At 43.2% G+C, this 115,343-nt stretch carries 90 protein-coding genes, 1 tRNA gene and 1 pseudogene (2 of these 92 cut by a window edge); 40 read left to right on the forward strand and 52 right to left on the reverse strand.

The window, feature by feature from the left end; all coding sequences use genetic code 11:
- The 3 genes from FKN88_RS02845 to FKN88_RS02855 all read left to right on the forward strand — a co-directional run.
- Window positions 1-940, forward strand: the 3' portion of a protein-coding gene (locus FKN88_RS02845; RefSeq protein WP_154171077.1) for an iron-containing alcohol dehydrogenase. 233 nt of this gene lie to the left of the window's left edge; the window shows 940 of its 1,173 coding nt (coding positions 234-1,173); its start codon lies beyond the left edge, outside the window; the stop codon is at window positions 938-940.
- A 92-nt stretch (window positions 941-1,032) separates the two neighbouring features.
- Window positions 1,033-1,881, forward strand: a complete 849-nt coding sequence (locus tag FKN88_RS02850; RefSeq protein WP_238925702.1) for a diguanylate cyclase — start codon at window positions 1,033-1,035, stop codon at window positions 1,879-1,881.
- A gap of 10 nt (window positions 1,882-1,891) precedes the next feature.
- Window positions 1,892-3,385, forward strand: coding sequence for a methyl-accepting chemotaxis protein (locus tag FKN88_RS02855; RefSeq protein ID WP_154171079.1), 1,494 nt, complete (start codon window positions 1,892-1,894; stop codon window positions 3,383-3,385).
- Between the two features lie 112 nt (window positions 3,386-3,497).
- Here FKN88_RS02855 and FKN88_RS02860 read toward each other — a convergent pair whose 3' ends face one another.
- The 4 genes from FKN88_RS02860 to iolD all read right to left on the reverse strand — a co-directional run bounded on the left by FKN88_RS02860 (window position 3,498) and on the right by iolD (window position 10,475).
- Window positions 3,498-5,009, reverse strand: a complete 1,512-nt coding sequence (locus FKN88_RS02860; protein ID WP_170906268.1) for a CoA-acylating methylmalonate-semialdehyde dehydrogenase — start codon at window positions 5,007-5,009, stop codon at window positions 3,498-3,500.
- Window positions 5,010-5,363: 354 nt separating this feature from the next.
- The gene (gene iolE / locus FKN88_RS02865; protein ID WP_154171080.1) at window positions 5,364-6,254 is read right to left on the reverse strand and encodes a myo-inosose-2 dehydratase; all 891 of its coding nucleotides are present in this window, start codon (window positions 6,252-6,254) and stop codon (window positions 5,364-5,366) included.
- Window positions 6,255-6,274: 20 nt separating this feature from the next.
- The gene (iolC, locus tag FKN88_RS02870; protein WP_170905502.1) at window positions 6,275-8,191 is read right to left on the reverse strand and encodes a 5-dehydro-2-deoxygluconokinase; all 1,917 of its coding nucleotides are present in this window, start codon (window positions 8,189-8,191) and stop codon (window positions 6,275-6,277) included.
- 352 nt (window positions 8,192-8,543) lie between these two features.
- Window positions 8,544-10,475, reverse strand: coding sequence for a 3D-(3,5/4)-trihydroxycyclohexane-1,2-dione acylhydrolase (decyclizing) (iolD, locus tag FKN88_RS02875; protein ID WP_238925716.1), 1,932 nt, complete (start codon window positions 10,473-10,475; stop codon window positions 8,544-8,546).
- Between the two features lie 366 nt (window positions 10,476-10,841).
- On the opposite strand from iolD, the gene iolB reads away from it, so the two are divergent.
- The gene (gene iolB, locus FKN88_RS02880; protein WP_170905500.1) at window positions 10,842-11,666 is read left to right on the forward strand and encodes a 5-deoxy-glucuronate isomerase; all 825 of its coding nucleotides are present in this window, start codon (window positions 10,842-10,844) and stop codon (window positions 11,664-11,666) included.
- A gap of 76 nt (window positions 11,667-11,742) precedes the next feature.
- Here the strand turns inward: iolB and FKN88_RS02885 are convergent, their stop codons facing one another.
- The 17 genes from FKN88_RS02885 to FKN88_RS02965 form a co-directional block, all read right to left on the reverse strand.
- Window positions 11,743-12,579, reverse strand: a complete 837-nt coding sequence (locus tag FKN88_RS02885; protein WP_004396389.1) for a MurR/RpiR family transcriptional regulator — start codon at window positions 12,577-12,579, stop codon at window positions 11,743-11,745.
- Window positions 12,580-12,734: 155 nt separating this feature from the next.
- A complete protein-coding gene (locus FKN88_RS02890; protein ID WP_154171082.1) occupies window positions 12,735-13,448 on the reverse strand; it encodes an exonuclease domain-containing protein in 714 nt (237 codons plus the stop codon).
- Window positions 13,445-15,304 (reverse strand): DUF294 nucleotidyltransferase-like domain-containing protein, encoded by a 1,860-nt coding sequence (locus tag FKN88_RS02895; RefSeq protein WP_306687202.1) that lies wholly within the window; start codon window positions 15,302-15,304, stop codon window positions 13,445-13,447. The genes FKN88_RS02890 and FKN88_RS02895 overlap by 4 nt, the downstream gene beginning before the upstream one ends.
- A 103-nt stretch (window positions 15,305-15,407) precedes the next feature.
- On the reverse strand, window positions 15,408-17,114 hold the full coding sequence (locus tag FKN88_RS02900; RefSeq protein ID WP_040905021.1) for a solute:sodium symporter family transporter: 1,707 nt from the start codon (window positions 17,112-17,114) through the stop codon (window positions 15,408-15,410).
- A 94-nt stretch (window positions 17,115-17,208) separates the two neighbouring features.
- Window positions 17,209-18,195: an inositol 2-dehydrogenase gene (iolG, locus tag FKN88_RS02905; protein ID WP_154171084.1), complete on the reverse strand. Its 987-nt coding sequence runs from the start codon at window positions 18,193-18,195 to the stop codon at window positions 17,209-17,211.
- Between the two features lie 486 nt (window positions 18,196-18,681).
- Window positions 18,682-20,316, reverse strand: coding sequence for an FGGY-family carbohydrate kinase (locus tag FKN88_RS02910; RefSeq protein WP_187984796.1), 1,635 nt, complete (start codon window positions 20,314-20,316; stop codon window positions 18,682-18,684).
- 11 nt (window positions 20,317-20,327) lie between these two features.
- The gene (locus tag FKN88_RS02915) at window positions 20,328-21,287 is read right to left on the reverse strand and encodes an ABC transporter permease (RefSeq protein ID WP_306687203.1); all 960 of its coding nucleotides are present in this window, start codon (window positions 21,285-21,287) and stop codon (window positions 20,328-20,330) included.
- Window positions 21,287-22,285 (reverse strand): ABC transporter permease, encoded by a 999-nt coding sequence (locus FKN88_RS02920; protein ID WP_154171086.1) that lies wholly within the window; start codon window positions 22,283-22,285, stop codon window positions 21,287-21,289. Before FKN88_RS02920 ends, FKN88_RS02915 begins: the two co-directional genes overlap by 1 nt.
- Window positions 22,278-23,771: a sugar ABC transporter ATP-binding protein gene (locus tag FKN88_RS02925; protein ID WP_154171087.1), complete on the reverse strand. Its 1,494-nt coding sequence runs from the start codon at window positions 23,769-23,771 to the stop codon at window positions 22,278-22,280. Before FKN88_RS02925 ends, FKN88_RS02920 begins: the two co-directional genes overlap by 8 nt.
- A 67-nt stretch (window positions 23,772-23,838) precedes the next feature.
- On the reverse strand, window positions 23,839-24,813 hold the full coding sequence (locus tag FKN88_RS02930; RefSeq protein ID WP_187984798.1) for an autoinducer 2 ABC transporter substrate-binding protein: 975 nt from the start codon (window positions 24,811-24,813) through the stop codon (window positions 23,839-23,841).
- Window positions 24,814-25,339: 526 nt separating this feature from the next.
- The gene (locus tag FKN88_RS02935; RefSeq protein ID WP_306687204.1) at window positions 25,340-26,935 is read right to left on the reverse strand and encodes an ABC-F family ATPase; all 1,596 of its coding nucleotides are present in this window, start codon (window positions 26,933-26,935) and stop codon (window positions 25,340-25,342) included.
- Between the two features lie 222 nt (window positions 26,936-27,157).
- Entirely contained in the window at window positions 27,158-27,844 is a 687-nt protein-coding gene (locus tag FKN88_RS02940) for a response regulator (RefSeq protein ID WP_154171090.1), read from the reverse strand.
- A gap of 20 nt (window positions 27,845-27,864) precedes the next feature.
- The gene (locus tag FKN88_RS02945) at window positions 27,865-29,520 is read right to left on the reverse strand and encodes a sensor histidine kinase (protein ID WP_154171091.1); all 1,656 of its coding nucleotides are present in this window, start codon (window positions 29,518-29,520) and stop codon (window positions 27,865-27,867) included.
- Window positions 29,521-29,646: 126 nt separating this feature from the next.
- The gene (locus FKN88_RS02950) at window positions 29,647-31,149 is read right to left on the reverse strand and encodes a tripartite tricarboxylate transporter permease (RefSeq protein WP_154171092.1); all 1,503 of its coding nucleotides are present in this window, start codon (window positions 31,147-31,149) and stop codon (window positions 29,647-29,649) included.
- Window positions 31,150-31,161: 12 nt separating this feature from the next.
- Window positions 31,162-31,653 carry a tripartite tricarboxylate transporter TctB family protein gene (locus FKN88_RS02955; protein WP_154171093.1) on the reverse strand — a complete coding sequence of 164 codons (492 nt, stop codon included), beginning with the start codon at window positions 31,651-31,653 and terminating at the stop codon, window positions 31,162-31,164.
- 102 nt (window positions 31,654-31,755) lie between these two features.
- Window positions 31,756-32,736, reverse strand: coding sequence for a tripartite tricarboxylate transporter substrate binding protein (locus FKN88_RS02960; protein ID WP_154171094.1), 981 nt, complete (start codon window positions 32,734-32,736; stop codon window positions 31,756-31,758).
- Window positions 32,737-33,036: 300 nt separating this feature from the next.
- Complete coding sequence (locus tag FKN88_RS02965) at window positions 33,037-33,807, reverse strand: DeoR/GlpR family DNA-binding transcription regulator (protein WP_040905030.1); 771 nt, start codon at window positions 33,805-33,807, stop codon at window positions 33,037-33,039.
- Between the two features lie 259 nt (window positions 33,808-34,066).
- Between FKN88_RS02965 and ltnD the strand changes: the two genes are divergently transcribed.
- Genes ltnD through FKN88_RS02995 form a run of 6 tightly spaced genes read left to right on the forward strand, consistent with a single transcriptional unit; the run spans window position 34,067 to window position 40,153 of the window.
- Window positions 34,067-34,972 (forward strand): L-threonate dehydrogenase, encoded by a 906-nt coding sequence (ltnD, locus tag FKN88_RS02970; protein ID WP_154171095.1) that lies wholly within the window; start codon window positions 34,067-34,069, stop codon window positions 34,970-34,972.
- Window positions 34,973-34,974: 2 nt separating this feature from the next.
- Window positions 34,975-36,231, forward strand: coding sequence for a 3-oxo-tetronate kinase (otnK, locus tag FKN88_RS02975; RefSeq protein ID WP_154171096.1), 1,257 nt, complete (start codon window positions 34,975-34,977; stop codon window positions 36,229-36,231).
- Complete coding sequence (locus FKN88_RS02980) at window positions 36,228-36,860, forward strand: aldolase (protein WP_154171097.1); 633 nt, start codon at window positions 36,228-36,230, stop codon at window positions 36,858-36,860. Before otnK ends, FKN88_RS02980 begins: the two co-directional genes overlap by 4 nt.
- Window positions 36,860-37,636, forward strand: a complete 777-nt coding sequence (gene otnI / locus FKN88_RS02985; protein ID WP_158137310.1) for a 2-oxo-tetronate isomerase — start codon at window positions 36,860-36,862, stop codon at window positions 37,634-37,636. Before FKN88_RS02980 ends, otnI begins: the two co-directional genes overlap by 1 nt.
- Window positions 37,637-37,679: 43 nt before the next feature.
- A complete protein-coding gene (gene denD, locus FKN88_RS02990; protein WP_306687206.1) occupies window positions 37,680-38,651 on the forward strand; it encodes a D-erythronate dehydrogenase in 972 nt (323 codons plus the stop codon).
- Window positions 38,651-40,153: a GntP family permease gene (locus tag FKN88_RS02995; protein WP_306687207.1), complete on the forward strand. Its 1,503-nt coding sequence runs from the start codon at window positions 38,651-38,653 to the stop codon at window positions 40,151-40,153. Before denD ends, FKN88_RS02995 begins: the two co-directional genes overlap by 1 nt.
- Before the next feature lie 104 nt (window positions 40,154-40,257).
- Here the strand turns inward: FKN88_RS02995 and FKN88_RS03000 are convergent, their stop codons facing one another.
- Together FKN88_RS03000 and FKN88_RS03005 are read right to left on the reverse strand one after the other, a co-directional pair.
- The gene (locus FKN88_RS03000) at window positions 40,258-41,025 is read right to left on the reverse strand and encodes an ABC transporter ATP-binding protein (protein ID WP_004396438.1); all 768 of its coding nucleotides are present in this window, start codon (window positions 41,023-41,025) and stop codon (window positions 40,258-40,260) included.
- A gap of 1 nt (window position 41,026) precedes the next feature.
- Window positions 41,027-42,079: pseudogene (locus tag FKN88_RS03005) on the reverse strand (FecCD family ABC transporter permease).
- 395 nt (window positions 42,080-42,474) lie between these two features.
- Between FKN88_RS03005 and FKN88_RS03010 the strand changes: the two are divergent.
- The 7 genes from FKN88_RS03010 to FKN88_RS03040 all read left to right on the forward strand — a co-directional run bounded on the left by FKN88_RS03010 (window position 42,475) and on the right by FKN88_RS03040 (window position 50,701).
- Window positions 42,475-43,560 carry an ABC transporter substrate-binding protein gene (locus tag FKN88_RS03010; RefSeq protein ID WP_158145054.1) on the forward strand — a complete coding sequence of 362 codons (1,086 nt, stop codon included), beginning with the start codon at window positions 42,475-42,477 and terminating at the stop codon, window positions 43,558-43,560.
- 312 nt (window positions 43,561-43,872) lie between these two features.
- Entirely contained in the window at window positions 43,873-44,817 is a 945-nt protein-coding gene (ylqF, locus tag FKN88_RS03015) for a ribosome biogenesis GTPase YlqF (RefSeq protein ID WP_158137307.1), read from the forward strand.
- Between the two features lie 299 nt (window positions 44,818-45,116).
- A complete protein-coding gene (locus FKN88_RS03020; RefSeq protein WP_306687209.1) occupies window positions 45,117-46,244 on the forward strand; it encodes an efflux RND transporter periplasmic adaptor subunit in 1,128 nt (375 codons plus the stop codon).
- The gene (locus FKN88_RS03025; RefSeq protein ID WP_170905269.1) at window positions 46,234-47,505 is read left to right on the forward strand and encodes a TolC family protein; all 1,272 of its coding nucleotides are present in this window, start codon (window positions 46,234-46,236) and stop codon (window positions 47,503-47,505) included. Before FKN88_RS03020 ends, FKN88_RS03025 begins: the two co-directional genes overlap by 11 nt.
- Window positions 47,505-48,722: an ABC transporter permease gene (locus tag FKN88_RS03030; protein ID WP_170905268.1), complete on the forward strand. Its 1,218-nt coding sequence runs from the start codon at window positions 47,505-47,507 to the stop codon at window positions 48,720-48,722. Before FKN88_RS03025 ends, FKN88_RS03030 begins: the two co-directional genes overlap by 1 nt.
- A 1-nt stretch (window position 48,723) precedes the next feature.
- Window positions 48,724-50,004, forward strand: a complete 1,281-nt coding sequence (locus FKN88_RS03035; protein ID WP_161439194.1) for an ABC transporter permease — start codon at window positions 48,724-48,726, stop codon at window positions 50,002-50,004.
- Window positions 49,997-50,701: an ABC transporter ATP-binding protein gene (locus FKN88_RS03040; RefSeq protein ID WP_004396460.1), complete on the forward strand. Its 705-nt coding sequence runs from the start codon at window positions 49,997-49,999 to the stop codon at window positions 50,699-50,701. Before FKN88_RS03035 ends, FKN88_RS03040 begins: the two co-directional genes overlap by 8 nt.
- Window positions 50,702-50,774: 73 nt before the next feature.
- Here the strand turns inward: FKN88_RS03040 and FKN88_RS03045 are convergent, their stop codons facing one another.
- The gene (locus tag FKN88_RS03045) at window positions 50,775-51,758 is read right to left on the reverse strand and encodes a GTP-binding protein (protein WP_158137302.1); all 984 of its coding nucleotides are present in this window, start codon (window positions 51,756-51,758) and stop codon (window positions 50,775-50,777) included.
- 471 nt (window positions 51,759-52,229) lie between these two features.
- Between FKN88_RS03045 and clcA the strand changes: the two genes are divergently transcribed.
- The 4 genes from clcA to FKN88_RS03065 all read left to right on the forward strand — a co-directional run bounded on the left by clcA (window position 52,230) and on the right by FKN88_RS03065 (window position 58,625).
- Window positions 52,230-53,627: a H(+)/Cl(-) exchange transporter ClcA gene (clcA, locus tag FKN88_RS03050; RefSeq protein ID WP_004396480.1), complete on the forward strand. Its 1,398-nt coding sequence runs from the start codon at window positions 52,230-52,232 to the stop codon at window positions 53,625-53,627.
- 116 nt (window positions 53,628-53,743) lie between these two features.
- Entirely contained in the window at window positions 53,744-54,700 is a 957-nt protein-coding gene (locus FKN88_RS03055) for a TDT family transporter (RefSeq protein ID WP_004396481.1), read from the forward strand.
- A 145-nt stretch (window positions 54,701-54,845) separates the two neighbouring features.
- Window positions 54,846-55,796 carry a tripartite tricarboxylate transporter substrate binding protein gene (locus FKN88_RS03060; RefSeq protein WP_158145045.1) on the forward strand — a complete coding sequence of 317 codons (951 nt, stop codon included), beginning with the start codon at window positions 54,846-54,848 and terminating at the stop codon, window positions 55,794-55,796.
- A gap of 219 nt (window positions 55,797-56,015) precedes the next feature.
- The gene (locus FKN88_RS03065; protein ID WP_170905266.1) at window positions 56,016-58,625 is read left to right on the forward strand and encodes an EAL domain-containing protein; all 2,610 of its coding nucleotides are present in this window, start codon (window positions 56,016-56,018) and stop codon (window positions 58,623-58,625) included.
- 199 nt (window positions 58,626-58,824) lie between these two features.
- On the opposite strand, the gene FKN88_RS03070 is transcribed toward FKN88_RS03065, so the two are convergent.
- A tRNA-Gly gene (locus FKN88_RS03070) sits at window positions 58,825-58,899 on the reverse strand.
- Between the two features lie 396 nt (window positions 58,900-59,295).
- On the opposite strand from FKN88_RS03070, the gene FKN88_RS03075 reads away from it, so the two are divergent.
- The gene (locus FKN88_RS03075) at window positions 59,296-60,528 is read left to right on the forward strand and encodes an OFA family MFS transporter (RefSeq protein WP_158145042.1); all 1,233 of its coding nucleotides are present in this window, start codon (window positions 59,296-59,298) and stop codon (window positions 60,526-60,528) included.
- Between the two features lie 76 nt (window positions 60,529-60,604).
- Here FKN88_RS03075 and FKN88_RS03080 read toward each other — a convergent pair whose 3' ends face one another.
- A complete protein-coding gene (locus FKN88_RS03080; protein ID WP_154171112.1) occupies window positions 60,605-61,042 on the reverse strand; it encodes a TM2 domain-containing protein in 438 nt (145 codons plus the stop codon).
- 117 nt (window positions 61,043-61,159) lie between these two features.
- Between FKN88_RS03080 and FKN88_RS03085 the strand changes: the two genes are divergently transcribed.
- The gene (locus FKN88_RS03085; protein ID WP_004396488.1) at window positions 61,160-61,348 is read left to right on the forward strand and encodes a hypothetical protein; all 189 of its coding nucleotides are present in this window, start codon (window positions 61,160-61,162) and stop codon (window positions 61,346-61,348) included.
- A 39-nt stretch (window positions 61,349-61,387) separates the two neighbouring features.
- On the opposite strand, the gene FKN88_RS03090 is transcribed toward FKN88_RS03085, so the two are convergent.
- Together FKN88_RS03090 and FKN88_RS03095 are read right to left on the reverse strand one after the other, a co-directional pair.
- Complete coding sequence (locus tag FKN88_RS03090) at window positions 61,388-61,891, reverse strand: RNA-binding S4 domain-containing protein (protein ID WP_004396489.1); 504 nt, start codon at window positions 61,889-61,891, stop codon at window positions 61,388-61,390.
- 127 nt (window positions 61,892-62,018) lie between these two features.
- Window positions 62,019-62,546 carry an NUDIX hydrolase gene (locus FKN88_RS03095; protein ID WP_004396491.1) on the reverse strand — a complete coding sequence of 176 codons (528 nt, stop codon included), beginning with the start codon at window positions 62,544-62,546 and terminating at the stop codon, window positions 62,019-62,021.
- A 170-nt stretch (window positions 62,547-62,716) separates the two neighbouring features.
- On the opposite strand from FKN88_RS03095, the gene FKN88_RS03100 reads away from it, so the two are divergent.
- On the forward strand, window positions 62,717-63,505 hold the full coding sequence (locus FKN88_RS03100; RefSeq protein WP_306687210.1) for a siderophore-interacting protein: 789 nt from the start codon (window positions 62,717-62,719) through the stop codon (window positions 63,503-63,505).
- 88 nt (window positions 63,506-63,593) lie between these two features.
- Here the strand turns inward: FKN88_RS03100 and phnR are convergent, their stop codons facing one another.
- A complete protein-coding gene (phnR, locus tag FKN88_RS03105) occupies window positions 63,594-64,313 on the reverse strand; it encodes a phosphonate utilization transcriptional regulator PhnR (RefSeq protein ID WP_161438268.1) in 720 nt (239 codons plus the stop codon).
- 240 nt (window positions 64,314-64,553) lie between these two features.
- On the opposite strand from phnR, the gene rnk reads away from it, so the two are divergent.
- A complete protein-coding gene (gene rnk / locus FKN88_RS03110; RefSeq protein WP_004396497.1) occupies window positions 64,554-64,964 on the forward strand; it encodes a nucleoside diphosphate kinase regulator in 411 nt (136 codons plus the stop codon).
- Window positions 64,965-65,017: 53 nt separating this feature from the next.
- Here the strand turns inward: rnk and yjjG are convergent, their stop codons facing one another.
- Window positions 65,018-65,692: a pyrimidine 5'-nucleotidase gene (yjjG, locus tag FKN88_RS03115; protein ID WP_004396500.1), complete on the reverse strand. Its 675-nt coding sequence runs from the start codon at window positions 65,690-65,692 to the stop codon at window positions 65,018-65,020.
- A 94-nt stretch (window positions 65,693-65,786) separates the two neighbouring features.
- Between yjjG and elbB the strand changes: the two genes are divergently transcribed.
- Both elbB and cqsA read left to right on the forward strand, forming a co-directional pair.
- Window positions 65,787-66,437, forward strand: coding sequence for an isoprenoid biosynthesis glyoxalase ElbB (elbB, locus tag FKN88_RS03120; RefSeq protein WP_161425397.1), 651 nt, complete (start codon window positions 65,787-65,789; stop codon window positions 66,435-66,437).
- A gap of 592 nt (window positions 66,438-67,029) precedes the next feature.
- The gene (gene cqsA / locus FKN88_RS03125; protein ID WP_004396503.1) at window positions 67,030-68,211 is read left to right on the forward strand and encodes an alpha-hydroxyketone-type quorum-sensing autoinducer synthase; all 1,182 of its coding nucleotides are present in this window, start codon (window positions 67,030-67,032) and stop codon (window positions 68,209-68,211) included.
- A 179-nt stretch (window positions 68,212-68,390) separates the two neighbouring features.
- Here the strand turns inward: cqsA and FKN88_RS03130 are convergent, their stop codons facing one another.
- The 4 genes from FKN88_RS03130 to cra form a co-directional block, all read right to left on the reverse strand.
- Entirely contained in the window at window positions 68,391-70,439 is a 2,049-nt protein-coding gene (locus FKN88_RS03130) for a response regulator (protein ID WP_306687211.1), read from the reverse strand.
- Window positions 70,440-70,492: 53 nt separating this feature from the next.
- Entirely contained in the window at window positions 70,493-73,537 is a 3,045-nt protein-coding gene (locus tag FKN88_RS03135; protein ID WP_306687212.1) for an SMC family ATPase, read from the reverse strand.
- 3 nt (window positions 73,538-73,540) lie between these two features.
- Entirely contained in the window at window positions 73,541-74,683 is a 1,143-nt protein-coding gene (locus FKN88_RS03140; RefSeq protein WP_306687213.1) for an exonuclease SbcCD subunit D, read from the reverse strand.
- 74 nt (window positions 74,684-74,757) lie between these two features.
- Window positions 74,758-75,738 carry a catabolite repressor/activator gene (cra, locus tag FKN88_RS03145; protein ID WP_306687214.1) on the reverse strand — a complete coding sequence of 327 codons (981 nt, stop codon included), beginning with the start codon at window positions 75,736-75,738 and terminating at the stop codon, window positions 74,758-74,760.
- A 437-nt stretch (window positions 75,739-76,175) separates the two neighbouring features.
- On the opposite strand from cra, the gene fruB reads away from it, so the two are divergent.
- The 3 genes from fruB to fruA all read left to right on the forward strand — a co-directional run bounded on the left by fruB (window position 76,176) and on the right by fruA (window position 80,153).
- Entirely contained in the window at window positions 76,176-77,324 is a 1,149-nt protein-coding gene (fruB, locus tag FKN88_RS03150) for a fused PTS fructose transporter subunit IIA/HPr protein (RefSeq protein WP_154171120.1), read from the forward strand.
- Window positions 77,325-77,334: 10 nt separating this feature from the next.
- Window positions 77,335-78,261, forward strand: a complete 927-nt coding sequence (gene pfkB, locus FKN88_RS03155) for a 1-phosphofructokinase (protein ID WP_154171268.1) — start codon at window positions 77,335-77,337, stop codon at window positions 78,259-78,261.
- A 152-nt stretch (window positions 78,262-78,413) separates the two neighbouring features.
- The gene (fruA, locus tag FKN88_RS03160; protein ID WP_154171121.1) at window positions 78,414-80,153 is read left to right on the forward strand and encodes a PTS fructose transporter subunit IIBC; all 1,740 of its coding nucleotides are present in this window, start codon (window positions 78,414-78,416) and stop codon (window positions 80,151-80,153) included.
- A 109-nt stretch (window positions 80,154-80,262) separates the two neighbouring features.
- Here the strand turns inward: fruA and FKN88_RS03165 are convergent, their stop codons facing one another.
- The 4 genes from FKN88_RS03165 to nrdD all read right to left on the reverse strand — a co-directional run bounded on the left by FKN88_RS03165 (window position 80,263) and on the right by nrdD (window position 84,789).
- Entirely contained in the window at window positions 80,263-80,883 is a 621-nt protein-coding gene (locus tag FKN88_RS03165; RefSeq protein ID WP_158145033.1) for an ATP-dependent zinc protease, read from the reverse strand.
- A 23-nt stretch (window positions 80,884-80,906) separates the two neighbouring features.
- The gene (locus FKN88_RS03170) at window positions 80,907-82,091 is read right to left on the reverse strand and encodes an amino acid aminotransferase (protein WP_154171122.1); all 1,185 of its coding nucleotides are present in this window, start codon (window positions 82,089-82,091) and stop codon (window positions 80,907-80,909) included.
- A 75-nt stretch (window positions 82,092-82,166) separates the two neighbouring features.
- Window positions 82,167-82,634 (reverse strand): anaerobic ribonucleoside-triphosphate reductase-activating protein, encoded by a 468-nt coding sequence (nrdG, locus tag FKN88_RS03175; protein WP_154171123.1) that lies wholly within the window; start codon window positions 82,632-82,634, stop codon window positions 82,167-82,169.
- A 34-nt stretch (window positions 82,635-82,668) separates the two neighbouring features.
- Window positions 82,669-84,789 (reverse strand): anaerobic ribonucleoside-triphosphate reductase, encoded by a 2,121-nt coding sequence (nrdD, locus tag FKN88_RS03180; RefSeq protein ID WP_154171124.1) that lies wholly within the window; start codon window positions 84,787-84,789, stop codon window positions 82,669-82,671.
- 289 nt (window positions 84,790-85,078) lie between these two features.
- Here nrdD and FKN88_RS03185 point away from each other — a divergent pair, with 289 nt between their 5' ends.
- Complete coding sequence (locus FKN88_RS03185; protein ID WP_170905626.1) at window positions 85,079-85,978, forward strand: endonuclease/exonuclease/phosphatase family protein; 900 nt, start codon at window positions 85,079-85,081, stop codon at window positions 85,976-85,978.
- A gap of 88 nt (window positions 85,979-86,066) precedes the next feature.
- Here FKN88_RS03185 and FKN88_RS03190 read toward each other — a convergent pair whose 3' ends face one another.
- The 3 genes from FKN88_RS03190 to FKN88_RS03200 are packed head-to-tail and all read right to left on the reverse strand — an operon-like array spanning window position 86,067 to window position 87,282.
- Complete coding sequence (locus FKN88_RS03190; protein ID WP_161438059.1) at window positions 86,067-86,498, reverse strand: YeeE/YedE family protein; 432 nt, start codon at window positions 86,496-86,498, stop codon at window positions 86,067-86,069.
- A gap of 33 nt (window positions 86,499-86,531) precedes the next feature.
- Window positions 86,532-86,951 carry a YeeE/YedE family protein gene (locus tag FKN88_RS03195; RefSeq protein WP_158145028.1) on the reverse strand — a complete coding sequence of 140 codons (420 nt, stop codon included), beginning with the start codon at window positions 86,949-86,951 and terminating at the stop codon, window positions 86,532-86,534.
- A gap of 10 nt (window positions 86,952-86,961) precedes the next feature.
- Complete coding sequence (locus FKN88_RS03200) at window positions 86,962-87,282, reverse strand: metalloregulator ArsR/SmtB family transcription factor (protein WP_306687216.1); 321 nt, start codon at window positions 87,280-87,282, stop codon at window positions 86,962-86,964.
- A gap of 144 nt (window positions 87,283-87,426) precedes the next feature.
- Between FKN88_RS03200 and FKN88_RS03205 the strand changes: the two genes are divergently transcribed.
- Window positions 87,427-89,130, forward strand: a complete 1,704-nt coding sequence (locus FKN88_RS03205; protein WP_154171128.1) for an FAD-dependent oxidoreductase — start codon at window positions 87,427-87,429, stop codon at window positions 89,128-89,130.
- 66 nt (window positions 89,131-89,196) lie between these two features.
- Here FKN88_RS03205 and melB read toward each other — a convergent pair whose 3' ends face one another.
- Both melB and FKN88_RS03215 read right to left on the reverse strand, forming a co-directional pair.
- Window positions 89,197-90,558, reverse strand: a complete 1,362-nt coding sequence (gene melB, locus FKN88_RS03210; RefSeq protein WP_187984820.1) for a melibiose:sodium transporter MelB — start codon at window positions 90,556-90,558, stop codon at window positions 89,197-89,199.
- Between the two features lie 327 nt (window positions 90,559-90,885).
- On the reverse strand, window positions 90,886-93,003 hold the full coding sequence (locus FKN88_RS03215; RefSeq protein WP_154171130.1) for an alpha-galactosidase: 2,118 nt from the start codon (window positions 93,001-93,003) through the stop codon (window positions 90,886-90,888).
- Between the two features lie 686 nt (window positions 93,004-93,689).
- Between FKN88_RS03215 and FKN88_RS03220 the strand changes: the two genes are divergently transcribed.
- From FKN88_RS03220 to FKN88_RS03230, 3 genes are all read left to right on the forward strand, one after another.
- Window positions 93,690-96,794 carry a beta-galactosidase gene (locus FKN88_RS03220; RefSeq protein ID WP_306687217.1) on the forward strand — a complete coding sequence of 1,035 codons (3,105 nt, stop codon included), beginning with the start codon at window positions 93,690-93,692 and terminating at the stop codon, window positions 96,792-96,794.
- 153 nt (window positions 96,795-96,947) lie between these two features.
- Entirely contained in the window at window positions 96,948-97,964 is a 1,017-nt protein-coding gene (locus FKN88_RS03225) for a substrate-binding domain-containing protein (protein ID WP_161429764.1), read from the forward strand.
- 244 nt (window positions 97,965-98,208) lie between these two features.
- Complete coding sequence (locus FKN88_RS03230) at window positions 98,209-99,207, forward strand: substrate-binding domain-containing protein (protein ID WP_187984822.1); 999 nt, start codon at window positions 98,209-98,211, stop codon at window positions 99,205-99,207.
- A 73-nt stretch (window positions 99,208-99,280) separates the two neighbouring features.
- On the opposite strand, the gene FKN88_RS03235 is transcribed toward FKN88_RS03230, so the two are convergent.
- A complete protein-coding gene (locus tag FKN88_RS03235) occupies window positions 99,281-100,630 on the reverse strand; it encodes an MFS transporter (RefSeq protein WP_187984823.1) in 1,350 nt (449 codons plus the stop codon).
- A gap of 109 nt (window positions 100,631-100,739) precedes the next feature.
- Window positions 100,740-101,810, reverse strand: a complete 1,071-nt coding sequence (locus tag FKN88_RS03240; RefSeq protein WP_306687218.1) for a cellulase family glycosylhydrolase — start codon at window positions 101,808-101,810, stop codon at window positions 100,740-100,742.
- Window positions 101,811-102,026: 216 nt separating this feature from the next.
- Here FKN88_RS03240 and FKN88_RS03245 point away from each other — a divergent pair, with 216 nt between their 5' ends.
- A complete protein-coding gene (locus tag FKN88_RS03245) occupies window positions 102,027-103,052 on the forward strand; it encodes a LacI family DNA-binding transcriptional regulator (RefSeq protein WP_154171132.1) in 1,026 nt (341 codons plus the stop codon).
- Between the two features lie 144 nt (window positions 103,053-103,196).
- On the opposite strand, the gene galM is transcribed toward FKN88_RS03245, so the two are convergent.
- The 7 genes from galM to FKN88_RS03280 all read right to left on the reverse strand — a co-directional run bounded on the left by galM (window position 103,197) and on the right by FKN88_RS03280 (window position 111,696).
- Window positions 103,197-104,261, reverse strand: a complete 1,065-nt coding sequence (galM, locus tag FKN88_RS03250; protein WP_161429766.1) for a galactose-1-epimerase — start codon at window positions 104,259-104,261, stop codon at window positions 103,197-103,199.
- A gap of 9 nt (window positions 104,262-104,270) precedes the next feature.
- A complete protein-coding gene (gene galK / locus FKN88_RS03255; RefSeq protein ID WP_306687219.1) occupies window positions 104,271-105,431 on the reverse strand; it encodes a galactokinase in 1,161 nt (386 codons plus the stop codon).
- Between the two features lie 99 nt (window positions 105,432-105,530).
- Complete coding sequence (locus FKN88_RS03260; RefSeq protein ID WP_154171133.1) at window positions 105,531-106,583, reverse strand: UDP-glucose--hexose-1-phosphate uridylyltransferase; 1,053 nt, start codon at window positions 106,581-106,583, stop codon at window positions 105,531-105,533.
- 86 nt (window positions 106,584-106,669) lie between these two features.
- Window positions 106,670-107,683: a UDP-glucose 4-epimerase GalE gene (galE, locus tag FKN88_RS03265; protein WP_154171134.1), complete on the reverse strand. Its 1,014-nt coding sequence runs from the start codon at window positions 107,681-107,683 to the stop codon at window positions 106,670-106,672.
- A 255-nt stretch (window positions 107,684-107,938) separates the two neighbouring features.
- Window positions 107,939-109,498 (reverse strand): AbgT family transporter, encoded by a 1,560-nt coding sequence (locus tag FKN88_RS03270; protein ID WP_154171135.1) that lies wholly within the window; start codon window positions 109,496-109,498, stop codon window positions 107,939-107,941.
- Window positions 109,499-110,092: 594 nt separating this feature from the next.
- Window positions 110,093-110,452 (reverse strand): hypothetical protein, encoded by a 360-nt coding sequence (locus FKN88_RS03275; protein WP_050782746.1) that lies wholly within the window; start codon window positions 110,450-110,452, stop codon window positions 110,093-110,095.
- A complete protein-coding gene (locus FKN88_RS03280) occupies window positions 110,449-111,696 on the reverse strand; it encodes a serine protease (RefSeq protein ID WP_154171136.1) in 1,248 nt (415 codons plus the stop codon). Before FKN88_RS03280 ends, FKN88_RS03275 begins: the two co-directional genes overlap by 4 nt.
- Before the next feature lie 207 nt (window positions 111,697-111,903).
- On the opposite strand from FKN88_RS03280, the gene ahpC reads away from it, so the two are divergent.
- The 4 genes from ahpC to glpD all read left to right on the forward strand — a co-directional run.
- Entirely contained in the window at window positions 111,904-112,461 is a 558-nt protein-coding gene (ahpC, locus tag FKN88_RS03285; RefSeq protein WP_154171137.1) for an alkyl hydroperoxide reductase subunit C, read from the forward strand.
- Between the two features lie 179 nt (window positions 112,462-112,640).
- A complete protein-coding gene (gene ahpF, locus FKN88_RS03290; protein ID WP_161425390.1) occupies window positions 112,641-114,209 on the forward strand; it encodes an alkyl hydroperoxide reductase subunit F in 1,569 nt (522 codons plus the stop codon).
- Between the two features lie 272 nt (window positions 114,210-114,481).
- Window positions 114,482-114,919, forward strand: coding sequence for a DUF3069 domain-containing protein (locus FKN88_RS03295; RefSeq protein WP_004396583.1), 438 nt, complete (start codon window positions 114,482-114,484; stop codon window positions 114,917-114,919).
- Window positions 114,920-115,279: 360 nt separating this feature from the next.
- Window positions 115,280-115,343 carry the 5' end (the start) of a glycerol-3-phosphate dehydrogenase gene (gene glpD / locus FKN88_RS03300; protein ID WP_306687220.1) on the forward strand. It continues 1,481 nt past the right edge of the window, so 64 of the gene's 1,545 nt are visible here — the first part of the coding sequence; its start codon is at window positions 115,280-115,282; its stop codon lies beyond the right edge, outside the window.

The raw sequence follows: 115,343 nt of genomic DNA on the forward strand, positions 1-115,343 counted from the left end.
CGGTGTGGATTTAGTGCAAAAAAGTCATTTTGATTCAATCATTGCAATTGGCGGTGGTAGTCCAATTGATAGCGCAAAAGCAATCTCAATTGTGGGTAAATTGGGTGGACAAGTCAGTGACTACCGATTTCCAAACGATGTGGCTGAAAATGGGCTACCGATTATTGCGATTCCAACCACCGCAGGAACGGGTTCAGAAGTGACACGAGTGACGGTGATTACTGATGACACCAATGATGAAAAGATGCTCTGTATGGGGCTTGGGTTTATGCCAATGGCCGCATTAATCGACTTTGAATTGACGTTGTCGTTACCCCCCAGAGTGACCGCAGATTGTGGACTAGATGCCCTAACTCATGCTATCGAGGCGTATGTTAGTAAAAAGGCTAACCCTTTTACGGATACTCAAGCTCTCTCAGCAATAGAAATGATCGGAACCCATATCCGTCAAGCTTATCATGAGCCACAGAACGTACTTGCACGCTCAGCAATGATGTTAGGCGCAACACTGGCCGGTATTGCGTTTTCTAATGCCTCTGTCGCTTTAGTTCACGGCATGAGCCGACCTATTGGGGCTTTTTTTCATGTCCCGCACGGGTTATCCAACGCCATGTTATTGCCTGTTATTACGGAATATTCTATTCCTGCAGCAAAAGAACGTTATGCAGACTGTGCACGAGCAATGGGAGTGGCACTGCTTTCTGATCATCATTCCGTCGCCTGCCAAAAATTGGTTGCGGAGCTACGGCTGTTGAATCAACACCTTAACGTTCCCTCTCCCTCCTCTTATGGCATTGAAAAAGAAAAGTTTTTCGACTTGCTCCCCACAATGGCTCAGCAAGCATTCAATTCCGGTTCACCGCTAAATAATCCCAAAGTTCCAACGATTGAGGAAATGATAGAACTCTACCGAAAAGTATGGGCGGATGGAGAAAGATAAGTCTATTCGCTGTATTTCAATCACTTGAAGTTGTCGCTATAGCAACTTCAAGTAACAAAAGCTCGTGGAATGGTCGACTAAATGGAGAGATCATGAAAATAAAAAATATATTTATCCTCGTTGCAGTGTTCTTCAGTGTTCACTGCACTGCGGCACAAACGATAACGGTAAATAAAGTCGAAGGAGAAAAAGAACAACTGGCATTTAATATATTGCAATTAGTGTTAGCTAAAAGCTCTCCTGACGTAATCATTAAGCAAATTGATCAAAATTATAATGAAACACGACTCACTGAGGAAATTCAAGCCAATAATATTGATGTGATGTGGGCCGGCGCTTCATCGGAAAGGGATGAAAAGTTACTTGCTATTCGAATACCGATATTTAAAGGGCTTATGGGGCATCGACTTTTTATTATTAGATCGGGAGATCAAGCTAAATTCTCACAAATAAAAAATCTATCACAACTCAGAGCATTAAAAGCCGGTCAAGCTACTTTTTGGGGAGATACACAAGTCATTAAACAAGCGAATTTGCCCATCGTCACCACGATCAAATACAACAATCTTTTTCCAATGCTGGAAGGAGGACGGTACGACTATTTTCCCCGCGGTGTTCTTGAGCCTTGGGAAGAGGTCGCCCAACATACTCAACTCAATTTGGCTGTTGAAAAAGATTTGATGCTTATTTATCCCTTTGCTTTATATTTTTATGTCAGTAGAGACAATCAACCCTTATATAATCAAATATATCAAGGATTTATATCAGCTATCGATGATGGGAGTTTTGATTCGTTATTTTTCAATCATCCTCTTATCAAAGACACTCTTGCTAAAGCCAATCTAGGGCAACGAACCATCTTACGGATCGATAACCCTTATATGCATCCAGACACCCCATATGAGAACAAAAAGTTCTGGCTAGATATCAACCAGTTATAGGGAATCCATTATGAACTCTATTAAATATAAATCCATGCTGCTTTTGATCATTATTTCATTAGTGGTTATGGCTGCCGTTTTCTCTGGTAGCTATTTTTTTGCAAGAGAATACTTAACCAATCAGTTGGAACAAGATATTAATGACACGAATAAAACATTATCGGTCGTTTTAAAAGAACCTATCTTTTCATATGATAACCATTTAATTGATAATATTACAAAATCTTTTGTTAATTATCCCTACCTCTATCAAATCAAGGCATTTGATCATCGTAATAATATCATTGGAGAAGCGAAATCTGATCGGCCGATACCATCCTCTTCTGATTTAAAATCCTTTACCTTAAACATATTATGGGAAGATGGGCAAAAAATAGGATCGTTAGTGATTGATTATCGTCTTGATGCCAATAATGCGATTTTAAATACCATAAAGAAAATGTTCATGCTCATTGCGGTTTTGTTATTATTCTCCCTACAACTCATTAATTGGGGCGTATTATCAAAATTAGTGATAACACCACTTAACCAAGTCACAGCAGCACTGTCAAAAATCGCCCAAGGTGAAGGTGATTTAACCCGCAGGCTAACGATTCGTCATCACGATGAGGTTGGCCAATTAGCGAGTGAATTCAATACGTTTATTTCAAACCTTCATGCTTTGGTAACTCGTATCATCTCTTCCACGAACGAACTTGCTTTATGTGCTGAAAAAATCCGTGCTAACAGTGAACAAAATAGCCATGAGACTCAGCAACAATTAAGAGAGATCGAACAAGTTGCCACGGCGCTGAATGAAATGGCTTCAGCCTCACACGAAGTTTCCCATAATGCGAATAATACAGCGGATAAAACAAGAAGTTGTAATGTTCTTGCTGAGCAAGGAAATGAGGTCGTGAAACAGACCGTACTGGCTATTCATAAACTTGGCGATGAGATTAATTCCACCTCTGAGACCGTCTCTGAACTGAAAGAAAAAAGTGATTACATCAGCACCGTATTAGAAGTGATTAAAGGAGTAGCAGATCAAACCAATTTACTGGCGCTCAATGCCGCTATTGAAGCCGCCCGAGCTGGAGAACAAGGCCGTGGATTTGCGGTCGTTGCGGATGAAGTTCGAGCTCTTGCGTTGCGAACCCACCACTCTACAGAGGAAATCGAACATATCATTCACGATCTTCAAACCAGTTCAGAAAATGCCAATACTCAAATGAATGCGACAAGTCTTACCTTAAGCCAAACGGTCTCTGAGTCCGAACAAACCACACTCGCACTCAACAACATTATTAAACACATAAACGATATTAATGATATGAATACCCAAATAGCGACGGCGACCGAAGAACAAAATACCGTCGCCAATGATATCAGTGAAAAAATCAACATCATTAATGATAGCACCACTTCAGTCACGAATAATGTTGCAGGTGTACGCGTGTTAAGTGAACAGTTAGATGAAATTTGCCAACACATACGTGAGGATTTAAATAAATTTAAAGTGTAACGGTTCAACAAGACAAATAGTCAAAAAACCGTTTACCCTTTCTATAGATCCATAGAGTAAAAAAGCGCCTCCGGCATAGCAGGAGGCGCTTTTTTGTATAGAGAAAAATCGATCAATCCATTGTGGGCATCGAGAAAGAGCTGGCATGTTGCTCTAACCGAACACTTGTAGGCCAACGGCTGGTGACGGTTTTCATGCGGGTATAAAAACGCACCCCATCTTGACCATGGACATTGAGCGGCCCAAATATTGAGCGCTTCCAACCACCAAAACTGTGGAACGCCATAGGGACTGGAATCGGGACATTGATACCAACCATGCCAGTATGGACCTCTTCACTAAATTGACGAGCCGTTTCACCATCGCGGGTAAAGATGGCTGAACCATTGCCGTATTCATGGCGATTAATCAATGCTAACGCGGTTTGATAATTCTCAACCCGTACCACACACAACACTGGGCCAAAAATTTCTTCTTGATACACGGTCATCTCGGGTGAAACATGATCAATTAACGTTGGACCAACAAAATAGCCGGCTTCATACCCCTCAACGGAACAATCTCGGCCATCGGTAATTAAGGTCGCTCCCTGATCCTGTCCCGATTGAATATAGTCACATATTTTTTGTTTATGCTGCGCTGAGATAACTGGCCCCATATCATTTTCAGTGCCATCGACCATCCCTGGGCCCACTCGCATGGTGGCGATTTTCTGTTGTAGCCGCTCAATGAGTTGATCAGCCGTTTCATCACCAACAACCACGGCGACAGAAAGCGCCATACAACGCTCTCCAGCAGCCCCAAAAGCTGCGCCTATAATCGCATTGGTTGCCATATCAATATCGGCATCTGGCATCAAAATGCAGTGATTTTTAGCGCCCCCTAATGCTTGGCAACGCTTACCATGAGCAGAAGCGGTACTGTAGATATATTCCGCAATCGGGGTAGAACCAACAAAGCTGACCGCTTGAATTCTCGGATCAGTAAGCAGTACATCGACCGCTTCTTTGTCCCCATTCACAACATTAAACACCCCATCAGGTAAGCCCGCTTCGGTGAGCAGCTCCGCCAGAATTAACGCTGTACTCGGATCTTTCTCTGACGGCTTTAAAATAAAGGTATTACCCGTTGCCAAAGCAATGGGAAACATCCACATTGGCACCATCGCTGGGAAGTTAAACGGGGTGATGCCAGCGCAAACACCGAGTGGCTGCATTAAAGAATGGCTATCAACATGCGTCCCCACGTTGGCAGAGTGTTCTCCTTTTTGCAGATGAGGAATACCACAGGCGAACTCAACCACTTCAAGCCCTCGAGTCACTTCCCCCACCGCATCAGAATAAACTTTACCATGCTCATTGGAGATGACTCGAGCCAATCTATCCATATTCTGCTCCAGTAACGCTTTAAACTGAAACATAACTCGCGCACGTTTTAACGGGCTGGTTTTCGCCCATGAGGCAAACGCTTTTTCCGCCGCTTTGATCGCCTCTTCCACTTCTTCCTTTTGGCTTAATTGGACCTGTCGGGTTTGCTCACCTGTTGCAGGGTTATAGATTGCAGAAAATCGTTCACTCTGGCTTGCTTTGTGTTGACCATTAATAAAATTCAGCACCGTTTCCATCGTATTCTCCTTCGGCTGTCTTGACTGGAACATCATTATTATTTTGCTGTCACTACGTATTCCGTACTGCTTGAACCGTTCTAACAATACCACTCTTTATACAGAATAAATATTTCACTTTCAATGCAAGTTTAGTTGTTTTGTTTCATTTTGTACGAGATGTTTTCTAAATTTTGGCCGGAATCACCCAATTTACCGAATTTAAATGAAATCTTAATTTCATTTAACACACATAAAACCAAGGAACGCTGCTGACCATTCTGGCTTTTGTTGGCTAGAATGGTGGGATAAAAAAAGCGCCTAAAAAGGCGCTATCAGGAATAAGAGGTTAGCAATTTACTCAAAGAATTGGCGCTATAAAAGCCCAGCTTCTTTGGCAAATTTAAATAAGTTGTTGTAGCCCAATGTGGCATAAGTCAACGGGTGAGCAATCGCAGGATCTTGCTCAGCTTCAACCACAAGCCAGCCCGTATAATTGACCTCTTTCAACACACGAAATACCGCGGGGTAATCAATACAACCATCACCCGGTACGGTGTAAACGCCTTCTAGAACAGAATCCAAGAAGCTTAATTTGCGATTTTTGACATCGGCAAGTACGTCTTTTCGAATGTCTTTGCAATGTACATGGTTAATTCGCTTAGCCCAGCACTGCGCGACTTTTACCGGATCTTCACCAGCAAACGTCAGATGCCCAGTGTCTAATAGTAAGCCAACTTCAGGGCCTGTGTGCTTCATCAAGTTATCGATATCTTGCGCGGTTTCAATCACCGTTCCCATATGGTGATGGTAAGCAATCTGGACACCTTGGCTCTGGGTGTATTGCGCAAACTCTGTTAGCTTACGACCATACTCTTCCCAACGATCAGCGGGAAACAGAGGACGTAAGTGAACCGGTGTCTCTTTTGCACCATGAATACAATTCGTCACTTCACAGGCGACCATCACTGTTGCGCCAAGTTCACGCAATAAGGTCAGGTGTTCTTGTACAGCTTCAATTTCCTCTTCCACACTACGAGTCAAGAGTTCCATGGAATACCAGCCAGAGACCAGTTTCAGATCATGGCTAGCGAGAATTGGGCCTAACACACTCGCCTGACGTGGAAATTTATTCCCCAGCTCAAAGCCTGCAAACCCCGCTTGTTTTCCTTCGCTTAAACAGGTTTCTAGCGATGTTTCGGCTCCCAGTGTTGGCATATCGTCATTGGTCCACGTGAGTGGGTTAATACCTAGTTGAACACTCATCAAAAGTCTCCTTTATTGCACTATTTTTCGCCGCGTTGACGCCATAGTGTGATTAAGTTGTGATAATTTTCTTTCACGGTATGAATCAGAGTTTGGTCATCCATTTGACCGGCTAACCACGCACGTGAGGGCTCTCCAAATAACGTGCGACCAACAGCAAACCCTTTCACGATGTTTTGTCCTGCTGTTTGTGAAAAACCATGCTGTAATTCTGCTTGCGGAGCATCTAAGCCCAAAATAACGACTCCTCGACAGTAAGCATCTCGTTCTTCAATCAACGTCGAGATCGCCTGCCAGCTCGCTTTATCTAATGGAGGAAGCTTCCACCAATCTGGCTTTATGCCTAGGTTATAAAAGCGTTTCATCGCTCGTAGATAGAGGGCATCTTCTTTTTCGATGCCTGCGGGTAAAATCACTTCGAGTAACAGCTCATGCCCAGATTGGCAACAGGCTTGATACACTTCTTGAATTTGATGTTCTTGTTGTAAACGCATCGTGTGATCATCTTCTGGGTTAAAGAACACCAGACATTTCACGATATGCTCAAGCGGCCAACTGACGAGTTGTGAGCCAATGTTGCCATGCTCCAGTTCCAGCGGGCGTGATCCCGGTAATTCAATAGGACGTGCAATCCACCATCCCTGTCCAGTAATGGCATTTAATACATCTTGACCAAAGGAGCTATCACACAATAACCCGGCTTGTCCTTTTTCCAGCCCAGCTTCAACGGCGACTTCTCGGCTGGCTTGTAGAATCAGTTTCTTCAGTGGCTTAATACGAGCGATGTCTGCCCCAACTTGCCGCGCCATATCAACAAATTGAATTCGGTGATCAAACGCCATCACGCAGAGCTCATCTCGTGTTGGAGATTTTCGCGTGGTGACACGATGGAGATGATTAAGCTCACTATCGAGATCAGGACGCTTCACTTGCTGAGCCCGTAGTAAGTAATTGTCCAGCTCGGCTTTCGTTGGCATTGCCGGAGCGCAACCATGGCGAGAAACCACTAACGCGCCACAAGCATTGGCATAAGCACACGCTTTTTCCCAACCTTCACCATTTAAGTAGCCACGCAATAAGCCCGACATAAAGGCATCGCCTGCTCCTAATACGTTCAACACATCCACTCGAACGCCATAAACGGTGATTCCTTGATCAAGAGTTTCGGGAATAACATCCGTAAATACGGAGCAACCTAACGCCCCTCGTTTACACACCAACTCAGCCTGAGAAACTTCACGAACGGCTTTTAACGCTTGAATGGTATCAGTTGAACCGCCGCAGATATGAAACTCTTCTTCAGTCCCGACTATCACGTCAAAAAGACCTAATACCTCTTGCAGTTGATCGGTAACTTTTTCTGATTCAATAAAACGAGTTTCACCATCGCCTAAAGAGGTGAGCCCCCATAACACCGGTCGGTAATCAATATCTAAGGCAGTTTTAACACCATTGCGACGAGCATATTTCAATGCCGTCAACACCGCTTCTCGTGTTTTAGGGTGAGAAAGATGCGTTCCGGTGATTGCCAAACAACGTGCAGAGGCAATGTACTCTTCACTGAAATCTTCCTTGCTGATCGCCATATCAGCACAGTTTTCACGATAGAAAATCAGTGGGAAGGTTTCTTCATCTTTAATACCGAGGATCACAAGCCCGGTTAGCCGATCTTTATCTGTCAGTAAATGGCTGGTGTCACAGCCAACTCGTTGTAACTCTTCACGTAAAAAGCGGCCCATATGTTCATCACCAACACGTGCCAGCATGGAGGATTTTAGCCCTTGTACTGCGGTACCATAAGCCACGTTACCCGATGAGCCACCCAAATATTTACTAAAAGAGCTCATATCTTCTAAGCGGGCACCGATTTGCTGTCCATAGAGATCAACCGCAATTCGTCCCATGCAAATCACATCTAAATTCTTTTCTGTACTCACCGTTCGCTCCTTAAGTACCTCTGTGCTAAACAAGTCCTCTTTTCCCTTAAGGGGATAGACCGTTCTTGCCGTGTTACACTCTATTGCACAATCATTTCACAACACCATTTATACGGAATATTTATTTCATTTTCAATAAAAAATTACCGTAATATTTCATTATGTGATCGTGATGGAATTTTTATTTATAAATATTAAAAAATAGAATAAATACTTCAAGAGAAAAAAGAACTAATAAAACAATGGGATAGAAAGATTTAAATTTAGACGGGAGTCAAAACAGAAAAATGGAAGTGAAAAAGCCCACCACATTTCGTGGTGGGAAATCGGGGGGTGGTTTCGTATTATCCGTTTAATACTGACGGGCTGTCGTTAATACTTGCTTAATGTCATTCGCGGCTTGCTCAATCTCTGGTTTATCGGCCACTTGAGCAGTACCACAGCGCCACCAAGCTTCATAACCATGGGTCATGGTTTTGGGTAACACTTTGATATCAATCAGGGTCGATACCGTCTGTTTTTTTGCCTCTTCAAGCGCACTGATCAGTTGCTCTTCGTTGTAAACTCGATAGGCTCGACATCCATAACTTTCGGCGTTCATAGCAAAATCCACCGGAACTAGTGGCCCGGTCAACGTGTTTGTTTTCGGATCTCGAAAGCGGTTTTCCGTTCCAAAACTCCCCATCCCTTGGCTCATTTGTAAATTATTGATACACCCAAAAGCGGCATTATCAAACAAAATTACGTTGATCTTCACCCCTTCTTGAATAGAGGTTTGTAATTCAGAATGCAGCATCATGTAAGAGCCATCACCTAATAAGGTATAAACGGGTTGATCAGGACAAGCGATCTTCGCCCCCACGGCAGCCCCAATTTCATATCCCATACAGGAGAAACCATACTCCATATGGTAGGTATCAGGTACTTTCGGTTGCCATAGCCGTTGTAAATCACCCGGTAACGAACCTGCGGCCCCGACCACAATCGCATCATCTTCTAAGTGTTGATCCAACAAACCTAAAACACGGGTTTGCGTTAACTCAGTATTGAGAGCGTCTCGATACTCACGCAATTCATCATCAAAATGCCCTTCCACCTCCGGTTGGTATTCTTGCCCTATTTGTGTAGCAAACAAACGCGCGACTTCTTCTCGCCACAGTGATTTCGCTTGCTTGATCTCATTGTGATAACCACTGGTGTAGCCAGCCTGAATTAAGTGGCTTGCCATCGCCCCAAGGGCTGATTTTGCATCCGCGACCACCGCAGTAGCATCAAGCTTACAGGCATCAAATTCCGACACATTGATGGTTAAAAAATCGACGTCTGGATGTTGAAATAATGATTTAGAAGCCGTGGTAAAATCGGTAAATCGGGTACCTACTCCAATCACCAAGTCGGCTTCTTTCGCAATGAGGTTAGCAGCCAAACCGCCCGTGGTACCAATGCCTCCTAAATTAAGGGCATGATCACACACAATGGCGCTTTTTCCTGCCTGTGTTTCACCAAAAGGAATATGGAAGGTTTCGGCAAATTGACGAAATGCTTCGTGAGCTTCTGAATATCGAACCCCACCGCCACAGATAAGTAGTGGTTTTTTCTTCGTCATGATTAAGCGAACCGCCTCATCGATCATGGCGTCAGTCGCAGGTCGGCGATCAATACGATGTACTCTTTTTTTAAAGAAATATTCTGGGAAATCATACGCTTCCCCTTGTACATCTTGGGGTAAACAGATGGTGACGGCTCCTGTATCAGCAGGGTCGGTCAAAACGCGCATGGCATGAATCATCGCAGACATCAATTGCTCAGGGCGATTGATACGATCCCAATAACGAGAAACGGGTTTAAAGCAATCATTGGTGCTGATTGAAGCATCATAATATTGCTCAACTTGTTGAAGCACCGGATCTGGTTGCCGACAAGCAAAAATGTCACCCGGTAAGAAGAGTACAGGAATTCGGTTTGCGGTTGCCGTTGCTGCCGCGGTGATCATATTGGCAGCACCGGGGCCAACGGATGAAGTCACGGCATAAATTTTCTTGCGTTTATGCTGTTTAGCAAACCCCATTGCAATATGTGCCATTCCTTGTTCATTACACCCTTGGTGAACAATCAAATCTCCTGAATCTTGTTCTAACGCTTGCCCAAGCCCTACTACATTGCCATGACCAAAAATCGTTAGTACACCATGAATAAACTTATGCTGCTGACCATCAAACTCAACGTATTGTTGGTTCATAAATTTGACCAGCGCCTGCGCTGTTGTCATTCTTATTGTCTTCATCACCCGATCATCTCCAAAATTCGCTAAGAGAAGCATTGATACTGTTCCATCACTGTTCTCGTGACTTACCGCAATCCTGTTATTTCTTGAAATCACTATATGAAATATAAATTTCATTTCAATTTATATTTGGAATAAATTTGACTTTTGTGATCGGAGTACAATTGTCAAAATTAAACGTAAATTTCTTAATGTCGCCGAGTTTTTCTCATGAACTCACCTTGAAATTGAAACATTTATTTCATAACATGAATAATTGAAAACTTAAACTCATTTCAACCAGAAGCAAGTCATGAAGAACAAACCACACCTAGATAACGTGAATACGCTGGGGAAATGGGCTTGCTAACCACTGAGGAACATCGCATGTCTACACTATTATCAAAGTATAAAGCGCCAGATAAAATAGGGTGTACGCAAAAAATAACCCCTGAGAATGCAGGCTGGGAATATGTCGGATTTGAAGTTTATGAATTGAAAACAGGGCAAAAACTGGTTCTACCTGCATCAAGTAATGAACTTTGCTTAGTTCTGGTCGCGGGCAAAGCAAGCATAAGAACAGAAACAGCGATTTTTGAAAACATCGGCGAGCGGATGAACCCTTTTGAACGAAAAAAACCATACGCTGTTTATGTTTCCGCTCAGGAAGGTTGTGAGGTTGAAGCATTAACGCCACTAGAATTGGCCGTCTGTAAAGCACCGGGTAAAGGAACCTATGCCACTCGGTTAATTACACCAAAAGATATCCAAGCTGAAGCACGAGGCCAAGGTAATAACCGACGCTATGTACATAACATATTACCTGATGATGTACCCGCAGATAGCTTATTGGTCGTGGAAGTCTTTACTGATGAAGGTTGCACTAGTTCCTATCCAAGCCATAAGCACGATCAATCTAACGAACCTCATGAAACGTATTTAGAAGAAACTTACTACCATCGCCTTAACCCTAGCCAAGGTTTCTGCTTGCAGCGTGTTTATACCGATGATCGATCTTTAGATGAATCGATGGCGGTTTATGATAAAGATGTGGTCAAAGCACCAAAAGGTTATCACCCTGTAGCGACCATTGCCGGTTACGATAACTATTACTTAAATGTCATGGCTGGCCCTTCAAGAAAATGGTGCTTCACTTGGGAGCCAGACCATGAATGGGTCAATGGTCCGGTTTATAAGGCCAAACATGCTTAGTTGGGTATTTTGATTGTTATATAAAAACGTCAGCACTGATTGCTGACGTTTTTTATGCTAAGGATAAATCCGCTACTTACTCTTTGTTTGCAGAATCATGAAAAGCGAGCGATACAGCAAGAGTTTGAGCTAAACACAAGGAAGCGGCTTGAGAGCGAAATGCATCCACCTTTGCTTCTTTCACCACAAAACAGACATCACTCGATGAGGCTAATGGGCTAATTTGACTATCGGTAATGATAATTTGCTGAATCGCAGAACCGACTAATGATTCACTGATTGCAGTCGTTTCTTTTGCATAGGGTGAGAAGCTAATCACAATCAATACATCATTTTCTTCAATGGTACTCATCTGCTCTTTAAACATGCCCCCCAATCCATCAATGAGGAAAGCACGCTTGTTTAAGTGGCGCAATGCATAAACAAGATACGATGAAACAGAAAATGAACGACCTAAACCCACCACATAGATATTCTTTGCCTGAGCGAGAATCTCAACCGCGCTATCCAAATATTCAACCGGGGTTTGCGCCGCTAACTGATGCATAGCATTGCTATTTGCTCGTGCAAACTCTTGTAGAATATCCATCGGGCGTTCTGGTGGCGTGGTATCCCCTTCCATTTCTTTCAATAACCGAACACGATCCGTATAACTGGACGTCTCTTCTAATAAATTACTGCGAAATAGTTGTTTCATTTCATTAAAGCCACTGTAACCAAACGCATTGGCAAAGCGGATCAAGGTTGACGGTGGAACATTCGCTTGCTCAGCAATGGCGGAAACCGTTTCAAAAGCGACACTGTTTTTATTATCTAAAACATAAGCAGCCACTTGTTGCAATCTTTTGCTGAGTTCACCATAACGAGTACGGATTTGATCTTCTAATTCACTTAAGGTTGTTGCCGATAACATTCCAACACTCCATCATCTCTTTTAGACAATCTTATTCAAAATAAAACAACAATGAAATTTTTTTTCTGTTTTTATACGAATAAAGTAAAAAATTTAGACCAAACACGATTTTGTAGCGTTCATTTTTCAAGAGAGCTGACAGCAATATGCATTCATCATAATGAACGCAATACCAAAGGTCCCAAACACGGTGTTTGATCTTCACAAATTTCCTCGACCAACGCCAGAAACAACTCGCCAGTAGCCACTACATCGGCAAAAGCATTATGCGCGAGATAAGGAGGCAACCCTTTCTGTTCTCGAATATGAGCCAATCGTAAATCAGGATACATTATCCCTCGATACTTAATAAGCGAGCGTTCTAATCGCATCGTATCTAAAAAGATCAGGGGTAAAGGGAGTGAATCTTCTAGCGATAGCAACTGACGTAAAAACTGCTTCTCAATTTCAGCACCATGAGCAATCACCACTTTCCCGCTTAAACTTTCGACCAAACATTCAATCAGCTCATGACGTGAAATGCCTCCGAGCAATGTTTCCGGTACGATATGGTTAACGACCGCTGTTTCTGCCTCAATACAGTGCTCAGACTCAACATAATAATGCTGAGCCGTGGCAAGAGACATCACCGGGTAATGAATGTTGATCATCCCTACCGATAAAATTTCATCTTGCCTTGGATTGAGCCCTGAGGTTTCAAAGTCTAACACCACACACTTTAACTGCGATAACGGGGTATTAGGATCAGGGTACGGTTTCTTAAAAAGTGGCAGGCAATGAGACGGAATTCGAGATCGCGCCAAAGCATGACATCGTAACTTATCACTATTGCTGAGCGGGTGTTGACGACGAAACCAATGCTTTATCACCGTAAGCGCCCTCCTGCATGATACCGTTGTTTCGCCGCCTCTTGATAACGAGCAATAATTCGAAATGCATCTTTAAGATGGCTACGTTCAAATGCCGTCAACTCACCCGGCGCTACCTGATTATTCAGGGGTTGCCCGTGTTGTACTTGTTCACCTTGATGGTGAAAGCGAACTTGATTGATAAAGTTCAACGCTTCTTGTAGCTCTTGCTTGCTGCCATGGCTGATCACCCCAAGTTTTGCCGCACACGCTAATCTTTTGTGCGTTTCCGGTGCAAAACACCCTGCATTTAAGGCATAAATTCGCGCTAACTCAATAAGTAAATTCACCGCTTGCTGTTTAATATTAAGCACTTGGCGATTATCCCCATCTTTGGTTAACACAAATTGACGAAACAGGCCTAGTGGCGGACTAACACGCAAAGAGTTTGCCACCATAATAGAAAGAAAGCGCTGGTTTCCTCGGACACAAGTCAGCAAGGTTTGGTTAAGTGCCTCAACCAAAGGTTTTGCTCCGTATAAAAAACGCATGTCCAGAAATACGCTGATATCGAGCAATGACTGAGGTTCAGGCAATACCACCCATTGCCTGAAGTTTTTTTGCCATTGCTCTAAAGAGACACACCAGCGAGCCTGATTCGCCATCATTTCTCCTGGGCAAAATGGATAACCACAGGCATCAAGCCCATGGCAAACAAACTGTGCTAATTTGTGAAAATAAGCTTGCTCATCATGGTTGGCTTCTCTGGCCAATATGATGCCGTTATCTTGATCGGAATTTAAATGCATCTCTTGGCGAGCCTGAGATCCGGCGGCAAACCAAGCATATTCCATCGGAGGTGGGCCAAATTCACGCTCAGCCAATTGCAGTAGCCGTTTATTAAAGGCATCGGCGATCAAGGTCATCATCTGCTGGATAATGGTGGGGGCAACACTGGCAGAGAGTAATGCATCAAATACAGCTTGTCGTTGAGGAACCAGACTCACTAGCTCAATCAAAGACTCCTGCCGGTAAATTCGGCTGATCAGAAACACCGCATGAACATGGCTTTTTTCTGTCAAACTGGTGGCGGTTAATACCCCGACAACCTGCTCCCCTTCCAACACTGGCAAGCTTCGTACATTGTGTAACATCATCATTTCCATCGCTTCAAGCAACAAAGCATCAGACTGAATGGTTTGAGGATGTTGAGTCATAATTTGACTGATGGGCGTATTTAACATTAACCCTGCCGCAATGACTCTTTTGGTCATATCTCTGTCAGTGACCACACCGACTAATTGATCATTATCCATCACTAACGCACTGGAACGGTGACTATTGACCATAATTTGTGCCGCTTCTTGTACCAGAGTATCGGAATGGACTTTTGCCACACTACGATTCATCACCTCTTTGACACGTTTTAAATAGAGCATTTCCTCACCGGCCCATTTCACACTGGAATGAGCCAAACGCACCGATTCTTTGGAAGAGAAGTGATTTCTAACCGCGGGGTTATCTTGCATGAGCTGTAACAGAACCCTTTTCGGAATGCGATACAGTAACGTATTTTCTAACGCCACTAGCTGGTAATCACACTCACCCGTACGATACAACTGGCTAAAACCGAACAGATCACCATCTGCGAGTCGAGCCCGCAAGGTTCCATCCGCGTGGCATTGCTCTACCGCGCCTGTTCGCACAAGGTACAATCCCTGCCCGACAATATGCTCTCCAGCAAGCGGTTTGCCTTGCTTTAAATAGAGAATATCCACTGCCGCCGCTAGGGCTTCTTGCTCTTGTGTTCCTAATCGCTCAAAGGGATCAACCGAAGAGAGATAACTAACAATATTAGGTAAAAGTGAACGTTCCATCGCAGAGCCTATTTCTATCAATGAAAATCGCTCAATCCTTTTGCGAAAAGATTGAGCGGTATACGTATTTCACTCTAGTAAGCGGCAAGGTAAAAACTTGTCACTATTGAGCGTCTTTCTGAGCTTTGATCATTTTGGCTCGTGGACTACGCATTAACTCACGGAAAATGATCCAGAAGACATACCCCAGTGAACCCATAGCCAATAAATAGTATCCAGTCATGATCCAAGTTGGCACATTATGCGCTAAAAAAACATACATAGAGACTGAAGCTAGCGTAATCAATACCGCCACCGCAGGTGTCATAGACCAAGGCGTAATATCTACTTGTTCGGTATAAACATCTTCATGATCTTCCTGAGGATAGAAATACCCAACCGTCAACATAAAGACAACGTTGGCAACAAATAATAACCCAACAAGGTGGAAGAAGTGGATGTCTACTTGGAAAACAAAGTTAAACAGAATATAGGCTGACACACCAAAAAGTAGCCCAAGTTTAGCGGCAATGGCGGGAACATGTTTGGTCAATAACCCGACCAGTACCACACTGAGAATCGGCGAGTTAAACAAACCTTGTAACTGCTGGATAAGATAGAACAGGCCATCTGGTGCGTTGGCAACTAAGGGGGCCACAATCATAGAGATTAACGCTAAGCTTAGCCCTAGCCATTTCCCAAGTGACACCGTTTGTGCTTCCGTTGCATCAGGTTTAAGCGATTTTTGGAAAATATTGACGGTAAATAGGGTCACCGAAGAGTTTAACCCGCCACTAAAGGTAGAGAATACCGCGCCCACTACCACTGCAGCGAAGAAACCGACCAACATTTCCGGTAGAACCAATTGTACAAGGCTAGGATAAGCATGGTCAGGGTTATCCATCTGCCCACTGAAAACATGGAAGGCAATAATACCGGGTAAAATAATAATACTTGGAATCATCAGTTTAAAGAAAGCACAAAGCAGTACTCCTTTTTGTCCTTCTGCTAGGTTCTTCGCCCCCAAGGCTTTTTGTACAATGGACTGATTGGTACACCAGAAGAACATATTGGAGACGATCAACCCAGTAAATAAGGTCGAAAATGGCACCATCGAATCTTCAGAACCAATCGAGTTAAATTTTTCTGGGTGAGCTTGATAGACTTCCACTAAGCCGCCCCAAATATCACCATTGCCCACATAAGCCAGAGCGAACAACGTGACCATCAAGCCGCCAGTAATTAACCCAACACCATTGATAGTATCGGCTACTGCAATCGCTTTAATGCCACCAAAAACAGCATAAATGGCCCCTATCGTACCCACACCCCAAACCATTAGCCATAAAGCGGTATCTTTATCGACACTAAATACATTAGATACTTGGAACAAACTTTCCAAAGCGATCGCACCGGTATAAAGCACAATAGGTAGGAGTGAAATGACATACATGGCTAAGAATAGAATCGACGTAATGGTCAGCGTTTGTTTATCAAACCGCTTTTCTAAGTATTCAGGAATGGTCGAAATACCCAGTTTTAGATAACGCGGTAGAAAGAAAATCGCAAAAAGAACGATGGTCATGGCTGCCATCACTTCCCATGCCATGACAATAAAACCAGTACGAAAAGATAAGCCATTGAGTCCGACGAGGTGTTCTGTAGAGAGGTTCATCAGCAACATGGATCCGCCAATATAAACCCCAGTTAACGACCGACCGCCGAGAAAATATCCTTCTGTTGAATCAGTAAGGTGTGCGTTGTGAGTTTTATAGTAGGCAAATCCCGCAACGAACAGCGTAAAACCGATAAATGAAATAAAAGCGAGCATGGTTCCTCCAAAAGCTTTTATTACGCCCAGCACCTTTATATCTCCATGCTGGGCGATAAATTAGCCAACCTGATTAGCGAAGGCTAATGACGATTTACAGTGTAATTTCACGTCCTGAGTGCAGTGATTCCAACGCTTTATCCGCGAGCAATAATGCTTGCTCACCATCATAACCACTGCATTCAGGCTTCGCTCGGCCAGATAACACATCCACAAAGTGCTGCCATTCTGCGCGATACGCTTTTTCATAACGCTGTAAGAAGAAGTGTTCAGGTTTTGCGGCCAGACAGCCTTGTTCGCCCCAAACTTCCACCACATCTTCATGGATATTATTAGCGCGCAGTAAACCTTTTTCGCCATGCAGTTCAATACGTTGATCGTAACCGTAACCAGAGCGACGGCTATTGGTAATCGTCGCCATCGCCCCTGATGGGAATTTCATCACGATGAATGCGGTATCAATATCCCCCGCTTGACCAATTTCAGGATCGACAAGATTACTGCCTTGTGCATAAATAGAGACAGGATCTTCTCCCATGATAAAACGAGCCATATCAAAGTCATGAATCGTCATATCTCGGAACATGCCACCAGAAACTTTGACATATTGAGCAGGAGGTGGCGATGGATCGCGGGAAGTGATCAGCAGTGACTCCGCTTTACCAATGACACCCGCACTCAGTTGTTCACGCACTTTTCGAAACTGTGGATCATAACGGCGATTAAATCCGACAAAGAGAGGAACCTGATGCTCTTTGACAATGGCTAAACATTCACGGACTCGTTCAATATCTAAATGGACAGGTTTCTCACAAAAAATAGCTTTCCCAGCTCGTGCAGCCAGTTCAATCAACTCTGCATGGGTATCCGTCGCAGAGGCAATCAGCACCCCATGGACATTGGGATCAGCCAGAGCTTGTTCTGTGGTTTGAATGTTAGCGCCATATTTATCGGCCAGTTTTGATGCACCATCACCATAAGGGTCAATGACAGAGTAGAGGTTGGTTTCTTTATGTTCAGCGATATTGACGGCGTGAACTTGTCCAATTCTACCAGCGCCAAACAAAGCAATGTTATACATAGGGTACTCTCCTTCTACAGGATGTTTTTATGATCTTTTCATTGAAGCTTTACCGCATAACGAGTGTTGGCTTTCTCACTTCATTAATGAGCGGAATGGAAACAATGAGTTCTTGTTAATAACAAACACACCATAGCAACGAAAAAATAATTCCACAATAATTTAAAATGAAATTTTTATTTTGTTTTTGAGAATTGAGAGTATCGCAACATTTTTGCTCACCATGAGCCTTGAGGCTGTATTCATTAAGGATAATATGAGAGGAATTGAAGAACATTGATCAACAAAATAGAAACATTATTGATATATAAAGGCTTTTTATTACTTTCTTCACAGAATAGGGAATGATATGAAATAAATATTTCATATCAACTAAAAACCGCGCGCATTTCCGAACGATCTCGAACAAAAAAGCCACAATATGATCGCGCTTCTCTTTGTGGCTTTCGTTCATTGGTGACACTTCACGCTTCTAGTGCAAATGGATTAGAAATCTGTCATTAGCCGTTTATATTCCATGTCATCCTCATACATTTTGTGGAAAATAGTGTATTTCATATCATAGAAATGCTTAATTTTTTCGGTCTGTGGCGTCACACTTTTACTGATACGACTCATCGCATTCATGGCATCTGGAATGTCACTATAAAACCCGGCGGCCACGGCTCCTAACATTGCGGAGCCAAGAATGACAGCTTCACTCTCTTCTGGTAACAAAAAAATACATCCTGTCGCGTTCGCATGTTCTTGCAGAAAAATACTGTTCTTGGTACCTCCCCCACAAGCCATGATAGTATCAATTTCGTAGCCTGAGCGGTTCATGACTTCGATAATATGACGAGTTCCCAAAGCGATTCCCTGAATAGTTGCCAAATACAGTAATGCCATATCATCCATGGTTTGGGACATTTTTAATCCAGTAACGGTCCCCGTGAGATGCGCATTAGCTCGCGGTGAACGATTGCCATGAAAATAGGGCAGTACGTGAATGTCTTTGGTCAGAAAGGCAATGTTGTCTTTGCTGCCCGCTAAACTCAGCAAACGATCATTTAACAACTGGTAGACCGTTTTTCCTACTTTACCCGCTTGTATCTTGACACTGTCATACAGTGGATGAGAAGTAATCACATGATCAATTAAAGCGCCGGTTGCAGACTGACCGCCTTCATTTAACCAGTACCCCGGGATCATGGCGCTGTAGTAAGCTCCCCATACCCCATCAATAAATCGAGCGGTTTTTGAAACGGTCATGTGACAAGAGGAAGTGCCACCAATTAAGGCTAACCGCTTATTAAAATCCGCTTTATCCCCTGTCATTCCTGCCGCACCTAAAACACCAATTCCCCCCGCATGGGCATCAATGATGGAGGTCGCAACGGCCGTTCCAGCCACTAAACCGAGATCTGAAGCCGCATGAGCGGTTAACCCATTTCCTACTGGTTGCCCCATTGGCAAAATACGTTCGCCAATCACTTTCGCATTACTGTCGAGTAAATCATCAAGACCCACTTCTTTGAAAAAGCTTTTATCCCATCGACCTTCATGGCCCAGATAGGTCCACTTACAGACGGTTGAACACAATGAACGACTATCATCAAAGGTAGCTTTCCAAGTTAAAAAATCCGGTAAATCAAAAAAATACCCCGCTTTTGACCAAGTATTCGGCATGTTTTGCTTTAGCCAGAGTAACTTTGGGGTTTGCATCTCAGGTGAAATCCGATTCCCCACATAAGCCAGCACAGGATGTTCTGTTTTATTAATGCGATCGGCTTGAACGATGGCTCGATGATCCATCCACATGATAATGTTCTGTTCACTACGCCCCGTTGGGCTCACGGTTAAAGGTTGACCATGTGGGTCCAACACCACCAGAGAACAGGTTGCATCAAACCCTATCCCTTTGACTTGAATCGGGTCGATATTGGCCTGAGAGACCGCATCTTTCACCGCCAAGCACACCGACTGCCAAATATCTTCCGACGATTGTTCAACAAAATCGGCTTGTGGCTTAAACATAAGCGTATCGCGTTTCGCTTCACCTACTTTATGTCCATTGGCATCAAATACCCCAGCTCGTGCGCTACCACTGCCTACATCAACGCCGATAAAATAAATACTCATAGATTTCACCGTTAAGCCTTATTCTTTTGTAAGAAAATAAATAAAATCAGGATACCGCCCCACAGAGCCATGGTGAGATAGCTGCTCACTCCCAGCAAGTTAAGGCCGCTTTCTAACGTTTGAAGCACGATCAAGGCAAGCGCAATACCAATAATTCTCCCAAAACCGCCATCAGGGTTAATACCGCCTAACACCGACGCTAAAATGGCAATAAGTAAATAAGATTCGCCATATCCGGCTTTAGCAGAATTGAACTTTGCCATCATGACCAATGCTGCCACCCAACATAATATGGATGAGAGGACATAAACCGATAAGGTGGCCTTTTTCGTGTTAATCCCTGAAAAACGAGTGGCTTTTTCATTCGACCCCATTAAATAAATGGTTCGTCCTAAGCGGGTATGTTCTAGTAAAGCCCAAAGCCCGATCGCAAAGACGGCAAACAAAATAAGAGGCATGGGAATACCGAAAAATACCCCATTTCCCAGCACCAACAATGTATTCGGGAACCCAGAGATCACGCTTCCCCCAGAAATAAGAACATTTAGCCCATTGATCAATGTCATCATTCCTAGTGTTGCCAAAATGGGAGAAACACCAACATAGGCAATTAACGCCCCGTTAAACAGCCCAATCATGACTGCTGTTGCCACGCCTCCAGCCAAGGCAATCACCAGCATCGCCGCACTGTCTGGTGCTTGAGTAATGATGCTCGCCATTACCAAACCGCAGGCATTGGTCGTGGCAATAATGGATAAATTAATGCCTCCGGTTAACATACAGACTGCCATTGCCAGCGCGAGCAAACCCAATAATGGCATTTGAGAAGACATCGACTGTAGGTTATTTAACGAAAAGAAAGATGGACCGGCCAAAAATCCCATGGCCAGTAAAATACCCACTAATATCACCAACAAATAACGAATATTTTTATCCGTCGGTAATAGTAGTTTATTGAGAATTTCTTCCATTATGCCCCCTGCATCGCTTGTTTTTTCTCGTTGATCGCCGTTATGCTAATGCTGCATACAATGATTAAACCGGTTACAACGGTATGCCAATAAGAAGGAATCCCTAGAATCGTTAATCCATTTTTTACAATTGCCAGTAAGATAACCCCAAGGATCACTCCCATTAATGTTCCCTTTCCTCCTGTCATACTGGTTCCTCCCAGCACGACAGCAGCGAGCACGGTCAACTCAAACCCCATCAGTGAATTTGGTGCAACCGACTGGGTGATTTGGGTTTGCACGACTGAAGCGATGCCCGCCAGTGCCCCCATATACCCATAGACAAATAAATGAATACCAAAAAGGTTAATACCAATCCGGCTCGCCGCATCAGCATTGCCACCTACCGCATAAATTTGTCGTCCTAGGCGTGTTTTCGTCATTAAAAAAGAAGTGGCGAGAACCATCACAATGAGCGTCAAGATCGGAAGTGACAAGCCATAGTCATAGCCATCACTCCCTGTGAACGTGAATAACTCGATACCATTCATAAACCAGTCGGGAAAACCGTATAACCACTCACCATTGCTGACATAAATCAGTAAACCAAAGAAAACATTTAAGGTGGAGATGGTAATAATGATGGCGGGCACTTTTAACTTGTAAACAAGGATCGCATTGATCATTCCCAGTAAAATCCCCACTACGGTAGCAATAGCAAAAGCAAGCATAAAATTGCCACCGAGAGCTAAAATGTAAGTCGCCATCACATACTGGGCTATCGCCGCCGTAGCAGGAAAAGAGATATCAATTCCCCCAGCGATCAAAACAACAAATAACCCACAAGCCATGATGCCAAGAATGGCTGAGCTGACGGACATATCGAATAAGTTACCTAAGGTCAGAAAATCTTCAGAGGTCGCCGTTAGTACTCCCACAATGAGAACAATCATCATCGACAGATAAAATTCATGATGTTTCGTTAACGGCGTGAGAGAGCAGCGAAATGAATTAACCATTGACGGCCTCCATAATCTCTTGTTCGGTGGAGTAAGCGGGGTAGAAGTCATGAGTAAAACGTCCTTCTTTCATCACAATCACACGGTGACTGTTATAAAACACTTCAGGGATCTCATCACTGACCATGATGATGGCCATTCCTTTTGCGGCAAGATCTTTGGCGATGGCATAAATCGCCTCTTTATTGGCGACATCAACGCCAACGGTCGGAGAGTCAAGGATCAGCACCTCAGGTTCTGCCGCTATCCACTTTGCGATAGAAATGCGCTGTGCATTACCACCAGAAAGGCTAGTCACTGGTAATTGAGGGTCAGCCACTTTAATTGAGAGTGATGAAATCAAAAGCTCCACCAGCTTATTCGCTTTGATGTGGTCGAGAAAACCCGACGGTTTTTGCAATCGATCCAATACCGCGGCCGTAATGTTGTCTTGAATGGTTTGATCCATAACCAGCCCAGTCGACATACGATCTTCTGATACATACCCAATACCATGAGCAATCGCCTCTCGGTTGGATTCGAAGAAAACCGGCTGTCCGCTGATCAATATCTGACCACCATCTGGTTTTGTCATACCAAATAACGCCATACATAACTCCGTTCGGCCAGCACCCAGTAATCCCGTAATAGAAACCACTTCACCCGCGCGAACAGAGAAAGAAATGTCACTAAATTGCCCTTTTTTCGTCAGGCCTTTGACTTCCAGTTTGATCTCACCTTGCTCGTGGTAAGGTGCCAGCGGAGTAAATTCAAAGCGCTGCCCCGTCATTAAAAAGGCCAACTTGTCACTGTCAACATCACAGGCTTGATACGTTCCAATCGTTTTTCCATCACGAATAACGGTAATTCGATCAGAAATTTCCATCACTTCATCCAATTTATGGCTCACAAAGACGACCGTGACGCCTTTAGATTTGAGATCGGCAACCACATTAATCAGATGGTTAACTTCCGTGCGAGTTAACGATGCGGTAGGTTCATCCATGATCATTAATTTGGCATCCGATGCCATAGCACGACAAATTGCCACAAGCTGACATTCAGCAATAGAGAGCTGTTCAACCCTTTTGTCTAACGCCAACTTCACGCCGACTTTGGCCATCGCGGTGAGTGCAATGTCTCGAATTCGTTTTTTTTGCACCAACCCTTTCGACCACTCAATGTGATCTTGAATAGCAATATTCTCTGCAACGGTTAAGTTGGGAAATAATGACAAATCCTGATAAATCACTTGGATGCCGTATTCAATCGACTGTTGTGGGGTAAGCCTTGCATAACTTTTACCGCCAAGGATGATTTCTGCTCCTTTCTCTGGCGCATGAACACCGGAGATCACTTTAAATAACGTACTTTTACCACAGCCATTTTTGCCCGCTAAACAATGCACTTCACCTTGATTAAAGGTAAGATCAATGTCATCTAGAGCTTTCACTGAACCAAAATGCTTTGAGACATGTTTAAGGGTAATAAAAGGAGTACCTGACATAAGAATTTCCAGAAGTCAAAGGGCGGCGTTGCACCGCCCAAATAAGTAGAGGTAAAACGTTAAGCCGTTAAAAACCTAACTGACGAGCGTTAGTGTTATCCACTTCTAAGATTCTATTGAATTTGATGACACGATTTTCGGTATCAATGTCCGCCTCACCAAGCCCTTCAACTGTCACGCCTTTTGAGACATCTTTTCCTTCTAGCATCTGCTTCGCAACAGCCACCATGGCATAGCCTGCATCAGCGGGGTTCCATAAGAAACCCTTTTTAATTTCCCCACGAGCCAAATAAGGAGCCGCTTGACTTGGCATCATGATGCCCACTACGCTGATCTTATCTTTTGCTCGTTTCTTTCTGATCGCTTCACCAGCACCAATACCGCCAAGTGAACCATAAGAAACAATGCCAGACATGTCTGAGTGCGCTTTCATCAAATCATTAGTGGCAGCATAAGATTGATCGATACTTTCCGCCACTGGCATACGGCTAGTGACTTCATACATATTGGGATAGGTTTTTTTCTGGTAATCGATGGCTAGATTTGCCCAGTTATTATGCAGAGGCACCGTTAATGAACCCACATACACGGCATAGCCGCCTTTCTCTCCCATATTCTTTGCGAGTTCATCCATGGTCGCTCTCGCATAGGCTTGATTATCAATCGTTTCGATATCCCAATCGGCACTATGACCATCGGGAGATTCATGTGTTAGAACAATAATGCCTTTATCACGTGCTTTCTTAAATACGGGTTCAAGTACGGTCACATCATTAGGGACAACGGTAATCGCATCCACACCCTTTGCGATTAAATCTTCAATAATTTTCACTTGCTGAGCAGGATCTGGCGTAGAAGGACCCAGTTGTCGTGCATTCACACCAAAATCGGTGGCGGCTTGTTCTATCCCTTTATTCATTTGGTTAAACCAAGGAATACCGGAGACTTTTACTACGTTTACAATCTCGTACTCTTTCGCCTGTGAACCTGCAGCAGCTATAGCAAGCGTTAATACGGCGGCTTTTAATAAGACCTTTTTCATCTTCATCAATCCTTTATTGTGGTATGTAGGGTTAAGGTGAATCGATGAAAGAATGTTAAATCGGATTTCAAGACAATATTGATACCCAATAGAGAAAACGTGATGCAGACACGAATATGTTAATATTTAGTTAATATAAAATCTCATATCAGTAAAAATCATAGGGAGGTGTAAAATTACGAATAAAAAAACCATGAAAAAGATCAATTAATTGTCATTTAATTAACAACATAAAAACAAAAAAATCAAAAAATTAAAAAACAAAAAAATAGCCAGTAAGCTCTTAGCCTAAAAAACCGTATTTTGATAAATATATGAATAAGATCACTTTTACTCTTCTATACCATCATAACTTTGACTCTTGAACGAACAAAAAACACTCAACAACGAATGTTATAACCGCCTCATTCTCGTTTTTTTGTCACTAAGTAACCGGTTATTTGTCCTAGAATTTCAGTTTTCAGCCCAATAAACAAAAAGCCATCGCGCAATGCGATGGCTTCATAGAGGTTCATGATGTACCTGATTAGCCTATCAAACCTTGTTTCGCCAAGTATTCATCGTAGGTGCCGTGGAAATCGTTGACACCTTGTTTAGTGATCTCAATGATCCGTGTGGCAATAGAAGAAACGAATTGGCGGTCATGGGAGACAAACAGCAAAGTACCTTTGTAGTTCTCTAACGCCAAGTTCAACGCTTCAATCGATTCCATATCCATGTGGTTGGTTGGTTCATCCATCAACAAAATGTTCGGTTTTTGCATGATTAACTTACCAAATAGCATTCGACCTTGCTCACCACCAGAAATCACTTTAACCGACTTTTTGATGTCGTTTTGTGAAAACAGCATACGACCTAAAATGCCCCGTACCGTTTGCTCATCTTCCCCTTCGTTTTTCCACTGGCTCATCCAATCCAATAACGTCATATCGTCACTGAAATCATGAGCGTGATCTTGCGCGTAGAAACCGATGTGATTGTTTTCAGACCACTTGATCATGCCTGCCATCGGCTCCATTGCACCTGCTAAGGCATTGAGCATGGTTGATTTACCAATCCCGTTTTCACCGATGATGGCGATGCGCTCACCCACTTCGACCATTAAGTTAACGTTATCAAACAAGATGTTATCGCCATAACCTTGCTTTAGACCTTCAACTTCTAACGCATTACGAAATAGCTCTTTCTTTTGATCAAAGCGAATAAACGGAGATTGACGGCTTGATGGTTTAACCTCTTGTAGCTGAATTTTATCCAACTGCTTTTGACGCGACGTGGCTTGCTTGGCTTTTGAAGCGTTAGCAGAAAAGCGGCTCACAAAGGTTTGTAGCTCAGCGATTTGCGCCTTTTTCTTTGCGTTGTCAGCATGTAAACGCTCACGAGCTTGTTCAGCGGCGCTCATGTATTCATCGTAATTACCGTGGAAAAGACGCAGCTCACCATAGTCTAAATCCGCCATATGAGTACATACGGTATTTAAAAAGTGGCGGTCGTGAGAAATAATGATCATGGTGCAGTTACGCGCCAGCAGTACTTGCTCTAACCAAGCGATAGTATGCATGTCCAAGTTGTTGGTCGGTTCATCAAGCAGCATGATTTCTGGTTCGGCAAATAACACTTGCGCCAGCAAAACTCGAAGTTTCAGACCTGGAGCCACTTCACTCATTAAACCAAAATGCTGCGCTTCAGGAATGCCAAGCCCAAGTAGCAACTCTCCGGCGCGAGCTTCTGCTGAATAGCCGTCCATTTCAGCAAATTCAGTTTCAAGATCGCCCACTCGCATACCATCTTCATCGGTCATTTCCGGTAACGCATAAATGCGGTCACGTTCTTCTTTTACTTTCCACAATTCTTTATGACCCATGATCACTGTATCGACCACGGTATAGTTCTCAAAAGCGAACTGATCCTGACCCAGCTTTGCCATCCGCTCATTGGGATCAGTGGAAACCGTACCAGAAGAGGGTTCAAGTTCACCGCTAAGGATTTTCATAAAGGTGGATTTACCACAACCGTTTGCGCCAATCAGGCCATAGCGATTGCCATTACCAAATTTAATCGAGATATTTTCAAATAATGGCTTATCGCCAAATTGCATGGTGATGTTTGCAGTCGTTAACACAAAAAATTCCAAGTTGTTGGATGATGATAAACAAAAGGTTAGTTTTACTTACCTTTAAAAATGCCGCCGATGATAGCATTTTTTGTGACAAATATCACCTAAATTTGCAGACAAATCGTTCATCTAACAAAAATAGACAATAAGCGGTAATCAATATGAAAAATACATCCAATTTAAAATACCTTATTACTGAATAACAATAATTATTTAAAATAAGAAAGGTTAATTTTTAGTATAAACACGCTCGGGACGACCAACTTTACCGTATTCGTTTTCACTAATAATAAGTCCATGAGTGGCACAATATTCTAAATATCTCCGAGCTGTGGTTTTACTCACACCAGTATGTAGACTCACTTTTTCAACGGTAAATTTATCGCCACTATTTAAAGATAATAGACGAATAATTTTATCTAATGTTATCTGCTCTATACCTTTAGGTAGAAGGCTAACTTGCTGCTTTCTGTGCTGAATATTAAATAACTCATCAATGTATTTTTGATTTAAATTATCATAAGCTTTCATTGCATTATTGAGATCTAAATAACGTTGTAATGTTTGTTGAAATCGATCAAAAGATATAGGTTTGAGTAAATAGTCAAAACAACCAAGCTGCATTGCTTCTTGAACCGTGTTTACGTCATCTGATGCTGTGATAAGTACAACATCTTGTTTTCTTTTCTTTTTCTGAGCAAGAATATCACGATATAAATCAATACCTAAACCATCCGGCAGATAGTTATCGAGTAAGATAAGCTGTGGTTGATAAGCTTGAATAATCGTGCGAGCTATCTTCTGAGACTCAGCGATCCCGACAACAGTAAATCGACTAAAACCTTGAATGATATCCAAATAAATATTAGTAATATTTACGTCATCCTCAACAATAACGATATCAATCGTTTCCATTCCTCCCTCCTGACATTATGCTAATTATTAATATAGTTGGGGATAAATAAAGAAAAAATACATCCCTGAGGTTCAGCATTATCAATGTTAATAAAACCACCCGCTTGTTTTACATAGTGATCGACAAGATATAGCCCAAGACCATGATCTTCCTTATCATCTTTACGAGTCACACCTCGATTCCATATTACTTCCTTTTCCTGTATAGACAGACCACTTCCATTGTCAGACACTTCAATCAAAATATCTTGTCCTGCATCGGTAATTAAAATGCCAACATAAGGACTCTTCGTTTGATTTATTCGACATGAATCAAAGGCATTCTCAATCAAATTTCCTAATACTGTGCATAATTGATGATCATCTAACTTTGTTTGATTGTTACTTAACTGACAAGTGGGATCTAAACGAAAATCAATATTTAACTCTTGTGCACGTAAAGCTTTCCCTAGTAAAAATGCAGCAACTTGATTGACGTGGATAGAATGCTGAATAAAGTCTAACAGCTCTTGTTTACTCCCACTTTCATTATTAATTAATATCATCGCCTCTTGAATATTTCCCATTTTTAACAATCCAGAAAGTGTCGTTAACTTATTAGAAAACTCATGACGAAGAACACGAAAATTATCACTATATTGTTTAATTTGAGTTAAGCTTGCGGAGACCGCATACACATCATTCTGCTCACGAAAGCTCAGAACCCAACCAACAAGATTTTTATTATGTAATATGGGTTCTCGATTAGCGATAATTTGATGATGGTTTAATCGATAAAACTCATCTTTCTGTTTATCGATGAGCGAACTCTTATTATCTAACCAACTACAATCATTAAGATAATCTCTAATGTTAATATTTTCTTCTGAACCGCATGGAAGATAGCGTTTTGCTGCTGGATTTATAACAATTATCCTACCTTGTAAATCAACCGCAATAATACCCTCATAGACAGCATATAAAATAGATTGCTGAATTTCCCAAGAGAGCGAAATTTCTTCTGGTTCCATATTATTCATTTTTCTTTGTATGTGCCGAGAAAACAACCAGACTAATAATAATGAAATAGAAATTAATAATAAGGCATCAACAATCAAAGGACGAAAGTAGTCTTTAAGCCAATATTGAAACCGTGTTAACAGATAACCGACTGAAACCACACCAATAATATTACCTTGGCTATCAATAATCGGTGACTTCCCTCGTATACCATAACCTAAACTCCCTTCTCGCAAAGAAGTATACGATTCCTTTCTTAATAAAGCTCCCGCATTATCATCACCTTGCATTGGATAACCTATACGATCCGGCTCTGGATGAAATAAGCGAATACCATTTTGATCACCAATAACAATAAAGCTCGCATCAGAATAATGCATGATACGCTCAATCGCCTTGTGAATTTCTGTAATGTTTTTTGTTTCTACTAAAGTAATCAACTCTGGATCACTAGCAATATCTTGAGCTTGTAATAATGCACGAGTACGAACTTGATCATCAATAGAAGAGGATAATGCTTGATAGAATCCCCAGGCCATGTAAAGGAATTGAATTAGGAGTAAAAAAGTAAGCAATAAGAATATCTTATTACGAAAGCGTAAATGCATAAAAAAACATCGGTTTCGATTGCTATTTATCTGAATCACGTCCAGATTTTTACGCATTACCTTATACATATTCACTCATATAATTACACAACTTAGGTATTCCACAGCATACCTAAAGACAACAACTTTACTACCAGAAATTAACAAAAAAAAGGGTAAAGTCACAAAATGACTTTACCCTTTGAAATAGTTATCTTAAGCCATGTTTGAAAGGCTTTTATTTCTAAATGAGTTTATTAATGGCCAACAGATTGAAAAAATTGTCACTATCAATAGAAATTGAGTAATTCCTGATTGAACAAAAATACTGAACTCTTGATTAGAGATCCGAAATGCTTGCCTAAACGACTGTTCCATTTGGCTGCCAACAATAACAGCAAGAATCATTGGTGCAGTAGGAATAACCAGTTTGTGCATAATAAACCCAACTATACCTAATAAAATTAAGATATAAAAATCTACCACAGAATTCCCAATAGCATAGCAGCCCACGAAAGCAAGCCCTAAAACGATAGGATATAAAACATTCGCAGGGATAGCGAGCATACGAACTAAAACACCTGCTAATGGAATATTTACGAAAGCCAGAATAATATTCGCGACAAATAAACTTGCGATCAATCCCCACGCTGTTTCTGGATGCTGGGTAAATAAAAGCGGCCCAGGTTGTATTCCTAACATTAATAAGGCCCCCATCATGACTGCCGTCGTACCTGAACCAGGGATACCTAATGAGAGCATAGGAATCATCGCTCCAATGGATGCTGAGTTATTTGCTGATTCAGGAGCGGCTAGGCCTTCTATCGCACCTTTGCCAAATTCATCTTTGTTGGGTGAGAGTTGTTTCTCATTATTATAACAAAGTAACGATGCCATTGTTCCCCCTGCGCCGGGGAGTGCCCCGACAATAAAACCAACAGGGGCACTACGTAAAATGGGCCATTTCGATCTGCGCCAATCCTCTTTACTGATCCAAATCCGTTTAAACTGAGTTTGTGCTTTTTTACTACCATCACCTAAGGTTGTCATGCTTTTCAGCACTTCTCCTAATGCATAAATGCCAATGATCACCACCAAGAAGTCAACACCTGTTTGGAGCTCAAGGGAACCAAAAGTAAAACGACTTAATCCGGATTGAGCATCAATGCCGATTGTTGCAATCGCTAACCCTATTGCCATAGAGAAGAAACCTTTCAGCATATTGCCTTTAGACATAGAAACCGTCATCGAAAGGGCGGCTAGCATTAACATAAAATATTCTGCTGGACCAAATCTAATCGCAAAGTTGGCTACAGGCTCAGCAAGAAAGGTCATGAGCACCGCAGCGATAGTACCTCCGATCAATGATGCGATTGCTGAGATAGCAAGTGCGGCTTCTGCACGCCCTTTCATTGCCATCGGATAACCATCGAAGGTTGCCGCCAAGGCAGCACCGTCTCCGGGTGTATTGATTAAAATCGAGCTACGGGAACCACCAAACATCGCCCCCATATAGATCCCTGTCATCGTAATTAATGATGCCGTAGGCCCCATGGCATAAGTCATGGGCAATAGAACGGCAACGCCCGTCGCCGGACCAAGACCCGGTAGCATGCCGATAATCGTTCCCATGATCCCACCAAGTGTTATCAGTAGAAGATAATAAGGCTGTAAAGCAATCCCAAAGCCATTAAAAAGATTCGTAAATATATCTGTCATAGTTAATTTTCCTTAACTAAAAAGTGTTCCGCTAGGTAAATTAATGGATAATAATTCATTGAAAATGAAGTAAATCCCAACAGAAAAAACCACACCAATGACTAATGATTGCTTCCAACGTTTAATACCACATGTAACCATTAACATCATCAGCATAAAAAACATCGTGCTTATAAGAAAGCCAACAAGCTCAAACATAAAAGAATACAGCAAGGAAATTAAACATGTTGATAATATCCTATATGTATTAATCTTATTTTTTGAATGCTCATCAATCGTCTTCATTATTGCTGTCATTGATGGAGAAAATCGACCATTAACGACTAATAATAATCCAATCACAATCATAAAAATCGAGATCGACAAAGGCATAACAATCGGTTCCCACTCATTACCAAATATAGGCCTTGGTAATAAATAGGCGTAACTACCATAACTTAAGCCAAAGAGAATACTGATAATACCGGTCAATCCATCCCAATTAGATTTACTATAATCTTTCATATTTATATCATCCATAAATGTACAAGAGAATAAACCAATACCTATAACGATAATTTTTATCTAGGCGATTGGTTTATTTCTGTATTGAAAATTTATATAACTCTAGAAAACTTCTTTAATCAAGGCATTGTATTGTTGATTCGTATTTTCTAAGAATGGTTGAAAATCATCAAAATCCAGATAAGCATCATCCCATCCATTGCGTTGTAATGCGGCTTTCCAGCTATCGGTATGAATCATTTTCTCTAAAGCATTACGCCAATAATTGATGGCTTCTTCTGGCATATCTTTCGGCCCAAATAAACCACGCCAATTTTCAAAAACCACATCAATTCCCTGCTCTCTAACGGTAGGAATTTCGGCCATCATCCCTTCACCTACTCGTTTATCAGCAGTTTGAGCTAATGCTCTCAACTCACCACTTTGTATTAAACCAGCTACATCGCCTAACCCCGTTGAGATCAAATCAATGTGTCCGCCTAAAACCTGAGCAACAACTCCACCGTCTTGAAATGATATATAATCTATATTTTTTAAATTATTAATCCCAGCAGCTTTCGCCACTAAGAGAAATTGAATATGGTCCATTGAGCCAGCAGCGGATGTACCACCTATTTTAATAGACTTAGGATCTTCTTTTAGTGCCTCCATAACCTGATTAATTGAGGTATAAGGAGAATTTTTAGGCACAACAAAAGCGGCATAATCCGTAATTAAGCGCGCAATAGGGGTCGTATCTTGATAACTGTATGGTGTTAAACCGACTAAATGAGTCAGTAAGATCGGAGGAGAATAAACAGAAATTAAGTCTCCTTTACCTTTCTGACTTTGCATATAAGCCAAATTTACTGCACCCCCGCCACCGGGACGATTAATCACCGGTAGATTCGCATTAATAATCCCCTCATCTTTTAATGTCTTAGCTACGGTACGAATCGTAATATCCCATCCTCCACCCGCACCCGCTGGAGCAACCATATTAATGGTTCTTGGAGGATATGATTTCGCAAAAGCAGAGGATACCCCTAATAAAGAGCTAAGTATTATCAACCATGTTACAGAGATATATTTTACTTCATTCATCGTTCTATCCTTGTGTCTGACTTAATGTAAATGATTTTTATAGTTTTTAATCTGGCTTATATTGTTGCTCTACTAACAACGGTTAATGAAAACAACTTATAATGTTTTCAACTTGTTTACATTAAGTGACAATAAAGTAAATTAACGAGAGGAAGGACACTTTTTACCATACCGCTTATGGCGTTTATGGTTTTTATGATGTTAATTATTGACCGACAAAGGTAGACGTCAGCTAAACCATTGATCTAAGTAGTAGCTGACACCAATCTGAAAAAACATGACGAGCTTATGAGGCAATGATTAAGAGTTTTTACTCTCGATCAACACTGAAATCCCTTCTTCTGCTAATTCTTGTCGAACACTGATTGGAAATGCCCGGTCAGTGATCACCACATCAAAACACTGCATATCGAGCGCATGAAAGGTGGCAACTTTGCCATATTTAGAAGAGTCAGAGACAAGGATGACTTTTTGTGCTGCCGCTGCGACTGCCCTTTTGACAATGACCTTAGGCTCACTGGGCGTAGAGATACCGCGCAGATTCCATGATGAAGTTGAGACAAACGCGATATCCACATTCATTCCCGCCAGAAAGTCTGACACTTTACTCCCTACGCTGGACTGATTCTCACGATCAATTCGTCCGCCCGTATGATAAAGCTCGCTTTTACTGTGATGGGTTAGAAAAGCCGCAATAACAAAATCGTTAGTAATAAAAAGCAGATCATCACGGCTAGCAAGTTGATGAGCGATTTCCAGTGTAGTGGTCCCAGCATCAAGATAAACCGTAGCATTTTGTTGCACCAACTGGCTAGCAATAAGGCCAATCATCGCTTTCTCATTAGCGTGTTGCGTCGCTTTAGCATCATGAGAAGGCTCCTGATGCAGCACTTTAGTCAGTTGCACACCGCCTGACACGGACAATACCTTACCCAATTTTTCGAGTTTAGCGATATCGCGACGAATGGTCATGTGCGACACCTCTAATTGCTCAACCAGTTCGTTAATGCTGATCACTTCCTGTTGTGAAAGCAGAGATAGGATAGTTTTGTGACGTTCTGCTGGAATCATAATGACTTAGCTATAAGTAATGAGTGTACTCATATTATCAGTCATCAGCCATGGTGTGAAGTTGTGTTAACTATTGTTAAAAACAAACAAATTCTGGAGAAAAATGAAGCCGTAAAGTGTGAACATCTAGTTATTTTCAATATCATTACTAATGATTGTTAATATTTGTGACAAGTGACGCATGACACCTCGCCAGCTATCACATAGAATCACAATTAATAACACAAATTAACATCAATCTTCAATGCGAGATAAGTATATGGATAATCAAACCGTGAAATCGATAGCGGTGATCGGATTAGGATCTATGGGGATGGGGGCTGCAAAATCCTGTATTCGCGCAGGACTCGATGTGTACGGCATTGACCTCAACCCAATCGCTCTCGAAACACTAGGTAACTACGGGGCGAAAGCGGTAGCTAGCGACGCCAATCTATTTGCTCACGAACTCGATGCGGTTTTATTGTTAGTCATCAACGCCAAGCAAGTGAAATCGATTTTGTTCGATTCAGGTTTAGCCGCCAACCTAAAACCAGGCACAGCCATCATGGTGTCTGCCACCATCTCTGCCCAAGATGCAAAAGATATTGAAGCGGGCCTTAAGTCTTACCACCTGCTGATGTTAGACGCCCCCGTTTCCGGTGGTGCAATAAAAGCCGAAGCCGGTGATATGACCATCATGGCATCCGGAAGTATAGAGGCGTTCACTAAATTGGCTCCCGTGTTAGCGGCAACGGCAGGCAAAGTTTATAACATCGGTACCGAAATTGGTCTTGGTGCTACCGTCAAAATCATTCACCAACTTTTGGCAGGTGTACATATTGCTGCCGGAGCTGAAGCGATGGCCCTGGCCGCTCGTGCCAATATTCCTCTCGATTTAATGTACGACGTGGTCACTAACGCGGCAGGTAATTCTTGGATGTTTGAAAACCGAATGAAACACGTTGTTGATGGTGACTACTCGCCAAAATCAATGGTCGATATCTTTGTTAAAGACCTTAATCTGGTCGCCAATACCGCACAAGACCTGAAATTCCCTCTCCCACTAGCGAGTACTGCACTCAACATGTTTATCTCTGCTAGTAATGCAGGTTTTGGTCAAGAAGATGACAGCGCAGTGATCAAGATTTTTGATGGCATCAATCTACCTCGCATGGAGAAATAATTATGTTACTTGGAGTCATTGCTGATGATTTTACTGGCGCAACCGATATTGCAGGTTTTCTGGTTGAAAATGGCATGCGCACTGTACAGCTCAACGGCATACCAAAGAAAAACATTCATGTAGACGCCGATGCTGTGGTCATCAGCCTTAAATCCCGCTCATGTCCCGCTGAACAAGCCGTCAACCAATCACTAGAAGCGCTTCGTTGGTTGCAAGTTCAGGGCTGCCAGCAGTTTTATTTTAAATACTGTTCGACTTTCGATAGTACTGCACAAGGCAATATCGGTCCGGTGACCGATGCCCTACTAGCAGAACTAAATGAAACCTTCACTATCGTTTGCCCAGCACTGCCAGTTAATGGCCGTACCGTATTCAATGGTTATCTATTTGTGCTTGGTGAACTCCTGAACGAATCGGGCATGCGCCACCATCCTGTAACACCAATGACAGATTCGAGCTTAGTTCGTCTGATGAATAACCAATCTCAAGGTGAATGTGGTCTGGTTAATTATCAAGTCATTGAGCAAGGTGTAGACGCCGTTGTTGCACGTTTTGCTCAATTACAAGAGGAAGGAAAACACTACGCGGTTGTTGATGCCATTAATAGCACTCATCTGATTACTCTCGGTCAGGCAGTGAAATCACTCAAATTGATTACTGGTGGATCAGGCTTAGCTGCAGGTATCGCTCAAAATTGGGCCAACAAACTGGCCGATCAAAGCGAAGCTCAATCGGCAGGCTTACCGACAAAAGCACCCGGTGTCGTGCTTTCTGGATCTTGCTCAGTCATGACGAATCAACAAGTCGCCCGTTATCAATCGGTAGCACCGCATTTTGCCGTCGACGTCGAAGCGTGTCTACGCGATAAAAACTATGTACAACAAGCGTTTATTTGGGTCACCGCGCAACTTGATAGTCACTACGCACCCATGGTGTATGCCACCGCAGATCCAGACAAACTCAAGGCCATTCAGACGCAATACGGTGCGGCCACTTCAAGTGAAGCGGTAGAGCAATTTTTCAGTCAACTTGCCCATCAATTGCAAGAGTTTGGGATTAAAAACTTTATTGTTGCCGGCGGTGAAACATCCGGAATTGTAACCCAAAGCCTTGGTGTCACTGGTTTTCACATCGGACCACAAATCGCTCCAGGTGTGCCTTGGGTCCAATCTATCGACGGTTCACTATCGTTGGCACTTAAGTCAGGTAACTTCGGCGATGAACGCTTCTTCGAAAAAGCACAGGATTTTTATCTATGACAGAACAACAACTTAGAGAACAGATGGTTAGCCTTGCACGCTCCATGTTTGAACGTGGTTATGCCACGGGTGGTGCAGGAAATCTATCATTGAAATTACCGAACGGCCATTTTCTCGCTACACCAACAGGCTCTTCATTTGGCCGTTTAATCGCCGAAGAATTATCTGTGGTGGATATTGAGGGTCATCAGCTCTCCGGCAAACGTGCTTCAAAAGAGATAGCCTTCCATCTAGCTATCTACCGAAACAATCCGAAATGTAACGCAATTGTGCATTTGCATTCTACTTATCTGACAGCGCTCTCCTGCCTCGATAATCTCGATGCTGATAATGCTATTCGCCCTTTCACACCCTACTACGTGATGCGTATCGGCCAATTACCTGTCATTCCCTATTTGCGCCCGGGTGAACCACGTATTGCCGAAGAACTGGCTAAACGTGCCGCTGATTACCGTGCATTCTTACTGGCTAACCACGGCCCAGTCATCACTGGCGCCGATCTAGAAGATGCCGTGGATAACGCTGAAGAATTAGAAGAAACCGCCAAGTTAATGTTTTTACTCAATAACCATCCAGTTCGTTACCTCACAGAGGTCGAGGTGGAAGACCTAAAAGGGAGAGGAAAGTAATGGCTAAATTTGCTGCGAACCTTACCATGCTGTTCAACGAAGTGCCTTTTATAGAACGCTTTGAGCATGCACATCGTGCTGGCTTTAAGGCGATCGAATTTTTGTTTCCTTATGCTTTCGAACCACAAGTGTTGGCGAAAAAATTAGAGCAATACGGGTTTGAACAAGCGCTGTTTAATATGCCTCCCGGCGACTGGGATGCCGGTGAAAAAGGCTTCGCGGCTCTACCGGGGCGTGAGCAAGAATTTAGGCAAAGTGTCGCCACCACACTGATGTATGCCAAAGCACTCAACTGCAAAAAAGTACACGCTATGTCAGGCATCATCGATCCAGCGTACAGCCTGCAACAACACATCGATACCTTTATCGCCAACATTCGTTACGCTGCGGATACCTTTGCCGAACATGGCATTGATGTACTGATTGAACCTCTAAACCATCGCGATGTTCCTCATTACTTCATTTCTCATCAACGGCGTGCCGTTGAATTGATTCAGATGGTTAATCGTCCGAATGTGAAATTACAACTCGATCTGTACCACGCACAGATCATGGATGGTGATCTGGATGTTCTGATCCGCGATTTAGCGCCATTTACTGGCCATATTCAAATTGCGTCAGTGCCACACCGTAATGAACCTAGTGACGGTGAAATCAACTACCCCTATCTCTTCGATGTACTGGATAACTCCGGTTATGACGGCTGGATCGGGTGCGAATACAAACCTAAAACCACTACCGAACAAGGCTTAGGCTGGGTCAAGCCTTACTTATAACGCTCATAACAATAATAACAAGCAATACAACAAGGACATGTGTATGAACATCGTAATCACTGGTGGTGCCGGATTTCTCGGATCTCTACTAGCTCAAACCCTACTCCAACAAGATTCAGGTTCGATTCAGTCTTTAATGATTGTCGATCGAGTCAAACCCAACGGTGCTATCACTGAAGATCCACGAGTCAGTGCCGTCGTCGCCGACATCACCGATCCACAACAGGTGGCTACCTTGATTGGTCCGAAAACCACTCATGTATTTCACCTTGCTGCGATTGTATCGAGTCATGCAGAACAAGATTTCGATCTTGGAATCAAGGTCAACTTGACGGCAACACAGTTAATGCTTGAACAGTGTCGTCAAGTCAATTCAGAGATACGCTTTGTATTTTCTAGTTCGCTCGCGGTGTTTGGTGGAGCATTACCAGAGGTAGTGACGCCAATGACGGCGACTCAGCCCAGTTCTTCATACGGTACACAAAAAGCCATAGGCGAACTGTTGGTGAACGATTATGGTCGCAAAAATCTGGTTGATGCGATCAGCGTTCGTCTGCCAACGATTTGTATCCGTCCCGGAGTCCCCAATCAGGCCGCGTCATCGTTCGTGAGTGGCATGATTCGCGAACCGCTAAAAGGTCAAACATCCAACTGTCCAGTGGATCTTGACCTCGGACTGTGGATATCCAGCCCAGAAACTGTCATTCAGAATATTATCCACGCAAGCCGACTGGAGCGTAGTGCTATCCAGGGTTATCGAACTTTTAACTTACCCGGTGTTAGAGTTACGCCACGCACTATGCTTGCTGCCATGGCAGAGCAAGTGGCTCCTTCTCGCACCGATCTCGTCACCATTAAAAAAGATAAAGCGATTGAATCGATCGTAGCAAGCTGGCCTCAAGCTATTGATAACACAAAGGAACTCAACCTAGGTTTCAGCGTTGATGCCAATTTCAATGCCGTTCTTTCTCGCTACCTTACGACTTGCTCAGTCGTAGAAATGGAGGATGCATAATGTTATCTACTTCCGTTATCGGTTTGATCATCGCGGTATTTGTTTTGATATTTCTGGTTCTGCGCACTCGGGTTCATGTCTTGATCGCAATGCTTGTAGCCGCTTGTATTGCGGGCTTGATTGGTGGATTAAGTGTTAATGAAACTATGTCGGCCATCAGCCAAGGATTTGGCGGTACCTTAAGTGGCATTGGCATTGTCATTGGTCTGGGTGTCATGATGGGAGCCATTTTGGAAACCTCTGGTGCTGGTGAGTCCATCGCCTATCATTTCATTAAATGGCTAGGTAAACGAAAGGAAGAGCTGGCGTTAGCGATCACCGGATACATTGTCAGTATTCCCGTCTTTGTCGATAGTGCCTTAATCATCCTTTATCCAATTGCTAAGTCTTTGGCCAAAACTTCTCAACGTTCGATTCTCACTCTTACGGTCGCACTAGCAGGTGGTCTTGTCGTGGCTCACCACTGTATTCCACCAACACCTGGACCATTGGGAGTAGCAAGTATTTTTGGTGTAGATATCGCTTCGATGCTCGGTTTTGGCTTGCTCATCGCTTTACCATCAGTGGCCGGAATTGTCATGTATGCGCGTTGGCTAGAGAAGCATTTCCCTGAGTACGCGACACCAGTGACGTTGGCTAAAGCACCAGAAGAGCAGAAGAAAGTTCACGCGGACTATATGGCGTCAAAGTCAGAAAAAGCATTACCCTCTTTGACAAAATCAATCATGCCTATCGTGGTACCGATTTTACTGATCCTAGCAAATTCGCTGACACAGCTGGCAGAGAAACAACTCGGATTAACGGGATTTAGCACCAGCTTTTTGGGTCAGGCTATTCAATTCCTTGGTCACCCGATCATTGCGCTATCGATCAGTACATTACTGGCGGTATACACTTTGACGCCATACCTAGACAAAGCAGAGACAACCGCGAAGCTGGAACAAGGCATTTCAACATCAGGGATCATCCTTCTCGTTACTGGTGCTGGCGGTGCTCTGGGTAACGTACTACGCGAGTCAGGCGCTGGGGCTGAAATTGCTAACCAAGTCGCCTCATTGCCCATCTCACCAATCATGATCCCATTTATTATCGCAACATTAGTGCGAGTTATTCAGGGCAGTGGGACGGTTTCAATGATTACCGCGGCATCCATTTCTGCACCAGTTTTAGCCGAGATTCAAGATGTGAACATGCTTTTTGCCGCTTCCGCTGCAACAATGGGCAGTCTATTCGCGGGGTATTTTAATGACAGCCTATTCCATATTGTCAACCGTCTAATGGGAGTGACAGAAGTTCGCAAACAATTGGTGATTTGGACCATTCCAACCACTCTTGCTTGGGCGATTGGCGGTACGTTGATCATGACACTGAACCTTATTTTTGGAACCGCTGGCTCTATTTATGATCCTCTATTACCTCTTGTTATTCTCGGCTGGTGTCTCTATTTTATGAGTTCACAGAGTCGTTCAATGAGTCAGAGCCTTACCAAAATAAATCATTAATATCCATTTCCCTTTTTATAAAAGCGGAATGATTTAAATAAACCGATGAAGATAGCTACCCTCATCGGTTTATTCTCACAACAATCCCAGAAGATCAAAACTTTCTATGCCGAACGTCGAGTACGAACAAAAGGAACCCCTTTATCATCGACCAGTACATCTGCATCCACCTGATACAGTTGATATATCAATTCGGAAGTCAAGAGATCTTGCGGTTTCCCTTGAGCTAACAACTGCCCTTGTTTCATCACTAAAAGATTATCTGCATATTGCGCGGCAAGATTAAGATCATGCAACACCATAATCGTAGTGTATTGATGCTGACGAGTTTGCTCAACCAAATGCTCAAGCAACACATGTTGATGGTGTAAATCGAGCGCACTGACAGGTTCATCCAGCATTAAGATGGAAGGATTACGCATCAATGCTTGAGCAAACAAGATCATCTGGCACTGCCCTCCACTTAAGGTTCTGACATCTCGATGCGCCAAATGACGTAAACCTAAACGAGAGAGGATCGACAAGCCATCATTCAACATCCTATCATCAATGCGCATACTCAAGGCATCCAAACGCCCAAGCAATATCACTTCAATCACCGACAAGTTGACATCAAGATGAATATCTTGTGGCATGTAACCAAACTGTTGACGCCATTGCGCAAGATGGTGCTTATTGAGTATCTGTTGATGAAAACGGATCTCACCTTCTTGCCATCGTATATCACCAAACAAGGTTTTGAGTAAGGTACTTTTTCCTGTGCCGTTGGGACCAAGAATTGCCGTTACTTGACCCGGTTGTAATGAAAAACTGACCCCATCCGCCAAGACTAAATCACCAAATCGAACATGAAGATTGTTAACCTGTAACATATTAACGCGCCTTGCCAATAATGAGCCAAAAGAAAAAGGGCACTCCAACAATGGCAGTAACAATACCAATTGGGAAAAGTGCTCCTGGAACAATTACTTTCGATAATACAGAGGCGGTAGAGAGTAAAAATGCGCCAATTAAAAAGGATAAGGGAAGAAAGAAACGTTGATCCTCACCGACCAAAATCTTAGCGATATTGGGAGCGACAATACCAATAAACCCAATAATACCGACGAAACTGGTCACCGTTGCCGTCATCAGTGCAACGAGAAATAATGTTTTTAACCTGAGCCGAACAATATTCACCCCGAGGCTTTTTGCCCGCTCTTCCCCTAAACGCAGTGCAGTTAACTTCCAAGCATCTTTTAGTAACAGTACAACACTCAAACTGACCACGACAGCGGTGATCATCAAGTTATTCCACGTTGCTTTCGATAAGCTGCCAAACAACCAAAACAAAATTTACTGGCTTAGCTCCGGTGAAGAGATGAACTGCACTAATGAAAGTAAAGATTGAAATAAAAACAGCAAAGCTATGCCTGCTAAAATCAATTGCCCAGACCCAATATGACGTACAGAAGCAAGAGCAAAGAGAAAGCAAGCAGAAAGCATACAACACACAAAAGCACCCAAGGGAACCGCAAAATGGCTCTCTATGCCTAGCGAACCAACATAAAGCACTAAAGCGGCACCAAATCCAGCCGCGGCAGCCATTCCCAACGTATAAGGACTCGCCATTGAATTATTCAACAACGTTTGCATTTCTGCACCGCCGACCCCAAGCGATCCACCTACGAAGATAGCCATTAATGCAATAGGCAATCGTAAATTTTTGACAATCACTTGTGTCGAAGCATCAACCTGAAAAGGAAGCCCGATCCATTCCAATAATGCATGCAGTACCGAGGTCACATCGATCATCGAGGGACCGGTCATAATATCTAGAATAAAGGAAGCAATCAGCAATAAGCCGAAGCCAAATAACATCCAACTACGGCGACGTTCACTTTCTCGCTGTGTCATAACAGCATCTTGTAATGTATCAGAGATCATTTTTTATTAATCCAGTTTTTCGTAGCCAAAAACAACTCGTTGAGAAGAAATTCAATGGCAATCTGACAACACCCTCGAGCACTTTTAGTTTTGCAGTGATCAAACCTGATGCTGAGATAATGGTAAAAGAGGTGAGCAAAGTCTTTCTTTTCATTCTTATTTTCTCGAACACGCCTGTATATGCGTGACTCGTACCAGCATTGAATCAGCGCGCATTATGCGGCCTTGGCCGCGAATACTACCATTCAATAAATAATAATTACCACATATTGAGCATCTAAATAATAACTATTTGCATAATTATTTAGTTTATTCTTATAATCATGTCAATGGTTCGGCGCATTCCAGCGCCAAATATGAAATATGCATTTAATGGCAAATGAAGAGTTTATCGTATGTACAAAAAATTCCTGATCATGGCTGCAATGGCTTTTAGCACCACAGCTCTCTCAGCAGTGACTACCGTTACTGATGTATTAGAAAGGCAAGTTACCTTTAACGCTCCCGCTCAACGCGTTATTGTTGGGTTTTACCCTGAAGACTATATGGCTATTGGTACAGAAGCGGCCTATGACAACGTCGTTGGTATGTCAAAATACATCTGGCAAGCTCGGCCAGCCAACTGGGAGATGTATGTTAACCATCGTCCCTCACTGGATGATATCCCTGAAATTGGCCGAGTAGATACCAATTCATTTTCGATAGAAAAAGTGATCAGCCTAAACCCTGACCTTATCCTATTAGCCGATTGGCAATATAAAGCCTTGAGCACAGAAGTCTCTCGCCTTGAAGCAATGGGGATTCCTATTGTGGTTGTCGATTATAATGCTCAAACGGTAGAACGGCATGTAAAAAGCACCCAACTGATTGGCACCATCACGGGGCAAGAAAAACGGGCTGAAGCCATTGCGAATGAATATCAGGAAAGTGTCGAGAAGATAACTCAACGACTGGCTGCGGCAAATAAACCTCAACCAAAAATCTATACCGAATATGGTGCAAGCGGTGTAAATGAAGTGGGCTACACCTTTGGTAAAAATATGTGGGGAGCTATCTCAACCATGGCGGGTGGCGATAATATTTCAGCCCCTTATGTCGAATGGTGGGGAAAACTTAACCCTGAACAAATTATTGCCAGCAACCCCGATGTGATTGTTATTACAGGGTATGAATCCGGCACCGCCAGCAATGCAATGCTCATAGGGCAAGACGTCGCCGAAGAAACGGCAAAACAACGGCTAGCGGGCTTTAAACAGCGGCTGGGTTGGTCTTCCATTAATGCAGTAAAAAATAACCGGATGTATGCCGCCTATCATGGCGCATGTCGAACCATTATGGATGGCGCAATGATTCAGTTTTATGCCAAGGCGCTCTACCCTGATGTCTTTACTGATCTCAACCCCGAGCAAGCCTATCTGGATTTCTATCAAAAATATTTGCCAGTTACCCCTAAAGGCACCTTTGTTGCTCAGCTCCCTTAATCCTTTGCCATTGAGCTCAACGCTCTCGTTGGGCTCGATGCTTATCGATTCATCATTCTCATTTTCCTGTAAACTTTTTCATTATTCACAACCTATTAATTGCTTCACTTTTCATCTTCGCTAACGAACTAAACACAAACCTCATCATATGTAGATTCCCGCGCTATGATAAAAATGCTAAAATACTCAACATAAGAGCTGCTGTAATTATGGTTAGTTTGGTATGGCGATCCAATCAAACTCATCGATTGTTTTGATGCCCACCTGATACCTCACCAGCTAAAACCAAAAAACGAAAGGCTACAAACTCAAATGGTTAACAATAAAATTCAATGGTTTCCGGGCCACATGCACAAGGCTCGTAAAGAGATTGAAGAAGCAATTCCGCAAATTGATGTAATTATCGAGGTGCTCGATGCGCGTATTCCTTACAGTAGTGAAAACCCACTGATTTCTCAGCTCCGCGGCGATAAACCTTGTATTAAAGTACTCAATAAGCGTGATTTAGCCGATCCTGAAATGACCGAGTTGTGGATTGCTCATTTAGAGCAAGAGCAAGGGGTGAAAGCAATGGCCATCACCACCGCTAATCCTCAAGAAGTCCATCGGATTTTAGAATTGTGCCGTAAGATGGTCCCTCATCGTGAAGAGGTGGGCAAAAATGTTCGCACTATGATCATGGGTATCCCCAACGTTGGTAAATCGACCATCATTAATACCTTAGCTGGTCGAGCGATAGCCCAAACCGGTAACCAGCCGGCGGTGACACGTCGTCAACAACGGATCAATTTACAAAATGGTGTCGTGCTGTCTGATACGCCTGGTATTTTGTGGCCTAAAGTTGAAAACCCTCACAGTGGATTTCGTCTTGCTGCGACTGGCGCGATTAAAGATACCGCGATGGAATATGAGGATGTGGCTTTTTATACTGTCGAGTATCTTGCCAAACATTATGCCGATAATCTTATTGCACGCTATCACGTTGATGGCACACCTGAATCGGATGTGGAATGGATGGAAGCCATTGGCCAAAAGCGTGGTGCTCTTCGCGCTGGTGGGCGAGTAGATTTGCATAAAGCATCGGAAATTCTCTTGCATGAACTTCGCCAAGGGGTACTGGGTAAAATTACGTTAGAACGCCCAGACATGATCCCTAATGAGTTAATCGAAGTCGAACAAGAAGAAATCCGTAAAACGGAAGAAAAAGCGAAAATTAAAGAAGAACGCCGTAAACGTTATCTACGTAATAAGCGCTAACAACTACACTTCAGAACTTCTTGCATTAAAAAGTCACAACGTCACTTAAAGTTGTGACTTTTTTGTTCTTGCCTCTTATACATCAACACTTCGACTCTCAACATCCTGTGTACACAATACATAAACGTACATTCCAAGACACACCACTGAGTGACAAATCCACTCATGATTAGTAGGCTATCGAATATCTGAGATGAACACCTCTCTTTGATAAACAACCGCCCAATAATTATCTGCGGAACCTAATCACCAATTCATCATCATACATTCATGCTCTTATATCATTCACGGAACCTAACATGAACAAACGCTGGATTGCAGTCGCCATTGTATTAATGGCTGGCGGTTACTGGGGTAGCGCTCATTTATCAAAACCCAAAGCATCACTACCGACCTTAACGGCACAATTAGGCCAAATTGAAAAACAAGCCATCGCTGTGGGACAAATCGTTCCGGCTCACTCAGTATCAATTAAATCGCAAATTGAAGGTATTGTTGGTGAGATATTCCACCATGTTGGTGCGCATGTGAATGCGGGAACACCATTAATTAAAATCACCCCTAACCCAACTCCGCAGGCACTGACCGAAGCAACCACGATGTTAATGCAAAGTGAAGCCAGTTTAGAGTCAGCAAAACAAAACGTTACCAATTTAGAACGTCTGGTTAAACAGAATATTATTCCTAAAAACTACGGCGACTACATTCAAGCTCAAGCCGATTTGAAATCAAAATTGGCCGATGTGGTACAAAAACTCCAAAACTTAGAATTAATCCGTAGCGGCGAGGCCTCAATTGGTGATGCTAAATTAACCTCAACCCTTACCGCTCCGATCGATGGCACTATTTTAAATTTAAAAGTAGAGGTGGGTGAGCCGATCATCTCTACGGCCTCTAGCCAAGCCGCGACCGAACTGATGTCGATTGCAGATATGAAGAATATGATTTTTAAAGGCAGCGTCAGTGAACACGATGCGGCACAACTCGCGGTTGGCATGCCTGTCACTGTGATACTCGCCCCCTTTCCAACCCTAAATATCGAGGGCGTGTTAAGCAAAGTCGCTGTGCAATCTGAAAAACTCAATAACACCAGTTCGAGCAATAACACGGGGTTTGATAATGGCTTTGAAGTCGAAATTAGCCAGCTCAACTTTCCAGAGGATATCACCCTTCGCTCCGGCTTTTCAGCCACCGCTCATATCATCTTAGAAAAAGTAGAGAATGTGGTGACGGTACCGGAGCGCGCATTACGCTTTCAAGGTAACCAAGCCGAAGTGTTAATTGCTGATGATTCAGAACATGGATTCACTGCACAGCCGGTAACATTAGGGTTATCCGATGGCATCAATGTGCAAATTATCTCTGGGCTTGAAAACCAACAAACGATTGTTGATAACAGTATGCTGGGTCATTCTTATGCCAACTAATGCCTTGATCAATTTTACCCGTTATGGATTATTAGCGCTTGCGATCAGTCAGCCCGCTTTTGCTATTACGTTAGAACAAGCTTGGCAAGCGGCAAAAACCGCTGATCCAACCTACATGCAGGCGCAAATCCAATCACAAATTAGTCAAACTGACGTTGCCACTGCCACTAGCGTATTACGCCCATCGCTGAATATCACGGCGCAAACCAGTTGGAACCAAGATGGTGACAACCAAAGGGGTTATGGCGCCACATTGAGTCAAACCCTTTGGGATAGCTCTGCTTGGTCTGCGCTTGATCAGTCTCAAGCTCACTATGTTGCTGCGCAACTGCGGGCAAAAGCGGAATACAATAACCTGGCCGCACGTTTACTAACCGCTTATCTTGAATTGGCCAGCGCCCAAGGTGATCTCACTCTTGCTCAAGAGAAATGGCGAGAAGGCGCACAGTTACTACATGTAACCGAGCAACGCTATCTGGCCGGTAAAATTCGCGCCACAGAGTTAGAAGATATGCGCGCTAACCATGTTGATGAGCAAGCAGCTTTACTCGCCGCACAATCGGATCTTGCTAGCAAACAATATGCGTTAACAGCACTCATTAATCAGCCAGTTGATAAAATCCATGAAATCAATACGCAGGTATCAGAGCAGCCCACTTTACCTTTTGCGACTGAACAACAATGGATTAAGCTTGCCAAAGACAACAGTCCGACCTTGTTAGCCAGCATACAAGAGTTAACTGCGGCTCAATTTGCACATGACGCCGCTAAAGCCAAATATTACCCGACGCTATCAGGTAGCGTGTCCTATCAAAGTACTGATCAAGGTCGTGATGGTGATTTGAATGCAGGGCTGACGCTCAGCGTGCCTATCGATTTAAATGGAGCGACACGTTCTAGTGTGGATCGCGCTCAACTCACTATCTTAAACAACAAGCAAGCAGTGAGAAAAGTCGAGATTGACATTCAACAAGAAATTCAAACTCGCTTTCATCAACTGCAATTGGAATGGCAACGGATTGAAATTGCCCAGCAACAAGTGCTGGCGCGACAAACCGCGCTGGAAAGTAAACAAGCGGTCTATAACGCTGGCATGACAGAAGCCTCTGAGGTGATCACCGCTCATAATGCGCTGTTTAATAGCAAACATACCTTACAAACCCGTCTGTACGACTACTGGTATCATCGTATTGCTTTACTAAAAACAGTGGGCAAATTGGATGATGAGAATATCGCGTTAATCGCACGAGTGCTGCAGTAATGAACACTCTATTTCTGCAAGTTACCCAAACCTTATTGGCTCACCGCTTACGCAGCACATTAGCCATTATTGCCATTGTCTGGGGAATGCTGTCGGTACTGGTTTTGGTCGCTTTAGGTGAAGGTTTTTATCGAGTGAATACTCAATCCTTTGCGTTACTGATGAGTGATACTCAGATGGCTTTTCCCGGTCAAACCGCTAAGCCATGGCAAGGGCTTCCAGCCAAACGACCGATCCGGATCTCTAAGGAGCAAATGCATGCCTTAGCCAAACAACCAGCGATAGAACAACTTTCGGTGATGTACGGAAAATGGGATGCTACGGTTACCAACGCTCAAGGACGCTCACTACCAGGTTATGTCGCTGGAGTTGATCAGCATTATTTTGCTTTACAAAGCCTAACCTTACGTCCAGCTTCACGTGCGATAACCCCTAATGATGTATTCAATCATGCGAGAGTAGCGATCATCGGTTGGCAATTAGCCCAAGTCGGTCAATTGGCGCTAGGCGATAGCGTTAAGGTGAATGGCATACCCTTTTTTATTATTGGTATCACTGAGCAAAAAGAAGGTGGAGTGTCGTTAAATAATGAGAGCAATCAACTAATGATTCCCAGCACCACCTTTACTGATTTATGGCAAAGTAACCCCTATTCTTTGTTAGTAAAACCCAAAGCGGATATTCCCGGCGTAGCTTTACGTCATGCCATACAAACGTTTTTTGCCAAGCAACAGCATTATGACCCAACCGACAGCGAAGCGGTTTATTTGCCAGACTTCAGCAGTGGTGCTCAGTTTATTAATGCCCTGTTTCGCGGTATTCAGCTGTTTTTAGGTGCCAGCGGGATGATGACCCTCGCTGTCGGCGCTTTGGGGGTTGCCAATATTATGTTTTTGTCGGTAACCGAGCGAACGCGAGAGATTGGCGTGCGACTGGCCGTTGGCGCGACACCAAAAATTATCCTCTGGCAATTTATACTCGAAGGCACGTTATTGGTTACCCTCGGCTGCGCGATAGGTGTTGGGCTCTCGTATTTGGCCATTGCCACGCTGAATCAGCTTGGTTTACCTGACTGGTTGGGTACGCCGATCATCACCAGTGCTTCGATCGTTGGATCGCTCCTTATCACCGCCTGTCTAGCGTTATGTGCCGCTTATTTTCCAGCTCGCCGTGCTGCACATTTAACGCCAGTTTTAGCTTTAAGTGCGAGAGGATAGCATGCTGCCAATCAGACAAATTATTCAGGAAATGCTGGCAGAAAAACAGCGTCTTTTATTAACCGTTCTTGCTGTTGCTTGGGGTACGCTGTGCATCAGTATGATGTTAGCGAGCGGTGAAGGCTTAAGACAAGGCTTAAGCCGTGCTTCGCAAAGCGGCAATGGTCAACTGATTTATATCACACCAGGCTACGCCAGTATCAACAGTGGTCGTTTCTTTACTGGGCAAGCTTTATCCTTACAAGCGCAAGATGTCGATGTGGTTCGTGCATTACCGAGCGTGCAACAGGCTGAGATTAGCGCCGTGTGGGATAAAACCGTCCGTTATCAGGAAAATAGCAGTTGGCAAACCCCGTATGCGGTTAGTCCTGATTATGCTCAACTGACAGGAATAGAAATGATACCCGGGGGACGCTGGTTTAATCAATTAGATAATCAGCAACAACGTAAAGTCATCGTGCTGGGTTATACCACTGCAAGCCAGCTATTCAATCAAGAGAGCGACGAGGATTTTTTGCAGTCGCCCGTGTTAACCATTAATCCAGTCGGCAAAATCGTTAAAGTCGGTGATGAAGATTTTACCGTGATTGGTGTAATAAAATCCAACGCTTCACTGATAGAGCAAGGCCTACCAATTGATTATGCATTGTTTGTCCCTTTGAGCACTTGGCAACGTTTTCATCCCAACCAACCGATTGCCGCAATTAACGTCAAGCCCATTGCGCAAGCGGATCGTGAACAGTTAGCTCAAGTGATCAAACAAGTGTTAGCCAGAAAATATTCTGCCGATCCGAGTGATGAGCAGTTAATTCAAAGCCAAGATATGCTACTCAGACAAAAAAGTATGCAACGCTTTTTACTCGGTCTGCAAAGTTTTTTAGGTGTGATTGGTCTTGTTACTCTGAGTGTCGCGGGCATTGGCATCGCCAATGTGATGTATGCGACCGTCAAACGCGCTACACGAGATATTGGCGTGAGAATGGCGGTTGGCGCCACCAGCGCCAACATTCGTCTTCATTACTTAGTTCAATCCATACTAACCATGGGGATGGGCGGTATCGTCGGACTGAGTTTCACCTACGGCCTTATACGCTTAGTCCAACACCTGCCACTACAAGGTAACTTTCTTTATGAACAGTTGGGAAAACCCCAGCCAGAGCTGTCGTGGCCCATTCTATTTTTGGTGATGACGGCATTAGTCATCATCGGCGTCGTTGCGGCTTGGTTTCCCGCTAATCGCGCAGCAAACATCACTCCATTAGAGGCATTACAAAGTGAATGATCAATCTCCTCTCGTGCAACTCGCCAATATCTGTAAACATTACCGAAGTGGTGAAGAACAAGTCAAAGCGCTGGATAATGTCTCACTGAATATCGATAAAGGCGAATACCTTGCTATTCTTGGTCCATCAGGTTCAGGAAAATCAACCCTGATGAATGTTCTCGGCTGTTTAGATACACCAACCAGCGGTGACTATATACTGGAAGATAAACGGGTATCATCGTTAACCAATCACCAGTTAGCCAAGATAAGAAATCAAAAAATTGGTTTTGTTTTTCAAAGTTTTAATTTACTTGATTATGCGAATGCGATTGATAATGTCGCCCTGCCACTGGTGTATAGCGGCACAACGCTAAAAGAGAGGCGTCAGCGTGCCGAGCATTTATTAGACAGCGTTGGCCTCGGCGATCGTCGTTATCATAAGCCGAATCAACTCTCTGGTGGTCAAAAGCAGCGAGTGGCCATTGCCCGTGCGTTGGTCAATGATCCGCAAATCATTTTGGCCGATGAACCCACGGGGGCACTGGATTCCAAATCGGGTGCTGAGATCGAAACGCTATTCAATCAGCTTCATCAAGCAGGTCGAACATTAATTATTGTCACTCATGATGTGGCACTGGCGCAGCGCACTCGGCGGATCATTACTATTAAGGATGGTAAAGTGTTATCGGATAAGCCTGTTCATCAAAGCGAATGACGCTGAAACTCACTACTCTAGAGAGAAGATAAGAAGGCTGAGAAACGGCCTTCTTATCTTTCTGAATCAATCATCATTTGATGTTGGCTAAGGTCAATAAAATTGACTCCAACTGATCCCATGGCATCAATTGTGAATCAATGACTTCTAAACGAGATTCAAAGCCTTGTAGGGTTAACTCGTTAACCGATAACACCCCGTTATTGGCATTAAAGGCATAACAGCCTTTGGTCGTGTTCAAAACCCCTTTGACCCGTTCAGCGGTTAAGGCGCTAAGCATCGAAAACAGCTCATCAAAATCAAACTGATATTCTGCACCAAATAACCAGCCACAACTGTAGTAGCCTTGACCACGATTTTCTTTACGTAGAAATGCTTGTCCCGGGGCTAAAGCAAACTGTGGCTCTAATTGGGCATGATGATGGTGATGAGCTTCGATATGGCTTGATGCACTTTCCGCACTACGCTCCATATCAAGCATCGAGAGCGATAAATTGCCCTGACTGACTAACTGATAAGCCGCTTTCGCTGGTTGCTGTCTGGCGAACCAAGTCTGGAACATCTCAACATCTGTTGGCGTTGCTTGGTCAACTTTATTGGCAACAATCACATCAGCACTGGCTAATTGATCATTAAAGTTTTGATTCATCAAATATTTATCATTACTTAAATGACGAGGGTCAACCAGTGCAATGGTCGCTTTGAGGTCAACATAAGGCTGATATTGGGCAGAGGTTAAAGTGGCGATAACTTGCTTGGGGTGCCCTAAGCCTGTCGGTTCGATCAATAAACGATCGGGCTTCTGCCTTAACAGGGTGTTAATCCCCACAGACATCGGTACACCCGCCGTACAGCACATACACCCACCCGGGACTTCTTTAATTAATGCCCCTTGTTCGGACATTATCGCGCCATCAATACCTATCTCACCAAACTCATTAACCAGCACCGCCCACTTTTCATCCGCCGGTTTATGCTTCAATAAGTTTAAAATCGTGGTCGTTTTACCCACGCCAAGAAAGCCAGTAATAATATTGGTCGGTACTTTTTTTGTCATCGTGGTACTCCTTTTCGCGGAGTATATACAAAAAACAAAGAGGTGTAGACTGAAACGAGCTGAGGAGAAGCGCCTAAACAGCAAAAGGCGCACTGTATGAGCGCGCCTTAATCCTCGGAACTCAATCGTGAGTTGTGCGAATCAGGAAGGCTATAGTTGCAACCTGATCATAATCGAGGCTATTTGAATTGTAGGTTTAATCCATCCAAATTGTAGGTAAGGCTTGCGTTTCCTCCTGTTGAAATACTCTGTTTGCCTTACGCCTTAACTATCGCTCATTTTCAGAAAAACACCATTTTTTTATCGTCTTTTTTTCGGTTGAAATATGACTTTGCGATCCTGTTCAAAAATCATCATTAATGGCGATACAATAGCTATTTTTCCAATTCAATATTTCATTTTTAAAACTACAGTTAAAGGATTGGCTAAGTATAATTTACATTTTGTTACCTCTATAAGGCTGTTGTGTACATGCTTGTCCGCGAGAAATTCTCTCATCGATTGTTCAATAAAATACCTAAAGACAGCTTTAGCCAATTTCTTGCCAACGATAAGCTTTCATTATCGATCCTATTTCTATCTATGATCGTCGGGATACTCGCCGGACTGATCGCAACGTATTTCGAACTTGCCGTCCATTTCGTCTCTGAGTCACGCACCGAATGGTTAGTGGGTTCGATTACTTCACTGGTTCCTCTTTGGCTAGCCGCTTTTTTGATCAGCGCTGGACTAGCCTTAATCGGCTACTACCTCGTTCATCGATTCGCTCCTGAAGCCGCAGGCTCTGGTATACCAGAAATTGAAGGAGCAATGGATAACATTCGTCCAGTTCGCTGGTGGCGCGTTTTACCGGTTAAATTTATCGGCGGTATGGGCGCACTTGGCTCAGGTATGGTTTTGGGAAGAGAAGGTCCAACCGTACAAATGGGCGGTGCCGTGGGTCGAATGGTATCTGATGTTTTTCGAGTAAAAAACGATGATACTCGACACTCTTTGCTTGCTGCTGGGGCTGCTGGTGGTCTTGCCGCCGCGTTTAATGCGCCTCTTGCGGGCATTATGTTCGTATTGGAAGAGATGCGTCCACAATTTCGCTACAGCTTTATTTCTGTACGAAGTGTGATCATTGCAGCCGTGTCAGCCAATATTGTGTACCGAGTCATTAATGGCCAACAAGCGGTGATTACTTTGCCACAATATTCGGCCCCAGAATTGAGATCCCTACTGTTTTTCCTATTACTTGGCATATTATTCGGTGCTTTCGGCGTGCTCTTCAATAAACTGATCACCTTGAGTCAAGACCTCTTTGTTCGCATTCACCATAACCTCCGTCATCGTTACCTTCTTACTGGCTCACTACTTGGAGGATGCTTTGGTTTAACTCTGCTCTACATCCCTGAACTTACCGGTGGAGGTATTGGCTTAATCCCCTCAGTAGCGATGGGAGAGTATACGACCGGTATATTACTGTTATTGTTTTTAGGAAGGATTGTTACGACTCTACTCTGCTTCGGTTCTGGTGCTCCCGGTGGCATTTTTGCTCCCATGTTGGCATTAGGGACATTGTTTGGCTACGCCTTTGGTTTAATTGTTCAAAGCTGGTTTCCAGAGCTCAATATCGAACCAGGCATGTTTGCGATCGCCGGCATGGGAGCACTATTTGCTGCCACGGTTAGAGCACCGATCACTGGTATTTTATTGGTGATAGAAATGACTAATAATTACTATTTAATCTTACCATTAATCATTACCAGTCTCGGCGCAGTCATTTTTGCTCAGCTTTTAGGCGGCAAACCTATTTACAGCCAGCTGCTGCACAGAACCATCAAAAAAGAGAAACTGCGCCAACAAGAGTTACCCAATGGTCATTAGCTATAAATGTGATCATTTTGTGATAATCATCTAGTGATTGATTACCCATGTTAGACATAACTTGCTAGAATCGCCGCTGTTTTTATGGCTCGTTATGTGTCTCAATGGAGTGAACATTGCACTGGAAAAAATTACTGCATGTACAAAGCGTACCCGCTTCACAAGCAGCCTTGGCATTGGGCATTATTGGTTTAGGTCAAGCTTGGACACTCTACTCACCAACCTGGGGAGCTCTTTTCCATCCCTACTTTGCGCTGTTTGGTAGTTTATTATTACTGCCCGTTTTAGGTAAATATCTCACTAGTTATTCTTCATTTATTAATGATCTCCGTCATCCTCTACACGGCAGTTTAATGGCTCCAATGAGTATGGCACTATTAATTTTATGTGATTATTTAGCGGTTATTTCTCCAAGTATTGCTTATCCAATATGGGCTCTAGCCCTACTGTTGCACATGACCATGATGGTCCTGTTTTTTCGCTTTCAGCTCCTGAATTTTAAAATCTCCAATATTGTTCCCAGTTGGTTTCTCTACCCAGTCGGTCTGATTAGCAGTTCTCTTGCTGGGACACAATTTGGCCATACTGTTTTTTCTGAAACGCTGGTTAGTGTCTGTGTTGCTATCTATTTTGTGATGTTACCAGTGGTACTCTATCGCTTAGTCTTTGAAGGCATGCTGCCCAGACGGGCACGTCCAACCTTAGCGATCATGGCTGCGCCGATTAACCTTACTCTCGCCACCTATCTGGTCAATTTTGCTACCCCGGATCCGATCCTCACTGGTGCTTTAGCGGGTATTGCCATCACCATGACGCTATTAATTTATCTTTGTTATTTCAGACTATTGCGTTTAGCCTTTCAACCTTCAATTGCTGCGCTTACTTTTCCTTCGGTGATCAGCGCTATCGCGATGCATCGTTTAACCGATTATTTTTCAGAATTTTACCCACACTGGTACTGGCTACATCTGTTTGGTTTATTTGAACTTCTTGTCGCTACAGGACTCGTCGCTTGGGTTGTTTGGGGATACTGGAAAATGTATTGGCCATCCCCTCCCGTCATCGTAAAGTAAATCATCACCGACCGCGTCGATACTCAATATGGGCAAATAAACCATCATCGTTAACCATTGATAATTTATCATGATCGCTTGCCATAGACAGAACCATAAACCGCTCCTAAACTTAGAATAATTCAACAAAATAGGTGGCACGATAATGAGACAAACCAAACAATTAGCTCACCTAGTACTGTTGTTATTAACATTGATAGTAACAGTACCAACGTTTGCTCAATCCAACTTTCCTACCCAGCCACTGACTATGTTGATTGGTTTTAATCAAGGTGGCAGTACGGATATTCAAGGGCAAGTCCTCGCGAAAGTTCTTTCCGAAAAACTCGGCCAACCCGTTAATATTCTTTACCATCCTGGTGCTGGAGGAGCTTCAGCGGCAGCCATGCTGGCAAACAGTCGCGATCAAGGCTACACCTTTCAATTTGGACTTTCTCTGCCTTATACCTTCGCACCGTTAGCAACTCCGGCTTCTTACCAGTTAACCAGTTTTCGATACGTGGCTGGTATTACTCTTGATCAAATTGCTTTAGTCACTGGTCCTAATACTCCATTTGCTACGTGGAGCGAGTTTATTACTTATGCCAAAGCCAACCCCGGCTTAGTTTATGCGTCGCAAAACATTCAAGATCGATTCGTGATCAATCGAATCATGCGGCGTGAAGGCATTACATTACGTATTATGCCAACGACCGGAGGAGCGGGTATGGCTCCATTAATCCTTTCTGGGGATGCCGACCTTGCCTTTAGTGGCGGCACACATAGCGCTTATACTGACTCCGGACTAATGCGGGTCCTTGCCAGTTTGGCGGATGAAAGGCTTGCCCATTATCCACAAGTACCTAACTTAAGAGAACTCGGTTACGACGTAAGTATGCATGCGATCCGTGTGATTACCGTTCCAGCCAATACTCCTGACTATCAAGTCGATATTTTAGCCAAAGCGCTTCAATCAGTGACTCAAGACGCACGATTTAAAAAAGTCACAGAAGAGACAATAAAAATGCCCGTTATATTTATGAATGAATCCGCATTAATTGAATTATTCAACGCCCAAGTAAAAGAGTACAAACAATTAATTGCAGAGTCTCAATGAATAGTGCAATAGTGCAATAGTGCAATAGTTAGAATTATAAAATAATAAAATTTTCGGAGAGACACATTAATGCCTTCAAGCTCAGAAATAGGAAAAAAAAGCAAAACAAACAGGTGGGAACTCAAATTCACTACCCGAATTACTTTGCTATTTGGTTTTCTAAGCTTGTTTACCCTTCTTATTTCCATGTTTTATTCAATACGTACTGCAGAAATCAGTTTGCATTCAGAAATTGAAAATAGTTTAGCGCAGCGACAAAGAACCGTACAAAGTTTAATAGAAAATCGTCTAGATTTATTAGAGGTTTATTTACACACGACTGCATCTAATCAAGTGTTCACTTCATTAACTGGTGAGAACTTTGAGTTTAATAACATTGCTGAAGATATGATCTATATGTTTCAAGATTCAGCATTAGGAGCAAACCTTGATATTTTCTTTTTAACCGATTCCTCGGGCAAGGTTTTAATGGATGCAGGACTCCCTTTATACAATATTGAACCAATGTTAAATTCATTACGCTCTCCTCTACATTACACAAGTGAATGGGCATTAGTGCATAGTCCAAATTTAACCGCCTTACTGAAAGCGACTCCAATTTTTGACCCTGCAAGCATTCAATTACGAGGCTATATGTTTATTGGTTTGGCGATTGGTCAAAACCGAAGTTTTATTCAGACTCTCGCTGAACGGGCCGATTTAGATGCTCTTTCTATTCATTATCAGCAAGCAAGACTGATTCAATACAGTCCAAGTATCGCGCTTCCAGCACATTCTAGTGAAGAAAAAACTTCATCACAGATGCGTGCTTATGAAAATCTATATCTATTAAATGCAACCCTGAACATTAACAATAAAGCATATCCCTTAAACTTAAAAATGGGTATCGATAAGCAGAGATTTACTTCTGTCTCTGAACATTATTGGCAAACGTTCTTTTTATTATCTGGTGTTTTTTTACTGCTGCTGATTCTTGCCGCTTGGCTTTTACATCTAAGTCATAGCCGAGCGATAAGCCAATTGACCGACTATATTCAAGGTATTCAAAAAGGACTAAGAGTATCATTTTCTCCTACTGGAATATATGAATACAATCAAGTGGGAGATGCGATGCAGCATATGGTGGAAAATCTAAAAATTGCCGCCACGGTATTTGAGTCAGCCGAAGGTATGGTTGTGACCGATGAAAAAAAACACATTCTTAGAGTGAACCAAGCATTTACTGATATTACCGGTTACCAACCAAAAGATGTACTAGGCCATCATATAAAAGTCATTCGCTCGGGTCGTCATAATCAAAGCTTTTACGATGAACTTGAATTGCAATTAAAAACACAAGGTTCATGGCAAGGTGAAATCTTTAATAAACGTAAAAATGGAGAAGAGTATCTACAGTGGACAATGATCACTGCCGTCATCAGTGATCATGAAGATGAAATCATTAATTATGTGATCACGTTAATTGATATCACTCAACGTAAAGCCGCAGAAAGCAAAATAAAACAGCTCGCCTTCTATGACCAATTAACTGGATTACCTAACCGTCAGTTATTAATGGAGCGCTTAGAATCAGCTCGACTAAATAGCCAAAGAAATGGCCAGTACGGTGCAATTTTATATTTAGACTTGGATGATTTTAAAACCCTGAATGATACTCGAGGCCATGATACTGGCGATAAATTTTTAACCTTAGTCAGTCAACGATTACTTGATTGTGTACGTAGAACGGACACCGTTGCTCGAATCGGTGGCGATGAGTTTGTGATCATTCTTGAACAACTGGATTCGGATTTAGACATCGCCTCTAAACGTGCTGATTTATTGTGCAGAAAGATTCTTGATACATTATCCAAGCCTTATTACATTGATAATATTGAACATTTTAGCACATTAAGTATCGGCGTTACCCTTTTCCTCGGTGAGACCAAAGGGATTGATGAATTACTTAAGCATGCCGACTTAGCCATGTACCAGGCTAAAGGAGCGGGTCGCAATACACATCGATTCTTTAATCCAGAAATGCAAGCCAAAGTGTTAGAGCATGCAGCCATGGCCAATGATATTCGCCACGCCTTAACTCGTAATGAATTCACTTTATACTATCAACCACAAGTCACCCATGATGGTCAACTTACTGGCGCTGAAGCCCTTATTCGTTGGCAACATCCTAAACAGGGGACAATTTCACCAATAGAGTTTATTCCTATTGCTGAAGAAACCGGGTTAATTCTTCCTTTAGGCGAGTGGGTATTAGATCAAGCTTGCCAAGTCCTTGCTGTATGGCAAAACTCACCACTCACTGACTCGCTGGTTCTCGCCATTAATATCAGTGCCAAGCAATTCCATCAAACTGGTTTTGTTCAGCAAGTTCTAGAAGCGTTGCAACGTTATAGAGCGAATCCTGATCGTCTTAAGCTGGAACTCACAGAAAGTATGCTTCATGAAGATCTTGAAGATACCATCACAAAAATGTCGCAACTAAAAAAATATGGGGTGAGTTTTTCTCTCGATGATTTCGGAACGGGTTACTCATCACTCAACTACTTAAAACGATTACCTTTAGATCAACTCAAAATTGATAAATCTTTTGTGCGTGATTTACTCACCAATAGTCATGATGCGGATATTGCTCGTACGATTGTCTCATTGGCGAAAAGCATGAACTTAGCGGTGATTGCTGAAGGCGTCGAAACACAAGAACAAAGACTGGCTCTCGCTAGCTACGGTTGTTTGGATTTCCAAGGCTATTTATTTTCTCGTCCTGTCCCTCTCGAAGCCTTCCCATTTAATTATCCTGATGGTATTCCGACAACAGCCAAAAAAAATTAACGCAACTCTGTGGTTAATATTATCAGAAACCGGCTTTGATAGATTTGGATACTGGGTAGACAGACGTCAAAGATAAACTGGAGGCTTTCTTGCAAATGGTAAACGGTTATGAGAGGAAAAACATTTATTAAACATAAAGATAAAAAAACAGCGCATCTAAGCGCTTTATTTGATAACTTCTGACGGATTTTAGTAAGCTTGGAGCGTGCGGCGGGAATCGAACCCGCATCATCAGCTTGGAAGGCTGAGGTAATAGCCATTATACGACGCACGCTTTGTTTGGTCTGGCTTGCTTACGGGGTGTATATTGCCACAGTTATAAGAAAAGAAAAGCCTTTTTTTAGAATTTCAGTTTTTTTGCTTGTAAAATAAACAAATTGATTTCAATGGGTTAAGTTTTAATCTTGTCAGGTCAAATGAGAGGCATTTTTTCTCCCGAAATGTCAATTTTGTTCGCCTAATCAGCCCTATTCCATCATCCACAGAAATAGTTCATGCTTCTACTAAACCACTATCAATTATTTTCTTCAATCGAATGTGAAAAGTGATTCCAATCACACCGATATTGGTTATAATCCGCGCGCTTTGTGATTTGTGTTGATAATTGCAAACTAATTTTTAACTAATGCCGTTGGCATTTTCCTGAACTGACCTTTGAGTATCCCAACTAATGAGCAAGATTGATAAAGCGCTACGTATTCTTCTAGCTGGTTTTTGTATCAACCTTTGTCTTGGCATCCTATATGCTTGGAGCGTATTTAATAAAGCGCTCGTCAATGATTTTGGCTGGAGTGCAGCCGATGCTTCGTCCCCTTATGCACTTGCCACTATCGCTTTCTCGGTTTCATTGCTGATCGCTGGTGTCTTACAAGATAAGATGGGACCCCGTAATATTCTTATTCTTGGTACCTCGTTAACCGGATTAGGCATGATTGCCTCCGGATTTGTTTCATCGGTTGCTATGCTCAATATCACTTTTGGGATCATCACTGGTGCCGGCATTGGCTTTGGTTATGCTTGTCTATCACCATCGGCCATGAAGTGGTTTCATCCTTCAAAGAAAGGGATGGTTAATGGATTAATTGCTGCTGGATTTGGCTTAGCCGCTATTTATCTTGCTCCTTTAACCTCAGCACTGATCACTCATTATGGTATTCAAACTAGCTTTATTTTACTGGGTATTGGTGTACTGGTCATTGCAGTACCGTTAGCATGCACCATCAATAATCCGCCAAGTGATTATGTGCCCGCTGAACCAACATTAAAAGCTGGTCAGCAAGCGAAAAAAGTTTCTATCAATAATGATATGACATGGCGAGCCATGCTAAGAACTCCACAGTTTTACGCCTTATGGGTCATGTATGCCTTAGCCGCATCGGTCGGCTTAATGATTATTGGTAATATAACCAATATCGCCAGCGTACAAGCAAGCTTACCTAATGCCGTTTATCTTGCCTCTATTTTAGCGATTTTCAACTCAGGTGGGCGCATTGCTGCAGGTGTATTGTCCGACAAAATCGGCGGCGTAAAAACTCTACTGATCGCCTTTTTACTGCAAGGAGCCAATATGATGTTGTTTGCTCAATTTGACTCTGAATGGACACTGATCATCGGTACTGCCATCGCCGCTGTCGGTTACGGTACGTTACTTGCTGTCTTCCCATCGATCACTGCTGAATTTTATGGCTTGAAAAATTACGGCACCAACTATGGCGTTCTTTATACCTCATGGGGTATTGGTGGCGCAATTGGCGCAGCCGTGGTCGGCTACTCGATGACCCATGGTGGCGGTTATCAGCTGGCTTACAGTATCTCAGCCGCGATGATGGCACTGTGTATTTTGCTGGCTTTAGTAACCAAACCCATTACTCGCCCAGAAGTATTAGAGTTGAAAACCGCTTAATCTTGCGGATCAACATTTTCCCCTAAAAAAACGCGCTGCTCTAAAAAGGCAGCGCGTTTTTATATACTCGGACACTCTAAAACCAAGGTTTACGACTCAGAATATAGGTCTGCTCGAACTCTTCATCGGATCTCGTCACATAAATAAGAAACTCAACAAAAGCGATAATCCCAATGATCGCTGAAGGGATACCAAGTAACAAAAAGCCTAACAGAAAGGCAAACAACATGATCAACCCCTGTTTGATATACCCTAAGTAAAACTTATGTACCCCTAGCGAGCCGAAGAAAAACGCCAATAAAGCGGCCACAATTTTCTTCGATGATTTACTACTCGGTAATGGATAAATCGCTGTGGCTTGACCATCCTGAACAAAAAAATCAACAGTAAGACCAATTTTTGGTCCTTGTTCACCTTTCCACTCGTATATTGTCAGTGGATATCGATTACCGTCCTCACCGGAAATAAGCCCAGTGTGGTCGAACTGATTGAAATCAATAACAGTGCCTTTCATTTTTACTTATACCTCAGATAATGAATGTTGCCATCTCTGCACATTCCCAAAACAGGGTATATACTAACCATGAATAGCCAGTAACTCCCAACTCACGTAAACAACCGGAGGTGTGAGATGAACATTAGAGATAACATTGATGCTTTAGAGCAACAAATTTATGTTGCGTGTTCAGAAGGTGATTTCCAAACGGTCAACCACCTTGAAAAACAGTTAGAGCAACTTCGAGGCAAAATGGAGCATCCTTTCGATGAAGACCCTTATGCACTCGAAGGAAGAACGTTTATTGACGATGATTGGCGATAAATAACGCAAGGGAGTCATTGGCTCCCTTGCTATATCATACTAAAAAAAGCGGATTCGACTGCGTCCACTTTCGTTATCAAGTTGATCATCAACGACTGATGTATCAACACTTTTTTTGCTTGTCTTATTCTTAATCTTATTTTTTGCTTTCTTTTGGTCAGTTTGACGGTTTGAGCTCTGAGTGAGCTTAGATTGCGTATTTTTAGCTTTAGGTGCCGAAGGCGTGGCTTTTTTCTTAGTTGGCGCTTTTTCTGCACTTAATGGACGTTCAATCGTTTCCGTCACTGGCGCATCACAGATCACCAGATAATATTCTTGATTGAACTCAATCAAATCACCATCGTACAATTTACGACGTTTGCGCGCTTCTAGTTCGCCATTCACCGCAACGTAGCCTTCAGCGATGACATGCTTCGCTTCTCCACCACCGCTCACTGCATTCGCTAATTTGAGTACTTTGTATAATTCAATCGGCTGATTATCGACTTCTACGCCAATCGCTTCAATTTCTACTTCTTGCTGGTCGTCAACACTCTGACTCATGATCATTTCTCATTCAATATTTCGCGCTAGTGTATACCGAATACACTCACAGACAAGACCAGAAACAGGGCTTGTCATACCTATCTTAGCCAACAAGACTGTCGATTAGGCGGTATCATGACTTATTTTAGGGCTTCATCGCCATTTCTTTAGCAATTAAACGTAATAAAAAGGTTTCTCTTTCAATGCTCATGCCTTTTTTATCACTGCTGGCAATTGTCTGCTCATTATGAGCAATCGCTTGATGGATATTCACCCACATCGGCCGCATGCCATTTTTTATTTCATAATCTTCAAAACGAGTATCACCTAACTGACGATCAGCTTTACAAGTATAACAGTAGGAGATCATATGCATCACATCCGCATCATCTCGATACCAAGGACGAAATTCTTCATAAATACCATAAGGTTGAATATGGTGAATATTGTTAGCTCCCGTCTCCTCTTCGAGCTCACGGACTAAGCCTTGAATAATATCTTCATGCTCATCAATGCCCCCACCAGGTAAAGTGTAATCATGATAACGCTCAGTATAGAGCAGCAAAATATCATCGCCATCGGTAACGATCGCTCGTGCAGCTTGGCGTTGGACAATAGTGTGTTGACTGAGTTCCGTCACCTCGGGATGCGTCGCGGTGTGTAAATGTTTCATAAACTACCTTATTATTTCTTAATGACCGATTTTATCATGATCCTTAACGCGGCGTGAGACTCGCTCTGTGTTTTTCTGAATAGATAGAAACGACAACGATTATCATTGCCGAATGATTCATTTACCGCTAAGGTAATAGAGAAAATGATTCCCTACTTTGATGAATAAATATGGCAACTCAAGAAAAACAACGTGACTTCTATCGGGTTACAGTCACCGAGACCAAGCGTCTTTCTCCGAACATTCAACGTATTACGCTACAAGGCGACACGATTGCCCATTTTGGTGAACAAAGTGTTGGCGGCTATTTTAAATTGGTTTTTACCCCACAAGGTGATCCTGATCTCTCGCGTTTAACCCCAACCGAGCGACCGATTTTACGCACTTATACGATTCGTGAATTCAACCCTCATAGCAATCAAATGACGGTCGACTTCGTCCGACATATTACCGAGGATCTATCCTGTGGCTTTGCCGCTCGCTGGGCAGAAAACGCAAAAGTGGGAGATGAAGTATTCATCGCCGGACCAGGTAAAAGCCAGGGCCCGAATTGGGCAGCCGACTGGGTCTGTCTAGCTGCTGATATGACAGCACTTCCTGCTCTAGCAACAACACTAACGAGCTTAGACCCAAAAACTCAAGGCTATGCCGTAATTGAAATTTCTCATCCTGACGATCAACAACCTTTAGTTGCTCCACCAGGAGTCAAAATCATCTGGGCTCATACTGTTCAGGGGGAAACACTAACTCAGACAGTAAAAGCTCAACCTTGGTTGGCGGGACTTTGCACCGTTTGGTGTGCTTGTGAATTTGAATCAATGCGTGAACTTCGTCAATATTTTCGCAATGACAAGCAAGTGGAACGCGATCATATATACATCAGCAGCTATTGGAAAAATGGCGTGACGGAAGATGGACATAAAGTGCTAAAACGAGAAGACGCAGAAGCCAATAGTTGAGGCTAACTGACTTCTGCCTATCATTGGTTTAGGCTTAATTAAAACGCGGCTTGATACTCTACTTATATCCCGTCGCGTTTTATCATTTTTAATCGTCGTAGCATGGTTCCTGCATCGTCAACAAAGATTCAATCACAATGGCATCGTGACGCCAATAACTTATCTCCGTATCGATTAATCCACCTTGTGCATCATACCTCACTCGCTCAATAACCATCGCTGGCGTTCCTTGCGTTGTACGCAACGCTTGTGCCATCTCCCCCAACAGAGATCGACTAGTAATACGATAGCGTATCGTTGCACACTCGGTAAAAAAGTGTTGCTGATAAAGCAAGGTCAGTGATTGGCTTAACTCTAAAGTCAGTAAATTCGGAAAACGCTCTGGGCTTAGATAATTGGTCACAAAAGCAACAGGCCTCTGCTCTAAGCAACGGACACGCTCAAGATGATACACTTCTGAAAAAGGCTTGAGCTGCAATAAACGACTGGCCTGCGGATTGGCTAAACTACTTTTAGCCGTGAGCAATTGAACCGTTGGAACACGTTGCTGAGTTTTTGCCAATTGTTCAAACGTTAGATTTTGCGTTGGGTCATAACGCAGTGGCGAAGGAGAAATAAACCAACCACGGCGATCTTCTCGATAAATCCGCCCTTCGGCTTCAAGTAAAGAGAGTGCCTCACGCAACGTTACCCTTGTGGTTGAGAATGATTCAGCCAGCTTACGTTCCGAAGGCAGTTTTTGTCTGGCGGATAACTGACCAGAGCTTATCTGTTCGATGATAATGTCTTTAATCGCTAAATACTGCACGATAGTCCTTGATTGAAATGATAGTGCTGATATGCATATCGACCGCGCTAAATGTAGAGTCTAACCATACCTGACATGTCGATAGTAGCGCAAAAATGTAAAACTATGGGCATATAGATTGTATTTTCTCTCCATTCGGTTTATGTTCTATAACACAATAGGTGCCAAGCGGTACCATTAAATCAGTTTCTATGCCGCCCTGATACGTTCAGGGCGGTATTTCTTTTTGGAGAAAATAAAATGCCAAACAATAATAACGCGATTATCGTGTCCACTCTGGATATGGATCGAATTAGCGCACTGATGGACAAACTACCTAAGTTGTCTAAAGAATTAGAACGTCTAGAAAATGAACTCGACAGAGCCACTGTTTTAAACCCGGAAGAGATCCCTGCGGATGTCGTCACTATGAACTCTACCGTGAAATTTAAGTTTCAAGGCAGCGACGATGTGATGCAAAAAACCTTGGTGTACCCTCATGATGTGAAGGGTAATGATGATATTTCTATCTTCGCTCCCGTTGGTAGCGCACTACTTGGACTTTCTAAAGGCCAACAACTGACTTGGCCAATGCCAAATGGCGTTGAGCGGACCATCGAAATCATCGATATTATCGATCAACCTGAGCGCAACGGCGAATATAACCGCTAAACGCTTTGACCTGATGCAAAGGCTAACTTTGCATCAGGTTTTACCTACCCCAATTAAGCCAGCAAAATCGTTTTTAATTCGTGTAATGAAGCCACTTCATAGTGCGCGTCGATACCACTTGGTTTTGGATGTTGATGAGTATTCAACCAGCATGTCTCAAGTCCAAAGTTCAATCCACCTAAAATATCAGAGTGTGGATTATCCCCCACCATTAATACTTTTTCCTTAGCTGGGTGGCCCATCATTTCCATGGCATAGGCAAAAATGCCCGCATCCGGTTTAGCTATACCAATCTGTTCTGAAATCACGATATGCTCGAAATAGTGCTTCATACCGGTTTTGGTTAATCGAACATCTTGTAGCTCGGTAAATCCATTCGTGATGATGCCAAGCTTTGCTTTACCACGTAATGCCTCCAATAATTCTCGGGCCCCTGGTAACAAAGTACAGATGTCCGCCATCGCGGTCAAAAATGCGCTATTTAATTCAGCCGGCGTGGTATCCAATTTTGTTGCCCAGAGTTCGAATCGCGTGTGCTTTAGCTGTTCTGCCGTAATATCACCATTTTGGTAGTCCACCCATAAAGGCTTATTAACCTCTTGATATTCCATAAAATCTTGCTCAGTGAAATCCACGCCTTTACGGGAGAACATCAACTGCATTCCTTTAAAAGAATCAAAATGGAATAAGGTTTCATCCGCATCAAACAAAATCCAATCGTACTTCATCATTTACTCCTCAAATTTGCTGAGCAAGTGTAGATTGTTTTTAATAAGATGTTAATCTCATATTAGATCCGTTAACTGATTAAGGAGCAGAGTGATGAAAAAGATTGCTGTGATATTAAGTGGATGCGGGGTTTTCGATGGCGCTGAAATTCATGAGTCGGTACTTGCCCTTTATGCGATTGAAAAACAAGGTGCGCAATGGGCCTGTTTTGCACCGAATGTTGAGCAAACGCAAGTAGTTAACCATCTCACTGGTGAGATCATGTCTGAAACTCGGAACGTACTGGTTGAATCAGCAAGATTGACTCGTGGTAAAGTACAAGACATTGCGGAGCTCAATGTTCAAGATTTTGATGCATTACTGCTCCCAGGTGGATTCGGCGTCGCCAAAAACCTCAGCGATTTTGCCACCAAAGGAGCCAACTGCACGCTCAATGAGCAAGTCGCTAAGGTCTGCCATGCCTTTGCTCAAAGTGGTAAACCCGCCGGTTATTTATGCATCTCTCCTGCACTCATCCCGCTTATTTATCCAACCGGAGTAGAAGGCACCATTGGCCATGACCAACAAACGGCCAATGCATTTAATCAAATGGGCGGAGAACACGTGAATTGTCCCGTTGATGATTATGTTTACGATCAACGTCATAACGTTCTCTCGACTCCAGCTTATATGTTGGCCGAAAATCTATCACAAGCAGCACTCGGCATTGATCGATTAATTAAACGTTTAATTCAGTTGGCCTAAAGCGAGTCACTTTTATTCGAGACCAATAACATTAAATTACTATGCTTGATATACCGCTGAAGATATCCCTTTTCGGCGGTATTTTTTATTGCTGCTTTGACTGTATATCGAAACTACTTTGATTTTTAGCAATGTGCAGCGCCAGTGATAAATTTTTCTGGTGTAAATGCTCACCACCGTAGATTGATAGTTGGTGAGAGCGAGGATATCTCTCACTATCATTTGGTATACGGACGTAGACAAACCTACAGCAGCTCCCCCCCTTTCTACTTGAAGCTGCAGCGGTGTTGGCTACGTTCGTTCACCTCAATCACATAGCCTGTCTATGCTCATGGGGGCTCACTCACTTGCTGCCTTCCTGCAACTCCAAGTGGTTTGGGTATATAAATAGTAAGCAATAATTTGAGCTATTATATTTATTACACATTAATTAGGCTCTCTGAGCCTACGGATCAACAACACATAATAAAGGCACTATAATTGAGTTTGCTAACACGAGCAAAATAATAATATTTCATTAATGACATTATTTTTTTATACGACAATATATCCTTTGTCAGCTGGCGCTTACTTTCAACAAAGGATATTAACCATGAAATATGGCACCTCAAAAAAACAACTACCTGAATTTATTCAACAACGATTAGATTTATTTATTAACGACCTTATTGATAGTAATAATAATGGCAAACATTTGGTTCTAGGCAAGCGTCCAAGCACTAATGATATTATTTTACAGAGTAATGATTACCTTAGTTTATCTCATCATCCGCTCATTAAGGCTCACTTAAAACAAGCCATCGATGATAGTACCGATAGTGTGTTTATGTCGGCGATCTTTTTACAAGATGAGGCTGATAAACCTGATCTTGAGCAACAGCTTGCCCAATTTGCTCAATTTGATACGTGTCTACTTTCGCAGTCTGGCTGGAATGCGAATACCGCACTATTACAAACGATCTGCTCAGCCGATACCAACGTCTATATCGACTTTTTTGCTCATATGTCACTTTGGGAGGGAGCTCGCTATGCCAATGCTCATCTGCACCCTTTTATGCATAATCACTGTGATCATTTAGTGAAGCTCATTAAACGTCATGGACCCGGATTGATCGTGGTCGATTCTATCTATAGTACAATTGGTACTGTCGCCCCATTAGCAGATTTAGTTGCGATAGCTAAACAGTATGGTTGCGCTATTTTAGTTGATGAGTCCCATTCACTCGGAACTCATGGTCCTAAAGGTGCCGGTTTGCTCGCTGAACTTGGTTTATCATCACAGGTTGATTTTATGACGGTGAGTTTAGCGAAAAGCTTTGCTTATCGAGCTGGCGCTATCTGGGCGAATAACCATGTTGATCGCTGTTTACCTTTTGTCGGTTATCCCGCGATCTTTAGCTCGACAATTCTACCTTATGAAGTCGCAGCGCTCAGTGCTACGTTATCGGTAATCCAATCGGCGGATGAAAGAAGAAAACAACTTTTTCGTCACAGTGAGCAGTTACGTCATGGCTTACTTGAACTTGGTTTTACGATTCGTAGTCAATCGCAAATTATTGCTTTAGAAACAGGCGATGAACGTAATACCGAAAATGTTCGTGATTTTCTAGAGAATAATGGCGTATTTGGCGCAGTCTTTTGTCGCCCTGCCACGGCAAAAAATAAAAACATTATTCGATTATCGTTAAACAGCTCACTAAAAGACTCTGACATTCAAAAAATTCTCTCAGTCTGTGAGTCTGCGATACACAATAAGCAACTCTATTTTAAATAATTAAAGATCGATTCAAGGAAAGAGAATTATACCCAAACAACTTGGAGTTGCAGGTAGGCGGCAAGTGAGTGAATCCCCATGAGTATAGGCAGACTATGTGATTGGGGTGAACGAACGCAGCCAACACCGCTGCAGCTTAAAGGAGGAAGGATATAGGATACAGGGAGAAACCTTGTATCCTATAACCAATCGGCCACTTTATTTAATAATTTATCTTTATCAGCAGGTTTAACAATATAATCATTCATTCCAGCACGGTAGAGACGATTTATCGTTTCTGAGCTATTATCCCCTGTATAGCCAATAATAGGCGTTTTTCGGTATTCGGCCATTGAACTGCGGATGATATTCGTCGCCTGTAATCCATCAATAACCGGCATTTCAACATCCATTAAGATTAAATCCATAGTATGTTGTTTTAATATCTCTAAAGCTTGTTGACCATCATGAGCTTGATAAACATCATAACCCTGCTTTTCTAATAATATAGCAGAAAACGTTCGTAAAGAATCATTGTCATCGACTAATAAGATGCTTCTTTGATAATTGACTTCTCGTTGTGGTATATTTCCCCTTTCAACCTCAAGCTCATCAATCGAAAATAATAGCTTCTCGATGGTTCCAATACTGTCTTTTAACAAATGACGTATTTCAATTGGATAAATTGTTAAGTAACGAGAGATATTAATAGGATAACGCTTAGATTGGTCATAAATATAACTAATTCTGGCTTCAGTAAAATGTAATTGACCTTCCAGTAAGCTCAATTTATCCCACTGTGTTTCAAATGGAGCTAAATCAATAAAAATAAGATCAAATTCAAATTCATACGCTTCTTTTTGCATCGCTTGACTGAGAGTGAGCATATGCAAAGTAAACCCTAAATAAAAAGCTTGTTCATTCAGATGCCGACTTAATAAACTCGGTTCACCAATCAATAAAATCGATTTAGATTTTAGTAGATCGTGTTTTATCTGTTTGATACGTTCGGATTCAACATCTGGAAACTGAAGGGTAAATTGGGTCCATTCACCGAAGACGGAATGGCAAATAATTTCACCGCCAAATGAATGCATAACTTTTCGACAAAAAGGCAGCCCTAACCCATAACTATTATGTTTACCAAAGGTATAGAAGTCCTTAAAAATTTCTTCGAGCTGTTCTGCTTCAATACCAATCCCATTATCTTTGACAGTAATCACATTCTGCTCATCGACTCGATTCAATTCGATGTTAATCGTAAACACTTCACTACTTTGATAATAAAAAGCATTTTTCAATAAATTGTACAACGCAAACTTAAGTAAGGTATCGCTACCAAAAAAATCAAAATCTTGATTAACGGTTAATGAAACGGCTGCTCGATCGACGACCCGTTTGTAGGCAAAAGAATGAATAGCATTTTCAACCACCGTAGCAGCGGATAATTTTCGAAAGGTCGACGTTGAGACACGATGCTGATCAATTGACGTTAACAATAAATCTATGGTTTCATTACCAGAATGAATCACCTCATCCGCATCATTTAATATTTCATGCAATTGCTGTAAATCTTGTTGATTAATAATATGAGTTGCTTGGCCTGAATGGGGGGAAGGAACTAGAGTACGCACCACATCAAGAGAAGACTTAAGCGCACTGAGTGGATTACGCATTTCGTGTGCAATTCCTGCACCAAACGATTTTGCTAATGATGCTTTGCTCTCGTGTGATACCTGATTACGAAAGTAGAACAGATTACCGAATACATAAGTAAAGATAAAAATAGGTACATAAGTCCAAGAAATCATCTGACTAGGGGCGGCATCAACGACAACATAAACCGAGAAGTAAGCGAGTAATACGGAAATAATCGCTTGTGGCAACATCACCTTAGTTTCATGAACTAGCAGAATATGCAAGAAAATCGATGCCATAAAAGACATCGCCCAGACTGTCGACCAATCGTTCATCAACATCATAAAAGAGAAGAAAAAAGGTAAACAAAAGCCTATTGAAAGCAGATAGTAATACGGTAAATAGCGCTGTAATGCTTTGGGAAATGAGTGGCGAAAAGCAATTCCGGCAAACAATAGCGAGCAAAATCCCCGTAGCCAAAACGATTCATAGCCTTGAGGAAACAGGTAAGTCCATACATAATAGTAAATCGGAAAACCGATGAAGCCCATCCATCCAACTAACGTTAAGTTTGGTTCTGCGTATTGGTATATTTTTTTTACCGCATCCATATGAGTTATCGCTGCCTATGATCCATTGATCAATCCTCTATCCTATCTTTGAACTATACAACAAGTTTAATGCTACTGCCGAGGGTTGAGGTCACGATATCTAACCGTAAAGCAATTTGTTCTTTGAGCTCAGCAACATGTGAAATTATGCCAATGCAGCGCCCCCCTTGCTGCAAATCCACTAAGGTTTGAATTGCCAAATCTAACGATTCAGGATCTAAGCTGCCAAATCCTTCATCAATAAACAGGGTATCGAGGCGAATCCCACCGCTGTAGGCTTGCACCACATCGGATAAACCTAATGCCAATGCTAACGCCGCTATAAAAGATTCTCCGCCCGATAATGTCGCCACATCACGCCATTTTCCGGTATAGCCATCTTCGACCATTAAATCGAGCCCTGAACCCGCATTACCTTTAGCACGATCTTCTTTACGTTTTAACCAATAGCGTCCTTTACTCATCCTTTGCAAACGTTGTGAAGCCTGAATTAAGACATCATCAAGCAGCACGCCTAACACAAAGCGGTGCAAACTGACTTTAGCGCCCGTGCGTCCATTGGCTATATCACTTAATGTGCCGTAAATTTGATACTCTTTTTCAAGTTGCACATTGTTCTGATACAGCGTAACCAACTTGTCACTCACTTGGCGTAAACTGTCGTAACGTGAACGAACTTCACTGAGCTGCTGCAAGCAAAGCGTAACATGGGCTTGTTGCTGTTCTACCGCGGCCTTGAGTTCGGTGAGATTCGGCGGCGTTTGGTTATGCAACTCCTTAGCCAACGCATCCCACTGGCCTTGTAGCGTCGCAAGGCGCTGCTCAAACTGGCGAACTTTCTGCTCTATGGATAAGCGAGTCTCTTCTGCTAACTTGGCCTGCAGATAATCCTCTAGCGAGGAAAAAGCACTGTCGTTAAGCGCCGCTTGCCATTCCTGAGCTAAACGCTGCTCACTGTCCAACCAACGTTTCGCTTGCTGCTCGGCGCTGATTAAGCTTGCTTGAGCAGAAGATAAAGCCTGCTGAGCCGCGGCTAACTGGGTTCGAGCTTGTAATTCAGCTTGCTGCAACGCGGTGATCTGTTTTTTCACCCGTCCATAGGCTTCACGCACTTGATCGGCATCCGTAAACTCACTAGCCACTTCAGCTTGTAAACTGGTGACTTTGGTTTGTGCTTCAATCTCTGCTTTACTGGCTTGCTCGACTTTATGTTGCTGCTGCTCAAGTTGTAACTGAGCTTGCTGCAAGGCCACCATCACTTGGCTCAGTTGATGCTCAAGGGCTTGCGGATTTAACAGCGTTAGACGCTCAATTTCAGCAGTTAATGCTTGATGTTGATGTTGCAATGCGGTTAATTCTGACAATGCCTTGTGCTCGATTTGCTCCTCGAACTGCTTGAGCTGCTGCTGATAATGACTAAGATTGTTTTCAGCCTTTTGGTATTGTTTCAGTTGTTCGGTTTCATTCGCTTGATGGTGTTGCTGAGCCTGACGAGCTTGCTGAACCTGATCTTTACTCACCACTTGACCAGAAAATTGTGCGATATGAGGATGATGCTCACTACCACACACTGGACATGGATTACCTGGTGCGAGTTTCTGTGCCAATTCTGCGGCTTGATTACTGTGCCAATAAAATTCCAACTGATCGGCATGCTGGCTAGCCTGCAACGTTTGCTGCTGCGCCTGCTGATAAGCTTGCCCAGCTTGTTGATACGCTTGCTGTAACTGGTTGATTTGTTGGGTTAAAGATTGCTGCTTGACACGTAGCTGAATATGCTCATTCAGTTGGCTACACTGTAGCTGTTTGGTTTCCAGACCGCTTCGTTGGCTAATCACCCGTTCTAATGCTTGCTGCTGCTCTTGGCGCTGCTGTTCTAAATCGGTAAGGTGCTTTTTCAACTGCTGATGCTGAGTCTGCGCCGCCTTCAACGCCGCTAACGCGTTAGTCTGCTGATGCCGTTGTTGCTCTAACTCAACCCATTTTTTACCCATACTTTCCAGTTGATACAACTGTTGGCTGAGCGCTTCAATTTGCTGTGCGGCTTGCTCTGCCTGCTGATAAGCTACCGTTGCCACCGTCACTTGCTGCTGTGTTTGACTCACCGCTTGTTGATGCGTTTTTTGCGCTTGCTCAGCCAGCGTCAATTGCTGCCGTACATCAGATAATTGTTGATAAGGTAAGTCGAGCCGCGCCGCTTTTTGGTCTTGTTGCAATCTTACTTGCAGCTCATCGTGCTCAGCCTGTTGCGCGGTTAATTGTGCTTGCTCTAAAGCCAACTGCTCTTGCTGGCTAAATTTCGCTTGTAACTCTTGCCCCGCGTGCCATTGTTGCTTAAGAACATCAAGCTTCTGCTGCGCTTGTTGATGGCTTTGCTCGCTGTTTTTTAAGCTTGGCTCAATACTGGTTAGTGCTTGCTGCAATTCCTCTTCACTGGCCATAGCAACAACATTCAACGCCCCTTTTATTTGCTGATCAAATTGCTCTTTTTGGCGACGAATCTCTGCCGCTCGCTCAAACAATTCCCGTTCAATTTGCGTATAAATATGGGTTTGAAATAGCTGACCAAAGATTTGTTCGCGCTCTTTTGAGTTGGCGATTAACAATTCACGAAATTTACCTTGCGGAATTACCATCACTTGACGAAATTGCTTGACATCTAAGCCAATTAATTCAACCACCGCAGAAGCAACACGCTTAGGGCTATGAGCCAGCAGCTTTTCTTCGTCATTAGCGAACCATTCGATTAAGCTCGCGGCATGAGATTTTTTAGTGGTGCCTTCACCGCGCTGTTTCGCAACCTGCTGATCCGGGCTACGGATGATCTTAAACCGCCGATTATGCAGCTCAAAGACAAACTCTATTTCCGTCAGAACAGAATCAGGGGCATAATCACAGCGCATTTGATCGCCAGAACGTTCGCTACCCGTAGTTTCGCCATACAAGGCATAGCATATCGCATCGAGCAGCGAGCTTTTCCCTGCCCCTGTTGGGCCATTGATTAAAAAAAGCGGCGCATGACCAAAAGCGCTGAAATCGACCACTTGCTGGCTCGCAAACGGGCCAAAAGCTTGCAGAGTCAAAGTAATTGGACGCATAACTTAATTTGACTCCTGATTTTTCAGTGACTGAATGACTTGGCTAATCGCCTGTGTTTGCAATTCCGTTAACGGCTCTTGCTTGGCTTCAAGAAAAAAATCTCGAAACATATCCAGCTCACCACGCGCCAAACGAGCTCGACCCATTGGCTGCTCACTATCCATTAACATACCCGGTTTCTCTAAATGCAACACATTTGGGTATACTTTGCGCAGCTTTTCCATCGGATCTAAAATGGCGTGCTTATCCATTAAACGCACCAGTAGATAATCATCCGCATGAGGGTCTTGCTGACCTTGAGCCAACAAGGTCTCTAATTCTCCTTCAATAACACGCATATCATGGGGCGCGGTGAGCGGGATCGGTTGTGCCGACACAAAACCCTCTTGATTCAATTCCACTAAAGTCATGCCTTTTTTATGATATTGCTCAGAGAAGCTGTATTTCATCAGCGAGCCACTGTAACGAATATAATCTTGACCTTTATATTGCGGCTGATGCAAATGCCCTAATGCAACATAATCAAAGGGTAAAAAGTGCTGGTGATTCACACAGTCAGCGCCACCAATCGACAGCGGTCGCTCTGAATCTGAAGTACTTGCGCCATCGACAAAACAGTGACTAAGCAAGACATGACGCTGGGCAGGATTGAACGTATCGACGATCTGCTGACAAAGAAATTGATGCGCCTGATCATGAGTGCTGACCTTATTTTTAAACGCATCACGAACCTGCTCAGGATCGCTGTAAGGCATACCATAAAAAGCCACTTCCCCGGCTTGCTCTGAGCTAAGCACCACAGGCTGTAACATTTGCGTAAAGTCACTGATAATATGCAAGCCAGACGACTGCATATGTTGGGCGGCAAAGCCTAAACGTTTCGCGCCATCATGATTGCCAGGAATCATGATCACTGGGGTCTGTAATTGCTGACAAATGCGCGTTAATACATCATCCAATAGCTCAATTGCGGCGGTCGGTGGTACTGAGCGGTCATAAATATCACCGGCGATCAACAATGCATCCACCGGATGAAGAGTGATATAATCGATAAGTTGGTTTAAGACCTGCCGTTGATCATCCAATAAAGAGACATTGTGAAAGTGGCGGCCTAAATGCCAATCGGAAGTGTGTAAAAACTTCATTGCCAGCCTATAAGCAAAGGTTATGTTAAGCCTATGATAACCTTAAGCCATCATAAGATCATTGCTTTCATCAATCAGCGGCGCACTTTCAACCGACGCGGGATCAGTTCAATACCATTAGCAAAACGTTTTGCCGACGCATTCAACGCTAATGCCATCGCACTATCGGCGATCAATTCAAACTGCTGGGGTAATGAATTAATTTTAATCGGTAAAAAGTCTAATAATCTATTATCACCAAAGGTCGCCAGCCTTAGTTTATCCATCAGTGCAGGATGCTCTAATAATACGTCTAATACCCCTTCTAATAAGGTATAAGACGTCACTACCACGGCATCGGGCATGTTATCTTGCTCATGCCACTGTGCGAACACTCGCCGCCCTTCCTCGCGATTAAAGTGCTCGCCATAAGCCAGCACCATTTGCTTATTCGCCTGCTTCAACGCCGATTCAAAGCCCATTTGCCGCTCTTGAGAGATACTTAATTCAGGCAATGCGCCAATCAAACCAACGCACTTCACCTCATCGCTCAATACCGATTGGGTGAGTTCAAAGGCGGCACTAAAATCCTCACTGACCACGCAAGGAAAATGTTCATCATCCAAAGGTCGGTCAATGGCAATCACCGGCGTGCCCGCTTGTTGAACCTGCCAATAAAATTCGCTGGCATCCGCCAAGCTACTGGCCACAAATAAGGCATCAATCCGCCGAGAGACGAGAGCATGGGCAACATTTTTCTCAATTTCTGCATCATCATCAGAGCAGCCAATTAATATTTGATAACCCGCTTGACGTGAATTGTGTTCAAGTAATTTGGCTAATTTGGCATAACTGGTGTTTTCTAAATCGGGAATAATCAAACCAAACGAGCGACTATTGCCCGCTCTTAACGAAGATGCGGCTAAATCTGGGCGGTAATCATACTGCTCAACAATCGCGATCACTTTTTGCTGAGTTTTTTGGCTAATGCGATATTTGGTCGCTTTGCCATTAATCACATAGCTGGCCGTTGTTTTTGAGACGCCTGCCAATTTGGCTATTTCATCTAGTGTCATATCCACTACTCGGGTTCTGTGCGTGGGATCATAGAAACAATTTTTTGATCCTTAATTGAGTTGAATTATAAGCTGAATCGATTCAGTATCAAAGCTGAAAGGATTCAGCAAAAGTTTAAATTGGTAGCTAGGTCGAGTTTTTTAGACTAAACCTAATGAAAGCGACTGATTAATAAACTATAGCGTTTGCTAAATTTTTTTAAACTTAAAGCTGAAACGATTCAGCTTAATCATAAATCACGATAATGCGACTCTATACCCAAACAACTTGGAGTTGCAGGTAGGCGGCAAGTGAGTGAGTCCCCATGAGCATAGATAGGCTCTATGATTGGGGTGAACGAACATAGCCCCCCCCTGCAGCTTCAAGTAGCAAGGGGATAGTCAGAAAAAGCGACTCGCATTATCAACACAAGCCATTTCTGGCTAAGGGGCCAAACATGTTGCAACTCTCTACGCAAGATATTCGATTAGCGCAGACACCCTCGAACAAACAAGATGCCATTCGTGCTATCGCGGCAGACCTTACTGAAAAACAACTGGTCGAGTCAGGCTATATTCAAGGTATGCTTAACCGCGAAGCGCAAAATTCAACTTTTTTAGGCAGCGGTATCGCCATTCCCCATGGCACAATTGAAACTCGCGATCTGGTTAAGCAGACTGGCGTCACCGTACATCATTTTGCCAACGGCGTTGATTGGGGTGATGGTAATATCGTCTATGTCGCGATTGGTATTGCAGCCAAATCCGATGAACATTTAGGCATATTAAAGCAACTGACCAAGGTGCTCTCTGCCGATGGCGTTGAGAATCAGCTCAAACAAGTACAACAAGCGAGTGATTTAGTCGCACTGCTTAATGGCGAAGTGCAATTTAGCGCTGATTTTGATCCTGCTTTGATTCAACTGCACTTTCCTGCCAGTGACATGCTGCAAATGACCGCGGTGGCGGGTGGTTTACTGAAAAATACTGGCTGTACTGATAGTGCTTTTGTCGCCGATCTGGTCACCAAGTCCCCTACCCATTTAGGCAAAGGGTTATGGTTAATCAGCAGTAACCAAAGTGTGACGCGCAGCGCGATGTCATTTGTTTCTACCGCTAATCATTGTGAGTACCAAGGCATTGCTGTCAAAGCTTTGATCGCGATTGCCGCTTGTAATGATGCCCATCGCTCGTTTCTTAATATCATCACCCAGCTTGTCTTCAACCAGCAGCAAGAGCAATTATTACAAGCGGATGCCCATCAATTGGTCGCGTTATTTTCTCAAGACAACGCCCAAGCTGCTTCTAGCCACCCAGAAACCAACGCGAATGTTGAAACCGCGATCTTTAAAATTACCAATTCACATGGTTTACATGCCCGCCCCGGCGCCATGCTCGTCGCAGAAGCGAAGAAATTTCAAGCCAACATCAAGGTGGTCAATTTAGATGGTGATGGTAAAGCGGCCAACGCGAAAAGCTTAATGAAAGTTATCGCCCTAGGAGTGAAACACGGCCACCAACTGCAATTTAGCGCTGAAGGGCCAGATGCCGCCCTTGCCCTTGAATCGATTGGCGCAGCGATTAAATCCGGTCTTGGTGAGCATTAAGGAGCCGATGATGAGTATGAAAGTCGTTACCATTACCTTGAATCCAGCACTTGATCTCACTGGCAGCATGGAAAAAATGCATGTTGGTTCCGTGAGCTTAGTTCAACAAGGTTCATTACATGCGGCGGGTAAAGGGGTCAATGTAGCCAAAGTGCTCAGCGATCTTGGTGCTCAAGTCACGGTGACAGGATTTCTGGGTCAAGACAACCAAGAAATGTTTTGCCAACTCTTTGCTGAAATAGGCGCAAACGATCAGTTTATTCGTCTACCCGGTGCAACGCGGATTAATGTCAAACTAGTCGAACAATCCGGACAAGTCAGTGACATCAATTTCCCTGGTATTCATGTCAATGAACAAGATATTCAACGGTTCGAGCAGAGACTGTTCCAGCTCGCTGATGATCACCAGTACTTCATCATTGCAGGTAGTTTACCATCCGGTCTCTCCCCACAGCGCTGCGCCAGCTGGATTAAACAGTTGGGATTACTGGGTAAAAAAGTGTTGTTTGACAGTAGCCGCGAGGCTCTAATCGCCGGAGTCGATGCAAAGCCATGGTTAATTAAACCCAATGAAGAAGAACTGGCTCAGTTTGTGGGCCACCCTCTGCATAGCCCTGAAGCGTGTCAAGCCGCCGCTCAACAACTCGCCGATAAAGGTATCGCTAATATTGTGGTATCCATGGGGGCACAAGGCACGATGTGGCTTAATCAAGGCCAATGGCTACACGCCAAACCACCCAAAATGCCGGTCGTGAGCACGGTCGGTGCTGGCGATACCTTAGTGGCCGGTTTGTGTTGGGGGCATATGCAAAATATGGATAAATCGTCATTGATCACCTTTGCAACCGCGCTATCCGCTCTTGCGGTAACGCAGGTGGGCGTTGGCGTTCCTGACATCAACAAAGTCACAGCTCTACAAAACGATATCCAATTATAACCACACGACTTGACGAAAGCAGTCACCAAAGACAGCGAGGTAACTGGGTAGAAACAATATACCAAGCTGTTAAAACCGCCATCGTCTTAAGTTACTAGGGTAAACCATTGATTAGTCTATGAACTAACCATTAACGACAAAAGGTCAACACTATGAATATTGCCATCATTACCGCATGCCCCAGCGGGGTTGCCAATAGCATTATCGCCGCCGGTTTATTAGAACAAGCAGCGAAATCACTGAACTGGAATACCACTGTCGAGTGTCACTCTTCGATACTCGACACGACAACCTTAACCGAGGCCGACATTGCTCAAGCCGATGTCGTGATCATTGCTGCTAATACGCCGGTCGATACCTCGCGTTTTGTCGGTAAAAAAGTCTACCAAAGTGAGATTTCAGCGTGCACCAGCGATCCGAGCACGTACTTAACCACAGCAGTAGAACAAGCCAAAGTACTAAACGCCTCAGCCGTGACCACCACTGCACCCAGTAGATCAAACGCGTCAGCGGTGAAAAAGATCGTCGCTATCACCGCGTGTCCAACCGGTGTTGCTCATACCTTTATGGCAGCGGAAGCGCTGGAAGAAGAAGCCAAACGCCGCGGCCACCAAATCAAAGTCGAAACTCGTGGCTCGGTCGGTGCCAAAAATCAACTCACTGAGCAAGATATTGCCGAAGCCGATTTAGTAATTATTGCCGCTGATATTGAAGTGCCCCTTGAGCGTTTCAATGGTAAAGCGCTGTATCGCACCAAAACTGGCCCCGCTCTTAAGAAAACCGCTGAAGAGATGGATAAAGCCTTGGTTCAAGCCACCACTTACCAACACTCAGGATCAAGTAGTGCCTCGTCTAGTGACGAGAAAAAAGGCGTTTATAAACACCTGATGACTGGGGTTTCACATATGCTCCCGGTAGTCGTTGCTGGTGGCTTATTGATCGCCCTCTCTTTCGTGTTTGGTATTGAAGCTTTTAAAGAAGAAGGCACCCTTGCCGCCGCTTTGATGACCATTGGTGGTGGATCCGCCTTTGCATTGATGATCCCCGTACTGGCTGGTTATATTGCTTTTTCGATTGCCGACCGTCCTGGTCTGGCACCTGGTCTGATTGGTGGCATGCTCGCTAGCTCAACGGGCGCTGGCTTTTTAGGTGGTATCGCGGCCGGTTTCATCGCCGGTTATAGCGCAAAATGGATTGCTGATAATGTCTCCTTGCCTCAGTCAATGGAAGCGCTTAAGCCAATTTTAATCATTCCGTTTATCGCCAGCTTAGTCACCGGCTTGGTGATGATTTATATCGTTGGTGGCCCTGTTTCTGGGATCATGTCGGCGCTGACTGAGTTTTTAAATAGCATGGGATCAACCAATGCCGTGTTATTAGGCATTATTCTTGGTGCGATGATGTGCTTTGACTTAGGCGGTCCAGTCAACAAAGCGGCGTATACTTTTGGTGTCGGTCTATTAGCGTCAAACACCTATGCGCCCATGGCTGCGATCATGGCGGCAGGGATGGTACCTGCATTAGGGATGGGCCTTGCCACGTTCTTAGCCAAAAATAAATTTGCCGCAAGTGAACGTGAAGCAGGCAAAGCCTCATTTGTACTGGGCTTGTGTTTTATCTCTGAAGGGGCAATTCCTTTTGCAGCCAAAGACCCCATGCGAGTTATCCCGGCATGTATGGTGGGCGGTGCATTAACCGGAGCACTATCCATGCTGTTTGGTGCACAACTCATGGCACCGCATGGTGGACTATTTGTCTTGTTGATCCCGAATGCCATCACGCCAGTATTGATGTATTTGGTCGCGATCGCTGCTGGTACTATCGTGACCGGTGTAGGCTATGCGTTTTTAAAATCACGCGCAGCGGCAAGTACACAAGCCGTTCAAGCTTAAACCTCTCAGCCATGGTGCAAGCCATCAGGCTCTGCGCTCCTTGTTCAAAAAAGCAAAAAGTCAGCGATACGCTGACTTTTTTGTTTCATAACTTCTACCACTGTAGATGTTATTGATGCTTGCCTTGGACATATTCACGACTTACATCAACCACCGCCACATCCCTAAAAAAACTCCGCCCTAACAATATAGGAAAGGTGAGATGGGTTCGATTGGCTAAAGTGAATTGAGTATGATCTTTCATCTCTCCAAGTTGTACCCACATCATCACCACCGGACGACGCTGATAACTGTTATCGGACGATTGACGAATGCGTACCCAACGTTCAACAGGTAAATTGATCTCACCACTTTTTATTCCATCATGTTCAATACGAAACTTGACCCAATCTTCTCCATCCCGTTCAAAAGCTTCAACATCGACTGCACTAATCGAAGATGTGGTTGCTCCGGTATCGATGCGAGCCCGAAAGCTCTCTTCTATTGCCGGTACATAAACCCACTCTTTTTCACCAAAAATCAGTTTACCATCGGATGTTTTGGTCGCCGCAGGCACCTCGGGCTCAACAATCTCTGGTGGTTCTACTTCCGGTTTTGCAGATTCCGTTTCTGGTTCGGGTTGCTCAATTTGGGATGAGGTTTCAGTTTGCTCAGAAGAAGGAACCATCGCACAAGCAACTAAACCCCCACTGAGCAGCAACGTTAGAAGGATTTTCCATGGTTGTTTCATTCATTTACCTCATTCAACTACTGTTATGACACGCTAACGATCGCCTCTGCTACATAAGGGATATCTTTCTCCGTTAGACCGGCGATATTAATTCGACCATCAGCCACCGCATAAATCGCGAACTGATCGCGTAAACGACCCATCTGTTCTGGACTAAAACCGAGCATAGTAAACATCCCTTTGTGGCTTTGGATAAAGTCGAATTGTGACGTATTGTGTTGATTTCTCAACTCATTACACAAGGTTTGACGAAGGCTTAACAATCGTTGCTGCATTTCTGTCAATTCTTGCAGCCAAAGGTTGGTTAACTTTTCATCTTGTAATACGGTTTTCACCAAAGCCGCACCGTGATCTGGAGGCATAGTGTAAGTGGCTCGTGCTAAGGTCAACATTTTGCCTCGCGCATTGGCGACCTGCTGAGCGTTTTTACCTAATACGATTGCCGCTCCAGTCCGTTCACGATACAAACCAAAGTTTTTCGAACACGAGGTAGTAATCAACATCTCTTCTACCCGCTGCGCCATATAACGCACACCTTGAGCATCGCCTTCAAGTGACTCACCAAAGCCTTGGTAAGCGATATCCACAAATGGAGTAAAACCTTGTTTAAGTGATAATTCCGTTATCGCCTGCCAGACGGAAAAATCAATATCCGCTCCTGTCGGGTTATGGCAACAGCCATGCAGTAACACCACATCTTTCGGTCCCGCCTGAGCCAGATCGCTCATCATTGCCTCAAGATCAACCATTTTGGTCTCCGGACTAAAATAAGCATAGTATTTTACTTTTAATCCTGCCGCTTCCATGACTGGTTTATGGTTAATATAGCTTGGATTGGTTAACCACACCGTCGTATCAGGCTGAGCAACACGCATTAAATCCCCCAACATGCGCAATGCGCCACTGGCTCCGGGAGTCTGAATTGTGGTTAAACGGTCAGATAATGAGTGTTCATGACCCAAGACCAATTGCGTGATACTGTGGTTAAACTCTTCACAACCGGCAAGCCCAACGTAGGATTTAGTGGTTTGAGTCTGGATCACCTTTTGCTGAGCCAGTTGCACCGCCTGCATGATCGGTGTTTGGCCTTGACTATTTTTATAAACGCCAATCCCCAAATCGACCTTTTCAGGACGGGGATCTTGACGAAAAGCGACGGAGAGAGAAAGAATAGGATCTAATACTGGTTCAGATAAATGGTCTAGCATGAAAGTCACAACCCTTTGAAATTCAAGTAATGACTTTCAAGTAAACACCAGAAACCATAAAACCGAAAGTAATTTTTACACTTTACAACTATGTATCACCTGATTATGGCTACCCCGCCACGGTAAACTGGGATCGGCTTTATCTTGCTCAAACTTACCATCAATTAATACATCAATATGATCGAGCACTTGACGTTGTTGAGCGTTCAATTCTGATAAACGGTAACCCGTCCATAACCAAATATCTTTGCCCGGGCATTCCTGATTAACTCGTTGCACCAAAGCTAAAACGGTAGAGACATTACTCGGATGCAAAGGGTCGCCACCGGACAGTGACAAACCCCGCTTAATAATGCGCTGGTCGTTGAGATCAGCAATGATCTGATCGGCCAACTGGTCAGTAAACGGCAAACCAGAAGTCAACGACCAAGTGCTTTGGTTATAACAACCTTTGCATTGATGTACACAGCCAGAGACAAACAAAGTGCAGCGTGTCCCGGGCCCGTTCACCACATCAACGGAATAATATTGATGATAATTCATAGCTCAGCCGCTGTTGATCTGATGATAAAAGCCGTCATAGGTGTTTCACTCGTCGCTTGACTTCTTCTTGTTTACCGAAGTTAAACGGTCTTGCATCCGGACTACCGAGATAACCACAAACTCGGCGCGTGACCGATACTTTTGCAGAGTCATGATTACCACATTTAGGACAAACAAAGCCTTTGCTGGTACAAGAAAATTCACCAGTAAATCCGCACTCATAACACTCATCTATCGGCGTATTGGTGCCGTAGTATGGCACTCGGCTATAGCTGTAATCCCAAACGTTTTCCAATGCTTCAATATTGAGCTGCATATTAGGAAATTCGCCATAACAGATAAAACCGCCACTGGATATCGCTGGGTATGGCATTTCAAAGTCAATTTTATCGTATGGATTAACTTTCTTCTCTACATCTAAGTGAAAACTATTGGTGTAATAGCCCTTATCAGTTACTCCAGCAATAATCCCAAATTCTTTGCTGTCAATTTGGCAGAAACGGCTGCACAAATTTTCACTGGGCGTCGCGTACAAGCTGAACGCGTAGCCAGTCTCTTCTTTCCATTGATCCACTGCCGCACGCATGCGACTGATAATAGTTAACGCGTGATCGCGTAAAGCCGGACTATCATAAACGTGCTGTTGTGAACCAAACAGCGCATTAATGGTTTCATGTAAACCAATATAACCCAACGAAATAGACGCTCGGCCATCTTTAAAAATTTGCGCAATCGTATCATCGGCTTGCAAACGAACACCACAAGCCCCTTCCATATAAAGAATCGGCGCGACCCGCGCTTTAACATTCTCTAAACGACTAATACGAGTCTCTAAGGCTCGACGAGCCAGCAGTAATTGCTGATCTAACAAACGATAGAACTGGTCGACATCCCCCTTGGCTTTCAGTGCGATACGCGGCAGGTTTAAACTCACTACACCTAAGTTATTACGCCCTTCATGAACAAGCTCGCCCTGCTCTTGGTATGTATTGAGGAAGCTTCGACAACCCATTGGGGTTTTGAATGAACCCGTGACTTCAACCACTTTGTCGTAATTAAGAATATCGGGGTACATACGCTTCGACGCGCACTCTAAAGCCAGCTGCTTAATATCGTAGTTGGTGTCACCGGGTTTATGGTTCAAACCTTGTTTAATCGCAAAGACTAATTTCGGGAATACGGCGGTTTTACGATTTTTACCAAGCCCAGCGATACGATTTTTTAAGATCGATTGCTGAATTAAGCGCGCTTCCCACGACGTACCTAAGCCAAAACCAAACGTGACAAAAGGGGTTTGCCCATTAGCCGTGTGCAAGGTATTGACTTCATATTCCAGCGATTGGAAGGCGTCGTAACACTCTTTCTCGGTACGAGACATAGCAAAATCTTGTGCATTAGCAATGTGCCACTCTTCGGCAATCGCCAAATGTTTGTGATAGCTTGCTGTCACGTAAGGTGCGAGCACTTCATCAATGCGGTTGATTGTGGTGCCACCGTAAATATGGCTAGCGACTTGGGCGATAATTTGCGCGGTTACTGCCGTGGCGGTAGAAATCGATTTCGGTGTATCAATCTCAGCATTACCCATCTTGAAACCATGAGTAAGCATCCCCTGCAAATCAATCAGCATGCAGTTAAACATTGGGAAAAATGGCGCGTAGTCAAGGTCGTGATAGTGGATATCGCCTTGCTCATGGGCTTGTACAATATCTCGGGGGAGAATTCGGGTTTTGGCGTAATGTTTAGCAACAATCCCCGCTAATAAGTCTCGCTGAGTTGGGATCACTTTACCGTCTTTATTGGCATTCTCATTGAGTAGATCGGCATTACTTTCTTCAATCAGACCTTCAATTTCTTTGGTTAGCGTACTCTGCTTTTCACGGGCAATATCGCGATCGTGACGATATTCAATGTAGGAGCGAGCCAAACCTTTATACGGCCCTTGCATCAGTTCATTTTCAACCAAGGTTTGAATCTCAGCAATATGAACCTGCTGCTGACCCTCAAGTTGTAATTCAACCGCTAACGCGACATTGAGTGCATAAATAGCAATCTCGCTGGTGACTTGATCAGCAGCGCTTTCTACCGCCGCTTGAATACGATCTCGGCTAAACGACGCTTTAGAGCCGTCACGCTTGATTACGATTGGTTTCATGATATCTCCTTACCCAGAATATCCACACGCTTATCCACAAATACACCATATAGATAAAAGTCTGCACCGCTAACACAATATGTTGTGGCATATTAGACGAAATGCCGCCATGAGACGTATTGATTTAGATCAATAAAAACCAGACCATGGACAAGAAGACGACGATATTGAGGTCAGAGATCGCAATCTATTGAGAAACGATGAAAATAGGCATTTTCTCAAACAACGTATTGATTTTTTAAAAAGCCTGCTAGGCTAAGGACTTAAGATTCAACGGATGAAAATAACCATGATAACCCGATTTCTGTCACGATTGACTCTGTGTGTGGTGTTGCTCAGCTCATTTTGTGGCTATGCACAACCGATCAGTATCACAACCTGGAATATAGAATGGCTGACCTTAAATCCCGATGCGCCTGACGATAAGGGCAAACGTAGCGAAGCGGATTTTCAAGCCTTGTCTCGACATTTTCAGCGTTTCAGCCCTGATGTACTGGCTTTTCAAGAAGTGGATAGTATTGCTGCCATCCAAAAGGTGGTGGGTAATGAGTATCGAATTGTTTTATCTGAACGCGCCATGCCACAACATCAGCAGCATCAATTCAGTAAACTCAATCAATATACAGGTTTTGCTATCAAATCAACGATCCCTTTTGATACACCAGCTGATATTGATCTCTATGGACGGGCTAATCATAAACTGCGCTTCGCCACGTATGTGATTCTCTATCCTGATAATCCGAACGAGATCCACTTGCTTTCAGTGCATTTAAAAGCTGGATGCGCTGGAGCCTTCCATCCCAATACTGACAGTTGCCAAATTTTAAAAACTCAGGGCAAAGCACTCAATCGTTGGCTACAAGAGCGAGAGCGTCATCAACACGCGTTTATGATCTTAGGGGATTTCAATCATAATCTCGCCTACCAAGGCGATTGGCTATGGAAAATAATTAACCAAGAGTTAAACAAGCCAGTGCAACTCGCGACTCAAGAAACGCCCGCACGCTGCCAAGTTCGCTCTCGCCGTCAGCCAGATAAATTGCACCGCTTTCGTTCGTTAATTGATCATATCATTGTCAGTAGCCAAGTGAGCTATCAGCAAGTACAACAAATGATTTTTCCTAACGATGAAGTGCTGCGCTACCGACTGAGTGATCATTGTCCGATTCATGGTCAATTTCACTGGTAATTCTTTTACAGTCTATTAAGACCAGATAAAAAAATAGGCGTATTGAATGACATTTTTCAATACGCCATAAACCAAACCACTTAAGTAACTAGGATCGGGTTTTTAGCCATTGTCCCATGACAAATAAACCCATCAACATAGCCACAAAAAATACCCATACGTCACGGTTACCTAGCGCTAAACTTGACACTGCTGGCCCAGGGCAGATGCCTGCTAACCCCCAACCCAAGCCGAAAATAACCGCGCCGCTAATCAGACGACTATCGAGATGAGGATTATTCGCCAAACTAAAACTCGAGGCATTAAGGGGCTTAGCTTTTGGCTTGATCACAATAAAATAAGCAGGCATAAAGACCAATAATGCCCCACCCATCACAAACATTAGACTTGGATCCCAAGCGCCAGCCACATCTAAAAAGCCGATCACCTTGGTCGGATCCGCCATACCAGAAATCACCATACCGAGACCAAACAATAAGCCCGTTACCAGTGACGTTAAACGAAATAAGAACGTATTCATGATCTATCCTTACTAATAAAAAAGACTATGCGTTTAAAGAAGATGCAAACGAACAAAGACGGTAATACCAGCAACCAACATAAAGATCCCCGTAGCAACAATAGAGCGCAGCGACAAACGTCCAATACCACAGATACCATGGCCACTGGTACAACCATTACCTAAGCGAGTGCCTAAACCAACCAGTAAACCGGCGATGATTAACATTCCTGTACTCGATGAGTACTGTAAAGGCACTTCGGCTCCCAGTAAGCGCACCCCAAACACGCCTCCCGCCACCAAACCAATCATAAATAACCAGCGCCATGCGGTATCTTGCGCTTTGGGGGTTAATAAACCACCAAGGATGCCGCTGATCCCAGCCACTTTACCGTTCAATAACAGCAATAAAGTGGCGGAGACGCCGAGTAACATTCCGCCGAATAGTGAATACCAAGGAATTGAAAATGTCATAATTACCTCATCATGAATTAGCGTTATTTGGGTGACAAAAAATACGTTGTAAACTAGCGATTAGTTGTTTAACTTTATGATCAGCCAAAGAATAAAAAACTTGTTGCGAGCGTTTACGTGCGCTGATCAATCGCTGTTTACGCAGTAAAGCAAGATGCTGCGATAAGGCGGATTGACTCAATAAAGACGCTTGTTGTAACTGAGCTACCGCGACTTCACCTTCAATCAACTGACACAGCACCATCATCCGTTCAGGATGGGCCATAATTTTTAGTAATTCCGTGACCTCATCAATATGAACTTGCATTTGATCAATATTTATCTCAGCCATACGCTTATCTCCGGTCACACTGTCAACATAATAGTAATTAATCACTAAATTAGTCAACACTTATTTAGATTAATAAAAATTAGAACAATCTAATTTATTGACTTATACTGTTGCCAGTATTTTTAAAAGCTAGAAGAGGTAATCATGACCAAAATCGTTATTATTGGTGGCGTCGCAGGTGGCGCATCTGCCGCAGCCAGAGCTCGTCGTTTAAGTGAAGAGGCTGAAATTATCATGTTCGAACGAGGACCGTTCGTTTCCTTTGCTAACTGCGGTTTGCCTTATCACATCGGCGGTGATATTCAGGATCGCAGCAAATTGCTGCTACAGACACCAGAAAGTTTTCTCGCTCGTTTTAACGTTGATGTGCGAGTGATGAATGAAGTGATAGCAATCAATCGCTCAGAAAAAACGGTTACCGTGAAAAACCTTGTCGATGGTACCGAATATAACGAATCGTATGATTTCTTACTGCTTAGCCCAGGAGCAAGTCCGATAGTTCCCCCTATTGCTGGTCTTGATAATCCACTTACACATTCGCTGCGTAACATTCCCGATATGGATCGCATTATCCAAACTATTCAGATGAACAAGCCCACTCACGCGACTGTCGTCGGTGGTGGTTTTATTGGTTTAGAAATGATGGAAGCTTTTCATCAACTTGGGATTAAAACCACGCTGATTGAAATGGCCGATCAAGTAATGACACCCGTCGATAGAGAAATGGCCGGCTTTGTCCACCATGAAATTCGCAACCAAGGCATCGATTTACGTTTAGGTGTCGCATTGCAATCGGTTGAATTTGTCGCAACCACTTCCATTGCGAATACCGATGCTGGCGAGCAAGATTCTACTCAGCATTTGTGTGGCCAACTTTCATTAACATTAAGTAATGGCGACTCGTTAACCACTGAGCTATTGATTATGGCGATTGGCGTACGGCCTGAAACCACACTAGCGCAACAAGCAGGATTAGAGATTGGTCAACTCGGTGGTATCTGGACTAACGCAGAAATGCAAACCAGTGATCCTTTTATTTATGCCGTTGGCGATGCGGTTGAAGAGCAAGACTTTGTAACAGGTAAACCAACACTCGTGCCACTGGCGGGGCCTGCGAATCGGCAAGGTAGAATGGCAGCCGACAATATGTTTGGTCGCCAAGAAACGTATCAAGGAACACAAGGCACCGCTATTTGTAAAGTCTTTGATCTTGCCGTTGCTTCCACGGGTAAAAACGAAAAACAGTTAAAACGTGAAGGGATCGAATACGAAAAAGTCTACGTCCACACCGCCAGCCATGCCAGCTACTATCCGGGGGCAGAAATTGTCTCATTTAAAATGTTATTTGATCCCAATAATGGCAAAATATTCGGCGCGCAAGCGGTTGGCAAAGACGGAATTGATAAACGTATTGATGTGATGGCCGTAGCGCAACGCGCTGGCATGACAGTGGAACAACTTCAGCACCTAGAGTTAACTTACGCGCCACCGTACGGCAGTGCAAAAGATGTGATTAACCAAGCCGCGTTTGTGGCTACCAACCTGATGAAAGGTGATGCAAAAGCGATTCACTTTGATCAACTCGCCACCCTGAGTGACGATCAGATCATTTTAGATGTGCGCAATCCTGAAGAACGCCAAGAGGGTTGTTATCTACAAGGGGATATCAATATTCCAGTTGATCAATTACGTCAACGTATGAACGAACTACCAAAAGATAAAGAGATTGTTATTTACTGCCAAGTCGGGTTACGCGGTAACGTCGCCTATCGCCAGTTAGTAAACAATGGCTTTAAAGCTCGTAATTTGATTGGTGGTTATCGTACTTATTTTTATTCCAAAGTGTGATAACCACTTTATATATCGAAGAGATAGAGCATCCTGAACAATCAGCGCAGGATGCTCATCATATAATTATGCTACCACTTGCTTTCGAACAGTCTCTTCTTTCATTTTGGTTGCATCAAAACCATCATGCAAATGGTAATAACGCTGATAAATCATACCGCTCACTAACATTAAAACGGCAGGTAATCCTATCATGATGAATTCTAGTCCAGCGATCGTACTCTCTGTTTGCTCAACATTGGGGACATACCCAATAACGCTCAGACCTATACCAACGATAAAACCGCCTGCTGCACCAGCAAATTTAACCAGCATGGTTTGCACAGAAAAAATAACACTTTCACTACGACGTCCCGTTCTATATTCACCATAATCTACGACATCAGCCAACATTACGGTTTGAAGAGCGTTGGCAATACCTACACCAAATTTAATAGCAGCCCCTGCGATTCCAATGATAATTACATTGGCCGGAGCAACAAATCCCATAATTAATAAAATAAAGCAGGATAAAATTGGAAATCCACAGGCAATCATCCACAAATATTTACGAGGTAATAAGGCTGCAATTCTCGGAAATAAAAACACACCAGCTACTTCAGCAATACCGGCAAACATCATATAAACAGGAAATAATTCTGCTTTATTTAATGCATAAGAAAAATAATAGATAGCAAAACCACCAACAAGAAGGTTCGCGATTTGAAATGAAAGAACGGTACCAATCAATGCTTTAAGTTGATCATTTTTTCCAATAATCGTTAATACATCTTTAAAGCTAAATTTTGCTATCGTCATCGGAGGGGCTATTTTTTCTTTTACATTACGCGCAATTAAAAAAGCACTCATAATAAATAGTACAGCAATCAGCATCGCAACATTAAAAAATCCTTTACCTTGATCACCCTGCCCTAGCTCGCCAACAATATACAGACCATAAGTTCCGGTCACAAACCAAGCAAGACTTGCAAATAAACGCGGCCATACCACTAATTTTTCTCTCTCCTGACGAGAACTAGATAGCGCTGGAATCATTGACCAGTAAGGAATATCCATGATGGTGTATGTTAATCCCCACAAAATATAAGCGGCGGCAGCATAGATATAAAGCGTTGTACCTTCAAACATATGTGTACTAAATAAGCCAACCAGAACGACCGCATTTAGCAGTGTACCAATGACAATCCATGGGCGGAATTTGCCAAACTTTGAGCGCGTATTATCGACAATGACTCCCATCATAGGGTCAGTGATCGCATCAATAATACGAGCAGCTAAAAAGATGGTACCAACGAAAGCCGCGGGTAAGCCGGCAACGTCAGTGAAGTAGAACATTAAGAAAATATAGATAGGAGCACAGGCAAAATCTTTACCGAGTGCACCAAGGCCGTAAGAAACCTTAGTTTGTAGCGTAATTTTATCAGACATAATCGTTCCTTAGTATCGTACTGCTATGAGTTTCTTGATAAGAACTCATGGCATCAATGTCTTTTATTTATTGTTCGACGCTAATGCTATCTATACACCTGATACCTTACTGTGATCTATCACCAGCTTATGGAAACGTTTACATCGGAGTTTAAAAAATGAGACATAGCACATAAATAATCCCTAGATAACATTAAAAATTATTAAAATCAAAACGTTATAATAATAAAATTATGGTTAACATTACTTTTAAGCAACACGAACAGCCGTTTAACCTTCTGGTTAAACGGCCTAAAAATATCAACAGTGAGGATTTAACGATTACACTTAATCCATACGTTCGAACTTGACCAATATTGCCGTTTCAGGATCCAAAATTGGTATTGTTAGACCAACTTTCTCACACCATAACCCCGAAACTTCACAACCAGACTCAGTCCAGAGAGGCTGATAATTGACAATATCATCGTAATTTGAAGGTTTATCTAGAAGAAAAACTCGATATAAGCCTTGTGGCGCTAATCCCGGAACTCTCAGTTGGCCGCTTAATGAATTGGTTGGCATCGCAAGCTGAGCGATCATCGCAACCGCTTCAGATTGATCATTGGCTACCACAACATGGATTTGGTGCGCTTGGTCATCGGTAGGTACTCGCCAAGTTCTACCAGTGTGTAGTAATGGACGTAATATCTTGTGTAATTTAATATAACGCTCAAAACCTTTTTTTTCTGATTTTGTTTCTTTAACAGGGTCTAGTTCTATTCCCATATGGCCAAATAGCGCAGTCAAACCACGAAATTCTATGCTGTGCTGTCTTCGGGTACTATGACAATGGCTCGATCCTATATGACTTCCCATCACTTCTGGTGGGAAAAAGTAACTCATCCCACGTTGAATCGTTTGACGCTCTAACGCGTCATTATTATCTGAAGCCCAGAAACGATGTGTTCGTTTAAGCACCTCAAAATCAATACGCCCTCCTCCAGCAGCACACGATTCAATCTCAACTTGAGGATGTTTGACTCGAACTTTATCGACCAATTCATAGTAACGTAATGTTTGATTGTACGCTGAGGCTTGGCCTAGATGAGCCGGTTGAACAACTTCACGGTTCATATCCCACTTGATATAGGCAATATTGTAGGTTGATAAAAAATAGTCAAGTCGCTCAAATAAGAAGTTAAAAGCTTCTTCATTCTGTAGATTAATCACATATTGATTGCGTCCAGTGGGTTGCTCATATCCATCAATAGCGAGCAACCACTCTGGATGTGCGCGAAAGAGATCGGAGTTTGTATTGATCATTTCAGGTTCAAACCACAATCCAAACTCCATACCTAATTGATTCACATGTTCGACAATAGGTTGTAAACCATTCGGGTACTTAAAGGGGCATAGAAACCAATCTCCTAGGCCAGCTTTATCGCCATTTCTTCCTTTAAACCATCCATCATCAATAATAAAACGCTCAACGCCCATCTCTGCTGCTTGAGTTGCCATTGACATAATATATTCAGGATTATGTTCAAAATAGATACCTTCCCATGTATTTAAATGAATGGGTCTAGGTTTATCACGAAAGCTTTTCGATAAAATGGCATCCCTGACATGTGAATGGAAATGATGGCTCATTCCATTCAACCCCGAATGACTATAACTTGCATAAAGCCAAGGAGTTGTGAGACTTTCACCCTCTTTGAGCGCGATTTCTCCTGGGAAATAAATGACTTCAGCTTGCATGTAACGACGACCGTCTGCTTTTACATCGACTCTTAATCGATGATTTCCACTCCAAGCAAAATGGAAACCCCATACCTCTCCGTTCATTTCATCAAAATGCGAAGTCCCAGCAACAAGCGCAGGATAATGCTCATGAGAAGTTCGACCGCGTCGGTTCTCTTGTTGATAACCGCCTTGTAACAGGGGCTGACGAACCGTTTGGAACTCATGCACCCAGCGCCCATAATAGGTCATCAACTCATTAACACGAACAGGCAGAGGGAGCGTATTAGCAAAACGATTAACTTGGTAAACCCCTGCTCGAATATTGGTCAACGTACTGCGAGTTTGCAAAACATCATGTTCATCGAGTTTTAACTCCGTTTTTAAATGGACACCAGCAGTGACATCCTCACTCTCAATAACAATATTATCTTTATTTTTCTCGATTTGAGTTATCACAAATACGGGGGCCCAATGTTGACCATCACGATGACCTTCCAAACCCGGACTACTAAACACTCCGCGGCCAAGCTCAGGAAGCAAAGTCATTGGTACATCATCATCTAAACGCCCATATGGTACAGGACGGGACAAAGTGAGACGCGATCGCTCAACGCCATCCCCCACATCTATCCCCCAATATAAGACTTCAGCATAATCTCCAAGCTCAACAATAAGTTGAGTCTGCTTACCTGTTAGCTGAACCAGTGTTTTTTGCCGCATGTTTTTTACCTTGATGTTGGGTACAGTTTGGTATGATAGATAAATTGACGAAATAAACTGTGAGCTTCGACAAATAATGATAACGTTTCCATTTTATGCGCAAAACTTTGGAAATATTTATTGGAATTAGTTATTTTTATGACGAAAAGAGTCAGAAAACAAGAAGGCACAGTTTAGTGCGTCAAAAACGTAATCCAACCTAATGAAATAACGCACATCCTGTTATTATAGTCATCTTCATTAGCGCACCTTACTGCTAGCGATTGAGATCAATACTCGTGTTCTCAAGACGTTGAGATCCGTTATAACGTGTCTAAACCTGTTCTTTTTCCTTACCTATGCCGGCACATTTTATTAGGTATTCTTGTCTCTTACTTATTTAACGCCTCATGAAAACATGATGGGTATCACAAAAAAAACTCCCTAACAATAGTCAATATTAAAATGCTACCTTTATCATGAAAACGTTTCCAAATTTATTTATACTATTTGCCAGATTAGAGGCTTAGCGAAAAATAAATCCATAGACATAAAGTAAAAAGACAAGTGAGAGTGCTGGGATTTACCCCCTATGCGCAAACTGAAATTTGGCGAGTCAATCTATTAGCAGCAACCGTAGGTTACGTTAACTAAAACGCTTAAGCTCTAAAACTTTATTTAAAAACCGATAATTAGGTAAAGAATTCATGACAACATTTGTAGATATTATTCAACGACGTGACTGGGAGAATCCGCAGTCCGTGAACATTCACTGCCTAAAAGCACACAGCCCACTTCACAGTTTTCGTCACATTGACCATGCCCGTGATGGTATTCATACTCAACGTCAATCACTCAATGGTCAGTGGAAATTCAAGCTTTTCAATAAACCAGAACTAGTCGATGGACAATTCATTGAAACCAGTTTTAATGATGAAAACTGGGATGAGATCACGGTTCCTTCCAACTGGCAGCTACAAGGTTACGACAAGCCCATCTATGCTAACGTCAAGTATCCATTTGAGGTAAAGCCACCATTTGTTCCAGTAGAGAACCCAACGGGCTGCTACCGAACCATTGTTTCACTATCAGCAGACGCTCTTACCCATACTCAACGCATCATCTTTGATGGTGTTAACTCTGCATTCCACTTTTGGTGTAATGGGGCATGGGTGGGTTATAGTCAAGATAGTCGTTTACCCGCTGAATTTGACCTGACACCACACCTTGTTGTAGGCGAAAATACGCTTGCCGTAATGGTGATTCGTTGGTGTGACGGCAGTTACTTAGAAGACCAAGACATGTGGTGGCTCAGTGGTATTTTCAGAGATGTCACCCTACTTTCTAAACCTAAGCACTGCATTGAAGATGTCTTCATTACTCCGGATCTCGACGCATGTTATCGCGATGGTTCTCTGTCTATCGTGACTCACATTTCAGCGCCAGACACTTACCAAGTTCAAGTCCAACTTTTTGAGGGTGAGCAGGCAGTAACAGAACCAAAAATTGATCGACCACATAACCGTCGTATTGATGAGCGTGGTACATGGAATGACGTGGTATTCCAGACTCTGCATCTACACAACCCTAAAAAATGGACCGCAGAAACTCCCCATCTATACCGCTTAATCGTCTCATTATTGGATGAAAATGGTCACCACCAAGAAAGTGAAGCATACCAAGTTGGTTTTCGAAAAGTGGAAATCCGTGATGGTCAATTGAAACTCAATGGTAAACCCTTGTTGATCCGTGGCGTTAACCGCCATGAGCATCATCCAGAGCTAGGCCATGTCATGACAGAAGAAGATATGATCCGCGATATCTGTCTAATGAAACAATACAACTTCAACGCAGTTCGTACCGCTCATTATCCCAATCACCCACGTTGGTATGAACTGTGTGATCAATACGGTTTGTATGTATGCGATGAAGCCAATATCGAAACTCACGGTATGCAACCGATGAATCGCCTTTCAAGCGATCCACAATGGGCACACGCCTACATGAGTCGCTATACCCAAATGATCATGCGTGATAAGAATCACCCGTCGATTATTATTTGGTCGTTGGGTAACGAATCTGGTCATGGCAGTAACCACAATGCCATGTACGCTTGGTCAAAAAATTACGACCCTTCTCGTCCGGTACAATACGAAGGAGGTGGAGCTAACACAGAGGCAACGGATATCATTGCTCCTATGTATGCCCGCGTGAATACAACGATAAAAGATGAAGCCGTACCGAAATGGTCAATCAAGAAATGGATTTCGTTGCCCAATGAAACTCGCCCACTAATATTATGTGAATACGCCCATGCCATGGGCAATAGTCTAGGCAGTTTTAACGAGTATTGGGATGCATTTCGAGAATTCCCTCGCCTTCAAGGTGGTTTTGTTTGGGATTGGGTTGATCAAGGTTTAAGCCAGTGGGATGAGAATGGTCAACACTTTTGGGCCTATGGTGGAGATTTCGGTGATGAAATCAACGACCGACAGTTCTGCATCAATGGCTTGATTTTCCCAGATCGCACGGTACACCCTACGTTAGAAGAAGCCAAACATTGTCAACGTATGATTAGCGTTTCACTACAAGGACAAACGAATGGAGTTTGTCAGCTATTAGTGACAAATGAACATTTATTCCGTGCTACCGATAACGAACAATTAAACTGGTCACTATTGGAAAATGGCAAAGCGATTCAATCTGGTTCAATCGCACTGAATATCAAGGCAGATAGCCAAGAAATCATATCAGTTGATTTAAATTTTACCCCCCGATTAGACGCACAATATCACTTAAATACTGATATTATCTTGGTTGAAAAGACACTTTGGGCACCCGCTGGCCACATCTGTGCTTCGGAGCAGTTTGCACTTTATCATGGCAAAGGCCTAATGATGCCGAAGCTGGAAATCCAACCACCACCACTAATGAGCCAAACCAATAACATGATTATGATCACGAGCCTAGATGGTCAGCATCAATGGTGTTGGGATAGCCAAACAGGCTTGATGATTGATTGGAAAGTCAACGGTAAAGCTCAGCTACTAACTGCGCCACAAGATAACTTCTTCCGAGCACCACTGGATAACGACATCGGTATAAGTGAAGTAGATAATGTGGATCCAAACGCTTGGGTATGTCGTTGGGACAACGCTGGTATTGGCCGATGGAAGCGCGAATGTGTAAGCTGTCATAGTGAAACACTCACACACTCGGTACAAGTAACCTCAATTTTCGCTTATCAATTTAATGGCATCATTCAAGCGATCACCTCGTGGACACAAACACTAAAAAATAGTGGAGAGATGCAACTAAACGTTGATGTAAAACTGGCCGACGAACTCCCTCCAATACCACGCATTGGTTTGGAGCTCATTTTGCCCTTGAATGAGAAAAATCCTATCATTACATGGCAAGGCTTAGGCCCATTTGAAAACTATCCAGATCGCTTGTCCGCTGCACGTTTTGGCTGTTACGAAAAAACATTACAGCAAATGCACACACCCTATATCTTCCCGACCGATAATGGGCTACGTTGCAACGTTCAAAGATTAAGCCTTAACCAATTAGAAATTATAGGAAACTTTCAATTTAGTGTTAGTCAATATAATCAAGAACAGTTAACCCAAGCAAAACATACCAATGAACTGATCATAGAAGATAAAATATATGTGAGGATTGATCATCAACACATGGGGGTCGGTGGTGACGACTCATGGAGCCCAAGCGTACATAAAGAGTATCAACTTTGTGCGAAATCCTATCAATATAGCCTTACTTTAAAATCCATACTTAACACCGTTAGTTAACTAAATTTGATTTAGCCCCTTGATTATCTCTAGGGGCTTTTTCTAAAGTCGTTAACTCAATATCTTGAAACAACACAACAATCACATTGATAGGATTTGAATTTTCTAGTGATGAGGTGTTAAATGGCACGGCCGACAATACTAGAGAACCCTATGACGACTATCAAAGATGTTGCAAAAGCTGCAGGTGTATCCATAGCGACCGCTTCTCGAGTCATCAATAACTCACCCCAAACGAGTGAAAAAGCGGTTAAAGCCGTACAACAAGCAATGAAAGCATTGGGCTATCGACCCAATGCAAACGCTAGAGCGCTGGTAAGTAAATCCTCCAATACTATTGGCGTATTGGTCAATGATGTCTCATCTCCATTCTTTGGCAGCATGGTCAAAGCCATCGATACCGTCGCTAGTGAACAAGGAAAACAACTACTGATAGGCAGTGGGTACCATGATGCTGATAAAGAAAGAAACGCCATCAACCTACTGATCAATAGCCAATGTGAATCTTTAGTTGTACATAGCAAAGGGATGAGCGATGAAGAACTTCGACAACTGGCTAATGAAATTCCGGGAATGGTGCTGATTAATCGAAGTATTCCTGGAATAGAATCTCGCTGTGTGGCTTTAGATAACTATAAGGGCTCCTACATCGCAACTGAATATTTAATTAAAAATGGCCATAGGGATATTGGCTATATTTGTTCTAGTCATGATATTGCAGATGCGCATGATCGACTCCGAGGCTATTACGATGCTCTGCGAGATAATCATATTACGATAAAAGAAAGTTATATTGAATTTGAAGAACCAGACGAAAAAGGCGGAGAGTTAGCCATGGTCAACCTTCTCGCCAAAAATATGCCATTATCTGCAATTGCAACCTATAACGACTATATGGCTGCAGGTTGTATGGCATTACTACAAGAAAATGAGATACGAATCCCCCAAGATATCTCTATTGTAGGCTTTGACGATGGTCATATCGCACGTTACATCTACCCTCGCCTAACCACTATTCGTTACCCAATACAAGTCATGGCCGCTGAAGCCGTCAAACTTTCAACTCAGTTGATAAATAAAGAGGTAATACAATCCCATACCCAACGTCTATTCTTACCAATATTGGTTAGACGTTCTACTGTGGCCGTGAACAATCAAAACATCACTTAAGGGGATTAATCGGTAGTCAAAAAAAAAAACAAACAGCTTGAATCATTAATTGGCATATTATTCAATCAATTAGTCGAAAGATTATTATTGATTCATGGTATTATCATCAATCTAACTTGCTAGGCTAAATCTGCCATTAAAGACGCTGATGAGAACCTCTCTTTAGGCTATTAACGTAGTCCGCTCACCAACCGTTGTGTGAGTGTATTCATCACTTATTAAAATGAAAGGTTATATATTACCCATGGCTACCATTAAAGATGTTGCAAAAGCTGCGGGCGTTTCCGTTGCTACCGTTTCCCGCGTACTCAATAAATCCCCGAAAGCCAGTCAAGCGTCAATCCACGCCGTTACAGAAGCAATGAATGCTCTCGGTTATCGACCCAATGCGGCCGCTCGTGCTCTTGTTAGTCAGAGCACAAAAACAATGGGCGTCTTAGTATCAGATGTCTCTGATCCCTTTTTTGGTACTTTAGTCAAAGCCGTCGATACCATTGCCCGAGCAAATGGTAAACACATATTGATCGGTAATGGATACCATAACCCCAATGATGAGCGCCAAGCCTTAGAGTTACTCATCAACAACCGTTGTGATGCACTCGTGGTGCATGCTAAAGGCTTATCTGATGAGGAGTTGATTGGTTACGCCAAAGAGGTCAAAGGTATGGTTCTGATTAATCGCTATATCCCAGAACTAGCCGAGCGCTGTATTTCACTCGATAACCGCAAAGGAGCATTCTTAGCAACGGAATATTTACTTCGTCATGGTCATCGAAAAATTGCTTGTATTGCCTCCTCACAAGACATTGAAGATACCGATGAACGTCTACAAGGCTATCAAGCCGCGCTCAGTGACTATGGTATTGAGCTACCTAAAAGCTACATCGAGTACGGCACCCCTAATAGCGATGGCGGCGAGCTCGCTATGACTAACCTATTAGCAAAGTCATTAGAGATCACGGGAGTCGTCGCCTACAACGATTATATGGCAGCAGGCGCATTGGTGACCTTAGAACAAAATGGGATTGACGTGCCGAATGAGATTTCTATCATTGGCTTTGATGATGGATTAATTGCACGTTTTGTTCATCCAAGTCTTACTACGATTCGTTATCCTATTGAGATGATGGCTGAACGCGCCGCTCACTTAGCTTTGGCATTATCACGTGATGACGTGATTGAAGAAGAAACAGCGATATTCACCCCAACTCTCGTACGTAGAAACTCTGTCGAACGCTGCTGATCAGCAATCTAATCACGATAAAAAGCCCGCACTGTTTGTTGAGCGGGCTTTAACGATAAACCGTTGTCGGTATCTAGCTCAATGCTTCATGTGGTTTCACAGACTTAACATCTACACCTTCTGCAAATTCACCTCGCTGCAGCTTCTCTCGTAAAATTGCGTGTTGATCTTCGGTAAATGTATAGCGGGACATAATGAAGATGCGCACTAATGCTCCTAACGCTGGTAGCAATGCAATACAGAAAAATATTCCATTCAGCGCCATTTCTGTTTGTTCTACATTGGGTACATAACCGATCATCGTTAAGATTACCCCTGTTAAACCACCAGCTACAGCAACAGAAAGTTTACCAGTAAAGGTCTGTCCCGAAAAAGTAATCGCGGCGGTCCGTTTACCACTATGGTAGTAAGAATATTCGACCGTATCAGCTATCATTGCTGAGATAAGAGGGTTGGTCATCATAAAGATCCCCGTTATTACCGCTAACCATATCATCACAGCAGTTGGATTGGTGTACCCAGTTAAATAGAATCCAATACGAGCGATGATCTCTAAAACACACAGCGCAATAAAAATGTCACGTTTTTTGAAACGCTTCGTTAATACAGGTGTAGCTAAACATGCAATCGCACTAACCAAAGTAATCGATCCAATCAAAGAGACTAATCCAGCATCACCCATGTTGTAAGTGAAAAAGAAAATGTACAGTCCGTTAACTAGGTTGAAGAATACATTCATAAAAAATGCAGCCAAAATAAAAAATAGCGGCTTGTTCTTACGAACGGCTTGGAAAGTTTGTTTTAACGTGACTTTTTCGCAGTTTTTCGTCGAGATTCGTTCTTTAGTGTTGTAAAAGCCGTTCAACATAAAGAGTAAACCCGCAATCATCAGTACAATTACTGCTGGTAAGTACCCCTGATCTGCACGGCCATCAGAGAAGTATACACTCAGTTTCGGAAACACAACCAAAGTCGCGCCGATACCCGCATTTACCCCTAACATGGCACAGGTTGCCGCTTTTGCTCGCTCTTGTGGTTCATCCGTCATAACAGAAGACATAGACCAAAAGGGCACATCAGAAATGGTGTAAAGCGTCCCCCAAAGAATGTAAGTGATACCGGCGTACACCACTTTTGTCGATGTATCAGCATCGATGTTGTAGAACGCCGCGACCGTGACCAAAACAATCAGAATCGGCGTAAACAACATGTAAGGGCGGAATTTACCGAAGCGAGATTCAAGTGTGTCCATGTATCCGGCAATAAGCGGGTCATTGACTGCATCCCAAACTCGAGCAATCAAAAAAATCGTACTTGCTGCAATCGGTGAAATCCCCAAAATATCGGTATAGAAATAGAGAATAAAAGAGCCGACTAGGCCAAAGCTAAAGCACTGGCCTACTCCGTAGCCGAAGTAAGACATCAGCTCCTTATTGGTAAGTTTGTTTTGTAGAGTAGTCATCGTTCACGTCTCAATTAAGTTAATTATAGGTTGGGCGCCGACCCATTTATCAAGGTCGGCTCACAGGCAATTAATCCACTTCTGCGAGTGTTTTAATTAATTGCACTTCGTTTACGTCATATGGCTGTCCTTGCTCATCAAGCAAATCGTGGAACCATTGACTCGCATAATTGGCATCGTTACGTTTGATCTCCGGCCAAGGAAGATGTGTTTGGGTTTTCCCTTTCACCAATCCCCATTGATAGCAGCCAATATTCTTCTGTTTGAAGATAGGAAGTTGTTCATGCAAGTACGATTGCGCGTGACGAGCAAGCCACTCAGTACACATCATTGGTCGGTTATATCTTTCAACAATCTCAATAGCTTGATGGAATAGATCGAGTGGTAAGTAAGCATGGAAAGTGATGATGTCTGACAGTTCCATCGCTTTTCGGTCGGTTGGATGTTCATAAATTGGTAAGCTTCGGTCAAGAATGCTTGGGGCATGCCAAGCACCAACCGTGAGTGGTTGAGTTGGGTGTTCTTCACGTGCCCACTCAAACGCTTTTTCCATCAAATCATGACTGAAGGTTTCCATCTCTTCGTCATAAGCTATCTCACCTGTGGTGGTGAAAATCATCCGATTGGTTGGCTCATTATAGAGATCCCAAATAACAATCCGAGAGTCATCTTTATAAGTAGCTATGATGTCGCGGATATAGGCTTCGACATCACCCCACATGGATTTATCCATTACCACATTACGGCCAGGGCTAGCCGCAGCTTGGCTGTTGTGCAAATCAGGTATCGGTGCTTTTTGGGCACCAAGATAGGGATGATCACCAGAGAAACCACAGTCATCCATAGGCGTCATCATTACTTTGATTTGATTGCGTTCGCAGATATCCAGAAAATGCTTAATTCGCGCATGTAAACCGTCACGATCCGCTTGCCAGACAATAAATGGTAAATTAGTACGTAAAGTGTTGTAGCCCACCTCATGTGCCCATGCTAACTCTTGCTCTATTATCTCGGGTGAAAAAGATTCCCCCTGCCACATCTCATTCCAATTTACTGCGGTACGCGGTAAATAGTTAAAACCACGTAACCAACCATGCTCTTTTTGCCATTGCCACGCTTTTTCTTCTGACCATCTTTTCATCTTGATTTCCTTAAAACTAAACCATTAATTAACTAATAATATTAGCTAATATATTAATTAATAATTTTATGGCTAGATGATAAGAGAAGAAACGTGGTGGGAGTCACAGCTTTTCAGGTGCTATAACCTACTTTTGTGATCTTAACCTTTAAAGGATGATCCGAACTTAATCTTTAGCTAATATCTTTAGCTAACGAAATTAAGTGGAAAATCAAAATGGTTAAGAAAATTACCATGGGTGACATAGCAGCAACGGCTGGAGTATCTCAGTCCACTGTATCGCTGGTATTGAATGGCTCAACCTCCGTAAAAATTGCTGAAGCAACCAAACGCAAAGTACTCGAAACCGCAGAGTTGCTGGGTTATAAAAGTAAAAAGGTCGCCCATGCTCTGGGGCGACCAAAAAAAATAGCACTAGTGATCAATGGATTAACTAGCTATGACCCATTTATCGATGCGATCAATACTGCAAGGGAAGAAGCTTGGTCAAATGACTATATTTTAGTGACGTTTAATTACAACCATGATGAGGTGTTGGCCAGTAAGATAGAATCGGAAATCAACAGTGGTGATTATGCAGGCTTAATCTACGCATCAAGTATGACACGAGAGTTGGAGCAGCAAAGGGTTGTAACCTTGCTCCCGACGGTATTGCTAAACTGCACCAACGAGGAAAATACTGAAACACCAAGTATTCTACCCGCCGATATGATTGGAGCTTATAAGGCCGTTTCGCACCTGACAATACAAGGCTATCGTCGCATTGCTATGCTATCTGGTGAAAGCTGGATGTTAGCCAGTAAGCAACGTGCTGATGGTTATCGTCAAGCACTCATTGATGCAGATATTATTCCTAACGCGGATTATCTAGTCGAAGCAAACTGGTCACTAAAAGAAGCCTATCAGCAAACATTAGTACTGATGAACATGAATCCTCGACCAGAAGCGATTTTCTGCAGTAGCGATTATATGGCGATGGGCTGCTATCAAGCGATAGCTGAATTAGGTTTGAAAATTCCACAAGATATCGCCGTAGTCGGTTACGATAATCAACAAATCGCCTCTGAGAGTTTCCCAGCATTGACTTCCGTTGAGCTACCTTACTCTGACATGGGTAAGCTTGCTGTCGAATCACTAATGGCATTGATTGAAAACCAACCCTTACTTACCAATAAACGTAAAGTGGAAGGTGAGCTTATCATTCGGACCTCTTCGACAAAACTAAAGAAAGTGGGCATCTAGCCCACTATGACAGCCCCAACATTGGAATATCAGTAATACGACAGTGGCAAATGTTAAAGATAACCTCTGTCTATCTTAAAGTGCTATCGTCCTTTCGCCTTATATCCCCGCTCTAAGATCGGGCGAGGGTTTACGACGAGATTGCTAACATTCAAATTGATAAATAGTCCGATGTTGGTAACGTTCCATCGGCATCAATATCCCTCGGTTACGTCCCCATTGTGGCTTGTTTGGGCCATCTGGAAAGTACTGTGTTTCTAGAGCAAGACCATCATAAGATTCATAGATTTTACTTGCACCAGGAGTGCCAGCTAAGAAATTACCCGAATAAAACTGGACGGCTGGTTTTGTGGTTTTAATCGTCATCACCACCTCTTTTTCTGGTGCAATAAGAATCGCGGCGGTAGATATGCCATCGGTCACTTCTGGTTCGAATACGAAGGCGTGATCATAACCACCAGCCATTTTCTGATCCTGCTCAGCAAGAAAGGTTTGACCAATCGGTTTGAGAGCAGTGAAATCAAAGCTGGTACCTAAAACCGACTTCTGCTCACCAAGAGGAATTAACCCCGCATCCGTAGGCAAATAATACTCCGCATGAAGCTGTAAAACGTGATCTAAACTTTTCGCACGGCTTGCCTCACCAGCCAAATTAAAGTAAGCGTGATTGGTTAAATTTACTGGTGATGCTTTGTCCGTCGTCACGTCATAGGAGATAGACAATTGATTGTCATCAGTGAGCTTGTAAGTCACACTAATATCGAGGTTACCAGGATAACCTTGGTCACCATCTGGCGATTGAAGCGAATAAACCACATGTTGAATACTTTGTTCCTCGACTTTCCAACGTCGTTTATCAAAGCCATCCAACCCGCCGTGCAGTGAATGGTCACCATTATTGATACCCGTTTGATACGATTTTCCATCTATCTCGAACTGGCCTTTCGCAATTCGGTTAGCAAAACGACCGACAATAGAACCAAAGTAAGCGCCTTGCTTCATGTGTTCAGCCATATTTGGCGAACGCAATAGTACTTCACGGCTCTCACCATTCACTGGTAGTGTGCAGCTCAACCACGTCGCGCCGATATCCATAAACGATGCGGTCATACCATTCGCGTTAATAAGATGAATCAAATTTGCGACTTGACCATCAAACGACGGCGTTTTAGCCATAGCTTGTTCTAGGAGTTCAAAGTGTGCGTTCATCAAATACCCTTACAAGACTTCAACTAAGCCAGCACCATCTTTGGCTTGGCACACATAAATTGACGCGGTTAAGCCTGTCGCTGCTTGATATTTTGCTTCAACCGTTGCTTTTACTGTATCGACCAGCGCTGGCGGAACGAGAGCAACAATACATCCCCCAAAACCACCACCCGTCATACGTACGCCCCCTTGAACACCAATCACGTCTTTGACCATCTCAACTAAGGTATCTATTTCCTGTACGGTGATTTCGAAATCATCTCGCATCGATGCGTGTGATTCCGCCATCAACTCGCCCATCCGCTTCATGTCGTGCGCCCGAAGAGCCTGAGCAGCAGCCACCGTACGATCGTTTTCCGTGATGACATGACGAGCACGTTTTGCGATCATTTCATCCAGTTCAGCGATTTTCTCGTTAAACTGCTCAATCGTCACATCACGCAATGCTGCCACACCAAAGATTCGGGCCGCCTCTTCACATTGCTGACGACGAGTGTTGTATTCGCTATCAACCAAACCGCGTTTTTTATTTGAGTTAATGATCATAACCGCCATATCTTCTGGCATCGATACCGCTTCAGTGTCTAGACTACGACAATCTAATAGCATGGCATGATTTTCACGTCCTTCAGCCGAAATCATTTGATCCATGATGCCACAATTACAACCGACAAATTCGTTCTCTGCTTGCTGGCCGTTTAACGCAATGTCTGCTTGACTAATTTCGAGATTGAACAGCACCTTAAACGTTTGACCAATAACTACCTCCAATGCTGCAGATGAACTCAAGCCGGCACCTTGAGGTACGTTGCCACTCACTGAAATATCTGCGCCAGTAAACTGGTATCCGCGAGCCAACAGACACTTCACCACCCCACGAATGTAGTTGGCCCACATTTTGTCTTGTTGGAAGAGAATGTCTTCAGTGATATCAAACTCATCAATCTCGTTACCGTAATCCACTGATACCACGCGCACGAGGTTATCCGTACGCTTTGCTGCCGCCACCATCGTTTGATAATTAATGGCACATGGCAGGACAAAACCATCATTGTAATCGGTATGTTCACCAATTAAATTCACACGACCAGGTGCTTGGACAATATGGCTAGGTGAGTAACCAAACACTTGCGCAAAAGACGCTTTCACATTTTGAATTAGATCAGACATAGTAAATTCTCAAACGGTTTAATTCTCTAATCGCAGCGTAAATCTCAAGCCACGATTATCACATCCCTTAACTAGGTAGAGCTTCAACAATAATCAAAATTATTGTTCTTTATAGTGCACATCACTGACATCGCGTAGTCGCTGCGCAGCTTGCTCAGCAGTTAAATCACGCTGGCTTTCTGCTAGCATTTCGTAACCGACCATAAATTTACGAATAGTAGCACTGCGCAACAATGGAGGATAAAACAGCGCATGCAATTGCCAATGTTCGATGTTGGTGCCCGGTTCAAAAAACGGCGCGTAGTGCCAACCCATTGAATAAGGGAAAGAGCATTGAAAAAGATTATCGTAACGACTGGTGAGTTTTTTGATGGCAACAGCAAGATCATCACGTTGTTCACCGCTGAGTTCACTCATACGACGAATATGCGCTTTCGGTAGCAACATCGTTTCGAATGGCCATGCTGCCCAATAAGGTACTACCGCAAGCCAGTGTTCCGTTTCAACGACGGTTCGCGATCCATCAGCTCGTTCAGCCAGTGCATAGTCGACTAACAAGTTAGTGCCATGTTCTTGGTAGTACGCCTTGAGATGATGCTCTTTACGCTCGATTTCATTGGGTAAAAAACTGTTCGCCCAAATTTGACCATGTGGGTGCGGCTGAGAGCAGCCCATTGTCTCGCCTTTATTTTCAAACACTTGAACCCATACGTACTCTTTACCCAAGGTTTCGATTTGCTCGTTCCATGTGTCAATTACGTTGCGAATTTTATTAACGGGTAGCTCTGGCAGCGTTTTGCTATGGTCAGGAGAGAAGCAAATCACTCGACTTAAACCACGGACGCTTTGCGTTTTGAACAGTGGATTGTCCGACTCTGGCGCATCTGGAGAATCCACCATCAATGCAGCAAAGTCGTTACTGAATACGTATGTGTCCTTGTAATCTGGATTGATATCGCCCGAGATACGCTCGTTAGTCGGACAAAGAAAACATTTGTCATCATAATTTGGCAACTCATCAAGCGCTGGCTTTTCGTCAGCACCACTCCAAGGACGTTTTGCACGATGGGGGGAAACCAAAATCCATTGCCCCGTCAACGGGTTGTAACGGCGATGAGGATGATCCACAGGATTAAATTTGATATTTGACATCTGACTTACTCAACTTTTAAAGATTCTTCAAATTGAGCTTCCCAACAGCGTGAGAAGCACAGTAAACAGCAATGTGTTCAATTATGCTAAGAATAGCCATTCGGATTTTTAACTTGCCAGTGCCACGTATCCGCCGTCATTTCAGCTACGTTACGCGTCGCTCTCCAGCTCAATTCACGCGCCGCTTTCTCTGTACTCGCCCAGCACTGAGCAATATCACCCGGACGACGTGGGCATGTTTGATAAGGGATTGGTTTGCCGCAAGCCTCACTGAAAGCGTTAACCATCTCAAGTACGCTAGAACCTTTACCCGTACCTAAGTTGTAAATGTGCAACCCCGATTTCTCTCCCACAGACTGAAGTGCCGCAAGATGTCCATCGGCCAAATCCATCACATGAATGTAGTCACGCACACCTGTACCGTCTGGAGTTGGGTAGTCGTTACCAAATAGAGAGAGTTTTTCTCTTCGACCTACCGCGACTTGTGCAATAAACGGCATCAAATTATTGGGAATACCTTGCGGATCCTCCCCCATCAAGCCCGATGGATGTGCGCCGACCGGATTGAAGTAACGCAGCAAGGTAATGCTCCAGTCGTTTTCAGCGTGGAACAGATCACTTAGGCACTGCTCCACCATGTATTTGCTACGACCATATGGATTCGTTGTTGATCCTGTTGGAGAATCTTCGGTGATAGGTACAATGTCTGGGTCACCATACACTGTCGCCGATGAACTGAAGACGAGACTTTTCACTCCGGCTTTACGCATACTACGCGTCAAGACCAATGAACCATTGACGTTATTATCATAATACTCAAGTGGTTTTGCCACCGATTCACCAACTGCTTTGAGGCCCGCAAAGTGAATCACTGCTTGGATATCATGCTGCGTGAAGACCGAATCTAAAAATGCCTCATCACGTATATCACCATGATAAAAGATAGGTTTCTTTCCTGTTAACGCATCAATTCGGTTTAACACTTCCACTTTTGCATTACATAAGTTATCGATGATAATCGGTTCAAGGCCCGCTTCAATCATCTGAACACAAGTATGGCTGCCAATGTAGCCCATCCCACCAGTAATCAAAACACTCATAAACCCTCTTACTCTTCAACGTTGCCTCAATGACATTCAGTCTATCAGTAGAGAGATCTATTTTTCTGTGATAAAAACCTCAAAGTGGTAACGTTTACACAAAATCATTCAAATGAAATAAAATAAACATTTAAATCTTCAATTTTAAAGACCAAAAATAGTGGTAACGATAACAATAGAAAGCCAAAAACCAAGATAGGGAGGCAAAAAAAAGCCCGATATGCAATCGGGCTTTCCAGCAAAACAGCACCACCTTTAGAAACCTAACGGTAATCCAAGTGTGAAAAAACCAATCAGTAATACTGTCCAAGAAACTAAGAAGGCAACAGAATAAGGGATCATCATCGCAATCACATCACCAAACGATAGCTCCGGTTTGTACTTACGCATAAAGGCTAAAATAACCCCAGCATAACTCATCATCGGCGTAATGATATTGGTTGATGAATCCGCAACACGATAAGCAGCAGCCACTAAATCTGGCGTCATATTCGGGTTTACTTGATAGAGCATTGGCACAAAAATAGGGCCTAATAGCATCCATTTCGAAGTTAGACCACCCACAAAGAGGTTAATCACCGCAGTGGTCAGCAAGAAACCAACAATCAATAAGATCGGGAATTTTTGCAGCCCAAGAGATTGCAAGAAAGTCGCACCAAGATAGGTAATATAAGTGCCAAGACCGGAATAGCTAAGTAAAGCCAAGAAGTTATAGCAGAAAAAGGTCAAGACTAAGATATAGCCCATGGTGTTCATCTGCTTAACCATCGCTTGTACAACGTCTTGCACTTTCTTGAATTTACCGCTCGCGACACCGAAAAACACACCAATAATGGTGAAAACTAAGGCAATCAATAAAATGACATTATTCAGGTACGGCGTCACTTCACGGCCAGAGGCATCGGTATAGGTTGCTAATGGACCAACAATCAGTCCCCACACCATTAATAGCGCAAGAATTAAACCCACTCCTGCAGCGCGTAATCCCTTTTGCTCTTTCTCAGTGACTTTAAAGTCATCTAAATTCAAGTCTTCGGGAAGCTGATAACTCATCTTTTCTAAGCGTGGAGTAACGAAACGTTTCGTCACCCAAGCACCAACAACGGCAAGCAAAATGGTGGAAACAAAAATAAAATAATAATGCATTGTTGCAGGATTAAGCGCCTCTCCCGCCGCATTCACAAACGGCACACCTTGCGCCTCAGCAAAGACTCGGGCATTAACGCCGATGATCACGTCTGAAGGCGTAGCTGGGATCAAGTTGGCACTAAAGCCGGCAGAAACACCCGCAAATGCCGCGCTCATACCGATTAGTGGGTTTTTACCTAAACCAGCGTAAAGCATACCAGCTAAAGGAATTAAGACTAAATAACCAGCATCACTGGCGATCGAACTCATGATCCCTAAAAAGACCAGTAGCAAAGGTAACCAACGATCACTGATTTTAGTGCCAACTCGTTTGATCACGGTGCTCAATAAACCGGAATGCTCGGCAATGCCGACACCAATCATGACGATCAGAATGACACCCAATACACCGCCACCAAAGGCTAGCCAGTTTTGCAATAACGCATTATCAAACACCCAACGCACGTGCTCGGTTGCCAGCATGTTTTTAATGCTGTGCGTGGTACTCGCGCCATCCGCCCCCGTGGTTACAAACTGCACACCGTTCATCACCCCAGTGAGGAGTAAGCAGACAGCAAATAGCACCATAAATATCACAATAGGGTCTGGGATTTTCTGTCCCGCAAGGGCAATAAAACGCAGTACACCACGGCCTTGCGTTGATTCCTTATCCGCGATTTCACTCATTGATTTCTCTATCCTTATGTCATCCATTAATCATTGCCATGCTCAAACTACTTAGCGAAACACTCTATATCGACCTCAATCATCACTATATATGAGGAAAAATAGCCATGTTTTACGCTACCATCACAGTAAGTAGAAAGAGAGTGAGCTGAGTTATTGCGATGAGCTGAGTGGCTATCTCAATAGACAAATGGTGGCTATTGTCCATCAGCTCAGCATATATCACCAAGTCAATTGCATTCAGCTTGGTAATGCTGCCGCAGAGTAAATCAAAAGTTAATGGGACATTTCAAGTATTATCGACCAATAAAGGGTAGAAAAGCTTAAAAATTAGCACTGATATCATTATTTGTTGAAGAATCAGATAAAAAGAAAGGAGAAAGAGTCAGTATCGGGCTTAACTTTTGTATCGAATGATCCTCTTCAATAGTGGCTCGATTAACGTTGAATCGTCTAGTTAACGATTTAGGGTGTTCTGAATGGCAGCCACTATCGCTCGTCGATGACCTAATGCGTGACGACTAAAAACGGCGCAGCCATAACTAGGCACTGCGCCGCGGGTTTATCTCACAAACCATAAACACGTTGTGATTATTAACCTTTACTATCTGCCTGCCCTTGGGGGTTGGTCACAGAAAGGGTTTTACCTTGGAGCTCTTTAGGTAAAGCAAGCGTGAACGATTCCCACATCGGCATACGGCGGCACATATCTTGTTTAACGCGTATCACTGATACCGTTGCTGCTTGTCGATGAATTGAATCGATTTGTAGCGCAAAATGATCTGCTTGACTGCATCCATTACCTAGCGCTTCAAAGGCGATATGATTGGGGTTGACTTGATAACTCAGTAGAGGAATTTTATCTCCAACCACTGGGTCAGTTGCTGCACTCTCAGCGCCGCTGCAAGCGCTCAATATGAATACTAATAATGTACTGAATACGACTCTTATCACACTCTTACTCCTTTACGAAAACGTAACCAACCGAGTAAGCCTAACCCAAATAAAGACCAACCGATACTGCCGCCTGAACTAGAAGAAGGCAAGGCTGGTTTATCACGTTCAAACACTAAGAAAAATGATAATTTTTCATTATTCGAGCGATTAGTCGTTACCACTAACTGTTGTACCTCGCGAGTATCATCCCGTTGAGTAAACAGTTTTTTTGAGGTTGATGTGAGACGGATACTACACCTATTAGAAGGTTCCAAAATCGCATCAATACAAGTATTGGTTGTTATGGTGAGCTTGGAATCAGGATCAAGTTCTATATCAAGAATAGATAATGCCGTATCAGAGGTATTCTCTATAACAAGCTCTTCTTCTACGGTTGGTTGAGTCACTTTACGATAAGTATATTGGGTATAACTGATACCCGATTCTTTTATCTCGGCGATCCAATCTTGAAAATAAGCAACATTAGCATAAACCCCATAAGCGTTTGGCTGGGCACAGCCATCTCCCCAACTCACCACACCCACCTGCTCAATGCCACCATTATGGCTGTACACTAATGGACCACCGCTATCCCCTTGACAAGAATCTTTTCCACCTTCCAAAAAGCCAGCACATATATCACTATCTGTAATATTGTTATAGCGCTTACCTAAATTCTGACAACTTGAACGCGGCACATAAGGTAAGTTAACTTGATGCAAGATATTAGGATAACTATTTATCTTTGTGGTTAGTTTCCCCCAGCCCATCACCGTTAACATAGTTCTTTCTGATATCTCGTTGTTCTTATACCCTGTCGCCAACTTAACGGTTGGTAAATTTGGTTGGCTAATCAACTCAATCAAAGCAATATCCTTGACATGAGTGAGCCTGTTATAAGCAGGGTGAATATAGATAGCCCTCACTTCTTCGGCTTGACCTTGTGTACTGGATTTCGATAAATCGTAAATACCAATATGCACATGAAAATCATGGCTTCTTTTATTATCTATACAATGAGCTGCGGTTAAAACAAATCCTTGCCCAATATAACTCGCCCCACAAAACTGTCCTTTATAAGTATTAATTGCATTGTTTTTGACTAATGCAGTCATAAAAGGCCAATCATTTTCTGATGACTTTTCACCACCAATAATACGGAGAGATAACTCATCGAATCGATCATATCGACTTGCTGTTTCTGCGTTGACGTGAAACGGTAAAGCTGTGCTCAAGAGCCAAAGATATATCATCTTACGCATTTATGTACTCCACAATCATGTAATTGACTATATAGCGTGATTTCCCCAACCAATCAACGACAGAACCATTATTAGCCCCAAAACATAGCTTTCACCTATCAATAGGATAGACACAAGCAATTTTCCTTTATCAACTCAAAGTGGGAATATACTTACCGAGCGCAACACATTGCGAAATCAAAAACTTACAGAAAAGGAAAGTAAAGAATGATTAACACTCAAATCAAACCATTTAACGCAACTGCATACAAAAACGGTGAATTCGTAGAAATCACAGAAAAAGACGTTCTCGGTAAATGGGCCGTGTTCTTCTTCTATCCAGCTGACTTCACGTTTGTTTGTCCAACCGAACTTGGTGACCTTGCTGATCACTATGAAGAGTTACAAAAACGTGGTGTAGAAGTGTTCTCTGTATCGACTGACACTCATTTCACTCACAAAGCATGGCACGACAGTTCTGACACGATCGGCAAAATCAACTACTACATGGTGGGCGACCAAACTGGCAACATCACCAACAACTTCGGTGTGATGCGTGAAGGTCAAGGCCTAGCAGACCGCGCGACTTTCGTTATCGATCCAGAAGGTGTTATCCAAGCGATGGAAATCACCGCTGAAGGTATCGGTCGTGATGCACAAGATCTAATGCGTAAGATCAAGGCGGCTCAGTATGTAGCTTCTCACCCAGGTGAAGTGTGCCCTGCAAAATGGAAAGAAGGCGAAGAAACGCTAGCGCCATCTTTAGACCTTGTAGGCAAAATCTAATTCTAATTAACGCTGATAGCGAACCTGTGGCGTTAAACCACATCCGCAAGCACAGACGTTAATCGATTAAGAGCAGGCTGGGTGTTTTACTCTGACGACCTAAATGCCTAGCTTGCTCTCTCTTGACAATATTCATCCAGAGTGGCCATTTTTTTCAACGTATTCGACAAGGTGTTTCTATGTTAGACCAAGCGATTAAACAACAATTAAAACAATATCTCAGTAATCTGAAACAAGACGTCCGTTTAGTGGTCAGCCTCGATGAAAGTAAAGCAGCGCAAGACATTCTTGCCTTGGCTAATGAAATTGCTGAACTCAGCCCATTAGTTTCGGTCGAGCGTGACGATAATGCCAGTGCGCGTAAACCTATTATGACGGTCAGTAACCCAGACAAAGCAACCCAATTAAGTTTTGCTGGTGTGCCTATGGGCCATGAATTTACTTCTTTAGTTCTTGCCCTGCTTCACTCTGGCGGCCATCCAATGAAACTGGAGCCAGAAGTCATTGAGCAAATTGCCCAGTTAGACAAAACATTAGACGTAGAGATTTTTATTTCACTGTCTTGCCAAAACTGCCCCGATGTCGTGCAGGCGTTCAATATGATGTCGGCAATTAATCCTGATATTCGCACCACAATGATCGATGGTGCTCTATTCCAAGATGAAGTCAAACAGCGCGACATTATGGCGGTGCCAAGCGTATTCGTAAACGGCGAGCTGTTTGGCCAAGGACGCATGAGTCTAACTGAAATTTTGCATAAGTTAGACGATGGCGCCGCCGAAAAAGCAGCGGCCAGCCTCAATGAGAAAGCCCCTTACGACGTATTGGTGGTTGGCGGTGGTCCAGCTGGTGCAGCAGCAGCGATTTACGCGGCTCGTAAAGGCATTCGCACCGGTATTGTTGCTCAGCGTCTTGGTGGTCAAGTCATGGATACTATGGCTATCGAAAACTTTATCTCGGTCAAACATACTGAAGGTCCGAAGCTTACCGCTAACCTAACTGAGCATTTAAAAGAGTACGGCGTTGATATTATTACTGAACAGCAAGCCGATAAATTAATGGGCGCAGAATTTACCGATGATGGACGTATTCATGTCGGTTTACAAAGCGGTGCTAGCCTTAAAAGTCGCAGCGTGATTTTAAGCCCAGGTGCTCGCTGGCGTGAAATGAACGTACCAGGAGAGCAAGAATATCGCAATAAAGGCGTGGCTTACTGCCCACACTGTGACGGCCCATTATTTAAAGGCAAAAGAACCGCAGTGATCGGTGGTGGTAACTCAGGTATTGAAGCGGCGATTGACTTAGCGGGTATCGTTGAGCATGTTACGGTACTGGAGTTTGCTGATACTTTGCGCGCAGACCAAGTATTGATCAACAAAGCTAACTCATTGCCAAACGTTGATATCATCACGATGGCGCAAACCACTGAAGTGATCGGTGACGGTACCCGAGTGACCGGATTGAACTACAAAGATCGTCATACTGATGAAATTAAACACATTGAATTATCGGGGATCTTTGTGCAAATCGGTTTAGTACCGAACACTGAATGGCTGAAAGACTCAGCGGTTAACTTATCACCGCGTGGTGAAATTGAAATCGGTAGTCGTGGTGAAACCAGCCTTGAGGGGGTATTTGCTGCTGGTGATGCAACAACGGTCCCTTATAAACAAATCATCATTGCGATGGGCGAAGGAGCTAAAGCCAGCTTAGGCGCTTTTGATTACTTGATTCGCCAACAGAACTAATCTTGGCTTAACACAACCAATATGACTCTTACGACGCGGCTGACTCCTTTTCTAGGTCGCTGTCGTGAGAGTCTTTTTTTGTCATGAATTCAATAACGATCTGGCTTTTAGTCTAATTTTTAGCAGAAAAGCTCAGTATCAACCTTTACCGACTGCTAGTCATGCTGATGATACGAACAAAATCTCCGCGCTTAGCGCTTTATTGATACGTTTAGGTTGACATTTTAGCGTAACTTTTTAGCATGAGGTTTTTCCTTGATGAGAAATTTTTCATGTCAGACACGACTCAAACTGAAGCACCGATCGTTAATTTGGATACCGTATCCCCTGAACTGCGTCAGGTGATTGAATTTGACCAAGTACCCGAGCAAATGTACAACATGGTGGCTTCAATTCATGAAGTCTCAGAAGAGGTCGTTAGAGAAGCATGGAATAGCCTTCCTGCTAGTGCGCAAAACATTCTTGATAACTTTGAGCAGTTCCATGCACTGATCTCAGTAAGCCAAGCGTTTGCCGGCGTCAATGTAATGGAAGAGTTTCCGACACTAAAATTACCTAAAGACATGAGTGAGCAAGACAAAGAAGAGTACCGCGCCGAATTGCTCGATCAAGTCTTACATAACTGTGTTAAAGACATGGTCAAACAAATCAAAAAAGCCCGTCGTGATCCTATTTTAAAACGTGATTTTAAAGACGTGTTTGTTAAATAGTTCAATAACCATTGATACCTAGCTCGCCGTTATCTAACCGTAATCGCGAGCTTTTTTATTTTCTAAACACTCACGTTATTTCGCTTCACCTATAGACCATCCCTAATAGCCTGTTGTCATCCCTTCTGGTTTCTTTTATTTCGTCATTATCGACATAGCCTATACTCATCTAATAAGCCGTTTCTCCTATCATTAATATAAATAAACGCGCAATAGAGCGAACAATTACCAACCAACACCTTCAAACGCGCATTAAATATGATCCATATCAAAAAATCACACGTAACAACTGCCAATCTCGACCATTTAATGGTTTCATACGAACATTAAAAGACAAAAACGAACACAAAGGCCATCAAAATGAAACAACAGCACAGTTCAACGCAATTTAACGAACACCAAGTGTTAGATATTATCGTGGTGG

It is taken from the genome of Vibrio sp. 2017_1457_13 (assembly GCF_030851525.1).
Lineage (GTDB): Bacteria > Pseudomonadota > Gammaproteobacteria > Enterobacterales > Vibrionaceae > Vibrio > Vibrio metschnikovii.

What these genes read in the sequence shown, in the direction of transcription:
- FKN88_RS02850 (WP_238925702.1), top strand. Translation starts at nt 1,033, where the DNA reads ATGAAAATAAAAAATATATTTATCCTCGTTGCAGTGTTCTTCAGTGTT.
- FKN88_RS02855 (WP_154171079.1), top strand. Translation starts at nt 1,892, where the DNA reads ATGAACTCTATTAAATATAAATCCATGCTGCTTTTGATCATTATTTCA.
- FKN88_RS02860 (WP_170906268.1), bottom strand. Translation starts at nt 5,009, where the DNA reads ATGGAAACGGTGCTGAATTTTATTAATGGTCAACACAAAGCAAGCCAG.
- iolE (WP_154171080.1), bottom strand. Translation starts at nt 6,254, where the DNA reads ATGAGTGTTCAACTAGGTATTAACCCACTCACGTGGACCAATGACGAT.
- iolD (WP_238925716.1), bottom strand. Translation starts at nt 10,475, where the DNA reads ATGAAGACAATAAGAATGACAACAGCGCAGGCGCTGGTCAAATTTATG.
- iolB (WP_170905500.1), top strand. Translation starts at nt 10,842, where the DNA reads ATGTCTACACTATTATCAAAGTATAAAGCGCCAGATAAAATAGGGTGT.
- FKN88_RS02885 (WP_004396389.1), bottom strand. Translation starts at nt 12,579, where the DNA reads ATGTTATCGGCAACAACCTTAAGTGAATTAGAAGATCAAATCCGTACT.
- FKN88_RS02895 (WP_306687202.1), bottom strand. Translation starts at nt 15,304, where the DNA reads ATGGAACGTTCACTTTTACCTAATATTGTTAGTTATCTCTCTTCGGTT.
- FKN88_RS02900 (WP_040905021.1), bottom strand. Translation starts at nt 17,114, where the DNA reads ATGCTCGCTTTTATTTCATTTATCGGTTTTACGCTGTTCGTTGCGGGA.
- iolG (WP_154171084.1), bottom strand. Translation starts at nt 18,195, where the DNA reads ATGTATAACATTGCTTTGTTTGGCGCTGGTAGAATTGGACAAGTTCAC.
- FKN88_RS02910 (WP_187984796.1), bottom strand. Translation starts at nt 20,316, where the DNA reads ATGAGTATTTATTTTATCGGCGTTGATGTAGGCAGTGGTAGCGCACGA.
- FKN88_RS02915 (WP_306687203.1), bottom strand. Translation starts at nt 21,287, where the DNA reads ATGGAAGAAATTCTCAATAAACTACTATTACCGACGGATAAAAATATT.
- FKN88_RS02920 (WP_154171086.1), bottom strand. Translation starts at nt 22,285, where the DNA reads ATGGTTAATTCATTTCGCTGCTCTCTCACGCCGTTAACGAAACATCAT.
- FKN88_RS02925 (WP_154171087.1), bottom strand. Translation starts at nt 23,771, where the DNA reads ATGTCAGGTACTCCTTTTATTACCCTTAAACATGTCTCAAAGCATTTT.
- FKN88_RS02930 (WP_187984798.1), bottom strand. Translation starts at nt 24,813, where the DNA reads ATGAAAAAGGTCTTATTAAAAGCCGCCGTATTAACGCTTGCTATAGCT.
- FKN88_RS02940 (WP_154171090.1), bottom strand. Translation starts at nt 27,844, where the DNA reads ATGGAAACGATTGATATCGTTATTGTTGAGGATGACGTAAATATTACT.
- FKN88_RS02945 (WP_154171091.1), bottom strand. Translation starts at nt 29,520, where the DNA reads ATGTATAAGGTAATGCGTAAAAATCTGGACGTGATTCAGATAAATAGC.
- FKN88_RS02950 (WP_154171092.1), bottom strand. Translation starts at nt 31,149, where the DNA reads ATGACAGATATATTTACGAATCTTTTTAATGGCTTTGGGATTGCTTTA.
- FKN88_RS02955 (WP_154171093.1), bottom strand. Translation starts at nt 31,653, where the DNA reads ATGAAAGATTATAGTAAATCTAATTGGGATGGATTGACCGGTATTATC.
- FKN88_RS02960 (WP_154171094.1), bottom strand. Translation starts at nt 32,736, where the DNA reads ATGAATGAAGTAAAATATATCTCTGTAACATGGTTGATAATACTTAGC.
- FKN88_RS02965 (WP_040905030.1), bottom strand. Translation starts at nt 33,807, where the DNA reads ATGATTCCAGCAGAACGTCACAAAACTATCCTATCTCTGCTTTCACAA.
- ltnD (WP_154171095.1), top strand. Translation starts at nt 34,067, where the DNA reads ATGGATAATCAAACCGTGAAATCGATAGCGGTGATCGGATTAGGATCT.
- otnK (WP_154171096.1), top strand. Translation starts at nt 34,975, where the DNA reads ATGTTACTTGGAGTCATTGCTGATGATTTTACTGGCGCAACCGATATT.
- FKN88_RS02980 (WP_154171097.1), top strand. Translation starts at nt 36,228, where the DNA reads ATGACAGAACAACAACTTAGAGAACAGATGGTTAGCCTTGCACGCTCC.
- otnI (WP_158137310.1), top strand. Translation starts at nt 36,860, where the DNA reads ATGGCTAAATTTGCTGCGAACCTTACCATGCTGTTCAACGAAGTGCCT.
- denD (WP_306687206.1), top strand. Translation starts at nt 37,680, where the DNA reads ATGAACATCGTAATCACTGGTGGTGCCGGATTTCTCGGATCTCTACTA.
- FKN88_RS02995 (WP_306687207.1), top strand. Translation starts at nt 38,651, where the DNA reads ATGTTATCTACTTCCGTTATCGGTTTGATCATCGCGGTATTTGTTTTG.
- FKN88_RS03000 (WP_004396438.1), bottom strand. Translation starts at nt 41,025, where the DNA reads ATGTTACAGGTTAACAATCTTCATGTTCGATTTGGTGATTTAGTCTTG.
- FKN88_RS03010 (WP_158145054.1), top strand. Translation starts at nt 42,475, where the DNA reads ATGTACAAAAAATTCCTGATCATGGCTGCAATGGCTTTTAGCACCACA.
- ylqF (WP_158137307.1), top strand. Translation starts at nt 43,873, where the DNA reads ATGGTTAACAATAAAATTCAATGGTTTCCGGGCCACATGCACAAGGCT.
- FKN88_RS03020 (WP_306687209.1), top strand. Translation starts at nt 45,117, where the DNA reads ATGAACAAACGCTGGATTGCAGTCGCCATTGTATTAATGGCTGGCGGT.
- FKN88_RS03025 (WP_170905269.1), top strand. Translation starts at nt 46,234, where the DNA reads ATGCCAACTAATGCCTTGATCAATTTTACCCGTTATGGATTATTAGCG.
- FKN88_RS03030 (WP_170905268.1), top strand. Translation starts at nt 47,505, where the DNA reads ATGAACACTCTATTTCTGCAAGTTACCCAAACCTTATTGGCTCACCGC.
- FKN88_RS03035 (WP_161439194.1), top strand. Translation starts at nt 48,724, where the DNA reads ATGCTGCCAATCAGACAAATTATTCAGGAAATGCTGGCAGAAAAACAG.
- FKN88_RS03045 (WP_158137302.1), bottom strand. Translation starts at nt 51,758, where the DNA reads ATGACAAAAAAAGTACCGACCAATATTATTACTGGCTTTCTTGGCGTG.
- clcA (WP_004396480.1), top strand. Translation starts at nt 52,230, where the DNA reads ATGCTTGTCCGCGAGAAATTCTCTCATCGATTGTTCAATAAAATACCT.
- FKN88_RS03060 (WP_158145045.1), top strand. Translation starts at nt 54,846, where the DNA reads ATGAGACAAACCAAACAATTAGCTCACCTAGTACTGTTGTTATTAACA.
- FKN88_RS03075 (WP_158145042.1), top strand. Translation starts at nt 59,296, where the DNA reads ATGAGCAAGATTGATAAAGCGCTACGTATTCTTCTAGCTGGTTTTTGT.
- FKN88_RS03080 (WP_154171112.1), bottom strand. Translation starts at nt 61,042, where the DNA reads ATGAAAGGCACTGTTATTGATTTCAATCAGTTCGACCACACTGGGCTT.
- FKN88_RS03085 (WP_004396488.1), top strand. Translation starts at nt 61,160, where the DNA reads ATGAACATTAGAGATAACATTGATGCTTTAGAGCAACAAATTTATGTT.
- FKN88_RS03090 (WP_004396489.1), bottom strand. Translation starts at nt 61,891, where the DNA reads ATGAGTCAGAGTGTTGACGACCAGCAAGAAGTAGAAATTGAAGCGATT.
- FKN88_RS03095 (WP_004396491.1), bottom strand. Translation starts at nt 62,546, where the DNA reads ATGAAACATTTACACACCGCGACGCATCCCGAGGTGACGGAACTCAGT.
- FKN88_RS03100 (WP_306687210.1), top strand. Translation starts at nt 62,717, where the DNA reads ATGGCAACTCAAGAAAAACAACGTGACTTCTATCGGGTTACAGTCACC.
- rnk (WP_004396497.1), top strand. Translation starts at nt 64,554, where the DNA reads ATGCCAAACAATAATAACGCGATTATCGTGTCCACTCTGGATATGGAT.
- yjjG (WP_004396500.1), bottom strand. Translation starts at nt 65,692, where the DNA reads ATGAAGTACGATTGGATTTTGTTTGATGCGGATGAAACCTTATTCCAT.
- elbB (WP_161425397.1), top strand. Translation starts at nt 65,787, where the DNA reads ATGAAAAAGATTGCTGTGATATTAAGTGGATGCGGGGTTTTCGATGGC.
- cqsA (WP_004396503.1), top strand. Translation starts at nt 67,030, where the DNA reads ATGAAATATGGCACCTCAAAAAAACAACTACCTGAATTTATTCAACAA.
- FKN88_RS03130 (WP_306687211.1), bottom strand. Translation starts at nt 70,439, where the DNA reads ATGGATGCGGTAAAAAAAATATACCAATACGCAGAACCAAACTTAACG.
- FKN88_RS03135 (WP_306687212.1), bottom strand. Translation starts at nt 73,537, where the DNA reads ATGCGTCCAATTACTTTGACTCTGCAAGCTTTTGGCCCGTTTGCGAGC.
- FKN88_RS03140 (WP_306687213.1), bottom strand. Translation starts at nt 74,683, where the DNA reads ATGAAGTTTTTACACACTTCCGATTGGCATTTAGGCCGCCACTTTCAC.
- cra (WP_306687214.1), bottom strand. Translation starts at nt 75,738, where the DNA reads ATGACACTAGATGAAATAGCCAAATTGGCAGGCGTCTCAAAAACAACG.
- fruB (WP_154171120.1), top strand. Translation starts at nt 76,176, where the DNA reads ATGTTGCAACTCTCTACGCAAGATATTCGATTAGCGCAGACACCCTCG.
- pfkB (WP_154171268.1), top strand. Translation starts at nt 77,335, where the DNA reads ATGAGTATGAAAGTCGTTACCATTACCTTGAATCCAGCACTTGATCTC.
- fruA (WP_154171121.1), top strand. Translation starts at nt 78,414, where the DNA reads ATGAATATTGCCATCATTACCGCATGCCCCAGCGGGGTTGCCAATAGC.
- FKN88_RS03165 (WP_158145033.1), bottom strand. Translation starts at nt 80,883, where the DNA reads ATGAAACAACCATGGAAAATCCTTCTAACGTTGCTGCTCAGTGGGGGT.
- FKN88_RS03170 (WP_154171122.1), bottom strand. Translation starts at nt 82,091, where the DNA reads ATGCTAGACCATTTATCTGAACCAGTATTAGATCCTATTCTTTCTCTC.
- nrdG (WP_154171123.1), bottom strand. Translation starts at nt 82,634, where the DNA reads ATGAATTATCATCAATATTATTCCGTTGATGTGGTGAACGGGCCCGGG.
- nrdD (WP_154171124.1), bottom strand. Translation starts at nt 84,789, where the DNA reads ATGAAACCAATCGTAATCAAGCGTGACGGCTCTAAAGCGTCGTTTAGC.
- FKN88_RS03185 (WP_170905626.1), top strand. Translation starts at nt 85,079, where the DNA reads ATGATAACCCGATTTCTGTCACGATTGACTCTGTGTGTGGTGTTGCTC.
- FKN88_RS03190 (WP_161438059.1), bottom strand. Translation starts at nt 86,498, where the DNA reads ATGAATACGTTCTTATTTCGTTTAACGTCACTGGTAACGGGCTTATTG.
- FKN88_RS03195 (WP_158145028.1), bottom strand. Translation starts at nt 86,951, where the DNA reads ATGACATTTTCAATTCCTTGGTATTCACTATTCGGCGGAATGTTACTC.
- FKN88_RS03200 (WP_306687216.1), bottom strand. Translation starts at nt 87,282, where the DNA reads ATGGCTGAGATAAATATTGATCAAATGCAAGTTCATATTGATGAGGTC.
- FKN88_RS03205 (WP_154171128.1), top strand. Translation starts at nt 87,427, where the DNA reads ATGACCAAAATCGTTATTATTGGTGGCGTCGCAGGTGGCGCATCTGCC.
- melB (WP_187984820.1), bottom strand. Translation starts at nt 90,558, where the DNA reads ATGTCTGATAAAATTACGCTACAAACTAAGGTTTCTTACGGCCTTGGT.
- FKN88_RS03215 (WP_154171130.1), bottom strand. Translation starts at nt 93,003, where the DNA reads ATGCGGCAAAAAACACTGGTTCAGCTAACAGGTAAGCAGACTCAACTT.
- FKN88_RS03220 (WP_306687217.1), top strand. Translation starts at nt 93,690, where the DNA reads ATGACAACATTTGTAGATATTATTCAACGACGTGACTGGGAGAATCCG.
- FKN88_RS03225 (WP_161429764.1), top strand. Translation starts at nt 96,948, where the DNA reads ATGACGACTATCAAAGATGTTGCAAAAGCTGCAGGTGTATCCATAGCG.
- FKN88_RS03230 (WP_187984822.1), top strand. Translation starts at nt 98,209, where the DNA reads ATGGCTACCATTAAAGATGTTGCAAAAGCTGCGGGCGTTTCCGTTGCT.
- FKN88_RS03235 (WP_187984823.1), bottom strand. Translation starts at nt 100,630, where the DNA reads ATGTCTTACTTCGGCTACGGAGTAGGCCAGTGCTTTAGCTTTGGCCTA.
- FKN88_RS03240 (WP_306687218.1), bottom strand. Translation starts at nt 101,810, where the DNA reads ATGAAAAGATGGTCAGAAGAAAAAGCGTGGCAATGGCAAAAAGAGCAT.
- FKN88_RS03245 (WP_154171132.1), top strand. Translation starts at nt 102,027, where the DNA reads ATGGTTAAGAAAATTACCATGGGTGACATAGCAGCAACGGCTGGAGTA.
- galM (WP_161429766.1), bottom strand. Translation starts at nt 104,261, where the DNA reads ATGAACGCACACTTTGAACTCCTAGAACAAGCTATGGCTAAAACGCCG.
- galK (WP_306687219.1), bottom strand. Translation starts at nt 105,431, where the DNA reads ATGTCTGATCTAATTCAAAATGTGAAAGCGTCTTTTGCGCAAGTGTTT.
- FKN88_RS03260 (WP_154171133.1), bottom strand. Translation starts at nt 106,583, where the DNA reads ATGTCAAATATCAAATTTAATCCTGTGGATCATCCTCATCGCCGTTAC.
- galE (WP_154171134.1), bottom strand. Translation starts at nt 107,683, where the DNA reads ATGAGTGTTTTGATTACTGGTGGGATGGGCTACATTGGCAGCCATACT.
- FKN88_RS03270 (WP_154171135.1), bottom strand. Translation starts at nt 109,498, where the DNA reads ATGAGTGAAATCGCGGATAAGGAATCAACGCAAGGCCGTGGTGTACTG.
- FKN88_RS03280 (WP_154171136.1), bottom strand. Translation starts at nt 111,696, where the DNA reads ATGCGTAAGATGATATATCTTTGGCTCTTGAGCACAGCTTTACCGTTT.
- ahpC (WP_154171137.1), top strand. Translation starts at nt 111,904, where the DNA reads ATGATTAACACTCAAATCAAACCATTTAACGCAACTGCATACAAAAAC.
- ahpF (WP_161425390.1), top strand. Translation starts at nt 112,641, where the DNA reads ATGTTAGACCAAGCGATTAAACAACAATTAAAACAATATCTCAGTAAT.
- FKN88_RS03295 (WP_004396583.1), top strand. Translation starts at nt 114,482, where the DNA reads ATGTCAGACACGACTCAAACTGAAGCACCGATCGTTAATTTGGATACC.